The 113,853-nt window shown below is 61.9% G+C and carries 103 protein-coding genes and 3 tRNA genes (2 of these 106 only partly in view); 50 read left to right on the top strand and 56 right to left on the bottom strand.

Translation table 11 applies throughout. The features are described 5' to 3' along the window. The 4 genes in view from BSF79_RS01310 to BSF79_RS01295 are tightly spaced (at most 34 nt apart) and all read right to left on the bottom strand, a layout consistent with a single transcriptional unit that may run on beyond the window. On the bottom strand, nucleotides 1–1,085 hold the 5' portion of the coding sequence (locus BSF79_RS01310) for a beta-ketoacyl-[acyl-carrier-protein] synthase family protein (protein ID WP_090267246.1). Its footprint begins 124 nt before the window's first position; only the first 1,085 of its 1,209 coding nucleotides appear in the window; it begins with the start codon at nucleotides 1,083–1,085; its stop codon lies beyond the left edge, outside the window. Further along, on the bottom strand, nucleotides 1,082–1,339 hold the full coding sequence (locus BSF79_RS01305) for an acyl carrier protein (protein WP_090267243.1): 258 nt from the start codon (nucleotides 1,337–1,339) through the stop codon (nucleotides 1,082–1,084). Before BSF79_RS01305 ends, BSF79_RS01310 begins: the two co-directional genes overlap by 4 nt. 34 nt (nucleotides 1,340–1,373) lie before the next feature. Beyond that, a complete protein-coding gene (locus BSF79_RS01300; protein ID WP_090267842.1) occupies nucleotides 1,374–2,465 on the bottom strand; it encodes a UDP-3-O-(3-hydroxymyristoyl)glucosamine N-acyltransferase in 1,092 nt (363 codons plus the stop codon). A gap of 33 nt (nucleotides 2,466–2,498) precedes the next feature. Next, nucleotides 2,499–4,112 (bottom strand): L,D-transpeptidase family protein, encoded by a 1,614-nt coding sequence (locus tag BSF79_RS01295; RefSeq protein WP_090267239.1) that lies wholly within the window; start codon nucleotides 4,110–4,112, stop codon nucleotides 2,499–2,501. A gap of 326 nt (nucleotides 4,113–4,438) precedes the next feature. Between BSF79_RS01295 and mepK the strand changes: the two genes are divergently transcribed. Both mepK and BSF79_RS01285 read left to right on the top strand, forming a co-directional pair. After that, nucleotides 4,439–5,008: a peptidoglycan L,D-endopeptidase MepK gene (mepK, locus tag BSF79_RS01290; protein WP_090267231.1), complete on the top strand. Its 570-nt coding sequence runs from the start codon at nucleotides 4,439–4,441 to the stop codon at nucleotides 5,006–5,008. Between the two features lie 83 nt (nucleotides 5,009–5,091). After that, on the top strand, nucleotides 5,092–5,829 hold the full coding sequence (locus BSF79_RS01285) for a glutamine amidotransferase (RefSeq protein ID WP_090267227.1): 738 nt from the start codon (nucleotides 5,092–5,094) through the stop codon (nucleotides 5,827–5,829). Here BSF79_RS01285 and BSF79_RS01280 read toward each other — a convergent pair. The 5 genes from BSF79_RS01280 to BSF79_RS01260 form a co-directional block, all read right to left on the bottom strand. Further along, nucleotides 5,817–6,815, bottom strand: a complete 999-nt coding sequence (locus BSF79_RS01280; protein ID WP_090267224.1) for an LLM class flavin-dependent oxidoreductase — start codon at nucleotides 6,813–6,815, stop codon at nucleotides 5,817–5,819. The two genes, BSF79_RS01285 and BSF79_RS01280, sit on opposite strands and share 13 nt — an antisense overlap. Nucleotides 6,816–6,879: 64 nt before the next feature. Then, entirely contained in the window at nucleotides 6,880–7,779 is a 900-nt protein-coding gene (locus BSF79_RS01275) for a patatin-like phospholipase family protein (RefSeq protein ID WP_090267220.1), read from the bottom strand. Then, entirely contained in the window at nucleotides 7,776–10,826 is a 3,051-nt protein-coding gene (locus BSF79_RS01270; protein ID WP_090267216.1) for an efflux RND transporter permease subunit, read from the bottom strand. Before BSF79_RS01270 ends, BSF79_RS01275 begins: the two co-directional genes overlap by 4 nt. Beyond that, nucleotides 10,823–11,884 carry an efflux RND transporter periplasmic adaptor subunit gene (locus BSF79_RS01265; RefSeq protein WP_090267209.1) on the bottom strand — a complete coding sequence of 354 codons (1,062 nt, stop codon included), beginning with the start codon at nucleotides 11,882–11,884 and terminating at the stop codon, nucleotides 10,823–10,825. The genes BSF79_RS01270 and BSF79_RS01265 overlap by 4 nt, the downstream gene beginning before the upstream one ends. Continuing rightward, nucleotides 11,884–12,942: an efflux RND transporter periplasmic adaptor subunit gene (locus BSF79_RS01260; RefSeq protein ID WP_090267205.1), complete on the bottom strand. Its 1,059-nt coding sequence runs from the start codon at nucleotides 12,940–12,942 to the stop codon at nucleotides 11,884–11,886. Before BSF79_RS01260 ends, BSF79_RS01265 begins: the two co-directional genes overlap by 1 nt. A 163-nt stretch (nucleotides 12,943–13,105) precedes the next feature. Between BSF79_RS01260 and BSF79_RS01255 the strand changes: the two genes are divergently transcribed. After that, nucleotides 13,106–13,771 (top strand): TetR/AcrR family transcriptional regulator, encoded by a 666-nt coding sequence (locus tag BSF79_RS01255; protein WP_175545226.1) that lies wholly within the window; start codon nucleotides 13,106–13,108, stop codon nucleotides 13,769–13,771. 74 nt (nucleotides 13,772–13,845) lie between these two features. Here the strand turns inward: BSF79_RS01255 and BSF79_RS01250 are convergent, their stop codons facing one another. Further along, nucleotides 13,846–14,529, bottom strand: coding sequence for an ArsR/SmtB family transcription factor (locus tag BSF79_RS01250; protein ID WP_090267199.1), 684 nt, complete (start codon nucleotides 14,527–14,529; stop codon nucleotides 13,846–13,848). A gap of 72 nt (nucleotides 14,530–14,601) precedes the next feature. Between BSF79_RS01250 and BSF79_RS01245 the strand changes: the two genes are divergently transcribed. Together BSF79_RS01245 and BSF79_RS01240 are read left to right on the top strand one after the other, a co-directional pair. Continuing rightward, entirely contained in the window at nucleotides 14,602–14,925 is a 324-nt protein-coding gene (locus BSF79_RS01245; protein ID WP_090267195.1) for an NIPSNAP family protein, read from the top strand. Further along, nucleotides 14,922–15,272, top strand: a complete 351-nt coding sequence (locus BSF79_RS01240; protein ID WP_090267192.1) for an antibiotic biosynthesis monooxygenase family protein — start codon at nucleotides 14,922–14,924, stop codon at nucleotides 15,270–15,272. The genes BSF79_RS01245 and BSF79_RS01240 overlap by 4 nt, the downstream gene beginning before the upstream one ends. A 171-nt stretch (nucleotides 15,273–15,443) precedes the next feature. On the opposite strand, the gene BSF79_RS01235 is transcribed toward BSF79_RS01240, so the two are convergent. The 16 genes from BSF79_RS01235 to iscR form a co-directional block, all read right to left on the bottom strand. After that, a complete protein-coding gene (locus BSF79_RS01235; RefSeq protein ID WP_090267189.1) occupies nucleotides 15,444–16,205 on the bottom strand; it encodes an isocitrate lyase/PEP mutase family protein in 762 nt (253 codons plus the stop codon). After that, a complete protein-coding gene (locus BSF79_RS01230) occupies nucleotides 16,202–17,275 on the bottom strand; it encodes a bifunctional transcriptional activator/DNA repair enzyme AdaA (RefSeq protein ID WP_090267186.1) in 1,074 nt (357 codons plus the stop codon). The genes BSF79_RS01235 and BSF79_RS01230 overlap by 4 nt, the downstream gene beginning before the upstream one ends. A gap of 226 nt (nucleotides 17,276–17,501) precedes the next feature. Continuing rightward, nucleotides 17,502–17,861 (bottom strand): hypothetical protein, encoded by a 360-nt coding sequence (locus BSF79_RS01225; RefSeq protein WP_090267184.1) that lies wholly within the window; start codon nucleotides 17,859–17,861, stop codon nucleotides 17,502–17,504. A 226-nt stretch (nucleotides 17,862–18,087) separates the two neighbouring features. Further along, nucleotides 18,088–19,005, bottom strand: a complete 918-nt coding sequence (locus BSF79_RS01220; protein ID WP_090267181.1) for an MYG1 family protein — start codon at nucleotides 19,003–19,005, stop codon at nucleotides 18,088–18,090. Nucleotides 19,006–19,240: 235 nt separating this feature from the next. Continuing rightward, nucleotides 19,241–19,317 (bottom strand) — tRNA-Arg (locus BSF79_RS01215). 70 nt (nucleotides 19,318–19,387) lie between these two features. Further along, nucleotides 19,388–20,614: a cysteine desulfurase gene (locus BSF79_RS01210; RefSeq protein ID WP_090267178.1), complete on the bottom strand. Its 1,227-nt coding sequence runs from the start codon at nucleotides 20,612–20,614 to the stop codon at nucleotides 19,388–19,390. Nucleotides 20,615–20,616: 2 nt separating this feature from the next. Continuing rightward, on the bottom strand, nucleotides 20,617–21,198 hold the full coding sequence (locus BSF79_RS01205; RefSeq protein WP_090267175.1) for a YIP1 family protein: 582 nt from the start codon (nucleotides 21,196–21,198) through the stop codon (nucleotides 20,617–20,619). Continuing rightward, nucleotides 21,195–21,683, bottom strand: coding sequence for a YIP1 family protein (locus BSF79_RS01200; RefSeq protein WP_090267172.1), 489 nt, complete (start codon nucleotides 21,681–21,683; stop codon nucleotides 21,195–21,197). Before BSF79_RS01200 ends, BSF79_RS01205 begins: the two co-directional genes overlap by 4 nt. Next, nucleotides 21,683–22,972 (bottom strand): Fe-S cluster assembly protein SufD, encoded by a 1,290-nt coding sequence (gene sufD / locus BSF79_RS01195; RefSeq protein WP_090267168.1) that lies wholly within the window; start codon nucleotides 22,970–22,972, stop codon nucleotides 21,683–21,685. The genes BSF79_RS01200 and sufD overlap by 1 nt, the downstream gene beginning before the upstream one ends. Continuing rightward, nucleotides 22,972–23,727: a Fe-S cluster assembly ATPase SufC gene (gene sufC / locus BSF79_RS01190; protein WP_090267165.1), complete on the bottom strand. Its 756-nt coding sequence runs from the start codon at nucleotides 23,725–23,727 to the stop codon at nucleotides 22,972–22,974. Before sufC ends, sufD begins: the two co-directional genes overlap by 1 nt. A 102-nt stretch (nucleotides 23,728–23,829) precedes the next feature. Beyond that, nucleotides 23,830–23,985, bottom strand: a complete 156-nt coding sequence (locus tag BSF79_RS19670) for a hypothetical protein (RefSeq protein WP_175545225.1) — start codon at nucleotides 23,983–23,985, stop codon at nucleotides 23,830–23,832. Nucleotides 23,986–23,998: 13 nt separating this feature from the next. After that, nucleotides 23,999–24,313, bottom strand: coding sequence for a heavy metal-binding domain-containing protein (locus BSF79_RS01185; RefSeq protein ID WP_090267161.1), 315 nt, complete (start codon nucleotides 24,311–24,313; stop codon nucleotides 23,999–24,001). A gap of 103 nt (nucleotides 24,314–24,416) precedes the next feature. Beyond that, entirely contained in the window at nucleotides 24,417–25,292 is an 876-nt protein-coding gene (locus BSF79_RS01180) for an FkbM family methyltransferase (RefSeq protein ID WP_090267157.1), read from the bottom strand. Nucleotides 25,293–25,327: 35 nt separating this feature from the next. Next, nucleotides 25,328–26,851, bottom strand: coding sequence for a Fe-S cluster assembly protein SufB (sufB, locus tag BSF79_RS01175; protein ID WP_090267840.1), 1,524 nt, complete (start codon nucleotides 26,849–26,851; stop codon nucleotides 25,328–25,330). Between the two features lie 25 nt (nucleotides 26,852–26,876). Further along, on the bottom strand, nucleotides 26,877–27,920 hold the full coding sequence (locus tag BSF79_RS01170) for a cysteine desulfurase family protein (RefSeq protein WP_175545224.1): 1,044 nt from the start codon (nucleotides 27,918–27,920) through the stop codon (nucleotides 26,877–26,879). A gap of 76 nt (nucleotides 27,921–27,996) precedes the next feature. Further along, a complete protein-coding gene (gene iscR / locus BSF79_RS01165; RefSeq protein ID WP_090267150.1) occupies nucleotides 27,997–28,458 on the bottom strand; it encodes a Fe-S cluster assembly transcriptional regulator IscR in 462 nt (153 codons plus the stop codon). A 157-nt stretch (nucleotides 28,459–28,615) separates the two neighbouring features. Here iscR and BSF79_RS01160 point away from each other — a divergent pair, with 157 nt between their 5' ends. From BSF79_RS01160 to BSF79_RS01150, 3 genes are read left to right on the top strand one after another with little or no spacing between them, the layout of a single operon-like run. Continuing rightward, nucleotides 28,616–29,272 (top strand): alpha/beta hydrolase, encoded by a 657-nt coding sequence (locus BSF79_RS01160; RefSeq protein WP_090267837.1) that lies wholly within the window; start codon nucleotides 28,616–28,618, stop codon nucleotides 29,270–29,272. Nucleotides 29,273–29,279: 7 nt separating this feature from the next. Further along, nucleotides 29,280–29,507 (top strand): hypothetical protein, encoded by a 228-nt coding sequence (locus BSF79_RS01155; protein WP_090267147.1) that lies wholly within the window; start codon nucleotides 29,280–29,282, stop codon nucleotides 29,505–29,507. A gap of 7 nt (nucleotides 29,508–29,514) precedes the next feature. Continuing rightward, nucleotides 29,515–30,090 carry an HD domain-containing protein gene (locus tag BSF79_RS01150; protein WP_090267143.1) on the top strand — a complete coding sequence of 192 codons (576 nt, stop codon included), beginning with the start codon at nucleotides 29,515–29,517 and terminating at the stop codon, nucleotides 30,088–30,090. A 62-nt stretch (nucleotides 30,091–30,152) separates the two neighbouring features. Here BSF79_RS01150 and mfd read toward each other — a convergent pair whose 3' ends face one another. Then, complete coding sequence (gene mfd, locus BSF79_RS01145; protein WP_090267140.1) at nucleotides 30,153–33,629, bottom strand: transcription-repair coupling factor; 3,477 nt, start codon at nucleotides 33,627–33,629, stop codon at nucleotides 30,153–30,155. Next, nucleotides 33,565–34,215 (bottom strand): component of SufBCD complex, encoded by a 651-nt coding sequence (locus BSF79_RS01140; RefSeq protein ID WP_342741827.1) that lies wholly within the window; start codon nucleotides 34,213–34,215, stop codon nucleotides 33,565–33,567. Before BSF79_RS01140 ends, mfd begins: the two co-directional genes overlap by 65 nt. Nucleotides 34,216–34,300: 85 nt before the next feature. On the opposite strand from BSF79_RS01140, the gene hemB reads away from it, so the two are divergent. After that, the gene (gene hemB / locus BSF79_RS01135) at nucleotides 34,301–35,308 is read left to right on the top strand and encodes a porphobilinogen synthase (protein ID WP_090267137.1); all 1,008 of its coding nucleotides are present in this window, start codon (nucleotides 34,301–34,303) and stop codon (nucleotides 35,306–35,308) included. Nucleotides 35,309–35,426: 118 nt separating this feature from the next. After that, nucleotides 35,427–35,987: a lipid-binding SYLF domain-containing protein gene (locus BSF79_RS01130; protein WP_090267134.1), complete on the top strand. Its 561-nt coding sequence runs from the start codon at nucleotides 35,427–35,429 to the stop codon at nucleotides 35,985–35,987. A gap of 118 nt (nucleotides 35,988–36,105) precedes the next feature. Here the strand turns inward: BSF79_RS01130 and BSF79_RS01125 are convergent, their stop codons facing one another. Beyond that, nucleotides 36,106–36,567 (bottom strand): DNA polymerase III subunit chi, encoded by a 462-nt coding sequence (locus BSF79_RS01125; RefSeq protein ID WP_090267130.1) that lies wholly within the window; start codon nucleotides 36,565–36,567, stop codon nucleotides 36,106–36,108. A gap of 5 nt (nucleotides 36,568–36,572) precedes the next feature. After that, entirely contained in the window at nucleotides 36,573–38,042 is a 1,470-nt protein-coding gene (locus BSF79_RS01120; protein WP_090267127.1) for a leucyl aminopeptidase, read from the bottom strand. 149 nt (nucleotides 38,043–38,191) lie between these two features. Between BSF79_RS01120 and lptF the strand changes: the two genes are divergently transcribed. The 6 genes from lptF to rsmA all read left to right on the top strand — a co-directional run bounded on the left by lptF (nucleotide 38,192) and on the right by rsmA (nucleotide 45,682). Continuing rightward, the gene (gene lptF / locus BSF79_RS01115; protein WP_090267123.1) at nucleotides 38,192–39,307 is read left to right on the top strand and encodes an LPS export ABC transporter permease LptF; all 1,116 of its coding nucleotides are present in this window, start codon (nucleotides 38,192–38,194) and stop codon (nucleotides 39,305–39,307) included. Next, nucleotides 39,304–40,401 (top strand): LPS export ABC transporter permease LptG, encoded by a 1,098-nt coding sequence (gene lptG / locus BSF79_RS01110; RefSeq protein WP_090267120.1) that lies wholly within the window; start codon nucleotides 39,304–39,306, stop codon nucleotides 40,399–40,401. The genes lptF and lptG overlap by 4 nt, the downstream gene beginning before the upstream one ends. After that, nucleotides 40,401–42,548 carry an LPS-assembly protein LptD gene (locus tag BSF79_RS01105; RefSeq protein WP_090267117.1) on the top strand — a complete coding sequence of 716 codons (2,148 nt, stop codon included), beginning with the start codon at nucleotides 40,401–40,403 and terminating at the stop codon, nucleotides 42,546–42,548. The genes lptG and BSF79_RS01105 overlap by 1 nt, the downstream gene beginning before the upstream one ends. A gap of 5 nt (nucleotides 42,549–42,553) precedes the next feature. Then, entirely contained in the window at nucleotides 42,554–43,780 is a 1,227-nt protein-coding gene (locus BSF79_RS01100; RefSeq protein WP_090267113.1) for a peptidylprolyl isomerase, read from the top strand. Next, nucleotides 43,777–44,763, top strand: coding sequence for a 4-hydroxythreonine-4-phosphate dehydrogenase PdxA (gene pdxA / locus BSF79_RS01095; RefSeq protein ID WP_090267110.1), 987 nt, complete (start codon nucleotides 43,777–43,779; stop codon nucleotides 44,761–44,763). The genes BSF79_RS01100 and pdxA overlap by 4 nt, the downstream gene beginning before the upstream one ends. Before the next feature lie 76 nt (nucleotides 44,764–44,839). Then, on the top strand, nucleotides 44,840–45,682 hold the full coding sequence (gene rsmA / locus BSF79_RS01090; RefSeq protein WP_090267106.1) for a 16S rRNA (adenine(1518)-N(6)/adenine(1519)-N(6))-dimethyltransferase RsmA: 843 nt from the start codon (nucleotides 44,840–44,842) through the stop codon (nucleotides 45,680–45,682). Nucleotides 45,683–45,809: 127 nt separating this feature from the next. Here rsmA and BSF79_RS01085 read toward each other — a convergent pair whose 3' ends face one another. The 3 genes from BSF79_RS01085 to prfA form a co-directional block, all read right to left on the bottom strand. Beyond that, complete coding sequence (locus BSF79_RS01085) at nucleotides 45,810–46,574, bottom strand: DUF4167 domain-containing protein (protein WP_090267103.1); 765 nt, start codon at nucleotides 46,572–46,574, stop codon at nucleotides 45,810–45,812. Between the two features lie 230 nt (nucleotides 46,575–46,804). Next, complete coding sequence (gene prmC / locus BSF79_RS01080) at nucleotides 46,805–47,638, bottom strand: peptide chain release factor N(5)-glutamine methyltransferase (RefSeq protein ID WP_090267098.1); 834 nt, start codon at nucleotides 47,636–47,638, stop codon at nucleotides 46,805–46,807. Then, nucleotides 47,635–48,684: a peptide chain release factor 1 gene (gene prfA, locus BSF79_RS01075; RefSeq protein WP_090267094.1), complete on the bottom strand. Its 1,050-nt coding sequence runs from the start codon at nucleotides 48,682–48,684 to the stop codon at nucleotides 47,635–47,637. Before prfA ends, prmC begins: the two co-directional genes overlap by 4 nt. Nucleotides 48,685–48,746: 62 nt before the next feature. Between prfA and BSF79_RS01070 the strand changes: the two genes are divergently transcribed. Beyond that, a complete protein-coding gene (locus BSF79_RS01070; protein ID WP_090267092.1) occupies nucleotides 48,747–49,034 on the top strand; it encodes a hypothetical protein in 288 nt (95 codons plus the stop codon). On the opposite strand, the gene BSF79_RS01065 is transcribed toward BSF79_RS01070, so the two are convergent. The 3 genes from BSF79_RS01065 to BSF79_RS01055 all read right to left on the bottom strand — a co-directional run bounded on the left by BSF79_RS01065 (nucleotide 48,969) and on the right by BSF79_RS01055 (nucleotide 51,604). After that, on the bottom strand, nucleotides 48,969–49,367 hold the full coding sequence (locus tag BSF79_RS01065; protein ID WP_090267090.1) for a DUF1499 domain-containing protein: 399 nt from the start codon (nucleotides 49,365–49,367) through the stop codon (nucleotides 48,969–48,971). The genes BSF79_RS01070 and BSF79_RS01065 overlap by 66 nt on opposite strands. Nucleotides 49,368–49,462: 95 nt before the next feature. Next, the gene (gene speB / locus BSF79_RS01060) at nucleotides 49,463–50,434 is read right to left on the bottom strand and encodes an agmatinase (RefSeq protein WP_090267087.1); all 972 of its coding nucleotides are present in this window, start codon (nucleotides 50,432–50,434) and stop codon (nucleotides 49,463–49,465) included. 3 nt (nucleotides 50,435–50,437) lie between these two features. Beyond that, a complete protein-coding gene (locus BSF79_RS01055; protein ID WP_090267084.1) occupies nucleotides 50,438–51,604 on the bottom strand; it encodes a M20 aminoacylase family protein in 1,167 nt (388 codons plus the stop codon). Between the two features lie 63 nt (nucleotides 51,605–51,667). Here BSF79_RS01055 and mazG point away from each other — a divergent pair, with 63 nt between their 5' ends. From mazG to BSF79_RS01030, 5 genes are all read left to right on the top strand, one after another. Beyond that, nucleotides 51,668–52,498 (top strand): nucleoside triphosphate pyrophosphohydrolase, encoded by an 831-nt coding sequence (gene mazG, locus BSF79_RS01050; RefSeq protein ID WP_090267082.1) that lies wholly within the window; start codon nucleotides 51,668–51,670, stop codon nucleotides 52,496–52,498. A gap of 89 nt (nucleotides 52,499–52,587) precedes the next feature. Beyond that, nucleotides 52,588–53,601, top strand: coding sequence for a Fe(3+) ABC transporter substrate-binding protein (locus tag BSF79_RS01045; RefSeq protein WP_090267078.1), 1,014 nt, complete (start codon nucleotides 52,588–52,590; stop codon nucleotides 53,599–53,601). 209 nt (nucleotides 53,602–53,810) lie between these two features. Beyond that, a complete protein-coding gene (locus BSF79_RS01040; protein WP_090267075.1) occupies nucleotides 53,811–54,752 on the top strand; it encodes a nucleoside hydrolase in 942 nt (313 codons plus the stop codon). Further along, entirely contained in the window at nucleotides 54,749–55,195 is a 447-nt protein-coding gene (locus BSF79_RS01035; RefSeq protein WP_090267069.1) for a GNAT family N-acetyltransferase, read from the top strand. Before BSF79_RS01040 ends, BSF79_RS01035 begins: the two co-directional genes overlap by 4 nt. Nucleotides 55,196–55,232: 37 nt before the next feature. Next, nucleotides 55,233–56,651, top strand: coding sequence for a protein adenylyltransferase SelO (locus tag BSF79_RS01030; protein ID WP_090267066.1), 1,419 nt, complete (start codon nucleotides 55,233–55,235; stop codon nucleotides 56,649–56,651). Between the two features lie 36 nt (nucleotides 56,652–56,687). Here the strand turns inward: BSF79_RS01030 and BSF79_RS01025 are convergent, their stop codons facing one another. Beyond that, entirely contained in the window at nucleotides 56,688–57,572 is an 885-nt protein-coding gene (locus BSF79_RS01025) for a DMT family transporter (RefSeq protein WP_090267060.1), read from the bottom strand. A 40-nt stretch (nucleotides 57,573–57,612) separates the two neighbouring features. Beyond that, on the bottom strand, nucleotides 57,613–58,248 hold the full coding sequence (locus BSF79_RS01020) for a DUF2238 domain-containing protein (RefSeq protein ID WP_090267057.1): 636 nt from the start codon (nucleotides 58,246–58,248) through the stop codon (nucleotides 57,613–57,615). A 39-nt stretch (nucleotides 58,249–58,287) separates the two neighbouring features. On the opposite strand from BSF79_RS01020, the gene BSF79_RS01015 reads away from it, so the two are divergent. The 3 genes from BSF79_RS01015 to BSF79_RS01005 all read left to right on the top strand — a co-directional run bounded on the left by BSF79_RS01015 (nucleotide 58,288) and on the right by BSF79_RS01005 (nucleotide 60,873). After that, nucleotides 58,288–58,995: an endonuclease/exonuclease/phosphatase family protein gene (locus BSF79_RS01015; protein WP_090267053.1), complete on the top strand. Its 708-nt coding sequence runs from the start codon at nucleotides 58,288–58,290 to the stop codon at nucleotides 58,993–58,995. A 63-nt stretch (nucleotides 58,996–59,058) separates the two neighbouring features. Next, nucleotides 59,059–60,333: a cation:proton antiporter gene (locus BSF79_RS01010; RefSeq protein WP_090267049.1), complete on the top strand. Its 1,275-nt coding sequence runs from the start codon at nucleotides 59,059–59,061 to the stop codon at nucleotides 60,331–60,333. A gap of 6 nt (nucleotides 60,334–60,339) precedes the next feature. Then, entirely contained in the window at nucleotides 60,340–60,873 is a 534-nt protein-coding gene (locus BSF79_RS01005; protein WP_090267046.1) for a DUF1697 domain-containing protein, read from the top strand. Between the two features lie 100 nt (nucleotides 60,874–60,973). Here BSF79_RS01005 and BSF79_RS01000 read toward each other — a convergent pair whose 3' ends face one another. Next, a complete protein-coding gene (locus tag BSF79_RS01000) occupies nucleotides 60,974–62,269 on the bottom strand; it encodes a DEAD/DEAH box helicase (protein WP_245776281.1) in 1,296 nt (431 codons plus the stop codon). Between the two features lie 386 nt (nucleotides 62,270–62,655). Here BSF79_RS01000 and BSF79_RS00995 point away from each other — a divergent pair, with 386 nt between their 5' ends. The 4 genes from BSF79_RS00995 to BSF79_RS00980 all read left to right on the top strand — a co-directional run bounded on the left by BSF79_RS00995 (nucleotide 62,656) and on the right by BSF79_RS00980 (nucleotide 66,314). Then, on the top strand, nucleotides 62,656–63,078 hold the full coding sequence (locus tag BSF79_RS00995) for a Fur family transcriptional regulator (protein ID WP_090267832.1): 423 nt from the start codon (nucleotides 62,656–62,658) through the stop codon (nucleotides 63,076–63,078). A 66-nt stretch (nucleotides 63,079–63,144) separates the two neighbouring features. Beyond that, on the top strand, nucleotides 63,145–64,035 hold the full coding sequence (locus BSF79_RS00990; protein ID WP_090267040.1) for a DMT family transporter: 891 nt from the start codon (nucleotides 63,145–63,147) through the stop codon (nucleotides 64,033–64,035). A 123-nt stretch (nucleotides 64,036–64,158) separates the two neighbouring features. Beyond that, nucleotides 64,159–65,433, top strand: a complete 1,275-nt coding sequence (gene eno / locus BSF79_RS00985; RefSeq protein WP_090267037.1) for a phosphopyruvate hydratase — start codon at nucleotides 64,159–64,161, stop codon at nucleotides 65,431–65,433. A gap of 110 nt (nucleotides 65,434–65,543) precedes the next feature. Further along, nucleotides 65,544–66,314, top strand: a complete 771-nt coding sequence (locus tag BSF79_RS00980) for a hypothetical protein (RefSeq protein ID WP_090267033.1) — start codon at nucleotides 65,544–65,546, stop codon at nucleotides 66,312–66,314. Between the two features lie 339 nt (nucleotides 66,315–66,653). Here BSF79_RS00980 and pgi read toward each other — a convergent pair whose 3' ends face one another. Genes pgi through zwf form a run of 3 tightly spaced genes read right to left on the bottom strand, consistent with a single transcriptional unit; the run spans nucleotide 66,654 to nucleotide 70,389 of the window. After that, a complete protein-coding gene (gene pgi / locus BSF79_RS00975) occupies nucleotides 66,654–68,264 on the bottom strand; it encodes a glucose-6-phosphate isomerase (protein WP_090267029.1) in 1,611 nt (536 codons plus the stop codon). Nucleotides 68,265–68,266: 2 nt separating this feature from the next. Further along, complete coding sequence (gene pgl, locus BSF79_RS00970; protein WP_090267025.1) at nucleotides 68,267–68,938, bottom strand: 6-phosphogluconolactonase; 672 nt, start codon at nucleotides 68,936–68,938, stop codon at nucleotides 68,267–68,269. Continuing rightward, nucleotides 68,935–70,389, bottom strand: coding sequence for a glucose-6-phosphate dehydrogenase (gene zwf, locus BSF79_RS00965; RefSeq protein ID WP_090267023.1), 1,455 nt, complete (start codon nucleotides 70,387–70,389; stop codon nucleotides 68,935–68,937). Before zwf ends, pgl begins: the two co-directional genes overlap by 4 nt. A gap of 158 nt (nucleotides 70,390–70,547) precedes the next feature. Between zwf and BSF79_RS00960 the strand changes: the two genes are divergently transcribed. Continuing rightward, nucleotides 70,548–71,501: a radical SAM protein gene (locus BSF79_RS00960; RefSeq protein WP_090267018.1), complete on the top strand. Its 954-nt coding sequence runs from the start codon at nucleotides 70,548–70,550 to the stop codon at nucleotides 71,499–71,501. A gap of 111 nt (nucleotides 71,502–71,612) precedes the next feature. Here BSF79_RS00960 and BSF79_RS00955 read toward each other — a convergent pair whose 3' ends face one another. Next, nucleotides 71,613–72,710, bottom strand: coding sequence for an anhydro-N-acetylmuramic acid kinase (locus BSF79_RS00955; RefSeq protein ID WP_425443225.1), 1,098 nt, complete (start codon nucleotides 72,708–72,710; stop codon nucleotides 71,613–71,615). A 91-nt stretch (nucleotides 72,711–72,801) separates the two neighbouring features. On the opposite strand from BSF79_RS00955, the gene tyrS reads away from it, so the two are divergent. After that, nucleotides 72,802–74,055 carry a tyrosine--tRNA ligase gene (gene tyrS / locus BSF79_RS00950; RefSeq protein WP_090267006.1) on the top strand — a complete coding sequence of 418 codons (1,254 nt, stop codon included), beginning with the start codon at nucleotides 72,802–72,804 and terminating at the stop codon, nucleotides 74,053–74,055. A gap of 95 nt (nucleotides 74,056–74,150) precedes the next feature. Here the strand turns inward: tyrS and aroB are convergent, their stop codons facing one another. Together aroB and BSF79_RS00940 are read right to left on the bottom strand one after the other, a co-directional pair. Continuing rightward, on the bottom strand, nucleotides 74,151–75,263 hold the full coding sequence (gene aroB / locus BSF79_RS00945) for a 3-dehydroquinate synthase (protein WP_090267003.1): 1,113 nt from the start codon (nucleotides 75,261–75,263) through the stop codon (nucleotides 74,151–74,153). Further along, entirely contained in the window at nucleotides 75,260–75,808 is a 549-nt protein-coding gene (locus BSF79_RS00940) for a shikimate kinase (RefSeq protein ID WP_090266999.1), read from the bottom strand. The genes aroB and BSF79_RS00940 overlap by 4 nt, the downstream gene beginning before the upstream one ends. Before the next feature lie 99 nt (nucleotides 75,809–75,907). Here BSF79_RS00940 and BSF79_RS19665 point away from each other — a divergent pair, with 99 nt between their 5' ends. From BSF79_RS19665 to BSF79_RS00925, 4 genes are all read left to right on the top strand, one after another. Then, nucleotides 75,908–76,075 (top strand): hypothetical protein, encoded by a 168-nt coding sequence (locus BSF79_RS19665; protein WP_175545218.1) that lies wholly within the window; start codon nucleotides 75,908–75,910, stop codon nucleotides 76,073–76,075. After that, complete coding sequence (locus BSF79_RS00935; RefSeq protein ID WP_090266996.1) at nucleotides 76,065–77,606, top strand: hypothetical protein; 1,542 nt, start codon at nucleotides 76,065–76,067, stop codon at nucleotides 77,604–77,606. Before BSF79_RS19665 ends, BSF79_RS00935 begins: the two co-directional genes overlap by 11 nt. After that, nucleotides 77,606–78,544 carry a site-specific tyrosine recombinase XerD gene (locus tag BSF79_RS00930; RefSeq protein ID WP_090266992.1) on the top strand — a complete coding sequence of 313 codons (939 nt, stop codon included), beginning with the start codon at nucleotides 77,606–77,608 and terminating at the stop codon, nucleotides 78,542–78,544. Before BSF79_RS00935 ends, BSF79_RS00930 begins: the two co-directional genes overlap by 1 nt. A 109-nt stretch (nucleotides 78,545–78,653) precedes the next feature. Beyond that, nucleotides 78,654–79,961: an HlyC/CorC family transporter gene (locus BSF79_RS00925; protein ID WP_090266989.1), complete on the top strand. Its 1,308-nt coding sequence runs from the start codon at nucleotides 78,654–78,656 to the stop codon at nucleotides 79,959–79,961. Between the two features lie 56 nt (nucleotides 79,962–80,017). On the opposite strand, the gene BSF79_RS00920 is transcribed toward BSF79_RS00925, so the two are convergent. Continuing rightward, the gene (locus BSF79_RS00920) at nucleotides 80,018–82,423 is read right to left on the bottom strand and encodes a GcvT family protein (protein ID WP_090266985.1); all 2,406 of its coding nucleotides are present in this window, start codon (nucleotides 82,421–82,423) and stop codon (nucleotides 80,018–80,020) included. Between the two features lie 194 nt (nucleotides 82,424–82,617). Here BSF79_RS00920 and BSF79_RS00915 point away from each other — a divergent pair, with 194 nt between their 5' ends. Beyond that, on the top strand, nucleotides 82,618–85,029 hold the full coding sequence (locus tag BSF79_RS00915; protein ID WP_090266982.1) for a GcvT family protein: 2,412 nt from the start codon (nucleotides 82,618–82,620) through the stop codon (nucleotides 85,027–85,029). 59 nt (nucleotides 85,030–85,088) lie between these two features. Beyond that, nucleotides 85,089–85,694: a nucleotidyltransferase family protein gene (locus BSF79_RS00910; RefSeq protein WP_090266979.1), complete on the top strand. Its 606-nt coding sequence runs from the start codon at nucleotides 85,089–85,091 to the stop codon at nucleotides 85,692–85,694. Between the two features lie 30 nt (nucleotides 85,695–85,724). Here the strand turns inward: BSF79_RS00910 and BSF79_RS00905 are convergent, their stop codons facing one another. From BSF79_RS00905 to BSF79_RS00895, 3 genes are all read right to left on the bottom strand, one after another. Next, nucleotides 85,725–89,081: a Hint domain-containing protein gene (locus BSF79_RS00905; protein WP_090266974.1), complete on the bottom strand. Its 3,357-nt coding sequence runs from the start codon at nucleotides 89,079–89,081 to the stop codon at nucleotides 85,725–85,727. 540 nt (nucleotides 89,082–89,621) lie between these two features. Then, nucleotides 89,622–92,960 carry a Hint domain-containing protein gene (locus BSF79_RS00900; RefSeq protein WP_139246360.1) on the bottom strand — a complete coding sequence of 1,113 codons (3,339 nt, stop codon included), beginning with the start codon at nucleotides 92,958–92,960 and terminating at the stop codon, nucleotides 89,622–89,624. A gap of 1,034 nt (nucleotides 92,961–93,994) precedes the next feature. Continuing rightward, nucleotides 93,995–94,078 (bottom strand) — tRNA-Leu (locus BSF79_RS00895). A gap of 226 nt (nucleotides 94,079–94,304) precedes the next feature. Between BSF79_RS00895 and BSF79_RS00890 the strand changes: the two genes are divergently transcribed. Beyond that, a complete protein-coding gene (locus BSF79_RS00890) occupies nucleotides 94,305–94,883 on the top strand; it encodes a YqaA family protein (RefSeq protein ID WP_090266971.1) in 579 nt (192 codons plus the stop codon). Further along, nucleotides 94,880–95,353: a disulfide bond formation protein B gene (locus tag BSF79_RS00885; RefSeq protein WP_090266968.1), complete on the top strand. Its 474-nt coding sequence runs from the start codon at nucleotides 94,880–94,882 to the stop codon at nucleotides 95,351–95,353. The genes BSF79_RS00890 and BSF79_RS00885 overlap by 4 nt, the downstream gene beginning before the upstream one ends. A 25-nt stretch (nucleotides 95,354–95,378) precedes the next feature. Here BSF79_RS00885 and BSF79_RS00880 read toward each other — a convergent pair whose 3' ends face one another. Next, nucleotides 95,379–95,807 carry an Lrp/AsnC family transcriptional regulator gene (locus tag BSF79_RS00880; RefSeq protein WP_090266964.1) on the bottom strand — a complete coding sequence of 143 codons (429 nt, stop codon included), beginning with the start codon at nucleotides 95,805–95,807 and terminating at the stop codon, nucleotides 95,379–95,381. 128 nt (nucleotides 95,808–95,935) lie between these two features. On the opposite strand from BSF79_RS00880, the gene rocF reads away from it, so the two are divergent. Continuing rightward, entirely contained in the window at nucleotides 95,936–96,853 is a 918-nt protein-coding gene (gene rocF, locus BSF79_RS00875) for an arginase (protein ID WP_090266960.1), read from the top strand. A gap of 10 nt (nucleotides 96,854–96,863) precedes the next feature. Continuing rightward, on the top strand, nucleotides 96,864–97,910 hold the full coding sequence (locus tag BSF79_RS00870; RefSeq protein WP_090266956.1) for an ornithine cyclodeaminase: 1,047 nt from the start codon (nucleotides 96,864–96,866) through the stop codon (nucleotides 97,908–97,910). A gap of 50 nt (nucleotides 97,911–97,960) precedes the next feature. Here the strand turns inward: BSF79_RS00870 and BSF79_RS00865 are convergent, their stop codons facing one another. Beyond that, complete coding sequence (locus tag BSF79_RS00865; RefSeq protein WP_090266953.1) at nucleotides 97,961–98,218, bottom strand: EF-hand domain-containing protein; 258 nt, start codon at nucleotides 98,216–98,218, stop codon at nucleotides 97,961–97,963. A gap of 409 nt (nucleotides 98,219–98,627) precedes the next feature. Beyond that, a complete protein-coding gene (locus BSF79_RS00860) occupies nucleotides 98,628–102,308 on the bottom strand; it encodes a vitamin B12-dependent ribonucleotide reductase (protein ID WP_090266950.1) in 3,681 nt (1,226 codons plus the stop codon). A 497-nt stretch (nucleotides 102,309–102,805) separates the two neighbouring features. Between BSF79_RS00860 and BSF79_RS00855 the strand changes: the two genes are divergently transcribed. Beyond that, nucleotides 102,806–103,270 carry a hypothetical protein gene (locus tag BSF79_RS00855; RefSeq protein ID WP_090266946.1) on the top strand — a complete coding sequence of 155 codons (465 nt, stop codon included), beginning with the start codon at nucleotides 102,806–102,808 and terminating at the stop codon, nucleotides 103,268–103,270. Between the two features lie 63 nt (nucleotides 103,271–103,333). Here BSF79_RS00855 and BSF79_RS00850 read toward each other — a convergent pair. The 4 genes from BSF79_RS00850 to pdxH all read right to left on the bottom strand — a co-directional run bounded on the left by BSF79_RS00850 (nucleotide 103,334) and on the right by pdxH (nucleotide 105,218). Next, a tRNA-Pro gene (locus BSF79_RS00850) sits at nucleotides 103,334–103,410 on the bottom strand. Nucleotides 103,411–103,473: 63 nt separating this feature from the next. After that, nucleotides 103,474–103,962, bottom strand: a complete 489-nt coding sequence (locus BSF79_RS00845; RefSeq protein WP_090266943.1) for a DUF192 domain-containing protein — start codon at nucleotides 103,960–103,962, stop codon at nucleotides 103,474–103,476. Continuing rightward, complete coding sequence (locus tag BSF79_RS00840) at nucleotides 103,956–104,504, bottom strand: cold-shock protein (RefSeq protein ID WP_090267827.1); 549 nt, start codon at nucleotides 104,502–104,504, stop codon at nucleotides 103,956–103,958. The genes BSF79_RS00845 and BSF79_RS00840 overlap by 7 nt, the downstream gene beginning before the upstream one ends. A 108-nt stretch (nucleotides 104,505–104,612) precedes the next feature. Continuing rightward, a complete protein-coding gene (gene pdxH / locus BSF79_RS00835) occupies nucleotides 104,613–105,218 on the bottom strand; it encodes a pyridoxamine 5'-phosphate oxidase (RefSeq protein WP_090266939.1) in 606 nt (201 codons plus the stop codon). A 178-nt stretch (nucleotides 105,219–105,396) separates the two neighbouring features. On the opposite strand from pdxH, the gene fabI reads away from it, so the two are divergent. The 8 genes from fabI to BSF79_RS00795 all read left to right on the top strand — a co-directional run. Beyond that, the gene (fabI, locus tag BSF79_RS00830) at nucleotides 105,397–106,218 is read left to right on the top strand and encodes an enoyl-ACP reductase FabI (protein ID WP_090266935.1); all 822 of its coding nucleotides are present in this window, start codon (nucleotides 105,397–105,399) and stop codon (nucleotides 106,216–106,218) included. Continuing rightward, a complete protein-coding gene (locus tag BSF79_RS00825) occupies nucleotides 106,215–106,829 on the top strand; it encodes a LysE family translocator (RefSeq protein ID WP_090266931.1) in 615 nt (204 codons plus the stop codon). The genes fabI and BSF79_RS00825 overlap by 4 nt, the downstream gene beginning before the upstream one ends. Nucleotides 106,830–106,873: 44 nt before the next feature. Further along, nucleotides 106,874–107,377 (top strand): xanthine phosphoribosyltransferase, encoded by a 504-nt coding sequence (gene gpt / locus BSF79_RS00820; RefSeq protein WP_090266926.1) that lies wholly within the window; start codon nucleotides 106,874–106,876, stop codon nucleotides 107,375–107,377. 62 nt (nucleotides 107,378–107,439) lie between these two features. Next, nucleotides 107,440–108,345, top strand: coding sequence for an acyltransferase family protein (locus tag BSF79_RS00815; RefSeq protein WP_139246359.1), 906 nt, complete (start codon nucleotides 107,440–107,442; stop codon nucleotides 108,343–108,345). Between the two features lie 72 nt (nucleotides 108,346–108,417). After that, entirely contained in the window at nucleotides 108,418–109,620 is a 1,203-nt protein-coding gene (locus tag BSF79_RS00810) for an aminotransferase (protein ID WP_090266918.1), read from the top strand. Between the two features lie 41 nt (nucleotides 109,621–109,661). Further along, nucleotides 109,662–111,500 carry a peptidyl-prolyl cis-trans isomerase gene (locus tag BSF79_RS00805; protein WP_090266914.1) on the top strand — a complete coding sequence of 613 codons (1,839 nt, stop codon included), beginning with the start codon at nucleotides 109,662–109,664 and terminating at the stop codon, nucleotides 111,498–111,500. Between the two features lie 12 nt (nucleotides 111,501–111,512). After that, the gene (trpE, locus tag BSF79_RS00800) at nucleotides 111,513–113,024 is read left to right on the top strand and encodes an anthranilate synthase component I (protein ID WP_090266911.1); all 1,512 of its coding nucleotides are present in this window, start codon (nucleotides 111,513–111,515) and stop codon (nucleotides 113,022–113,024) included. Between the two features lie 295 nt (nucleotides 113,025–113,319). Next, on the top strand, nucleotides 113,320–113,853 hold the 5' portion of the coding sequence (locus tag BSF79_RS00795; protein ID WP_090266907.1) for a pseudouridine synthase. The gene runs 24 nt beyond the window's last position; the window shows 534 of its 558 coding nt (coding positions 1–534); its start codon is at nucleotides 113,320–113,322; its stop codon lies beyond the right edge, outside the window.

Below are 113,853 nucleotides of genomic sequence, written 5' to 3'. Positions count from 1 at the left end.
AACTCTTCATAGCCGATGGTGGGCGCGATCACCCCGTCGCGCAGTGCCATGATGCAGGCCAGCAGTTCGACCGCGCCGGTGGCGCCGATCAGGTGGCCGTGCATCGCCTTGGTCGAAGAGATCATCAGCTTGTCGGCATGCGGGCCGAAGACATCGGCCACGGCGGCGCATTCTGTCTTGTCGTTGGCAGCGGTGCCGGTGCCGTGGGCGTTGATATAGCCGACCTGATCGGGGTTGATCCCGGCATCCTTGAGCGCGCCGGAAATGGCCCGCGCGGCCCCCTGTTTCGAGGGCATCACGATGTCGGAGGCGTCGGAGGTCATGGCGAAGCCGACCACTTCGGCCAGAATCTCGGCGCCGCGGGCGCGAGCGTGTTCGTAATCCTCGAAGACGAAGATGCCGGCGCCTTCGCCCTGCACCATGCCGTTGCGGTTGGCGCTGAATGGGCGGCAGGCGTCCTTGGACATGACGCGCAGCCCTTCCCAGGCTTTGACGCCACCGAAGCACAGCATCGATTCCGAGCCGCCGGTGACCATTGCCTTGGACATGCCGGAGCGGACCATCTGATAGGCCTGGCTCATGGCGTGATTGCTTGAGGCGCAGGCGGTCGAGACCGTGAAGGACGGGCCTTTGAGGTTGTATTCCATGCTGATGTGCGACGCGGCGGCGTTCATCATCAGCTTGGGCACCACGAAGGGATGCACGCGATTTTTGCCCTCTTCATAGACAGCGCGGTAATTGTCATCCCAGGTCGAGACCCCGCCGCCGGCGGTGCCCAGCACCACGCCACCTTTGGCGGCCAGTTCGCCGGTGAATTCGAGCCCGGATTGGGTGATCGCCTCTTTGGCGGCCATCAGGCTGAATTGGGTGAAGCGGTCATAGAGCGTCATCTGCTGACGGTTGAAATGGCCTTCGGCCTCGAAGCCCTTGACCTGACCACCGATTTGAATCGAGAGGCGTTCAACGTCGCGGAACTCGAGCTGCTCGATGCCGCAGTGGCCTTCGCGCATCGCTTCGAGGGTTTCGGCGACGTTATGGCCGAGCGCGTTGATCGTGCCCGCGCCGGTAATGACAACCCGGTTCATGCCTGTTCGGCCACCAATTTTTCGATGCCTGCGATGATGCTTGCCACCGAGGAGATATCGAAGTCGCTCTGCTCGGGTTCGTTGGCGTTGAAGGGCACGGTGATGTCGAATGCTTCTTCGATGGCGAAGATGCTTTCGACCAGCCCGAGGCTGTCGATGCCCAATTCCTCTAACGTGTTGCCCAATGTCACGTCCGACGGCTCTAATACGGCCTGCTCGGCTATGATGTTGATCACCTTGTCCTTGATGCTCATTGATCCCGGCCCTTCCCTCGTGATTGGGGTTGATTTAGTCGGTCTTTCCCAACTTGGAAACAGCTTTCTGCAACGCCGCAACATCGCGGAACAGGCGCGGCAGGCGACGCAGGCCTTTGTAGGCCTCGATGTGGCTTTCCATCTTCATCGCCGGATAGCCAAGCATGACCCGGCCTGCGGGCACATTGGCCAGCACCTTGGTCGCGCCGCCGGTGATCACGTGATCACCGATAAAAAGATTGTCGGACACGCCCGTCTGCCCCCCCAGCACCACATTATTACCAATTCGTGACGATCCCGCGACACCGACCTGCGCGCAGATCAGGCTGTCATTGCCGATCTCGACGTTGTGGCCGATCTGGGTCAGGTTATCGACCTTGACGCCATTGCCGATGCGGGTGTCGCGGACGGTGCCACGGTCGATACAGGTGTTCGCACCCAGTTCGACATCATCGCCGATGGACACGCTGCCCAGGCTGTGGATGCGGGCATAGCTTTGGCCGCGCAGCTCGCCCTGATCGCCAAGGCTGTCGCGGGCGCGTTCGACGCTGGATTGTTCGGGGGTCACGAAGGAAAAGCCGTCGCCGCCGATCACGGCACCGGGTTGGGCGATGAAGCGGGCACCGATGCTGACACGCGCGCCAATACGCACGCCTTCGCGCAGGAAGGCGCCCTGCCCCAGTACGGTATCAGCGCCAATGAAACACTGCGGACCGATGACCGAGCCCGCGCCGATGCGCACCCGAGGGCCGATCACGGCAAGCGGGCCGACGGCGACATCGGCGGCCAGATCGGCGGTGGGGTCAATCACGGCAGAGGGGTGGATGCCGGGGGCATAGCCTTGGCCGGGGTCCATCATCGCGCTGAGCCCGGACATCGCAAAACGCGGACGCGGGGCGATGATCGCTGCCTGAAGCCCCAGCGCCTGCCAGTCGGCACCGGGCCAGAGCATAGCGGCGCGCGCCTGACCGGCGGGCAGGGCTTCGGCGTATTTCGGGTTCATCGCCAGCGCCAGATCCTGCGGCCCGGCCATGGCGGGTTCGGCCACGCCGCTCACGCACAGATCAACAGCGCCGAAGGCCTCGGCCCCGAGCGCGGCTGCGATTTGCTTGATAGAATGGCTCATGATCCACGTCCCCAGATCGGTCTGGGGCATGACTTAGCTTTGTTGTGCCTGCAAGGCCACCCCTGCCTGCGCCAGTGCTTTCCAGATCAGCGCATCGCGGCCGTAAACATCACGGCGGAAATTGACCTGACCTTTGGCCTGCGTGAAGGCGGTGCGGTAGTCCAGATGCACCGGTACGGGTTGTTCCAGCGGCAGCACCGATTCAACCCCGGTTTTCAGATAGCTGTGAAACAGGCCCTTGGGGTCGTTGGTTTGCTTGGCCAGCAGCGCATAGGCGAATTCGAACGGTTCATGCAGGCGGATGCAGCCATGGCTGTAGGCGCGGCTTTCGCGGCCAAACAGGTTTTTGGCGGGGGTGTCATGCAGGTAGATATTGTATTTGTTCGGGAAGATGAATTTCACCAGCCCCAGCGCATTGCGGTCCGACGGGGGTTGTTTGATCGCAAAGGGAAAGGTCCGCTCGGTATACTGTGAGAAATTCACCGAGTTGCGGCTGACCACACGGCCGCGGCTGTCGATGATCCGCAAATGGCTGACCGCGTTGGGGTTGCGCTTGAGCATCGGCAGGTATTCCTTGACCGTGATCGAGCGGGGCACATTCCAGGTGGGGTTGATCACCATATGCTCCATCACATCGGAAAATTCCGGGCTGCGGCGGTCACTGCTGTTGGCGCCGACGACCGAACGGGTTTCAAACGTGACCTTGCCGTTGTCGATGATCTTGGCGCTGAAATCGGCGAGGTTGACCAAGACGTGACGCTTGCCCAGCGGCATGTTGATCCAGCGCTCGCGCTCCATCGCGACGATCACCGACTTCAGCCGTTCTTCGACGGGGGTATTGATTTCGGTCAGAGTTCCCGCGCCGGCGACGCCGTCGGGTTGCAGCCCGTGGTCCAGCTGGAACTGCTGCACGGCGGCCTGCATGTTGGCATCATAGACCTGTGTGGCGTTGCGGCGCAGATAGCCCATCGCAATCAGCCGGTTGCGCAGTTGGACCACGCCCGCGCCCTGCTCGCTGGGCTTCAGGGATTTGCCGGGCACGGTATCGCCCCAGCCGCCCTTGGCCAGAAGTGTTTCCAGCCGCATCTTTTCCTTCATCAGCCGGGAATATTCGGCCGATTGCGGTGGCAATTGGCGCAGGAAGGCGGCGGGGGTGCTTTTCTCGAAACTGGTCAGATAGGACAACCGGGCGCGGTAAGGCACCTCGCGGACGATGCCGCTGTCGATCTTCGAGGGCACCAGCAGTCCGGTTTGCACATCGCGGGCATAGCGCAGGAAGGTTTTGGACAGCGCCACCTCGGCCAGCCCCAGATCGCGCGGTGTCTTGGCGGCGCGCATCTGTGCCAGCAGCCCGCGCGCATCATAGCGGCGCGCAGACAGGCCGTGCGCATCGACATCGGCCAGCGCGGCAAACAGCGCCTTGCGCCGCGATGCATCCTTGGATCCGCGTCCGGTCCACAACCCCTTATAGTCGGCCTCGCGGTAGTATTGCGCCAGATCGCGATCATCGGACGCCGCTTCGGCCACGGCCTGTTTGAAGGCTGTGACCTGCGCCTGAGCCCCCTGAGGCGACACGAACAGGCATGTAAGCAGGGTTAAAACCGTCAAAAACAACCGGACAGAGCCGGTACGGGTCCGCGTATGCATGGGCACGCCCTCTTTTTAGTTTACCGCATAAAAAATGTTACATCCCTGTGTCTTGAATTGGGCCGATCAAGTCCATTCACAAATGCACTATCACAAAACGCTCCCGAAAAATGGTGCAAGCCTGCACCGGGTTTTGCGCAATCCCGTCACTATTCAAATTTTTTCAGCAAAAAATCGCCTAAACCTCTTGATATCGAAAATTCGAGTGAATCGAAGCTTGGTCGATTGTTTCTGTTGTGTAATAAAACTTATGCATCTGGGGATGACATGGCTGAAATCACGTAACATCGTGGTGAGCAGCTTAGCGACGGGACACAGGCGCTACTATGACAAATGACAGCTCATTGAGCTTTACACGGCGTGCTTTGCTGGGCGCCTTCGCAGCAACAACTGTTGCCGCAGCACCGACATTCACGAAAGCCGCGGGCTTTCTGAGAGGGGCCGGGGATATCCGGCGGATCAAGATGTTTTCCGGGCGCACCGGCGAGCGGATTGACATGATTTACTGGATCGAGGGGGATTATATTCCCGACGCGGCCAAGGAAATCACCTATTTCATGCGGGACTGGCGGACCGATTCAACCAAGGGCGTTGACCTGCGCACGGTGGATATCATGGCCGCCGCGCATAACCTGCTGGATATCAACGAGCCGTTCATGCTGTTGTCGGGCTATCGCTCGCCTCAGACCAACGCGATGTTGCGGTCGAAATCCCGCGGCGTTGCAAAGAACTCTTTGCATATGAAGGCACAGGCGGCGGACCTGAGGCTGGCGTCACGCTCGGTCAATCAGATGGCGCGAGCGGCTTTGGCCTGCAAGGCCGGGGGCGTTGGCCGGTATTCCGGATCAAACTTCGTGCATATGGATTGTGGCCCGGTGCGCAACTGGGGCGCTTGAAGCCATTCAAAACGATGAAGAAAAGAAACCCGCCTGTTCCGGCGGGTTTTTTGTTGTAACATCGTCCAAAATCGAGAGATGTGATGACAAAACCCTTTCTGATCCTGCAACTGCGCCCCGAAACCGAGGCCGCTGATGATGAATATGCGGCGTTTCTGGCCAAGGGCGGTCTGAGCGCCGAACAGACCCATCGGATAAGGCTGGATCAGGAAGACCTGCCGGATCTGGATTTGGCGGGCTATGCCGGGGTGATTGTCGGCGGTGGGCCGGGCTGTGTGTCGGACCCCGCCGCAGGCAAAGACCCGGTGGAGGCACGGATCGAGGCGCAGGTGCTGGGGCTTATGCCGCAGATCACCCAGGACGACGTGCCGTACCTGGGCTGCTGTTACGGCATTGGCATTCTGGCGCATCATCTGGGGGCCAAGGTGAGCAAGGCGCACTTCGGCGAGCCGACCGGCACCAGTCGCTGCGAGAGAACCCGGGCGAGCCAAGGCGATCCGCTGTTGGCGGGGGTGCCGGATCAGTTTGATGCGTTTGTCGGGCATAAGGAAGCGGTGCAGGACCTGCCCGAGGGGGCGGTGCATTTGCTGTCGTCGGCCCCCTGCCCGTTTCAGATGATCCGTTACAAATCAAATGTTTACGCGACACAGTTCCACCCCGAAGCCGACAGTGACGTCTTTTCACTGAGGATCCGGGTGTATAACAGCAGCGGTTATTTCCGCCCCGAAGAGGCCGACGACCTGATCGCCATGTGTCAGGCCGCTGATGTGACCCAGCCGGAGCGGATTTTGCGCAACTTCGTGGGGCGCTACGCCGGGTAATCCAAACCGCGCAGGGCATCGGCCGCGATCTGGAATGAACGGATGCGGGCGGTCTGATCGTGGATCTGGCCGTTCACCATCACCTCGTCCGGGCGGTGACGGGCGATCAGGGCGGCAAGCTGTTCGGCAACCTGATCGGGACCGCCAACTGCGGCGACGGACAGCGCATGATTGACGTTGCGCAACATGCCCGGGTCAACGTGATCCTCGATCCGGTCAACCGGGCGCGGCAGTTTTCCGGGTTTTCCCGAGCGCAGGTTGGCAAAGGCCAACTGCATCGAAGTGCGCAGGAATTTGCCCTCGGCCTCGTCCGCGCCGGCGAACACATTCACCGCGAGCATGAAATGCGGCTTTTCCAGATAATAGGACGGCTGGAAGGTGCGGCGATAGACATCGGCGGCCTCTTCCAGCGCGGCGGGGGCGAAATGCGAGGCAAAAGCGTAGGGCAGCCCCAGATAGGCGGCCAACTGGGCGCCGTAAAGCGAGGAGCCGAGGATCCAGACCGGAACATGGGTGCCGCTGCCGGGATAGGCGCGGACTTTTTGGCCCGGCTTGGGGTCCTGAAAATATTCGACCAGTTCCATGACGTCCTGCGGGAAATGGTCGCCGCCTTGCAGGGTGCGCCGCAGCGCTTGTGCGGTCACGCCGTCGGTGCCGGGCGCGCGGCCAAGACCAAGGTCGATCCGGTCGGGGAACAGCGTGGCCAGCGTGCCGAACTGTTCGGCAATCACCAGCGGCGCGTGATTGGGCAGCATCACCCCACCCGAGCCAACGCGGATGCGGCTGGTGGCGCCCGCCACATGACCGATCAGCACCGAGGTGGCGGCGCTGGCGATGCCGGGCATGTTGTGATGTTCGGCCAGCCAGAAACGGTGATAGCCATAGCTTTCTGCCGCCAGCGCCAGCGCCACGGTATTTGACAGGGCGGTGGCGATGCTTTCGCCCTCCGGCACGGGGGACAGATCAAGCACGGAATAGGGGATCATTGGGGGTATCCTTTGGGGCTTCTGCCGGGCAACCTAGCACGCGCGCGTGCGGTGGCCAGTCCGATCAGAGCTGCGCCAGAAGCAGCGGCATTTTCGCCTTCATCGCGGCATAACCGCGGGAGATCGCCAGATCGGCCTTGCTGAATTCCAGAACGGTCACGTCGCGCAGATCAAGTTCGACCATCACGTTCGGCGGCTCGCCCGCAAGGCGGCTGCGGCGGATCTGATCGGTCATCACGTCGATCGAGGTCGACAGGACCTCGAGATAGCCGGGGGTCCGGCGGCGGGTTTTCTTGGGTTCGAGATAGGATTTCAACGCGGGTTGCACGGCGGCGGGCATGTTCTGAAGCAGCATGTCGAGCCCGAAACCGTTGCTGTCGGTCGTGAGGTCAGGCGCACCGTGGCGCGGCATGTAGAGTTTGGAATTGGGATCGACCGCGATGATGATCTCGGCCCCCAGCGCGCGGGCGGCGCTGACCGGCACCGGGTTGCTCATGCCGCCATCCAGCAGCCAGCTGCCGTTGTGAAACACCGGCGCAAAGATGCCGGGAATGCCGATCGAGGCGCGCACCGCGTCAAGCAGATCACCATCGCGCATCCAGACCTCGCGCCCGGCGTAAAGGTCAGTGGCCACCGCCATATAGGGCCGGTCGAGCGCTGCAATCGTATCCTTGAAACCCAGTTCGTGCAGCTGCTGCATGATCGCGTTGCCCATGATCAGCCCGCCGGAATTGACATCAATATCGATCATCCGGGCGATGGTAAGCTGACGCAGGCCGCGCGCGAAGGCCTCGAGCTTGTCGAGGATGCCGGAGGCTTCGGCGGCGGCGACCAGCGACCCCATCGAGGTGCCACACAGGATGTCGGGGCGAATGCCCTCTTCGGCCAGCGCGTGCAGCACACCGATATGGCACCACCCGCGGGCCCCACCACTGCCAAGCGCCAAGCCGACTTTCAGCTTCATTCGACTGCGCCCTCCTTGGGCGGTTTGACCCCATAGACCAATAGATACAGGGCCGGGACGAAAATCAACGTCACCAGCGTGCCCGCGATGATGCCGCCCATCATCGAATAGGCCATCGGCCCCCAAAACACCTGCCGCGCGATCGGGATTAGCGCCAGCGAGGCTGCCGCAGCCGTCAGCAGGATCGGGCGGGCGCGGCTGTCTGAAGCCTCGAACACGGCATCCCAGCGCGAGCGGCCCTGTCGGCGCAGCTCTTCGATTTCGTGCACCAGAATGATCGAGTTTCGGATCAGGATTCCGACCAGTGCAAGCACGCCCAGAATCGCCACAAAGCCCAGCGGTGCCCCCGACGGCACCAGTGCGGCGACCACCCCGATCAGCCCCAGAGGTGCTGCGCTGAGTACGATCAGCGACAACCGGAAGCTTTGCATCTGGATCATCACCAGGAAGGTCATCAGCAACACCATGATCGGGACGACGGCCACAATCGGGCCGGTGGATTCATTGGTGTTTTCCAGCGTGCCGCCCACTTCGATCTTATAGCCGATCGGTAGAGTGCTGCGCAGCGCGTCGATCTGTGGGGCGAGATCCTGCACCACCGAAATCGGCTGATCCTTTGTTGCCACCGAAGCTTTGACTGTGATCGTTGGCAGGCGGTCGCGCTGCATGATCATCGGCTGTTCGGTGTCGTATTTGAGCGTGGCAAGGCTGAGAAGCGGGACCGAGGCGCCGCCATTGCCCTGCAACTGCATGCCGTGAAGCGCATCAACTGACTGCCGGTCATTGGTGTCGCCGCGTGCCACCACACTGACCAGATAGGTGCTGTCGCGCAGCTGCGTCACCGTTTGGCCGTTGAAGACCCCGTTCAGCACACTGGAGATATCCGATGCCGACACGCCAAGCTGGCGCGCCTTGTCCTGATCGATCTCGACCCGGACCACGCGGGCGGGTTCGCTCCAGTCCAGCGAAATGTTGGTCAGGCGGTCATCTTGCGACAAGGCTGCAGCCAGCAGCCGGGCCTGATCGCGCACAATGCCGGTTTCGGGACCCGAAAGGCGATATTGTACCGGCTTGCCGACCGGCGGCCCGAGTTCCAGGAGCTTGGTGAACAGTTCGACGCCCGGGAACTGATCGGCCAGCCCGTCGATCTGCGCGCGCACCCTGTCGCGGGCTTCGGTATCCGTGGCCTGAATAACCAGCTGCCCCAGATATGGGCCGGGTGTTGGGCCTTCGAGGGTCAGCAGGAAGCGCGGCGCGCCGCGACCGACATAAGAGGTCCAGTGATCAATGTCAGGATTGCCTTGCAAGGTGGCCTCGAGCCGGTCCATCTGGGCTTCGGTTTCGATGATCGAACTGTTTTGCCGTGCGGTTACATCCACGATCAACTCGGGGCGGTCAGAGCTGGGGAAGAACTGAAATTCGACGAATTTCATCCCCCAGATCGAGCAGGCAAAGATCGCCAGTGTGGCAATCACCGTCAGCCATTTTGCCCGCATCGTCCTGCGCAGCAGAACGTGAAAGGCGCGACGGATACGGCCGGGGCCAGAGTCGTGGTGGTGGCCCTTTTCGGGCAGGAACGTCACGCCCAGCAGCGGCGCGAACAGCACCGCGACAACCCACGAGACCATCAGCGACACCGCGATCACGACGAACAGCGAAAAGGTAAATTCGCCCGCCGCCGAATTGTTCAGGCCGATCGGGATAAAGCCGACGACCGTCACCAGCGTGCCCGACAGCATCGGAAATGCGATCGAGGTCCAGGCATAGGAGGCGGCCGTGGTCAAGCTTTCGCCCAGTTCCAGCCGGGAAATCATCGTTTCGATCGCGATCATCGCGTCGTCCACCAGCAGACCCAGCGCGATGATCAGCGCACCCAGCGAAATCCGCTGCAGGGTGATTCCATAGTAGTCGAGGATCACGAAGGTGATCGCCAGTACCAGCGGGATGGTCAGCGTGACCACCACCCCTGCCCGCATGCCCAGACTGACAAAGGTGACCAGAAGAACGATGCCGATCGCCTCCATCAGGGCCTGAATGAAATGGCCGACGGCGTGTTCCACCACATCGGGCTGATCGGCGACCTGCTGCATTTCGATGCCGACCGGCAGCTTGGCCTGAATTTCTGTCATCATGTCTTTCAGCTGTTCGCCGAAGTCCAGGATGTTGCCGCCCTGTTTCATGCCGATGGCCAGCGCGACGCCTTCCTTGCCATTGACCCGGAACAGCGCATCCGCAGGGTCTTTGTAGCCACGGGTGATGGTCGCGATGTCGCCCACGTTGAAAAACCGGTCGCCGACCCGCAGGTTGACCGCGGCAAGGCTGTCGGCATCATCAAACTGTCCGCTGACGCGCACGATCACCTGTTCGTCGCCCGCATCAATCACGCCCGAAGGCACAAGTGCGTTCTGACTGGCCAGCGTTGCCACGACCTGTTGCTTGTTCAGCCCCAGCGCCGCCATCCGCCGCACCGAGAATTCCATATAGATCACTTCTTCGCGCACGCCGATCAGGTCGATCTTGCCGGCATCAGGCAGCGACTGCACCTCGGTCCGCACCGTTTCGACATAGTCGTGCAGTTCGCGCGGGGTGAAGCCGTCAGCGGTGAAGGCATATATGTTGCCAAAAACATCGCCGAAGCTGTCGTTGAACTGAAACCCGGCAAATTCCGCCGGGAAATCAGCCTGAATATCTGTCATCATGTTGCGAACGCGTTGCCAGGTGGCAGGGATCTGCGCGGCCGGAGTGGTTGGCAGCAGATCGACATAGACAACCGTGCGCCCGGCCGCCGTGACCGAGCGTGTGGCCTTGAGGGTATCGAGCTCTTCGAGCTTTTTCTCGATCCGGTCGGTGACCTGAGCGCGCGTATCCTCGATATCCGCGCCCGGCAGGGCGGCGGCGATAATCATGGTCTTGATCGAGAAGTTCGGGTCTTCCTCGCGGCCCATGTTCATATAGGAGAAGGAACCCGCGATCAGCGCAACGATCATCAGATACCACACAAAAGACCGGTGCCGCAGCGCCCAGTCGGACAGATTGAACCGCGTCATTCCTGCACCCGTTCCCCGACCATCTGGCCGTCTTTCAGCGAATTCACGCCCTTGATTACTATTTCATCGCCGGGGGTGACCCCGCTCAGGACCCGCAGGAGGCCATCGTCCAACGGTGCCACCGTGATCGGCACAGCGCTGACTTGGCCGTCAGGGCGGCTGACGCGCCAGACGCGCGGCGGCTGCCCCGAGCCGATCAGCGCCGTGGTCGGCATTGACACGATCTGTTCGCCGCCCCCTGTCAGTCGCACCAGCACCAGCGCGCCCAACCGCATTGCCTCGGGTTGGTCGGCCAGTTCCAGATGCACCCGCCGGGTACGTGTGGCGGTGTCGGCGACCGGCTCGATCTCGGACACGCGGCCCGAGGTGCGGATGGTCGGCGACGAGCGCAGGCGGATGTCGAAGGCCGCGTTGCGCCCCAACGCCTCGATCGCGCTTTCGGGCAGGTCGATCACCGCCTCGCGCCGGGCCGTGCCCGCAAGCCGCACGACGGCCTGACCGCTGGACACGACGGTGCCCGCTTCGGCAAAAGCCTGCGTCACCACGCCGTTGACCGGCGCGACGAGGGTGGCAAAGCTGCGGGCGTCTTCGGCTTTCAGCAGCACGGCCTGAGAGCGGTCCTGTTCGGCCTTGGCCGCAGACAGCGCCTGTTCGGCCAATTCTTGCTTGGAGACCGAGGCGATGCCGCGCGCGGCCAGTTCGCGCACGCGTTCGGCGGTGCGCTGTGCCGTTTCCAGCCTCACTTCGGCGGCAGTGACACCTGCGAGCGCCGCCCGCCGGGTGTTTTCAAGATCCGCAGGGTCCAGTTCAGCCAGAACCGTGCCGCGCGTGACCACATCACCGACCGAAACCGGGCGCCGGATCATCCGGCCCGCAGCCTGAAACCCCAGATCGGTTTCAAAGACTGCAGCAACGGTGCCAGTGAATTCGCGCGCCTCAATCGGGTTGGCCTGAATAATCTCGGACACCACCGGGCGCGGCACGAATTCGACGTGCGCCTCTTCTTCCTTGCAGCCTGCCAAGACGGCAAGTGCCAGCAATACAACCAATTTGCGCATCAGTGCTCTCCTGTCGGGATGACGTTGCGACCGGGGTAAAGTTGGTGCGACCCGCGGGCCACCACCAGTTCGCCTTCGTTGAGGCCCTCGCTGAGCAGCACCCGCCCAGACAGATAGCTTTCAACCATTACAGGGCGCAGCGACACGGTTTTGGCCTGTGGGTCCATGACCCAGACGGCCGGCCCTTCGACCGTTGCGGTCAGCACGCTCCAGGGCAGCTCGAACGCGTCGCCCGCGCCATACTGTGCCACGCCTTTGATCGGCGCACCCAAGGGGACCGCGCGGCCTTCGGTTTCGATCCCGACGCGCACGGTGACGCTGCCGCTTTGTGGATCCAGAATCGGAGAGACTTCGCGCAGTCGGCCAATCATCTGAACGTCGGGCTGATCCAACAGCGTCAGAATAAGTTCGTTGTTTTCCGGCGGCTCTGACAGGAAGGTGTCGGGGAACGAAAACACCGCATCCACCCCCCCGTCGGCGGCAATCGTGATCACCGGTGTCGAGGCGTTCACAATCTGCCCCGGATCGGCGTTGCGGTCGGTCACGGTGCCGTCAAACGGCGCGCGCAGCACGGTTTCATCCAGATACGTCTGCGCCTGTTCGACCTGAGCGGTGACCTGGTCCAACGAGGATTGCGCTGTTTTATACTCTTCGCGCGCGGCATCCAAAGCCGCACGCGTGGTCACGCCGCGATCAAACATCGCGCCCTGACGTTCATATTCCTTTTGCGTCCGTTCGGCTTGCGCGGTGATGGCGGCGCGGCTGGCCTCGGCCTCGCGCAGGCGTTCCAGCGCTTGTGTGGCATCAACGCGGCCCAGTTCCTGACCGGTCGTGACCATATCGCCAACGTCCACCTCGATTGACAACAGCCGCCCGCCGTCGCGGAATGCAAGGCCCGCGCTGTCGCGCGGTTCGGTCACGCCGGTCAGGACGACCTCCATCAATGCGGGGGAATGGCGTGCGGTGACCACAGTGATCGGCAACGCATCGCTGGCATAGCCCGCACCGGACATCGCCAGTAGCGCGGTCAATGTCAGCATTTTGGTGTGAAACCTCATGGGCGTAAGCCTCCGGTTGTATTTGCTACTTCACTCGTGCCGTTGCGGGCCGAGTGCCATATTCTGGCCTGCCCTAGCAGGATTTCGCAGCGGGGGTCAATATAATATGGAACGCCCGTTCCAGAAGCTTGCATTCCGTCGCGCGCTGACGCAAAATAGTGACATGAAAATCGGATCGCCCTGCAAAGCCAATAAACAGCAAGCCCGCAGCGAAGCCAAGCGTGCTGCGCTGGTGGAGGCTGCGATCGACGCATTTGGCGCGCAGGGGTTCGAAGGCGCAAGCCTGCGTGACATAGCCCGCAACAGTGGCGCCGGGTTGGCTGCGGTTTCCTATCATTTCGGCGGCAAGGCCGAGCTGTATCTTGCCGCCGCCGACGCCATTGCCGCACACCTGCAAGAGATGACCCAACCGGTTCTTGAGAACCTGACCGACCCCACGGGCCCTGCCCCGGCGCGCCGTGTGGAACAGGCGTTGGATGCGGTGATATCTTTGGTGTTGTCGGATATTGCCCCTGCCAAGTGGTTGCAGTTCTTTTCACGCTGCGAGATGGAAAACGATGAAAGCTTCGGTCGGATCTATGGCCGGGTGATGACGCCGCTGATCGTGGCGCTTTCGGATGTCCTGAAGCAGGCCGGGCCGAGCCACGACAGCCCAGGGGAAACCCGCACCCGGATCGGGGCGCTTATTTTGCTGATCTTCAGCCTGCGCAGTCAGCGGAACTTTTCAACGCTTGTGTTGGGGTGGCGTGACGAGCCGCTGGATCTGAGCGTGGTTCAGGCGCTGGTGAAACAGGTGTTCCTGCCCGATCTGTATCAAGTGCGCGGATAACCGAGCGGCCCGAAAATCGCGGCGGTGCGTTCGCCCATGCGGCGCCTGAAATCAGTCGCCCGTGTTCTTTTGGTTTAGCGGCGCGAAATCAGATCTTCGAGCCCCACCGCACCGCGCGGTGTGAAGCCCACGACACGGGTTTTGGGATCGCGCGTGGCCCAGCCCAACTCTTCGATCCGGTGCAGCATCGCGCGGCCAAGACTTCCGGCGAGATGCGAACGCCGCTCGCTCCAGTCAAGGCATTCGCGACACACTGGGGTGCGTTTTGCCTCCAGCGCCGCGAGGTCAATCCCGAAATCCTGGACGAAGCGTGTGCCCGCCGGGGTCAGGGTCAGGCTCTCGTCAGACAGCGAGAGAAAGCCCCGCTCCATCATGCTGTCGAACAGGCGTGTGGCCTTGTCGCCGGCAAGGTGGTTGTAGCAAACCCGCGCCTGTCGCAGGGCCGCGTTTTTGGGCCCGGTGCGGGTCCGCAGATGGCCCATGCCTGCCGCCAGCCCCATCAACGCCTCAAGCACATGCGCGACGTCGTCGTTTGCCAGCGAGACATATTTGTGCCGCCCCTGTTTGCGCAGGCGCAGCAGCCCGCCGTGTTCCAGCTTTCCCAGATGAGAGCTGACCGTTTGCACGGTGATCCCCGCTTCAAGGGCAAGTTCACTTGGGGTCAGCGCCTTGCCCGCCATCAGGGCGGTCAGCATGTTCGCGCGCGCCGGATCACCGATCAGGCTGGCGATATGGGCGATATCGGGACCTTCTTTCATAGTTCGACCTTAATCGAAGCATGGGCATGGCGCAATCGGCTAGGTCTGTCGCATCAACAGAAAGGATACCCGATGCTGACCTGCGTAATCCGCTACGAGATCGACCCGACGAAGAAAGACAAGTTTGTTCAATATGCGCGCAACTGGGGGCAAGCCATCCCGCGGTGTGGTGCCGATCTTGTCGGCTATTTCGCCCCGCACGAGGGGTCCAGCACGCTGGCCTATGGGATCTACAACGTCGAAAGCCTTGCCGAATACGAAGCCTATCGCGCCCGGCTGGCGGTCGACCCTTTGGGGCGCGAGAACTATGAATTTGCACAGGCAGAGAAATTTCTGTTGCGCGAAGACCGTACCTTTCTGAAACTGGCCTCTGCACCGCATGGAGGACCAGAATGATCGCCGTCATATTCGAAGTTGAGCCGCAAGAAGGCCGGATCGATCAATATCTTGATATCGCGGCCGGTTTGCGCCCGATTCTGGAACAGGTTGAGGGGTTCATTTCCGTCGAACGCTTCCAAAGCCTGTCGGACCCGCGCAAGCTTCTGTCGCTGTCGTTTTTTGAGGATGAGGACGCGGTTCTGCGGTGGCGTAACATTGAAAAGCACAGGTCCGCGCAAGCCCATGGGCGGGGCGGCGTATTCGCCGACTATCGCCTGCGCGTGGCGCATGTGATCCGAGGTTACGGAATGAATGACCGCGATGAAGCCCCCGCAGATTCCCTGCAGCGTCATGACGGGGGCTGAGATTGCCGGGCAGCGAACGGCGGAAAGGTCTGCATTCAGGACATATCAACACAACGCGGCGAATGTCCGGTCCGAGCCCAGAACGACCGATGCTGCGCGGCGCATGAATGACCGCTTCTGTGATATGCTCCAACCACGGCCTATGCACAGCATGGCTGGAGCAGAAGCTTCCTATTCTAGAGAGCCGAAATGTTCCTTAAGGTCAGACATCGCGGTGAAGTACGGGCCCGGCCCATAGCTGGCCCGTGACACGCCAATATCAGCGACAGCACGGACGGACGTCAGGTCACCCATCATCATTACGTTCACGGGCAGGCTAAGAGCGTCCACAATTTTGTGAATCAGCGAGTGATCGGCCAGCCCTGGAATAAAGAATCCGTCTGCGCCAGCAGCTTTGTAGGCGGCTTCGCGTTCGATGGCTTCGCCGATCCGCGCATTGTGGGTTGATGGATCGCTCCCAAGAAATACATCCGTCCGCGCGTTGATGAATAGATCGATCCCTTCCTGGTTTGCCACCTGACGTACTGCTTTGATCCGATCGACCTGATCTTCGACAAGATAGAGACCTTCCCCCTGCACAATCCTGTCTTCGAAGTTGATACCAATTGCGCCAGCCTTAATGATCCGGCGCACGTTCTGCGCAACCTGTTCGGGCGCGGCAGCGTATCCGCCTTCAAAATCCACGGTGAGAGGCAATTCAACTGCCGACGTGATGCGCTCAACCACTTGAATGACCAAATCGAGCGGGATGGCTTCGCCATCTTCATAACCATGCGCTGCCGCCATCGACCAGCTTCCGGTTGCAGTTGCCTTAGCACCAGCTTCGGCCAAAGCTTTTGCGCCACCGGCGTCCCAGATGTTGTAGAGGACAAGCGGATTGCCTTTTACATGAAGCGCCCTGAACTGCTCTGCCTTGATTTTTTGATCTGTCATTCTGCATTTTCCTTTGACGTTTTCCGGTAGTGCTTCTCGATTTCGAGGAGCTTCTGCTTTCGCCAAAGACCACCGCCATATCCCGTCAGCGATCCGTCCGCGCCGATAACCCTATGACACGGGACAACGAGCGCGATTTGATTGGCTCCATTAGCGCGCGCGACCGCACGTGTGGCTGACGGGCGCCCTATGCGTTTTGCGATTTCCGAGTAACTACGTGACTGTCCCGGCGGGATTAATCGCAGTTCATCCCAAACGCTTTGCGCAAAGGCTGATCCACCATAAGCCAACGGTGTGGAGAAATTGGCTGATGTTCCATCAAAAAACGCGTCTAGCTCGCTACTGATTTGCGCGCCCGGTTGTGTCTTCCCGATCCCGATCTTGCCTTTGGCAAGTTCATCCAGCTTGCCAAGCTCAGTTTTCAGGGCCTTACGATCCACAAATTCCAGAAGATGCATCTGAGACTTGCTGCAAACTGTGATCATGGGTCCAAGCGACGTTTCAACCCAGTCAGCAAAAAGGATAGGTGTACTGTCCAGCTTACCCGGCGCTCGCCCTAGGAGCTTTGCAAATGCAACCCGGAACGCACTGGCAGACTCAAATCCCGCGTCCAACTGAGCATCAATCACCTTGCCCCCATTCGACATTGTCTCGAAACCATCGCGAAGTCGGCGTTGTCTTGCCATCTCAAGAAACGTCACCCCGAATTGCCGTTTGAAACTTCGCCTCACCGTCGAAATGTCAAAGCCCATACTGCGAATGTCACCCTCGGACCAGCGATACTCTGGACGCTCATCCAGTGCCGCCAAAAGCGCGGCAATCGCAGGGTCGGCGGACGCCATTGGTTGCAGCGGATGGCAGCGTTTGCACGCGCGAAAACCTGCCTCTATGCACTCACCAACTGATGCGTAGAATGTGCAGTTCTCCGTCTTGGGCTTGCGCGCAGGACAGGTCAGCCGACAGAAAACACCGGTTGTCGAAACGCCAACATAGGCATGCCCGTCATAGGCCGCGTTGCGGTCTAGAAGCGCTTGATAGAGCGTGTCGTGATCTGGAAGGTCAAATAACATGCCTGAACCTTAGCAGTTGGGCCAGTGACATGCCGCCGGAAATCAGGCGTCTATTCTTCTTTTGCAGACATTGGCGCAGCGGCAGCGAAATGGTGCTTTGTCCGCACAGCCGACCTCGAGCACTTCACAATGCTGCGCCGATTGTAAAAGCTGCGTCGCAGCGACAGACTGGGCGGCTAGGGTCGGCTGCTTAAACACGCGCATTTAGACGCAAATTCCAAAGCTGTCAGGGGGCGCCTACAACTTCGCGCCAACCGTCCTCGTCGATGGCGCGCAGCCGTTCCAACGCGGCCTTTGCGTCTGCGCGGATGGCAGCCCGGCTTTTTTCCTTTACCGCCTCGATCCCGGTAACCAGTGCCTGGATCTCTGGCAGCGGCGTTTCGGTGGCGGCAGCGAGGGTTTGCAATGCTTCCAGGACCTTGCCGAGTTGCTTGCCATAGCTGGCAACCTCGGTTTGCACTTTGTGCTCGATTTCAGGAATACCCTGAATGTCGGGGGAAAACAGGCGCGGCACGATTTCCTGTGTCACGTCGCCTGAAAAGGGCGCGCGAAACATTGGCGCCCAAACGTCAAATGGGGTAATCATTTTTGAAACTCCTTGCGCGAAATAGCTAAAGTTTCTCTGCATCTCAGCCTTCTGTCAAACCCATCTATCAAGGCTTCGCCTTCATCCCGTCGGCTGAGGGGGCAAGCCACCACAGATGCCTGCGAAACAGGCGCAGGGCGCTGTAAACGGGTATTTTCAAACTTTGGCGGACAGCACCTTGGTCGGCCCCATGGGACATCGGCCAGAGAACACGCATTTCGTGCTGCTATTGAACGTCTTGTACCGCGATTTCAGCCATTTTCAAGATCACCTCGCGTGTGCTGGCAACAGCGATGAAGCGCGCGTTGTGGCAAAATTTGGCGCCCTTGACACCAACCACATCTTCCAGCGCGGTATCCGTCAGCCCAGCCCAAGCGGCTGGCAGATCGGCGCGTTGGTCGAAGGTGTCACTTGAAAGCTTGATGCCGTTGAGCGACCAGTCGTCGCCGCGCGGATGGATCACGAACAGGATGTGGTCTGCCTCTGCCTGATCAAGCGCCGAACGGTACGGCATGCCCATCGGAAGCTCGAGTATGGGCGATGTGCCCGCTTTGGCGATTGCCGCGAGCACGATGCTTTGCGCCCGCGCTTTCGCTGCGAGATTGTGGATTTGAGCTTCGACAAAGCTTTGCGCAATGGGCAAGGCTGCAAAGAACGCATCATCGTCGGCCGTTGGCGACGCGTCGTCGAATACCGGCTTCAGGCTTCCCAAAAGCGCGGGCAGCGTTAGGATCGACAGTGGCCCCGCGACAGACGGGTCCATTGCGCCATTGTCCAGCAGGTCAATCGGCAGCACAAATTTGGTGTCGAACTTGGTATGGATGGCCTCGGCGTCGTCCTCAGGCACGCCCATCGCCGTCAGATACGCCCGCCCATACTGCGCCCAGATCAGACCGAACGAGCTGTACGGCTGGCCATCCTCGCGCAGCGGGCCGGGACGTTGGTGATGGTCAAATATCTGCGCCGCGACGTCATATGCGCCCCCCACATCGTAAATGATCTTGTCAGCAGCTGGCGTGATCCATTGCCGGTCCCGACTGCGCAGCAGCTTCGCCTGCGGAAACAGGCGCATGAGCACGGCAGAAGACAACAACTCGTCCGCATGAAAGCCGCCAGAATGGGTGACAAGATGGGTGATGGTCATGGGCGCATTCCAATGGTTCAGTCAAATGGAAAGGCGATCAATTCGGTCGCCCTGACATGGATGTCAATGGGCGTGTGTCAAAGCTGTGCAGCCAGATCAAGATTTAAGTTGCAGGAACGCAATTTACTTCAACGGAAGGTGTACGGAACTGCGGGGCAATGCGACCGCAGACACCTGTAACGTGGTTCGACATTCGTCGCAGCGACTGGATTTTTCGATTTCAATGAGGGAAATTTGGTGCACCCGACAGGATTCGAACCTGTGGCCTCTGCCTTCGGAGGGCAGCGCTCTATCCAGCTGAGCTACGGGTGCCTGAGCGCGTCTTTACCCAATGGCCGGACGGGGCGCAATCCGTAACGCGCCCCTCGGTCATTTTTTCGTGTTACGCGTCGCCGAACAGGTCATGCGCCAGTTCAAGCGCGTCGATCAGCGCGTCCACCTCGGCGCGGGTGTTATAGAGACCAAAAGAGGCGCGGCATGTGGCCGAAACGCCCAAATGGTCCATCAACGGCCCGGCGCAATGTTGACCCGCACGCACGGCGACGCCTTTCTTGTCCAGAATCGTTGAGATGTCATGCGCATGCGCCGAGCCTTGCATGGTGAACGAGAAGATCGCCGCCTTGCCCGCCGCCTGCCCTTGCACCGAGATCCAGTTCAGCCCCGTCAGCCGTTGCTCCGCATAGGCGGCCAGATCAGCCTCGTGCGCAGCGATGTTCTGCATCCCCAGATCCATCATGTAGTCCAGTGCCACGCCCAGCCCGATGGTCTGCACGATGCCTGGCGTGCCGGCCTCGAACTTCATCGGCGGGTCGTTATAGGTGACGGTGTCGCGGGTCACCTCGCGGATCATATCGCCACCGCCCATGAAGGGGCGCATTTCGGCCATGCGCTCTTTGCGGACATAGATTGCGCCGGACCCGGACGGGCCATAGAGCTTGTGACCGGTGATCGCATAGAAATCACAGCCCATATCTTTGACATCCACCGGCATGTGCACCGCGCCTTGGGAGCCGTCAACCAGCACCGGAACCCCCCTGTCATGCGCCGCCGTGCAGATGGATTTTACATCAACAACGGTCCCCAACACATTGGAAACGTGGGTAACGGCGATAAGTTTTGTGCGTGGCGTGATGGCGTCAATGACCGCCTGTGGGTCCAATGCGCCGCTGTCGTCGGTTTCGACCCACTTGAGCACCACGCCCTGACGTTCGCGCAAGAAATGCCAGGGCACGATATTGGCGTGATGCTCCATCACGCTCAAAATGATCTCGTCGCCCGCCTGAAGCCGGGGCATCGCCCAGCCATAGGCGACCATGTTGATCCCCTCGGTGGTGCCCGAATTCAGCACGATTTCATCTTCATCCGGCGCGCCAAGGAAGCGCGCGATGGTGCCCCGGACGCTTTCGTATTTGTCTGTCGCTAGATTAGAAAGATAGTGCAAGCCACGGTGAACATTGGAATATTCATGGCTGTAGGCGTGGCTGATCGCGTCGATCACCACCTGCGGCTTTTGCGCCGAGGCGCCGTTATCAAGATAGACCAGCGGCTTGCCGTTCACCTGACGGTGCAGGATCGGAAAGTCGGCGCGGATTTTTTCGACATCGTACATGGTCAGGACAACCCCATGGCAGTGGCCCCCAGAAGGAGCAGAAAAACGGATAGGCCAAATCCGACACCCAGCGTCGCCAGCACCAGAACAAGGATGGATTTGCCGATTGAGCCAAATCCCTGTGCTTCGTCCATGAAATTAATCATGATCCACAGGCCAAAAATCCCGGCGACGATCGCGGCCAGATCGGCCAGACCGGGCAGGACAAAATAGAGAAGCACCACCACAGCCTGTAGAGCCAGCCGCAGCATCTGTACCCAGACCACCAGTACCAGAATCTCGTCCAACTGCGCCTTGCCGCCCAGGGCCTGACCGATCCAAGTCAGCAGGAAGGTGGAAATCACCATCCCCCCCGCCAGGAACAGCGCGAACAGCAGCGGCGATCCCAGAACTCCGGGCAACATCTGTGGCGAAGGCAAGGTCAGAAGCGTGAACCCGTGCAGAACCGCATTCAGCACCGCGATCAGCGCCAGCGCGGGCCACAACACCGATGTGTTCAGCCGGAGCGCCAGCAAAGTGCGCGCCGCGCCACGCGGATCACGCAGGGTCTGCGCGGTCAGCGCCTGAGCATCAGGCAAGGTCATGCGGTCTCTCCCCATTCGGCGCGGTACAGCCCGGCCAGCCAGAACCAGCCAAACACCGCCAGCCACAGCACGCCAACGGCCTGAAGCCCCACGCTCGGCCCGATAAAGCCAGCGATCAGCCCATACAACAGCATCAACGGCGACGCGGCAAGCAGCGCCCAGAACAGCGCCAGACGCGCGCCGAATGACGTGCCCTTGGCCCCGATTGCCCGCGCGATCCAGTGGCTTAGCTGCGCCAGCACATACAGCATCAACGGCGCGACAAAGACCCAGGCCAGCAAGGTCGAACCCAACAGCATGTTCAACTCCGACCCCTCCAGGTGCGCCTGCCGGGCCAGCCGTGGCCATTGCGCGACAAACACGATGACGCAACCGGCCATCAGAATGGCCAGCGCACGATCTTCACGCAGCCCCATTCCAAGCAACCGGCCGATCACCCGGCCCGGTCCACGATAGGTGGCCATGATCTCTCGGGTCACGGCCATCAGCCGCGCCTGCGGCTTAGCCAGGCATCCAACCGACCGGTGATTTCGCCACGCAGGACGTCATCTTCGATCTCATCCACCGCTTCGGCCAGAAACGCCAGAACCAGCAGATCCGTCGCCTGCGCGGTCGGAACCCCGCGCGTTTTCAGATAGAACAGCGCCTCTTCGTCGATCGCCCCCGAAGTGGACCCGTGCGAACAGGCCACGTCATCGGCATAGATTTCAAGCTCGGGTTTGGCCAGAAACTGACTGTCGCCATCCAGCAGCAACGATTGGCTGATCTGATAGCCGTCGGTTTTCTGAGCGTCCTTCTTGACCAGAATTTTGCCCTGAAACACACCGGTCGCCCCGTTGCGCAGCACCTTCTTGAACACCTGACGGCTTTCGCAACCCACCGCGTCGTGGGTGATGAACACGGTGTCGTCGTGGTGAAAATCGCCGTCGCCCATCGCGGCCCCCGCGACATGCGCCACCGCGTCATCGCCGGTCAGCTCGATCACGCAGTCGTTGCGTGTCATCACGCCATTGGCGGTCACGGTGAAGGACTTGAACAGGCTTTCCGCCCCCAGTCGGGCGAAGATATGCGTCGCGGCCCGACGTTCGTGGTCGCGGCCCTGCGCGCGGATGTGGTGGAACTTCGCGCCATCGGCCACGTCCACTTCCATCACCTTGTTGAACCGTGCCGCCGCCGGACCGTTTTCCAGAACCGTCAGTTCGGCCCCATCTTCCAGCCGGATCACATGATGCATCATCACGTCAGAGGTTTCGGATCTGTGATGATACACGAGGCTGATCGGCTTTGCTGCTTTGCCCGTCACGCGGATCAGAATACCATCGGTCGCAAACGCCGAGTTCAGCGCCGCAAGAGGCCGTGCGACCGGTGTCTGCCCATTGATTTCCAAAGCGCCATACACGTCCTTGGCCCAATGAATGTCCTTGGCCGCCGCGGTTTCCAGACGTTCGATCTCGACCCCGGCAAGCGATAGATCATCCGAGGCGGCAGGATCGAAAACGCCATCGACGAACACGATCTTGATCCGGTCGATAGCGCCAAAAATCGGCGCCTCATCGCTGACGTCGAACAAGGCCGCCTGTGGCGCCTCGGGTTGAACCAGCGTTTCGGGTCGGGTGTATTTCCAATATTCATCGCGCCGCGTAGGCAGGCCCATCGCCCGCACCCGCGCCAGTGCCGCCTGCCGCAACCCGGTCAGCCATGCCGCGCCCTCAGGCAGGGTCAGCGCCGAAAGCCGCGCTTCGGTCGCGTCTAGCTTTGCCTCAGCCACCGCCATTACATCACCTCCGCCAGAATATCGGCATAGCCGTTCTGTTCGACCTCAAGCGCCAATTCCGGCCCGCCGGTTTTGACGATCCGACCATCGGCCATGATGTGCACCACGTCCGGCTTGATATGGTCCAGCAGGCGCTGATAATGCGTGATCACCAGGAACGAGCGGCCTTCGCTGCGCAGTGCGTTTACGCCTTCGGCCACCAGTTTCATCGCGTCGACATCCAGACCGGAATCGGTTTCATCAAGGATGCACATTTTTGGCTCAAGCATCGCCATCTGAAGGATTTCGTTACGCTTTTTCTCGCCGCCGGAGAAGCCGACGTTGACCGGACGCTTCAGCATGTCAGCGTCGATCTTCAGCGTCTTGGCCTTGGCACGCACCACCTTGAGGAATTCAGCCGCGCTCATTTCCTCTTCACCGCGGGCTTTGCGCTGTGCGTTTACGGCTGTGCGTAGAAACGTCATGTTGCCCACGCCGGGGATTTCGACCGGGTATTGGAACGCCAGAAACAGCCCAGCCGCAGCGCGATCTTCGGGCTCCATATCCAGAAGCTCTTTACCTTCCAGCAGGGCCTCGCCGCCAGTCACCTCGTATCCATCCTTGCCGGACAGAACATAGGACAGCGTTGATTTACCCGATCCGTTCGGCCCCATGATCGCATGTACTTTGCCGGTCTCGACGGTCAGGTTCAGCCCTTTGAGGATCTGCTTGTCCTCATCTTCAAGTTTGACCTGAAGGTTCTTGATTTCCAACATGTTGTCTTCCTTTTCCTGTTCGCTCGTCCGCCCCCTCAGGGGCGCATCATCAGTTGCACCACCCGCAGCAGCCGATCGGCCGGAACGGGGGTGGGTGTCAGATCAAACCGGGCCATGCGCCCGGCCAGTTTGGGCAGGACTGCCCAGAAATTTCGCGACCTCGTGAAACCGCTTGCGGGTCGGGCCGATGTCCGCCGCGCCAACCTGAGCCCGGCCTTTGGGCAGGGCCAGATCGGGCCGATCCGGGATATTTAGCATGCGTTCCAAAGGCTTATTCCACAACCACAGCGGTGCCAGAGGCCGAAACCATCAGCATGGAGTTGCCCACGACCTCGTAATCGAGATCGACGCCGACCACCGCCGTGGCCCCCAATGCTGCCGCACGTTGTTCCAGCTCGCGCAGCGCGGTGTCGCGGGCATCTTGCAGCTTGCTTTCATAGGCGCCCGAGCGCCCGCCGACGATATCGGTGATGCTGGCAAACAGATCGCGCACGACGTTGGCGCCCATGATCGCCTCACCCACGACGATGCCGCGATAGTCGACGATCTTGTGACCTTCGATGAAATTCGTAGTGGTGATGATCATCGAAACGCTCCGTGAAATTCGTTGAAAATCGGGATGCACGCAGCATGCACATCACATGCACATAAGATGCATACGCGGGATACACAGGTTTTCGCGGCGCCCATCATGCGCGCAACCCCTTTGGCAACAGATCGACATAGCCCGCCGCCATGGCCGCATCGACCCGACCGCGCGTGGCCAATTCATCCAGACACAGCAACGTCAGGTCGTGGCTGTCGAACACGGCGCACGCCAGCAAGGCCAGATGCGCCAGTTGGTCATCGGACCAGCCTTTGCGATCCTCAAAGCTGCGGATATAGACCGCGTCGCCATCTATCAACTGGCTGCCCATCGCCTTGCGGTCCACGCGATCGGCCTGCGAATGCCGCAGCATCCGGGTTTTCTGATGCAGGAACCGGTGCAGCACAAAGCCCTGCGCGCGCAGTTCCTCGTCCAACTCGTTCAACATCGGTTCACCGTCATAGAGCCGGTAAAACCGCATCTCGGCCACCACGGCGACGGCTTGCGCCAGCTTGTCGCGTGCGCTGGAAATCACCGCATATTCCGACCCCTGCGCATCAATCTTGAGCAGGTCAAGCTGCGGCAGCGCCTCAAGGTCATCCAGCGCGTGCAAGTCCACCGGCAGTTCGGTTTCGGTGTTCAGGTGCCGCTTGAAATGCCCCAGATAGCCAATGCTTTTTGCGCTCAGTTTATAAACCGAGGACATTTCCGAAGCCGGATAGGCGTTGAACACGGCCTTGCCCGGAAACCCCACGGCCTTGTCCAGCACATGCAGCCAATCGGGTTTCTGCGCCATCAGGGCTGCATGGGCTTCTGGGTTGGGTTCAAAGCCCCAGACCTCTGCCAGCCCGGCGCGGGCCAGCGCGCGGTACGGCGGCGCCTCGATCGGGTTGGCCCCCACATCGGCAATCCTTACCTGCCGCAGGGGCGCAAGCCCCTCCGCCAGATAGGATATCAGATCACCGCTGCGCATGTTCATACCGTTCCGTTGCGGAAAGCCGTGGCGCGTGCGCCCTAGCCCACCGACCCTTCCAGCGAAATCGCGACCAACTGCTGGGCTTCCATGGCGAACTCCATCGGCAGCGCCTGCAACACGTCTTTGCAGAAGCCGTTGACGACCAGCGCCACGGCCTCTTCTTCATCCATACCGCGCTGACGGCAGTAGAACAGTTGCTCGTCGTCCACCTTGCTGGTGGTGGCCTCGTGTTCGACGCGCGCGGTGTTGTTGCGCACCTCGATGTAGGGCACCGTGTGGGCGCCGCAATTGCCGCCAATCAGCAAGCTGTCGCATTGGGTATAGTTGCGGCCGTGCTGCGCCTTGGGGTGCATCGAGACCAGACCACGATAGGTGTTCTGCGCCTTGCCGGCGCTGATGCCTTTGGACACGATGCGCGACTTGGTGTTCTTGCCCAGGTGGATCATCTTGGTGCCGGTATCGGCCTGCTGCATGTTGTTGGCGATGGCGATCGAGTAGAATTCGCCCTGGCTGTCATCGCCGCGCAGGATGCACGACGGGTATTTCCAGGTCACAGCCGAGCCGGTTTCAACCTGCGTCCACATCACCTTGGCGCGGTCGCCGCGGCAATCGGCGCGCTTGGTGACGAAGTTATAGATGCCGCCCTTGCCTTCTTCGTCGCCGGGATACCAGTTCTGCACCGTGGAATATTTCACCTCGGCGTCTTCTTCGATGATGATTTCCACCACGGCGGCATGCAGCTGAGCCACATCGCGTTTCGGCGCGGTGCAGCCTTCCAGATAGCTGACGTAAGAGCCCTTGTCGGCGATGATCAGCGTGCGCTCAAACTGGCCGGTGTTTTCGGCGTTGATGCGGAAATAGGTCGAAAGCTCCATCGGGCAGCGCACGCCGGGCGGCACATAGACGAACGAGCCGTCGGAAAACACCGCCGAGTTCAGCGTGGCATAGAAGTTATCCGACTGCGGCACGACGGTGCCGAGGTATTTCTTGACCAACTCGGGGTGGTCGCGGATCGCCTCGGAAATCGAGCAGAAGATCACGCCGGCTTTCTTCAGCTCGGCCTGAAACGTCGTGCCGACGCTGACGCTGTCAAACACCGCATCGACCGCGACCTTGCGGCCCTCGGCGGGCATGTCTTCGGCGCCCTCGACCCCGGCCAGGATCATCTGTTCCTTCAGCGGAATGCCCAGCTTGGCATAGGTCGCCAGCAGCTTGGGGTCGACCTCGTCCAGCGACTTGGGCTTGACCTCCATGCTTTTGGGCCGGGCATAGTAATACAGGTCCTGAAAATCGATCTCAGGGTAATGCACCATCGCCCAGTTGGGCTCTTTCATCTTGACCCAACGCTCCAGCGCCTGAAGCCGCCAGTCGGTCATCCACTGCGGTTCTTCATTCTTGCCGCTGATCAGGCGCACGATATCGGGGTTCACGCCCTTGGGGGCGTATTCCATCTCGATCTCGGTTTCCCAGCCGTATTTATAGCTGCCACCGACCTCGCGCACCGCATCGACCGTTTCCTGATCGACGCCCTCTTTTACCTGTGTCTCGTCCAAAGCAGCCATATCCGTCTCCTGTTCGCGTCTTGTGTCACGCCGCACGGGCGTTGAATTTCTGTCGTTTCGCCAGCCAGATATCGGCAAAGCGCATCACATCCTCTTCGGTGCTTTCCAACCCCAGCGACACGCGGATCGCGCCCCCGGCCAGATCGTCACCATACCCCATTGCGCGCAGCACCCGGCTGGCGCGGACCTTGCCGCTGGAGCACGCACTGCCCGCGGAAACCGCAAAGCCCGCCAGATCCATCTGCATCACCTGAGTTTCGCCCTTCCACCCCGGCGTGGCGATGCAACTGGTGTTGGGCAGGCGCGCAGTGGCTTTCCCAACAAAAATAGTATCCTTTGCCCCGGCCTCAATGGCGGCCTCAAGCGAATTTCGCAAGGCTTCGACACGGGCCCAGCGACCTTCCGCAAGGTCACGCGCTGCTGCTTCTGCCGCCGCGCCAAATCCGGCGATGCCAATCACGTTCTCGGTGCCCGCACGCCGACCCATTTCCTGCCCGCCGCCCTTCATCTGTGCCGCCAGATCGGTGCCGCGCCGGATCACCAGCGCCCCCACACCCTTCGGCCCGCCCAGCTTGTGCGCCGAGACCAGCGCCGCCTGCGCCCCCGACCAGTTGAACGCCAGCGGCAATTTGCCAAACCCCTGCGTCATGTCACTGACGGCCAGCCCCTCGGGCAGGTCCTGCACCACGCCGGTTTCCGAATTCGCCAGCTGCAAGACCGATCGCGCCGGATCGCTGACAGCCACCCGGCCCAACGCATCAACCGGCAGGTTGGTTTCAACCCAGGCCGCCACCGCCTCATGCTCGACCTCAGCCCCCAGCAAGCCGCGCCCGGCACAGATCAGCGCCGCCGCTTCGGTCGCGCCCGAGGTGAAAATGATATCCGCCCCTTCCGCGCCCAATGCCGCCGCCACCTGCGCCCGCGCCTTTTCCACCACGGCCTTGGCCGCGCGCCCTTCGGCGTGTACGCTCGACGGGTTGCCGACCACATCCATCGCCGCGATCATCGCCGCCCGCGCCTCAGCCCGCAGCGGCGTCGTCGCGTTGAAATCCAGATAGGCCCGGCTCACAGATCCGCCCCCTTGGTTTCTTTCTGACCAAAATACTCCCGCCGGAGGCGTCCTGCCCCCTCGGGTCCCGCATCGGTCATTCTTCATCCACCACAGAAAATAACGAGGGCACAGCCGGGCACGGCGCCAGCGCATTGTCGATCACATCGGACAATCGCGCCTGATGCAAAAACACATAAACATGCGCACTCAGGCTCTGCCACAGCCGGTTGGTCACCGATTGCGCCTTGCTGCCCGACAACCCGCCCGAGGCACCTGCCCCCTTGTGCATCGCATCCACGCTTTCATCCACGGCACTCAGAACTTCAACCACCCGAATTTCGCTGGGATTGCGTGCCAAGCGGTATCCACCGCCGGGACCGCGCACCGACTCGACCAATCCGGCCCGGCGCAGCTTGACGAACAACTGCTCAAGATAGGGCAGCGAAATATCCTGCCGCCGCGCAATATCGCCCAATGTGACCAGCGCGCCCTTAGGCTGCAGGGCAATATCTACCAATGCGACCATGGCATAACGACCTTTGGTACTGAGCTTCAAAACCCTATTCCCTTGCGAACTGATTGACGATACGGCTTGCAAAGCTTATCTCGCTTGCACCCGCCCGGCGCATTCACCGGGATTTAGAAACATTCTAAGGTGCTTGAGCAAATTCGTCAAGAATATAAGCCGCACCAACAGCAGGAGACAGGCACATATGCCCGAGGTCATCTTTCCCGGTCCCGAAGGCCGTCTCGAAGGTCGTTATCATCCGCAAAAGGACCGTGACGCGCCGATTGCCATCGTGTTGCACCCGCATCCGCAGTTCGGCGGGACGATGAATAACAAGGTTGTCTATAACCTGCATTACGCCTTCTACAATATGGGTTTCACCGTGTTGCGGTTCAACTTCCGCGGTGTCGGGCGCAGTCAGGGCGAATACGATCAGGGCATTGGAGAGCTGAGCGATGCCGCCTCGGCGCTTGATTACCTGCAGTCGATGAACAACAATTCCAAGCATTGCTGGGTCGCCGGCTTCTCGTTTGGTGCGTGGATCGGAATGCAGCTGTTGATGCGCCGCCCCGAGATCACCGGCTTCATCTCGGTCGCGCCACCGGCCAATATGTATGACTTCTCGTTCCTGGCGCCCTGCCCCTCGTCGGGTTTGGTGATCAACGGCACCGCTGATCGCGTGGCACCGCCCGCCGATACGGTCGCACTGGTCAACAAGCTGCACGAGCAAAAGGGCATCACTGTCACGCACAAGCAGATCGAAGGCGCTGGCCACTTCTTTGAAGACCCAGAGCACATGGACGAGATGATCGGATCAGTCAGCGAATACGTCAAACGCCGCCTGACCGAAAGCACACGCTGAGGGCACCATGGGGATCACCGAAGATCTGGCCGACGAGTTGGCCATCGAAACAATCAAAGCTGCGGCGGAGCTGGGCGACGATACTCTGTTCGACCAGATCGCCCAAGCGCTTGGGGCCACCTCAACCACCACACAAGAGGCGTTTCTGACCGCCGTGCGGGTGCGGACAGCCCAACAGCGCGCGCAGAAAATGCTGGCCGACAAGCTGGCCCGCGCGCGCGCCGCCAAACCGTGATACCGGCATGACCCGGCGGCTTGACGCACAGATGACGTTTCTGACCGAGGCGTGCAAACTCAAGTCGGTCAACCGTGCCACCACGCTTTGCGATGGATCGCGGCGCGAAAACTCGGGCGAACACAGCTGGCACATCGCGCTTTACGCGATGACCTTGGCCGAGCATGCGCCCGGAAACGTTGATATCTCTCGCGTCATTCAAATGCTGCTGATCCACGATCTGGTCGAGATTGACGCGGGCGATGCGCCGGTCTTTGGCAGCCATGATGCGACCGCGATCGAAGCAGAAGAGCGCGCCGCCGCGCAGCGGATCTTTGGCCTGCTGCCAGAGGGTCAAGGCACGGTATTTCTGGACCTGTGGACGGAATTCGAGGCCAACCAGAGCCCCGACGCGCAATTCGCCAAATCGCTTGATCGATTCCAGCCGCCAAACCAGAACCTTGCCTCGGGCGGCGGGTCATGGGTGGAATACAAGGTTGATTACCCAACCATCGAGGCCCGCGTTGGCAACAAGATCGCCAACGGCGCGCCCGCCCTGTGGGACTGGATCGCGCCGCGCATTCAGGCGTGGTTCGGCCGTTAACCGCGCCTTGTCGACCGCTGCCCCCGTTGGAACAAGGCGAGTGGTCACATGAAAGTCACGCTCTAAGCCTTTGCCTTTTTGCGTTTTTCTTCGGCAATAAGCTTCTCTGCCAAATCGCGGGCAATCGAAAACGCGCCCTTGATCTTGTCGGTGTCGCTTTTCCAATCCCGCCGCACGACGATCTTGTTGTCCTTGACCTTCGCCAGCCCGTTCTGCGCCTGAATGAATTCGACCAGCCCGGCAGGCGAGCCGAATTTGTCATTGTGGAACTGGATCGTGGCCCCCTTTGGCCCGCCATCCAGCTTGGCAATCCCGGCGCGTTTGCACATCGCCTTGATCCGCACGATCAACAGCAGTGTGTTGACCTCGCGTGGCAGTTTTCCAAAGCGGTCGATCAGTTCGGCAGCGAAACCTTCCAGTTCAACTTTGCCCTGCAAGCCACTGAGCCTGCGATACAATCCAAGGCGAACATCCAGATCCGGCACGAAGGTTTCGGGGATCAGAACCGGCACACCCAGATTGATCTGTGGCGCCCACTGGCCATCTTCCTCGGTCAGCCCTTCCAGCTCGCCCGAGCGGATCTTGGCAATCGCGTCTTCAAGCATCGACTGATACAGCTCGTATCCGACATCGCGCATCTGGCCCGACTGTTCCTCGCCCAACAGGTTGCCCGCGCCGCGAATATCCAGATCCTGCGAGGCCAGCGTGAACCCGGCCCCCAGCGTATCCAGCGAGCCCAGAACCCGCAGCCGCTTTTCCGCCGCTGGGGTCAGCTTGGCGCGCGGTTTGGTGGTCAGATAGGCGTAGGCGCGCGTTTTGCTGCGCCCCACGCGGCCCCGGATCTGATAGAGCTGGCTGAGCCCGAACATATCCGCCCGGTGGATCACCATCGTGTTCGCCGTCGGAATATCCAGCCCCGATTCCACGATTGTCGTGGCCAGCAGCACATCATATTTGCCGTCGTAGAACGCGTTCATCCGGTCGTCCAGCTCGCCCGCCGCCAACTGACCATGCGCGGTGATGAACGTGATCTCGGGCACCTGTTCGCGCAGGAACGCCTCGATCTCGGGCAGGTCGCTGATGCGTGGCACCACGAAAAAGCTTTGACCGCCGCGATAATGTTCGCGCAGCAACCCCTCGCGGATCGTCATCGCGTCGAATTCCGACACATAGGTGCGGATCGCCAGCCGGTCCACCGGCGGGGTGCCGATGATCGACAGGTCGCGTACCCCCGACAGAGACAATTGCAACGTGCGCGGGATCGGCGTGGCGGTCAGCGTCAAAACGTGGATGTCACTGCGCAGCTGTTTCAGCCGCTCTTTGTGGGACACGCCGAAGTGTTGTTCTTCGTCGATGATCAGCAGCCCGAGGTTTTTGAATTTCACCGCCTTGGCCAGCAACGCGTGGGTGCCGATGACGATATCCACCGTCCCGCGTGACAGACCATCGCGCGTAGCGGCGGCGTCTTTTGCTGTAACAAAGCGCGATAACGGTCTGACCTCCAAAGGAAATCCTCGGAACCTTTCGGCGAATCCCTTGTAGTGCTGGCGTGCCAAAAGCGTGGTCGGCGCGATCACCGCCACCTGTACGCCAGACATCGCCGCCACAAAGGCCGCGCGCATCGCCACCTCGGTTTTGCCAAAACCAACATCGCCGCAAATCAGCCGGTCCATCGGACGGCCAGAGGACAGATCATCCAGCACATCCTCGATCGCCTTCAGCTGATCATCGGTTTCCTGATAGGGGAAGCGCGCTGAAAACGCCTCCCACGCATGATGCTGCGCCTCCATCACGGGTGCGGTGCGCAACGCGCGCTCCGCCGCCACCCGGATCAGCCGGTCCGCCATCTCGCGGATCCGCTCTTTCAGGCGGGCCTTCTTGGCCTGCCATGCACCGCCGCCCAGCTTGTCGAGCAAGCCATCTTCGTGGCCGAACTTCGACAGCAGTTCGATATTCTCAACTGGCAGGTAAAGCTTTGAACTTTCTGCATATTCCAGCGTCAGGCATTCATGGGCCGCGCCCAAAGCGGTGACAACCTCAAGCCCCAGATACCGGCCGACTCCGTGATCGACATGCACCACCAGATCACCGGGGGACAGCGATTGCGTCTCGGTCAGGAAATTCTCGGCCCGGCGCTTTTTCGGCGTTTTGCGGATCAAGCGATCGCCCAGAACGTCCTGCTCGGAAATCACCGTCAGGCCGGGCGCTTCGAACCCGTGCTCCAGCGGCCATACCGCCAGATGTAGCCCGTGTTTGCCAACGCCGCGCATGTCATTGACCGGCACTGCACCCAGCACGCCCTCATCCTCGATCAACCCATCCAAACGCTCGCGCGCGCCTTCGGAATACGAGGCGACCACCACCGGACCCTTGGCAAATTTCGCTTTAATATGATCCGCCAGAGCGCTGAAAAGATTTATGTTTTCCTGCTGTCTTTCGGGCGCGAAATTGCGCCCGATCCGCCCGCCCGCATCCACGACATTGGGACCAGAGGCCTGCGCCAGCGGATGAAACTGGATCACCCGGCGCCCTGCCACGGCCGCGTTCCACCCGGCGTCATCCAGATACAGCAGCCCCGGCGGCACAGGTTTGTAAACCGTGCCGACCCGGCCCTTCTGCGCCATCGCGATGCGGCGGGTTTCATATTGATCGACAATGCCGTCGTGACGGCTGATCCGGGTCGGGGTGACCTGATCATCCAGCGTCACCGGCGCGCCGGGCAGATAATCGAACAGCACCTCCAGATGATCGTGGAAAAACGGCATCCAATGCTCGACACCTTGATGCTTGCGCCCGGCGCTGACAGCCTCGTAGAGCGGATCATCGGTGCCTGCCGCACCAAATTCGATCCGGTAATTCTGCCGGAACCGCAGGATCGCGGCCTCGTCCAGAATAACCTCGGACACCGGGGCCAGCTCGACCACCTCAAGCTTTTCCGTGGTGCGCTGGCTGACCGGATCAAACCGCCGCGCCCCGTCCAGCACATCCCCGAACAGATCCAGCCGCACCGGCCCGGAATCACCCGGCGGATAGATGTCGATGATCCCGCCACGCACCGCGTAGTCGCCCGGCTCCATCACCGTTGGCGCCTGGGTGAAGCCCATCCGCACCAGGAACCCGCGCAACGCAGCCTCGTCAATGCGTCCGCCGACGCGGGCGCTGAACGCGGCCTCGCGCAGGATCTCGCGCGCAGGCACGCGCTGCATCGCGGCGCTGACCGTGGTCAGCAGCACAAACCGGCTGGGCATCCCGTGCACCAGCCCCGCCAGCGTTGCCATCCGCGCCGCCGAAATGTCAGCATGCGGCGAGGTCCGGTCATACGGCAGACAATCCCAGCCGGGAAAGCCTATCACTGGCATGTCGGGTGCGAAAAACTTCAGCGCCGCCTCGGTCGCGGCCATGCGTTTATCATCGCGCGCCACATGGATGACCGGCCCGCCACGGGTTTCGACTTCGTTCAGGATCAGCCGGGCGTCAAAGCCCTCGGGCGCGCCACCAATCGTCAGTGAATGCGCCGGTGCTTGCGTAATCTTCGTCATGGAGAGAGATCGATCCCTGATATTTGAAGTTGTGATCCGGAAACATGAACGACAGGTTTTGATAGATGCCCCACATGGTCGTAACGAAGATAGATATCATTCCGATCACCTGGGTCCAGATCCGATGCCGCGTCAATCTGCGCCGCAGCTCGGCGCCTTCGGCCCCGTCGGCCCGGATCTGCCGCGCGGTGCGCAACCGCAACACCGCAACGATCGTCAGCGGAAAGGCCAGCAGGAATAGCGCCTGCGCCAGCTCCACATCATAGACAAATCCAAGCACGATCAGAGTGGCCAACAGAAAGCTGGTGAACCCCAGCAGCCACACCCCCGCCGTGCCGAAAATATACAGCGTCCGGTTGATGTTGACCCGCACGACGTCGTCCAGATCGGTCTCGGCCTCGGCGCCATGTTTGGCGGCGCGCACCACCATGTCATACGGCACGCCCAGCACCCAATGGCTGTTGGTGGACCACGTCACAGCCAGCGCGATCCAGAACCAGAGGTTGGAAAAAGACCGCATATCGATCATCTCGTTCAGCAGCTGATACCAAGTCACATTCGTCGTCCCGTAAAAAGTGTTCCGCATCCTTACTTTGCCCGCGCGGCAATTCCTACCCTTGAGATACGCGAATTTCCGTGCCACCCATGGCGCACTCAGCAAGGAAGACCCGATGTCCCATACCAGCCAGGCCCCCTTTCCGATCACCCGGTTTCGCCGCACCCGTCAATCGCCACAAATCCGTGCATTGGTGCAGGAAAACACGCTGAGTGTTGGTGATCTGATCTGGCCTGTCTTCGTGCGCGATGGCGACGGCGTAGAAGAGCCCGTGCCCTCGATGCCCGGTGTGATGCGCCGCTCGGTCGACAAGGTGGTCGAAGCCGCGCGCGAGGCCGCCGATCTGGGCATTCCCGCCATTTGCCTGTTTCCCTATACCGATCCGGCCCTGAAAACCCCCGATTGCGCCGAGGCCTGGAACCCCGACAACCTCAGCAACCGCGCCACCCGCGCAATCAAGGCCGCCGTGCCGGGGCTTGCCATCATGTCCGACGTGGCGCTCGACCCCTATAATTCCGACGGCCACGATGGCTTTGTCCGCGATGGCAAGATCGTGAACGACGAAACCGTCGAGGCGCTGGTGAAACAGGCGCTGGCACAGGCCGAGGCCGGGATCGACATCATCGGCCCCTCCGACATGATGGATGGTCGCATCGGCGCGATACGCACGGCGCTGGAAACCGCGGGGCACCGCGATGTGATGATCCTGTCGTATGCCGCCAAATACGCCTCGGCCTTCTATGGCCCGTTCCGCGATGCGGTGGGCGCGTCGGGCGCGCTGAAGGGCGACAAGAACACCTATCAGATGAACCCCGCCAACAGTGACGAGGCTTTGCGCCTGGTCGAACGCGATCTGTCGGAAGGCGCTGATATGGTGATGGTCAAGCCCGGCATGCCTTATCTCGATATCTGCCGCCGAGTCAAAGACACCTTCGGGGCGCCGACCTATGCCTATCAGGTGTCCGGCGAATACGCGATGATCATGGCCGCCGCCCAGAATGGCTGGATCGATGGCGACAAGGCGATGATGGAAAGCCTGATGTGCTTCAAGCGCGCGGGCTGCGACGGGGTGCTGACGTATTTCGCACCTCAGGTCGCCCGGACATTGCAAAACCTGCGATAAGCCGCCGATTCCGGCATTGCGCAGGTGACAGGACGTCGCGCAACGCCTATAGTTTTCCCGTGACCGCTCAGACAAGATCGGCGCAGCAGTCAGGCAATTCTAACGACAGGCAACAGACATGACACAGCTTTCCCGACGCAGCTTCACGCTGGCCGCTTTGGCTGGTGCAGGCGTGACCGCAGCCTGCGGTAACGGCATCGGCACCAACAGTGCCAGCAAGATCGACGCGCGCGTCGATGCAACGCTGAACCATCTCTACAGCAAATACCCCAACGCCCGCGCGGTCGGTGAGAAATCCAATGGCCAGCTGGTCATGCCGCTGGTCACCGAAGCCGGATTCGGCTTTGGCGGCGGCTATGGCCGCGGCGCGCTGCGGGTCAATGGCACCACTGTCGACTATTACTCTGCCACCAAAGGCAGCTTCGGACTTCAGATCGGCGCACAGCAATATGCCCACGTGCTGTTCTTCATGACCGAAGACGCGCTCAGCCGCTTCCGCCACTCGTCAGGCTGGGCCGCCGGGGCGGATGTGGAATATGCCTTCAACGATCTGGGCGAAAACATGCGCGCCGAAACCACGACATCGACCGCGCCCGTGATCGCGGTGATCTTCGGTCAGGCCGGTCTGCTGGTCGGCGCCACGCTGGAAGGCGTGAAATACACCCGCATCATTCCCTGACAGACAGATTCAGGCCAATCAAAGGGGCGTTCCGGCCCCTTTTTCTTTCCCACGTCCGGCTTCTTTCTGATCCAAATACTCAAATCCCGCCCGCACCACAGGCGCGGCGTGTGCAAAGTCAGCGCTCGGCCTTCTTTTCCCAGCGCCCTGACTCTTCGGACCAGTATTGCGCGCTGCATCCCGCATCGGTCAGCGCCTTCCACTGCACCCGCGCCGCCTGCACCGCGTCGGGATCGTTGCCGTCAAACAGCACACAGACCCGCTCCAGCGCCTTCACCTCGTCGGGGCTGACGGCGGCACCGTCCAGCGTCATCAGACAGGCCGCGTCATTCGTTGCCGCCTGCCCGACCGCACACAGCAGAACTGGCTGCAACGCATCATGCGGCCCACCGGCCTGCCCGTGCGGTAAAAACCCCTCTGCGGCGCCCAGCCACAACCGCTGATCCAGCCAGTCCAGCCGCGCCGGATCGGAGCCGCGCACTTCCACCCGCCAGCCCGCTGCCATGGCCTTGCCCAACAACATGGGCAAGGTCACCTCCAGCGGTGCCCGCGTCAGATGATAGAAATACGCAGCCCCCATCGTGCTCAGCCCTCGTAACCGTCCGCAATCAGCCGGTTCAGCGCCATCACGCCCCAACCGGTCGCGCCCTTGGGCGCCAGCGCGGTGTCGGCCTTCACGCTGGCCACACCTGCGATATCCAGATGGATCCACGGCGTGTCGGGCTTGACAAACCGTTGCAGGAACTGCGCTGCCGTGATCGACCCGGCATCGCGCCCGCCGGTGTTCTTGATATCGGCAATCTCCGACTTGATCTTATCGTCATAGGCCTGCCCGAGCGGCATCCGCCACGCGCCTTCGCCCTCGGCCTGCGCCGCCTTCAGAAAGCTTTTGCAGAAGTCATCGTTGTTGGAAAACACGCCGGCATTTTCATGCCCCAGCCCGACGATGATGGCGCCGGTAAGGGTCGCCAGATCAATCATCCCGGTCGGCGCGAACCGCTCTTGTGCATACCAAAGCACATCGGCCAGAACCAAACGGCCCTCGGCGTCGGTGTTGATCACCTCGATCGTGTCGCCCTTCATGGATTTCACCACGTCACCGGGCCGCGTTGCATTGCCCGAGGGCATGTTTTCCACCAGTCCGACCAGCCCGACCACATTGGCCTTGGCCTTGCGCAGCGCCAGCGCGCGCATCACGCCCGCCACCACGCCGGCGCCGCCCATGTCCATGGTCATGTCTTCCATGCCCGCAGCCGGCTTGATCGAAATCCCGCCGGTGTCGAACACCACGCCCTTGCCGACCAGCGCCAACGGCGCCGCATCCGCTGCGCCGCCCTTCCACTGCATCACAACCACTTTCGACGGGCTGTCACTGCCCTGACCGACGCACAGCAGGCTGCCCATGCCCAGCTTTTCCAGCGCCGGTTCATCCAGCACCTCGACCTCAAGCCCCAGATCGCGCATCGCCTCAAGCCGGTTGGAAAATTCAGTGGTGGTCAGCACATTTGCAGGCTCGCTGACCAGATCGCGGGTGAAAAACACCCCCTCGGCCACCGCCAGCATCGGCGCTGCCGCCTCGGCCGCCTCTTCGGGTTTCGTGGCCATGACAACCACACCCGCCTGCGGCTTGGTCTCGCTGGTCTTGTGGTCGGTGAAGGCATAGACCCGCATCACCAGACCCAACGCGATCTCGACCACCTTCTGAACATTGCCTGCCAGCAGCAACACCGCCGCCCCATCCTTGACCTTGGCCAGCGCCGCCCCGGCCTTGCGCGCATCGTCCAGCGCGGGACGGCGCGACAGCCGCACCACGTCCAGCGCCTCGGCGGCCATGCCCACCGGGCAGGCCAGCGTCGTCACGTCGCCGTCTTTCATCTTGCTGAACTTGTCCGAGCCCACGAACCGCTCCAACGCGCCTTTCGTCAGCCGATTGACCCGGCGCGCGGCAGGATCAAGCTTGCCCTCGGCGTCCACAATCACGGCCACGCGGCCTTCTGTGGTGGCGATCTGATCCAGATCGGTGGCCTGAAAACGGATGGAAACGGGGGTGGTCATCGGCATGCTCTCCTGTTTGCTTGCCCTGAGTCCTAGCGCGCGCCCGCCGACATTGCCAGATAGCAGTTTTCCCCCGCGATTACATCCTGTAACACTTACCACAATATGTGGTTCCCTGGGGGGTATCTGTGACCAGATTCGACAGATATATGCTGTCACAACTGATGGTCCTGTTCGGATTTTTCGCGCTGGTCCTGGTATCCATTTACTGGATCAATCAGGCTGTGCGACTGTTCGACCGGCTTGTCGGCGATGGGCAGTCGGCGTTTGTGTTTCTGGAATTCACCGCGCTGACCCTGCCCAACGTGATCCGACTGGTACTGCCAATCGCCTCGTTTGCTGCTGCCGTTTATGTCACCAATCGGCTGTCCAGCGAAAGCGAGCTTGTGGTGATGCAGGCCACCGGATTCAGCCCATGGCGGTTGGCGCGGCCTGTGGCCTATTATGGCCTGTTCGTCGGGTTGATGATGTCCGCGCTGACCCACGCGCTGGTGCCGATCAGCCTTGGCCAGATGAAACTGCGCGAATCCGAGATTGCCCAGAACATCACCGCCAAGCTGCTGACCGAGGGCACATTCCTGCACCCGGCCGACGGTATCACCTTTTATATCCGCGAAATCACCCCCGAGGGGGCGCTGGAAGACGTGTTCCTGTCGGATCGGCGCAGCGCGGACCGGGCCCAGACCTATACCGCCACCCGCGCCTATCTGGTCAATGACGAAGGCCGGGTGAAACTGGTGATGATCGACGGGCTGTCGCAAAGCTTTACCCGGCAGGGCAACCGCCTGTTCACCACGCATTTCGCCGATTTCGCCTATGATATCAGTGCGCTGATCGGCACGCCTGACACGCACGTGCGTCTGATCCGCCACAGCCCCACGTGGGAGCTGATGCGCGACCCGGCGGGCATTGCTGCGGAAACCGGCGAAACCCTGGCCCGCGCGATCGAGGAGCTGCACAGCCGGATCAATCAGGCGATCCTATGTGCGGTCACCGCGATGATCGGCTTTGCCACGCTGCTGATTGGCGCCTTTTCACGGTTCGGCGTCTGGCGGCAGATCGTGGCGGCGCTGGTCCTGCTGGTGCTGGTCAAGCTGATCGAGGGATTGGCGACCGATGCCGTGCGCGCCAATGCGGACCTGTGGCCGATGGTCTATCTGCCGTCGCTGTTCGGGACCGCGATTGCGGCCGGGCTGCTGGCCTGGGCGGCACGTCCGCGCCGCCGCAAGCGCAACCTGCCCGACCTGCCCGAGGTGCCCGCATGATCCTGCACATGTATTTCGCGCGCAAATTCACCTATACGTTTCTGGGCATTACCGGCGTGTTTTTCCTGTTGATGCTGCTGATTGATCTGGTCGAACAGATCAGCCGGTTTTCCGCCGAGGGCGTCGCGCTGCGCGATATTGTCGAGCTGACCCTGCTCAACACCCCCGAGGGGCTGTACAACATCCTGCCGCTGGTGATGATCCTGGCCACGATCACGCTGTTTCTGGGGCTGGCGCGGTCCAGCGAACTTGTCGTGACCCGCGCGTCGGGCCGGTCCGCGCTGCGGGCGCTGCTGGGGCCGCTGGTGGTGGCCGCGATAATTGGCGGGCTGGCGGTGGCCATGGCCAACCCGATCGTCGCCGCGACCTCGAAGCGCTATCACGAACTTTACGAGACCTACCGCAGTGGCGGCAACGACGTGTTTTCGATCAGCTCAGAAGGGTTGTGGCTGCGTCAGGGCGACAAGGAAGGTCAGACCGTGATCCGCGCCGCCCGCGCCGATCCCGAAGGGACAAGCTTCTATGATGTCACCTTTCTGTCCTATGCCCCCAAGGGCGGCCCGGTGCGCCGCATTCAGGCCGACACCGCCGTTCTGACCCGTGGCGCATGGGCGCTGACCGGCGTCAAAGTCTGGCCGCTGGGCGCCGGGCTGAACCCCGAAGCCGAAGCCGCCATCCACGACACGATGGAGCTGCCCTCCAGTCTGACCCAAGACCGGATCCGCGACAGTTTCGGCCTGCCCAATTCGATCCCCATCTGGGATCTGCCCGGCTATATCCGACAGCTGGAAGAGGCCGGATTTTCCGCGCGCCGCCATTCGGTCTGGTTGCAGATGGAACTGGCCCGCCCGCTGTTTCTGGTGGCGATGTTGCTGATCTCGTCGGCCTTCACCATGCGGCACACAAGGTTTGGCCGCACCGGCATATCGGTTCTGGCCGCGATCATGCTGGGGTTCGGGCTTTACTATATCCGCAACTTCGCGCAAATCCTTGGCGAGAATGGCCAGATCCCGATCATGCTGGCCGCCTGGGCGCCGCCAGTGGCCTCGGTCCTGCTGGCCGTCGGCCTGTTGCTGCATATGGAGGACGGATAATGCCGCGCCGTCTTTTATCTTTGCTGCTTGTGGGGCTGATGCTGCTGCCGATGGCGCCCCTGCGTGCGCAAAACACCGCCAAACCTGACAAAGCCCCCGCCGATGCCGTATTGGTCGCCGACAGCCTGCGCGTCGAAGGCCGCAACCGCCTGATTGCCGAAGGCCATGTCGAGGCGCTGTATGACAATATCCGCCTGCAAGCCGATCGCGTCGAATACGACCGCGACGCCGACCAGCTGATCATCGCCGGGCCGATCACCCTGACTGATGGCGATCAGGTCATCATCCTTGCCAACTCGGGCGAGCTGGACTCGCGGCTGGAAAACGGCTTGCTGCGCGGCGCGCGGATGGTGATGGACCGCCGGGTGCAACTGGCCGCCAATCAGATCAGCCGCGTCGGCGGGCGCTATACCCAGCTTTACAAGGTCGCCGCCACCTCCTGCCGGGTCTGCGGTTCTGACACCGCCCCCCTGTGGCAGATCCGCGCCACCCGCACGACCCACGACAGTCAGGAACATCAGCTCTACTTTGAAAACGCACAGCTGCGGGTGCTGGATGTGCCGATCTTCTGGTTGCCGCGCATGCGCCTGCCCGATCCCACCCTGAAGCGCGCCTCGGGTTTCCTGATCCCGTCGCTCAGTCAGACGTCGCAACTGGGTCTGGGGCTGAAAATGCCGTATTTCATCCGCATGGGCGATCACCGCGACCTGACGCTGACGCCTTATGTCTCGGCCGAAACCCGCACGCTGGAGCTGCGCTATCGTCAGGCGTTCCGCACCGGCCGGATCGAATTCAACGGCGCGGTTTCGGATGATACCATCGTGCCCGGCGACACTCGCGGATACCTGTTTGGCACCGCCCTGTTCGACCTGCCGCGCGACTTCAAGCTGACCTTCAACCTCGAAGCCGTCACCGACCGCGCCTATCTGCTGGAGTATGATTATTCCGACAAGGACCGGCTGGAAAGCGAACTGGCCGTCACCCGCGCCAAACGCGACGAATATGCCCGCGCGGCGCTGATTTCCTATCAGACCCTGCGCGAGGGCGAAGACAACTCCACCCTGCCCACGATCATCGGCGACCTTTCCTATGAACGCCGCCTGTTCCCCAAGGCCCTGGGCGGAGAGCTGCGGATGTCGCTGGGCGCGCATTCGCACTATCGGTACTCCGATCTGGACATCGCCGGGCGCGACATCAGCCGCGCCGATGCGGCGCTGAGCTGGCAACGGATCTGGACCCTGCCGGGCGGCGTGCGCGCCGAATGGATGAGCGGCCTGGCGATTGATGCCTTTTCCGTGCATCAAGACAGCTCTGCCATCGACAGCGATACCACCGTCACGCCGCAAAGCGCGCTGACCCTGCGCTGGCCACTGCTGAAAACCACCCGCGCAGGCGCGTCACATGTGATCGAGCCGCTGCTGATGCTCGGCTGGGTCGGCGGCAGCAATTCCAACCTGCCCAACGACGAAAGCACACGGGTCGAGTTTGACGAAGGCAACCTGCTGTCGCTCTCGCGCTTTCCATCCTATGATCTGCGCGAGCGCGGCACCTCTGCCGCCGTTGGCCTCAGCTGGACCCGGCTCGGGCCGCGCGGCGGCAGCTCGTCGTTGGTCCTCGGGCAGGTGTTCCGCGAAAACGCGATCACCGATTTTTCCACCACCTCCGGCCTGTCAGGGCGCAGCTCGGACCTGCTGTTTGCCGGACAGATCAAATCCGCCGCCGGGCTCAGCCTCAGCGCGCGCACCCTGCTGTCCAACGACATGGATTTCTCCAAGGCCGAGGCCCGGCTGGGCTGGCTCGGCACCAATTCGGCGCTTGGGGCGTCGTATATATGGATGGGAACGGATCTGGACGAAGATCGCGCCTCGACCGTGTCTGAATGGCTGGTGGACGGGCGCTATCGCTTTTCGCGGCACTGGTCCGCCACCGCCGACTGGCGCTATGACGTGGCCGCTGATCGCACCGCCGAAGCCAGCCTTGGCTTTCTTTACACCAACGAATGCGTGCAGGTGAACCTTTCCCTCTCGCGCCGCTTCACCTCTTCCACTATCGTCGAGCCGTCAACGGCTTTTGGCTTTACTGTCAATCTCACCGGGTTTAGCGCTGGCACGACCGACCAAAGCTATACCCGCAGTTGCAGGAACTAAGGACAATGAAACAGACCATGCGCCAGATCATTTTCGCCGCCGCCACCATCGGGGGCCTGCTGATCTCCCCCGTGACGGCCCTGGCTCAGGGGCTTTTTGCACCGGTAATTCAGGTCAACGACCGGGTTATCACCCAATATGAGATCAACCAGCGCGTCGCGCTGCTCAAGGCGCTTGGCGTGCCGGGCAACCCGTCCGAACTGGCCCCCAAACAGCTGATCGAGGATCGGCTGAAGCTGGATGTCACCAGTGCCGTCGGCCTGACGCTGACCGAGGAAGGGATCGACGCCGGGGTCGCCGAGTTCGCCGGGCGCGCCAATCTGACACCCGATGCCCTGTTCGCCGGACTGGCCACGCAGGGCGTCGACCGTCAGACCTTCATCGACTTCATCGTTGCCGGCGTCAGCTGGCGCGAGTTGATCCGCGCGCGCTACAGCGGTCGTGTGTCGATCAGCGATGGGGATGTGGACAAGGCGCTCAGCGCCGTGTCAGGTGGCAGCTCGGTCCGGGTTCTGCTGTCGGAAATCATCATCCCGATCCCGCCGGAGCAAGAGGCAGAGGTGCAGGCCGTGGCCGAACGCATCAGCCAAATGAAATCGATCACTGAATTCTCCTCGGCCGCGCGCAAGTATTCCGCCACCGGCACCCGTGGTCAGGGCGGTCGGCTTGGCTGGATGCCGATCACCAACCTGCCCGTGGCCCTGCGCCCGATCCTGCTGGGTCTTGCCCCCGGCGAAGTGACGGACCCGCTGCCATTTCAGGGCGCCGTCGCCCTGTTTCAGATGCGCGCGATCGAGGAATCCGACTACAAGGCCCCCGAAATTGCCGCCATCGAATATGCCGCCTACTATATCCCCGGTGGCCGCACCGAAGCTGCCCTTGCCACAGCCGCCAAGATCAAAAACCAGGTCAACACCTGTGATGACCTCTATGGCATCGCCAAAGGCCAGCCCGCCGAAGTGCTCGAGCGCGGCGCGAAGAAACCGGACGAACTGCCCCGCGACATCGCCATCGAACTGGCCAAGCTCGACAAGGGCGAGGTTTCGACCAACCTGACCCGTGCCGATGGTCAGACGCTGGTGTTCTTGATGCTTTGCGGCCGCACCCCGGCAATTGCCGAAGACGCATCGCGCGATGATATCTCTCGCCAACTGCGCAATCAGCAGCTGGAATCCTACGCCAACGGCTTTCTGGAGGAACTGCGCGCAGACGCGCGGATCATCTATAAATGACCCAAGCCCCCAAACTCCCGATCGCGCTCAGCTGCGGCGAACCTTCGGGCATTGGCCCTGAAATCGCCGCACACGCGTGGCGGATTCTGGGCGACAGCCTGCCGTTTTTCTACATCGGCGACCCGCGCCACCTGCCGCCCGGAACCCCGATTGCCGAACTGTCTGACCCCTCCGAGGCCGCGCAGGCCGCGCGCCACGCCCTGCCGGTGCTGCGCCACGACTTCGCAGCCCCCAGCACGCCCGGCCAGCCCGATCCGGCCAATGCTCAGGGTGTAATTGACGTGATCGCCCGTGGTGTCGACCTCGTGCAATCCGGTGCCGCCGCCGCGCTCTGCACCGCGCCGATCCACAAAAAGGCGCTCAAAGACGGTGCGGGCTTCGCCTATCCCGGCCATACCGAATATCTGGCGGCGCTGGCCGACGTCGACCGCGTGGTGATGATGCTGGCCTGCGACGCGCTACGGGTCGTGCCCACCACCATCCACATCCCGCTGTCAGAGGTGCCCACCGCCCTCACCGCCGACCTGCTGGCCGACACGATCCGCATCACCGATGCCGCCCTGCGTCGCGACTTCGGCCTGACCGCGCCCCGGCTTGCCGTCGCAGGCCTCAACCCGCACGCGGGCGAAGGTGGCGCCATGGGCACCGAGGAACAAACCCTGATCGCCCCCCTGCTCGACCGGCTCCGCACCGAGGGCTATACCCTCGCCGGGCCGCTGCCCGCCGACACCATGTTCCACCCCGCTGCCCGCGCCCGCTATGATGCGGCGATCTGCATGTACCATGATCAGGCCCTGATCCCGATCAAAACGCTGGATTTCGCCAGCGGCGTCAACGTCACCCTCGGCCTGCCGTTCATCCGAACCTCGCCCGACCATGGCACCGCCTTCGATATCGCGGGCAAGGGCGTCGCCGACCCCACATCGCTGATCGAGGCGCTGAAACTTGCCGCCCGCATGGCCGCATCCCGCCACCCCGGCTAGTGCTTCACATTTCCCAAATATCCCCGCCGGAGGCGGCCTTCCTCGCCCCGCACGCAACCACAAGGATCCAACCGACATGAGCGCCATCGACACCCTTCCGCCGCTCAGTCAGGTCATCGAAACCCACGGTATTGCCGCCAAGAAATCCCTCGGCCAGAACTTCCTGCTCGACCTCAATCTGACCGCCAAAATTGCCCGGCTCGCGGGCGACCTGTCGGGCTGTGACGTGCTGGAAATCGGCCCCGGCCCCGGTGGCCTGACGCGCGGCCTGCTGGCCGAAGGCGCCCGCCGGGTGCTGGCGATCGAAAAAGACAGCCGCTGCATGCCCGCTCTGGCCGAAATCGCCGCCGCCTATCCCGGTCAGCTCGAGGTGATCAACGGTGACGCGCTTGATATCGACCCGCTGGCGCATCTGACCCCGCCGATCCGCATCGCCGCCAACCTGCCCTATAACGTCGGGACCGAACTGCTGGTCCGCTGGCTCACCCCGAAAGACTGGCCACCGTTCTGGTCCTCGCTCACCCTGATGTTCCAAAAAGAGGTGGCCGAGCGGATCGTGGCCCAACCCGGCTCCAAGGCCTATGGCCGTCTCGCGCTGCTGGCGCAGTGGCGCTGCGATGCGCGGATCGTGATGCACCTGCCGCCCAGTGCCTTCACGCCGCCGCCCAAGGTTTCCTCGGCCGTGGTCAACCTGACCGCCCTGCCCGAACCGCGCTTCCCGGCAGACGCCCGCGTGTTGGAGCGCGTCGTCGCCATGGCCTTCAACCAGCGCCGCAAGATGCTGCGCTCGGCGCTCAAAGGCCTCGGCCCGGATATCGAAGACCACCTGATCGCCGCAGGCATTAAGCCCACCGACCGGGCCGAAACCATCGGGCTGGAGCAATTCTGCGCCCTCGCCCGGTTTGTCGCCGCCGCCTGATCCGTCCCCCGACACTGCGGCGTCATCCGCCGCACCCCAGCCCTGAAACGAAAAACGCGACCCCGAAGGGCCGCGTTTTGCGTATTCCGTGTCATAGGCTTAGCAACAGGCCAAGCCTATGGGCCGATCACTCCGCCGCATCCGGTGCGGCAGGCTGGCTTGCTGGCTGAGCCTCCGACGAACCCTCGGTGCTGCCATCCACCGCCGAAGCCTCGGGCTTCTTGGCGCGCGGTTTGCGCGGTGCACGCGGCTTGGGCTTGGGCTTTTCTGCCTTGCTCTCCGGTGTTTCCACCAGACCGCTTTCCTCGTCGTCACCACGCAGATCCACCACATCGGGCTGATCGCCGCTGGCATCCACCGCGGGCGGCGCTTGCCGCTGACGCGGTGCGCGGGGCTCGCGCGCAGGTTGGGGCTCACGCGGCTCACGCTGCGGTTGTGCCTCGCGCTGCTGCGGCTGCTGCTCACGCTGCTGTGGTTGCTGATCGCGCTGCTGTGGCTGCGACTGGCGCGGTTGCTGTTCAAACCCCGGCTGCCCGCCTTCAGATGGCTCGCGTTCCTGCCGCTGAGACCGCTCGCGGTCCCGCTCTGCCTGACGTTCGCGGTTCTCGCGATCCTGCTGGTCGCGTCGCGCGTCCTGTTCGCGCTGCGCCTCGGACAGCAACCGCATATAATGCTCCGCATGCTGCTGAAAGTTCTCAGCCGCAACGCGGTCGTTGCTCAGCTGAGCATCGCGCGCCAACTGGTTGTATTTATCAATGATCTGCTGCGGCGTACCGCGCACCTTACTCTCTGGGCCAGAGCTGTCGAAAACGCGGTTAACGATATTGCCAACCGTGCGACTATTGTTGTTACGGTTCGATTTCGACCGCGAACGGGATTTTGATGATCTCATCGTGTGACTGTCCAGCCTTTGGATTTGACAGTGTTGGACCCGTCTCGCGCCTCTTGCGCTCAAAAAACCAACCGGGTTCACAACATTTGTGGCTTGGCGTCGAGCGGGACCGCGCTGTGGCATCCACCGGCTCGACTACACCTGAGTAATCATGACAACCCGGCCCTGACAAGAGAAAACCGCGTAAATTTTTCAGATTTTCGAAAATTTGACCAATCCGCCAAGGAATTTCAGCCGTGCCGCGCTACAACAACCCGGTCGCGCCCGTCCAGATCTGGCAAAACCCGCACGTCCACCAGCCCGGCATCCGCAAAAATTCGCGCCACATCCGCCCCCTGTTGCCAGCCGATTTCCACCATAAGCCGCCCGCCTTGCGTCAGATACCCCGCCGCCTGCGCCGCGATGATCCGGTACGGCGCCAAGCCGTCGCCGCCGGGGCTCAGCGCCATCAGCGGATCATGCCCGCGCACCTCCGGGCTCAGCCCGGCCATCTCGGCCTCGGAAATATAGGGCGGATTGCTGACGATCAGGTCAAACCGCCCCTCGACGGCCGAAAACCAGTCTGACCGGATCAGCTCCAGCCGCTCTGCCACCCCCAGCGCGGCGGCATTGCGCCCCGCCACGTCCAGCGCCGCATCACTTAGATCCACCGCCACGCCGACGGCCTGCGGCCATTCTGCCAGCAATGTCACCACGATACAGCCCGACCCGGTGCCAAGATCCAGCACCCGCCCGGGCACATCCCCGGCCAATGCCTCGGCGATCAGGCTCTCTGTCTCTGGTCGCGGGTCCAGCACATCCGGCGTCACGATAAACGCGCGTCCCCAGAACGCCCGCCGCCCCAATATCTTCGACACCGGCTCGCGTGCCGCCCGTCGCGCCAATGCGGCCGTGAAGGCCGCCTCAGCCGCCTCGGGCACCGCATCCGGCCCCATGATCAGCAAACGCTCGCGCGCCACGCCCATCGCACCGGCCAGCAAGACCCGCGCATCCGACCCGTCAATCCCGGCCGCTTTCAGCTGCGCAGCACCCGCCCGGATGGCCTCGGCCACGGTCCGGCTCATGCCTCCATCTCGGCCAGCAAGGCCGCCTGATGTTCGGCTGTCAGCGCGTCAATTACCTCGTCCAGATCGCCCTGCATCACCTGATCCAGCTTGTACAGCGTCAGGTTGATCCGGTGATCGGTCATCCGCCCTTGCGGGAAATTATAGGTCCTGATCCGCTCGCTGCGATCGCCTGACCCAACCTGCGATTTGCGATCAGCCGAGCGCGCGTCATCCACCTTCTGCCGTTCCAGATCATACAACCGCGCCTTCAGCACCTGCATGGCGATCTCGCGGTTGCGGTGTTGCGACTTCTCGGAGCTGGTCACCACGATGCCGCTGGGCATATGGGTAATCCGCACCGCCGAATCGGTGGTGTTCACATGCTGCCCGCCGGCGCCCGAACTGCGCATCGTGTCGATCCGCAAATCATTGGCGTTAATGTCAATATCCACGTCCTCTGCCTCGGGCAACACCGCCACCGTCGCCGCCGAGGTGTGTATCCGCCCGCCCGACTCGGTGCTGGGCACCCGCTGCACCCGGTGCACGCCGCTTTCATACTTCAGCCGCGCAAACACGCCCTCGCCTTTGATGTGCGCCACGACTTCCTTGATACCGCCCAGCTCGGTTTCCTGCATCTCGACAATCTGAAAGGTCCATCCCCGCGCCTCGGCATAGCGCTGGTACATCCGCAGTAGATCCCCGGCAAACAGTGCTGCCTCATCGCCGCCCGTGCCGGGCCGGATCTCGATCATCGCCGGGCGCGCGTCGGCGGCATCCTTGGGCAGCAGCGTCAGTTGCAACGCCTTTTCCACCTCGGGCAAACGCGCCTTCAACGTGGGCAATTCCTCCTCTGCCAGCGCCCGCATCTCGGGGTCTGACAGCATTGCCTCGGCCTCGTCCATATCCCGCACCAAGCCCATATAGACCTCGATCTGCTCGACCACCGGGCGCAGCTCGGCATATTCGCGCCCCAAAGCGGCGATATCGCCACCGCCCTGGGCCATCTGGGCCTCAAGGAACTGAAAACGACGGGTGATCTGCTCTAAGCGTTCAAGGGAAATCATCCCGCACCTGTCCCCTATCATCAGGATTTGGTCAAGAGGGCGTTCTGTGCTAAACTCTTCGCATGTGGAAAGCCCTGCCCCTTCTTCTGGCGGCTACACCCGCCCTGTCCGACGCTACGATCGGCGGCAAAACCGTTGACTGTTACTGTACCAACAGCACCGGCGCCCGGGTCGAGCTTGGCGAAACAATCTGCCTGCAAGTCGATGGCCGCATGTTCATGGCGCAATGCCAGATGTCACTGAACGTGCCGATGTGGCGCGAGGTGCAACACGGCTGCCTCAGCTCATCCCTGCGCCGCCAAAGCCTGCAACCACCCGGCTACACGCTTGCCGTTCACCCCAAGATCTGAGCGCCCGAACCGCAGCCGCGCAAAAATCGCCAAATCGCCGTTGCGGGCCTCAACTGTTGTGTAATCCGGAAACCCCCAAACGACCGAGCGCGTTACATATGTCACCCGCCCCTCGGCGACCGAACCCGTCAATACCCGCGTCCGCGGCGTCGCCCGGATAATCCGGTCCAATGCCGCCAGATCCCCCGGCACGACCCGAACCACCCCACCGTCAAAATCACGATCCGCATCGCCGTCTACCGGCTGATGCCACCGCGCTGCATCCGATGGCGCCACCCGGATCCAAATCATCAACCCCACCAGCGCCAGAACGATCACACCCAACCATTTCATCGCCAAACCCTTTCAGCTGTCGCCGCGCGCCCAATCGCACCGTGCATTCACATGTCCCAAATATCCCCGCCGGAGGCATCCCGCCGCACAGGGCCTTACGCCCCGGTCGCGCGCCGGGTCCAGCCCCACAGGCAAATCAGCTCCATCGCCACATGCGCGCCCGCCACCGCCGTCGCCCCGGTGGTATCGAACGGCGGTGACACCTCGACAATATCGCCGCCCACCATGTTGATCCCGGCCAGATCACGCAGCACAATGGCCGCCTGCCCCGAACTCAGCCCGCCCCAGACCGGCGTGCCGGTGCCCGGCGCAAATCCGGGGTCCAGCGCGTCAATGTCAAACGTCACATAGCACGGCGCATCGCCAACAATCGCGCGCGCCTTTCTGGCCGCCGCCGCCGCGCCAATTTCATGCACCTCGCGCGCGTCGATCACATTCATTCCCAGATAATCGTCGCACTCCGTCCTGATCCCGATCTGGACCGAGCGTTTAGGGTCCACCAACCCCAGCTTCACCGCCTTGTACATCATCGTGCCATGGTCGATCCGGGCGTAATCGTCATCCGCCCACAGATCCGAATGCGCGTCGAACTGGATCACACTCAGCGGGCCATAAACCTCGGCATAGGCCTTGAGGATCGGCAGCGTGATATAGTGATCCCCGCCCAGCGTCACCGTCCCCACGCCCGCCGCCAAAATCTTGCGGAAATGCGCCTCCAGCGTCTCGGGAAACTCGGACACCTTGGCATAGTCGAACGCCAGATCTCCGTAATCCACGATGCTGAACGTGCCCAGCGGGTCAAAGCCCCAGCCATAGGGCGGATCATAGGGCTGCAAACTGCTTGCCTCACGGATCGCGCGCGGGCCAAAGCGGGTGCCGGGCCGGTGCGTCACCGCCTGATCAAACGGCACGCCGGTGACCGCCAGATCAACCCCGGTCAAATCCTTGGTATATTTGCGCCGCAGGAACGAGGTCGCCCCACCAAACGCATTCTCGTAACTCAGCCCGCGCAGCTCTGTGCGGGTAAAGGCCTGATCCACCTGGGTTTTTGCATCTTCCAAAGCCATCTCTCAGCCCTCCACCGGCAGCGCCATTTCGGCGATGCGCGCAAAGAACGACGCCCCCACCGGCGCAATCGCGTCATTGAAGTTGAACCCCGGCTGGTGCAGCCCGACCCCGTCGCCCGCGCCCAGAAACAGATAGGCCCCCGGCCGCGCATTCAACATGTACGAGAAATCCTCGGCCCCCATCTCGCGGCCGCTGTCGCCAATCACCCGCTCCGCGCCAACCACGTCGCGCGCCACGTCGACCGCGAACGTGGTCTTGTCGGGGTCATTCACCGTTGCCGGATACCACACCTCATACTCCAGCGTCGCCTCGACCCCGTATACCGGCCCCATGCCTTCGACGATCTCGCGCATCCGGCGCATCACCATCGCCTGCACCTCAGGGTCAAACGTGCGCACCGTGCCATTGATATAGGCGCTTTCGGGAATGATGTTCTCGGCACTGCCAGTGTGGATCTGCGTGACCGAGATCACCAGATCGTCCATCGCATAATGGTTGCGGCTGCTGATGGTCTGGATCGCCTGCACGATCCCCACCGCCGCCACCACCGGGTCGCGGGTCTCATGCGGCATCGCGCCATGCCCGCCCACACCCTTGATATTGATGTGAAACGTGTCCACCGCCGCCATAATCGGGCCGGGGGTGGTGTAAAACTCGCCCTCTGCAAAATCCGGCGCGTTGTGGATGGCGTATACTTCGTCGATCCCGAACCGATCCATGATGCCCTCATCGACCATCACACCGCCGCCGCCGCCATTCTCTTCGGCGGGCTGAAAAATCAGCGCCACTTTGCCGGCAAAATTCCGCGTCTCGGCCAGGTACTTCGCCGCCCCAAGCAACATCGTCGTGTGCCCGTCGTGGCCGCAGGCATGCATCACCCCCGGCACGACCGAAGCGTAATCGGCCCCAGTATCCTCCAGAATCGGCAGCGCATCCATATCGGCGCGCAGCCCCACCACAGGCCCCTCGCCCCGACCCTCGATGATGGCCACGATCCCGGTCTTGGCGATCCCGGTGTGCACCTCGGTGATCCCGAATTCCGCCAGCTTTGCCGCAACGAATGCTGCGGTTTCATAGCACTCGAATCCCAGTTCGGGATGCTGATGCAGGTGCCGCCGCCATCCGGTCATTTCATCTGCAAATCCGGCGATGCGGTTGATCACGGCCATGGGTGGACTCCTTGGTGCCTTGGGTTCAGGGTCATACTCAACCTCAATAACGGAGCCGCCGCAATGCCCGATGATGCCCTGATCCACGACCCCGACGGCGGGATGCCGCGCCTGCTGGAAATCATGCGCCGCCTGCGTGATCCGGCCACGGGCTGCCCATGGGATATCGAGCAGGATTTCAGCACCGTCGCGCCTTATACCATCGAAGAAGCCTATGAGGTGGCCGACGCCATCGAGCGGCAGGATTGGGCCGACCTCAAGGGCGAGTTGGGCGATCTGCTGTTCCAATCGGTGTTCCACGCCCAGATGGCCGAAGACGCGGGCCTGTTCACCTTTCACGACATCGCCAACACCATGTCGGACAAGATGGTCGCCCGTCACCCGCATGTGTTCGGCGATGAAAGCCGTGACAAATCGGTCGATCAGCAGACCGCCGATTGGGAAAAGATCAAGGCCGCCGAACGCGCGGGCAAGGCGCAGGGCGGCACGCTGGACGGCGTCGCCGTCGGCCTGCCTGCGCTGCTGCGCGCGATGAAACTGCAAAAGCGCGCGGCCCGCGTGGGCTTTGACTGGCCGCAGATCGATCAGGTGATCGACAAGATCCATGAAGAGGCGGCCGAGTTGGCCGAGGCCCGTAACACGCTGACCCAAAAGGAAATCGAGGAAGAATACGGCGACCTTCTGTTTGTCATGGCCAACTTGGGCCGCCACCTGCATATCGATCCAGAGGCGGCCCTGCGCGCCGCAAATGCCAAATTCACCCGCCGGTTCGAAGGCGTCGAGGCAAAGCTGGCGGCGATGGGCAAAACCCCGGCACAATCGGACCTGGCAGAAATGGATGCGCTATGGGACGCGGTCAAAACTGACGAGCGCAGGGCCGCCGGGAATACCTGATTCTATCAATCAGATATTGACCCGACTAAAACGCTCAGGTTACAAGGCGCCATCCGAAACACGACCACGAAGATCACACGAGGATCACGATGTTTGCCAAAATGAAACCCACCGCCTTTGCCCTTCTCGCCGCCACCATCGCGGCGCCCGCACTCGCGGACGAGGTCAACCTCTATTCCTATCGCCAGCCAGAGCTGCTCAAGCCGCTGACCGATGCCTTCACCGCCGAAACCGGAATCAACGTCAACGTCGCCTATCTTGAAAAAGGCATGATCGAACGCCTGACCGCCGAAGGCACACGCTCGCCCGCCGATCTGGTGCTGACGGTCGATATCGCCCGTCTGGCCGCCGTGGTCGATGCCGGGCTGACCCAACCCGTCGACAGCGCCGCACTCAGCGCCAACGTGCCTGCCGCCTTCCATGACCCGGACGGGCACTGGTGGGGCCTCAGCACCCGCGCCCGCGTCGTCTATGCGTCGAAAGAGCGTGTAAAACCCGGCGACGTGACCACCTATGAGGATCTGGCCGATCCCAAGTGGAAAGGCCGCATCTGCACCCGCTCGGGCACGCATGCCTATAACGTCGCGCTGACAGCGGCTGTGCTGCACCACCTTGGCGAAGACGGCGCGCGGGCTTGGCTGGAAGGCGTCAAAGCCAACCTGGCGCGCAAACCCCAAGGCAACGACCGCGCACAGGTCAAGGCGATCTGGGCCGGCGAATGCGACATCGCCATCGGCAACACCTATTACATGGGCGAAATGCTGAAGGACTCGGAGCAGAAGGAATGGGCCGACAGCGTCAACATCGTCTTCCCGGTGTTCGAAGGCGGCGGCGCACATGTGAACATCTCGGGCGTGGCGATGACCAAAGCGGCACCCCACCGCGAGAACGCGCTGAAAATGATGGAATTCCTGACCTCGCCGCAAGCGCAGGAAATCTATGCGCACGCCAATTTCGAATACCCGATCGCACCGGGCACCGAACCCGATGCGCTGGTCAAGGGCTGGGGCAGCTTCACCCCCGACAGCGTCAACCTGATGGAACTGGCCAAACTGCGCCCCGCCGCGCTGAAACTGATCGAAGAGGTCGATTTCGACGGCTGAGCCCGCGCAGATGTGACGGACCTGAAAGGCGGCCCCACCGGGTCGCCTTTTGCATGTTCCCCCAAGCGCGGCACCCGGCCGACCTGTTGCGCCGTGAGTATTTTTTTCAGAAAGAAGCCCGGGGTGGTGTATTCCCGCTTCCGGGGATCTGGCTTATGGACATCCGGGCGCGTGCTTGACAGTCTCGCCGCGAAACGCAGGAGACCCCCATGGCCCGACACAGGATCATCATCGACACCGACCCCGGACAGGACGATGCGGTCGCCATCCTTCTGGCACTGTCCAGCCCGGACGAGATCGAGGTTCTGGGGATCACCGCCGTGGCGGGCAACGTGCCGCTGGCCCTGACCGCGCGCAACGCGCGGATGATCTGCGAACTGGCCGGGCGTCGCGATGTGAAGGTCTATGCCGGGTGCGACCGCCCACTGGGCCGCGAGTTGGTGACGGCAGAGCATGTGCACGGCAAAAGCGGCCTTGACGGCCCCGATCTGCCCGAGCCGACCATGCCGTTGCAAGATCAGCACGCGGTGGATTTCATCATCGACACCCTGCGCGCCGAGCCGCCGGGCACCGTAACGCTGTGCCCGTTGGGGCCGCTGACCAATATCGCCATGGCGTTCGAGAAAGCCCCCGACATCATGACCCGCGTCCGCGAGGTGGTGCTGATGGGCGGGGCCTATTTCGAGGTGGGCAACATCACCCCCGCCGCAGAGTTCAACATCTATGTCGATCCGCAGGCCGCGCGCATCGTGTTCAAATCCGGCGCGCCGCTGGTGGTGATGCCACTGGATGTCACCCACAAAGCGCTGGTCACCGCCCCGCGCAACGAGGCCTTCCGCGCACTAGGAACCCCTGTGGGCATTGCCGTGGCCCAGATGACCGAGTTTTTCGAACGTTATGACAAGGAGAAATACGGCAGCGCAGGCGCGCCGCTGCATGACCCCTGCGTCACCGCCTATCTTCTGCGCCCGGATCTGTTCACCGGCCGCCAGATCAATGTCGAGATCGAGACCGGATCGGAGCTGACCATGGGCATGACCGTCGCCGACTGGTGGCGTGTCACTGATCGGCCCGCCAACGCGCTGTTCATGGGTGGAATTGATGCGCCTGACTTCTTCGCGTTGCTGACGGAACGGCTGGCCCGGTTATGACCGCGCTTCACCTTGCCGGCCCCGAAGATGCCGCCCGCCTGCTGCCGATGATCGCCGCTTTTCACGAAAACGCCGCCCCCGCCCAAAGCCCCGAGGCCCTGAGCGCCGCCCTTGCCCCGCTGCTGGAAGGGTCGCCGCATGGGGTTGCGTATCTGATCGGGCCACAGCGCGCGCCGATCGGTTATATCCTGCTCAGCTTTGGCTGGTCGCTGTCGCTGGGCGGCCTGACCGGCCATGTCGAAGAGGTGTTCATCCGCCCCGGCGTGCGGGGTCGCGGCATTGGCACCGAGGTGCTGAATGCCCTGCCCAAGGCCCTTGCCGACGCCGGGCTGACTGCGCTGCACCTGACGACCCCGCATCACGATACCGCCCTGCAACGTTTTTTCCAGCGGCTGCACTTTGATCCGCAGCCCGATCAAATCCTGATGACCCGCAAAAGCTGACCCTTGCCACCCGGCTGTGCCGCCTTAAGTGATGCCCATGACCCTGACCATTCCCTTCGACAACAGCTATGCCACTCTGCCGCCGCGGTTCTTCACCCGGCAGGTGCCCGAGCCTGTCCGCGCGCCGCAGTTGATCCGCTTCAACACCGCGCTGGCGACCGAGCTTGGCATTACCCCCGGCACGCCGACGGAAATGGCACAGGTCTTTTCCGGCAATGCCGTGCCGCAAGGCGCCACGCCGCTGGCGCAAGCCTATGCCGGGCACCAGTTTGGCGGCTTTTCCCCGCAACTGGGCGATGGCCGCGCCATCCTGCTGGGCGAGGTGGTGGACCCCACCGGCCAACGCCACGACATTCAGCTCAAAGGCGCCGGGCGCACGCCCTATTCGCGCTCGGGCGACGGGCGGGCGTGGCTTGGTCCGGTGCTGCGCGAATACCTGCTGAGCGAGGCGATGCATGCACTGAGCGTGCCCACCACCCGCGCACTGGCCGCCACCCTGACCGGCGAAAGCATATATCGCGAGGGCGCAATGCCCGGCGCGGTGCTGACCCGTGTCGCGGCCAGCCATATCCGCGTCGGCACATTTCAGTACTTCGCTGCCCGACGTGATACCGACGCAATACAGACGTTATACCGACATACCCGCGACCGGCATTATCCGACCGCCGAAACCCCGGTGCAGATGCTGGAACAGGTCATCGCGCGCCAAGCCCGGCTGGTCGCCAAATGGCTCAGCCTTGGTTTCATCCACGGCGTGATGAACACTGACAATACCGCGCTGTCGGGCGAGACGATCGACTATGGCCCCGCTGCCTATATGGATACCTATCATCCGGTCACGGTCTATTCCTCGATCGACCGTCAGGGGCGCTATGCTTATGATAATCAAGCCAATATCATCACGTGGAACATGGCCCAACTGGCCAGCTGCCTTGTCCCGCTGATGCCCGACACCGATGCCGCAATCCAACAGCTGACCGCCGCGGTTCACGCCATGCCTGACCTGATCCACGCCGAATGGCTGACCGCCTTCCGCGCCAAGATCGGCCTGAGCACCGCACAGGAGGGTGACGAGGCGCTGATCACCGATCTGCTGACCCGTATGGCCAACAACCAAGCTGACTTTACCAATACTTTCCGCGCCTTATCAGGCGAAGCTGCGCGGGATCAATTCACCGACCCCACCGCATTTGATGACTGGAAACCGCGCTGGCAGGCCCGGATCGCCAGCGAATCCGCCCCCCAAACCACGATGCGCGCCACCAACCCCGCCTTCATCCCGCGCAACCACCGGGTCGAGCAGATGATTCAGGCCGCCGTCGCGGGCGATTACGCCCCGTTTGAACGCTTGCTCACCGTGCTGTCACGCCCCTATGACGATCAACCCGAGGCCGAGGACCTGACCCGCCCGCCGCTGCCATCCGAAGTTGTCGAAAACACCTTCTGCGGCACCTAAGCCACTCATATCTCTCGAAATACTCAATTTTGCCGCTTACGATGCGGGCCTGCGGTTGATCAGCACGATCCCCAGCGCCACCAGCACCAGCGCCACGATGACGGCCCCACCAATCTGCTCGCCCAATATCAACCAGCCCAGCACCACGCTGATCACGGGCGACAGAAAGCTGAAGCTCGCCACGCTGGAGGCCGGATAGATCTTCATCAAGAAGAACCAGAACAGAAAGCCGAAACTGGCAACGGCGATGATCTGATACATCAGCCCCGCCACATGCCATAGCCCCGGATCGCGCAGCAGCGGCCCGAACAGCGGCGCCAGCCCCAGCAGCAGCACAGACGAGACCACCAGCTGCCACCACAGCTGCATCTCGGGCACAACCTTGCTGATCGAAGTCAGCCGCACGCTCAGCGCGATCCCGGCCCAGCCACACGCCGCCCCAAGCGCTGCCAGATCGCCCAGCAGGCTGGCCTGCCCGCCATTGCGCTGTGACAGTACCACTGCCACCCCCGCCATCGCCAATCCCAGCCCCAGCAAACGCAGGGGCGTCAGCCGCTCGCCGGGCAGCGTGAAATGCGCGGCCAATGACAAGATCACCGGCATCGAATAAAACAGAATCGAGGCGCGCGCCACGCTGGTATGATCTAACGCCCAGAAAAGACAAACAAATTCAAAGGCGAACAGCCCGCCCAGCAAAAGCCCGGGCACCACTGTGCCCACAGGAAAGCTCAGCCGGACCCCTCGGATCCGCATCCAGACCAGCAGCACCACAAGCGCGCCCAGCGACCGCAGCCCCGCCATAAAGACCGGTTGAAACCCGCCATTTCCCAGCTTGATGACGACCTGGTTAAAGGCCAGCACAATGGCGAATCCCGTCAGCGCGAGTGCGCCAATGGCGTCTATTCTGTCTTTGCGTTCCATCGCGCCACATGAGGCCCAGATACCGGCCCCGTCAACGGCTCTATTTACGCCTGCGTGAGAAATATTTTGGGTTGCGGCGCACGAAATCGTCGATCACCCCCATCGGCCCGACCCGTTCGCGCCCTTTCAGATAGGCCCAGCCAGCCCCCGCGCCAATCAGCGCGCCAACCGTATTGACGATCATATCCCCCATCGTGTCCAGCAGGCCGGATTTCTGCATTGCCGTGCCCATCGCCTGATCGACGCTAAACTCGAAAATCTCCCACATTCCGCCCATTGCCAGCGCGAAACAAAAGGCGAAAAATGCCACCGCAATCGGAGGGGCCGCATAACGATCGCCCTGAAACATCATGAAAACCAAGACAAATCCGATAAGTCCAAAGCCAACAGCACTGCCGCCATGCATGGCGATGTCCCACCACCAGAAGCGCTCGTAGAAATCATATACCTCGCCCAGAAACAGCGTGCCGCCAACAAATGCCACCACCGCCGCGATAAAGCTGGGCGGCACCACCACCTCGGCCCAGCGGGCCACGGCCACCGGCAAAAGCGACAGCACCAGCGTCGCCGCTGACACAAACGCCAACGACCAGCGCCCGGTGATCAGGGCCCCCGCCGCAAAAATGAACAGCAACAGCCAAATTCCCCGCGCCAGCCAAGTCTGTTCCGCAAACACCTCGTGACTTCCTCATTGCCGCATGTTGATAGTGCAACTATGACCGCATCCCCCTGCCGAATAGCAAGCTACAACCTGCAAAAATGTGTCGGCCTTGACCTGCGCCGCCGCCCTGACCGGTCCTTGACGGTTATCGCGGCGCTACAGGCCGATATCGTCGTGCTGCAAGAGGCCGATAAACGGCTGCCGCCGCGCCCCGCGGCCCTGCCGCACGAAATGATCGAGGATGACGGCTGGCGCATCCTGCCCTTCGGTCAGCCCGGCGGCTCGTTGGGGTGGCACGGCAATGCGATGCTGGTGCGTCCCGGTGTCGGGCTGCTGTCCACCGCGCATATCGAACTGCCGGGGCTCGAGCCGCGCGGCGCGATCCGCGCCGATCTTGACACCTCGATCGGCCCGCTGCGGGTGCTGGGCCTGCACTTTGGACTGATCCGGCGATACCGGCTGTTGCAGATGGCGGCGATCATCCGACACCTGCGTGACCTGCCGCACATGCCCACCGTTCTGGCAGGGGATTTCAATGAATGGGGCTCGGGCATGGCGATGGATACCATCGCGCAGGGGCTGAGCTTTCTGCCTGCCCGCGCCAGCTTTCCGGCGCTGCGCCCAGTGGCACCGCTGGATCGCTTTGCCCTGTCGCCGCAGCTCAAGGCTCTGGCCACCGGCGTGCATCTGGCGCAGCCCGCGCGCATCGCCTCGGATCATCTGCCGATCTGGGCCGACCTCGGGCACCACCCTAAACCCTGACCCTTTTGCGCTGTCGCAACCTATGCTAGTTCAAAGAGAATTCAGCCAAAGGAAAGCCATCACATGACCCTGCTCCAGATCACCTCGCTTCTGATCGTTCTGGCCGGTGCCTTTGGCGCGATCAACTATCTGTTCCTGAAACTTCCCTCGGCGATCGGCATTCTTGTGGTGTCACTGCTGGCCTCGCTTTCGGTGCTGGGGCTGGATCTTCTGTGGCCCGCGCTTGGTATGGCCGACACGGCGCGTTCGGTGGTGCTGGGGATCGACTTTTCCGACGCGCTGCTTGAAGGGATGCTGGGCCTGTTGCTGTTTGCCGGGGCGCTGCATGTCAAGCTGGCCGACCTGCGGGCGCAATGGCCTGTTGTGGTGCTGATGGCGACGCTGGGCGTGGGTCTGTCGACAGTGGTGGTTGGCTTTGGGTTCAGCTGGGTAACCGGGATGCCGCTGATGATCGCGCTGGTCTTTGGCTCGCTGATTTCGCCCACCGATCCGGTTGCTGTCATGGGGGTCCTGCGCGAGGCCAACCTGCGCAAATCATTGGAAACAAAGATCGCGGGCGAATCCCTGTTCAACGACGGCGTCGGCTATGTCGTTTATCTGGTGCTGGTCGCCATCGCATTCCCTGCGATCGCGGGCCACGGCGCAGGTCACGGTGCCGATCCAAATGGCAACGTCTATCAGGACGCCGCGATGCTGTTCTTGCAAGAGGCCGTCGGCGGCGCCGTTCTGGGCATTGTTCTGGGCTGGCTGGTCTTCCGCGTGATGCGCCAGATCGATGATTATTCGCTTGAGGTACTGCTGACGCTTGGCCTGGCCTTTGGCGGCTATGAGCTGGCGGTGTTCTTGCATGTTTCTGCACCGATCATGGCGGTCTGCTCGGGGCTGCTGATCGGCGATATCGGCGCCAAACACGGCATGTCCGAGGAAACCCGCAAATACGTCGATGCCTTCTGGAAACTGATTGATGAGATCCTGAACGCCGTCCTGTTCCTTCTGATCGGGTTCGAGGTCTTTGCCGTCGCCTTCGACATGCAGGTTGTCACTGCCGGCGCCTTTGCGATCGTGCTGGCGCTGTTCGCGCGTCTGGTTGCCGTTGCGGTGCCGGTGATGCTGCTCAGCCCTTGGCGTGCCTTTGGCCCCGGCGTTATCCCGATCATGACCTGGGGTGGGCTGAAGGGGGGCATCTCGGTCGCCCTGGCGCTGGCCCTGCCCGACAGTGAATGGAAACCGATGATTCTGACCGCGACGTTCATGGTCGTGATCTTCTCGATCATCGTGCAGGGTCTGACCGTGGCCAAGCTGGCCAACAAAGTGGGCCGCGAACCCGATCTGGTCTAAGCCGCCATGCCGCGCTGGGTTCTGTTGCTGCGCGGTGTGAATGTGGGCGGCCATGGCAAGCTGCCGATGGCCGCACTGCGCGATCTTCTGACACAAAACGGCGCATCTGCCGTACAGACCTATATTCAGTCCGGCAATGTGGTGATGGACCACCCCGAACCCGATGCCGCCGCCCTGTGCAACAACATCGCCGGACAGATCGCGGCCCAGTTCGGCTTTCGCCCCGCCGTGCTGGCGCTGTCCCTGCCCGACCTGTCGAATATCGTTGCCGAAGCGCCCTTCGTGGAACAGGCCGATCCCAAGAACCTGTGGTTCCATATCTTCGCCGACGCCCCCGCCGACGATACCCTTGCCCGCCTGACACCCGACTGCACATCGGATGAAGTCTTATCGCTCAAAGGCCGTTGCCTGATCGTGCACGCGCCGAAGGGGATCGGGAAATCGAAACTCCCCGCGCGGATCGAACGTGCCGCAGGCAGTGTGTGCACCGCCCGCAACCTCAACTCGCTGCGCGCGGTTATGGCTCTGGCGCACAGCTAGGCTGACATGAAAACGGGGGGCGAGACCGCCCCCCGTTTCATCTTGTTCAAATACGCTGGGGGTGTGGGGCCACGCCCCACGGCCACCCTTGTGCGGGGTATTAGGATGCCGCCTTGGCACCACCGCGCGCACCGCGGCCCGCACCGCCACCGCCGCTCCGACGCCGGAACGGACGGCCCTGCTCGCCACCGGGCTTGCCACCGCCACCGCCGCCACTACGACGACGATTGCCACCGCCCGAAGGCTTTTTGCCGGGCTGATCCACAGGCTCCCACGCGCGCCCCGAGGCGACGGGGATCGAAATCTTCATCACCTTCTGGATATCACGCAATTCGCCCATTTCATCCGGGCTGCAAAATGCGATCGCGGCACCATCACGACCGGCCCGCGCTGTGCGGCCAATCCGGTGGACATAGTTTTCCGGCACGTTGGGCAGTTCGAAGTTGTACACGTGCTTGACGTCCGGAATATCCAGACCGCGCGCCGCGACATCCGTCGCCACCAGCACCCGCGCCTCGCCCGAGCGGAACGCCTTGATCGCGCGGTCGCGCTGACCTTGGCTTTTGTTGCCGTGGATCGACACCGCAGCAAACCCGGCATTCTCAAGCTGTTTCGACAGCTTTTCCATCCCGTGCTTGGTGCGGCCAAAAACCAGCGCCAGCTCGTCACGGTGCTTGTCCAGCAGCTCGATCAGCAGTTTCGTCTTTTCCGACTTGGCGATGAAATGCACCGACTGTTCAATCTTTTCAGCGGCTTTGCCCGGCGGATTTACCTGCACCCGCACCGGGTTGTTCAGATACGAATCGGCAATCTCGGCCATCTGCTTGGGCATGGTGGCCGAAAACAGCATGGTCTGACGCCCAGCAGGCAGCATTCCCGCGATCTTGCGCAGCGCGTGGATAAAGCCAAGGTCCAGCATCTGGTCGGCCTCGTCCAGCACCAGGAACTTCGTCTCTGCCAGCGACAGCGCGCGACGATCCAGCAGGTCGATCAGGCGGCCGGGTGTGGCCACCAGAATATCAACGCCGCGCTCAAGCCGTTTTGCCTGTGCGTTCAGCGACATGCCGCCCACAACCAGCGCCACTTTCATCGGGCTGCCCTGCACGAACTCCTGCAAGGCTTCCATGATCTGTTTGGCAAGCTCACGAGTCGGCGCCAGTACAAGACCGCGCACCGCTTTGGGCGCAGGCCGTCCCTGACCCGACAAAAGCGTGACCAGCGGCAAACCAAAGGCCGCCGTCTTACCGGTGCCGGTCTGCGCCAGCCCCATCACGTCTTTGCCGTCCAGCGCGACCGGAATGGCGTGGGTCTGAATCGGGGTCGGTTCGGTGATCCCCATCTTTTCCAGACGGTTCACAAGAGTGGTGGGCAGGCCCATCATTTCGAATTGGTTCACAATATATCCTTCCGGGGCCCGGCAGACATGCCAAAAGCCCTCGTGTTGCAGCCCAATCAGGACCGCCTTCGTGGTTGCGCGCCGGATCCAGCTTACGGGCCTCTTGCCCTGCAAACCGCCGAAACGCTCCTCCCACGCGTGATTTTGGGAAAATACCGTGATGCCCTTTGACCGCGGATGTTGCCCTGTGGCAAACAACCATAGCGGCCCCTGCTCACGCGGCAGAGGGCATCTCTTGATGCAGCACATGACCCTTGTCGCGGCCAAAGTCAAGTCACAAGCACATATGCCGCCGCGTCCGCCGCGGCTCATTTGCGTCAAAATCGGTGGAAATGCCCGCGCCCAACAGCTACACCCACGCACAGGACGACGATCAGGAACAGGCCATGACCGACACAATCATCACGCGTTGCGAAGCCAAGGGCCTGCGCATGACAGACCAGCGCCGCACCATTGCCGCCGTCTTGCAGGACTCCGACGATCACCCCGATGTTGAGGAGCTGTACGCCCGCGCCAGTGCCAGCGATCCGCGCATTTCCATCGCCACCGTGTATCGCACCGTGAAGCTGTTCGAAGAGGCCGGGATTCTCGACAAACTGGAATTCGGTGATGGCCGCGCCCGGTACGAGGACGCCGACCGCGAACATCACGACCACCTGATCGACATGAACTCGGGCGAGGTGATCGAGTTCTGCGACCCCGAGATCGAAGCCTTGCAGGAAAAGATCGCCGAGAAGCTGGGGTATCGCCTGAAGGGGCATAAACTGGAACTTTACGGCGTGCCGATCAAAAAACCTGCGCGCGGCTGAACTCGCTTTACCATCTGGTCAAACCCGCCTAAGCGGAGGCCACAAGACCTGGTGAACGGACACCCCATGAACAACCTGCGCGGCATCTTCCTGGTCATCCTGTCCATGGCCTTTTTCTCGCTTGAGGACATGTTCATCAAGCGCATGACCGAAACGATCCCCACGGGACAGGTCATGGCCACGCTTGGCTTGGGCGGCGCGCTGGTATTCGGGCTTTTGGCCGCCCGGCAGGGCCAGCGACTGTTCGGTCCGGCCACCATTCGCAACGGCGCGCTTGCCCTGCGCACCCTGTCCGAGGGCTTTGCGGCGCTGTTTTTCATCACCTCGCTGTCGCTGGTGCCGATATCAACGGTATCAGCCGTGTTTCAGGCCACACCGCTGGCCATTACCCTTGGTGCAGCGGTGTTTCTGGGCGAACAAGTGGGCTGGCGGCGCTGGTCGGCGATCCTTTTGGGCTTTGTCGGCGTCTTGATCATCATCCGCCCCGGCATGACGGGGTTTCAACCCGCCTCGCTGTTTGTGTTGGGGGCCGTTGTGGCCATCGCGACCCGCGATCTGACCTCGCGCAGGCTGCCGCAGGCGATGTCTTCGACCGTCGTGTCCTTTTATGGTTTTGCGGCGATTGGCGTGGCCGGCCTGCCACTTTTGCTGATCACCGGCGCAACGCCGCAGGCGATGACCCTGGTGGACGTCGGCCAAATGGCCTGCGCGCTGGTGTTCGGGGTTCTGGGGTACTATGCCATCGTGTCTGCCACCCGCATGGGTGATGCGGCGGCCGTCACCCCGTTCCGCTATACCAGATTGATCTTTTCCATCGCGCTGGGGATGCTGGTGTTTGGCGAACGCCCCGATCTTCTGACCTATGTCGGCTCTGCACTGATTATCATCACCGGGCTCTATACGTTCCTGCGCGAACGCCGCGCCGCCGCCCGTCTGGTGCCAATGCTCGACGAATAAACAGACCAAAGCGCGCCAATTTCCGACCGTTTGCGCAAACGTCGGCTCAGGCCCTTTCCCTTGGGTCGTGGGCGCTCTAAAAGCGGCTCAACGGCCTTAGTCAACCCAAGGGAACAAAGCCCAATGAGCACCATTATCGACATCCACGCCCGCGAAATTCTTGATAGCCGCGGCAATCCCACCGTCGAGGTGGACGTGATCCTCGAAGACGGCACCATGGGCCGCGCCGCCGTGCCCTCGGGCGCCTCGACCGGCGCTTACGAGGCAGTCGAGCGCCGCGATGGCGACAAAAGCCGCTATATGGGCAAGGGCGTTCTGGAAGCCTGCGCCGCCGTCAACGGCGAAATCGCCGAAGAGCTGCTGGGCATGGACGTGACCGAGCAGGTCGCCATCGACATGGCGATGATCGAACTGGACGGCACCCCGAACAAAGCCCGCCTTGGCGCCAATGCCATCCTCGGCGTCTCCATGGCCTGTGCCAAAGCGGCCGCCGACTTCACCGCGCAGCCGCTGTACCGCTATATCGGCGGCACCTCGGCCCGCACCCTGCCGGTGCCGATGATGAACATCATTAACGGCGGCGAACATGCCGACAACCCGATCGACATTCAGGAATTCATGATCATGCCGGTCTCGGCCACCTCGATCCGCGAGGCTGTGCGCATGGGGTCCGAAGTGTTCCACACCCTGAAAAAAGAGCTGTCCGCCGCAGGTCTGTCCACCGGCATCGGCGACGAGGGCGGCTTTGCTCCCAACATCAGCTCTGCCCGCGACGCGCTTGATTTCATTCTGAAATCTATCGAAAAAGCAGGCTACAAACCGGGCGAGGATATCTATCTTGCGCTCGATTGCGCCGCCACTGAATATTACAAGGGTGGCAAGTACGAGCTGAAGGGCGAAGGCCTGTCGCTGACCTCCGAAGAAAACGTTGCCTATCTGGCGGCGCTGGTCGCGGATTACCCGATCATCTCGATCGAAGACGGTATGTCCGAGGATGACTGGGACGGCTGGAAAGCCCTGACCGAGGCGCTTGGCGACAAGATCCAACTGGTCGGCGACGATCTGTTCGTCACCAACCCCGAGCGTCTGGCCATGGGGATCGAGCGCGGCTGCGCCAACTCCATGCTGGTAAAAGTCAACCAGATCGGCACCTTGACCGAGACTCTTAAAGCGGTAGACATGGCGCATCGCGCCCGCATGACCAACGTGATGTCGCACCGCTCGGGTGAAACCGAGGACGCAACGATTGCCGATCTGGCCGTCGCCACCAACTGCGGTCAGATCAAGACCGGCAGCCTCGCGCGCTCTGACCGGCTGGCGAAATACAATCAGCTGATCCGCATCGAAGAGGCGCTTGGTGAAACCGCCGAATATGCCGGGCGTTCGATCCTGCGCTGAACCGCGCCCGACCTGACAAGAAAAACCCGTCGGCCCTCCGGCGGGTTTTTCTATTCATGACCCGGCAATGACGCTAACAATAGTCCGAGATTTACAAAACAGATCCGGGTATGATGTTTGAAGGTTCAGAAACGAAACTGATCACGCTACACGCCGATTTCATCGTCAAGCACCCCGGAAGTCTTGCGAAAGATCCCGCACCGACCGCGGCGCATGTTTATCAGGACGCTGTTACAGAGCTTCTTTCCGGTCATCGAATTCTGACCGCCACGGACTGGGCCCGCTCGTCAAACTCCAAATCTTTTCGGCCGCCGAACGATGACGACCGCAAAGCCCTGATCATCTCGATCAACGCGGCCATTGCAAAGCTCGACGAGGAACTCGTAAACCTTCTTCCCGACGGCGTCCCGTTCCTCGTTCTGTCCGACGTGGTGCTCAGCGTCCGCTTCGGCTGCGTGTCTGGCCGTGTCCAAAGGATCATACTGGTTGGTGGTTTCGTCACCGCGACCCTCTCCGCAGTGGCAACCGCGGATGGCGCGTGGCGCCAAGACTTTTTCACGCGCCCGAACGTCAGCACGACGTGCTCGGCGCACATTACCGGCCAAGCAGAAATCGCGCATCATATGCGAACCCAATTGCGGTATGAAAATCCATCGCTGCTGGACCCAAGCAACACAGCCTGCGTCGCCCTTAGACAAGGGGTCCTGCAATATTCAGGCGCCAGAAATCTAACAATCGATGGTCTCTACGGACCGGCCACAGCTCGGGCGGAAATCGAAATGGCAGCAAAGAACGGCGTTGAAAGTGACGACCTTCTACAACTCTACGCCATTCTGACCGAGGAGAAAAAAACAACAGGCAAACGCAAACGCAAGCATTGACCCGGCGCGCCCCGTCATGCGGCGCCCGTGATATGCATGCGTTGTGCATAGTTTGTGCATGCTTTGTGCAGGGGCATATCGCACCGAATGCCACCCGTGGCTGCCGACCGGATCATCGTGCACCTGCCCCTTATGCAGCGGCAACCGCCAGCCCGCAGGGCGCCAATAAAAGCCGCACGCAATAGGGTCGCATACAGGATCGGGGGCCGTTCCTCTCGACTTTCAGGGCGCGGGCTTTGACATGTCCGGCTGATCCGTCATTGCAACCTTGCCGAAAACCCGCTCCGCATTCCTTGTTTGCACGTCGCGGCGCGCGCCATGCTGGAAGGCAAGATACGGCTATCGCGCAGCATTACCCATCATATAGGCCACCAGCATCCGCGTAGAGCCATCCTTGCCATCTGCCGCCTCTTCTCCCGACAGGATTTGACCCAGCCCTGCCGCCAGTTCCTTGCCAAGCTCCACCCCCCATTGATCAAAGGAATTTATGCCCAAAATCACGCCTTCGACAAAAACCCGATGTTCATACAGCGCCACGATTTGCCCCAAACGGCGCGGCGTCAGACGATCATAGGCCAGCGTGGTCGAAGGACGGTTGCCCGGAAAAAACCGGTGCCGCGCCTGGCGTTCCAACTCGGCATCGTCAAAGCCCATATCCGAGATCATGGCGCGGGCCTGATCCAATGACCGCCCACGCATCAGCGCCTCGGATTGCGCCAGACAATTGGCCACCAACAGCGTGTGGTGATGCGCCAGATCCGGCTCATGGCCCTGCGCGCCAACCATAAATTCGCACGGTACGATCTCCATCCCCTGATGGATCAGCTGATAGAACGCGTGCTGGCCGTTGGTGCCCGGCTCGCCCCAGATCACAGGCCCGGACACCCGGTCCAGGTCGCTGCCATCCATTGCCACGCGCTTGCCGTTGCTTTCCATCTCCAGCTGCTGAAGATAGGCAGGCAGCCGTAGCAGCCGCTGTTCATAGGGCAGAACCGCCCGCGTGGCATAGCCCATCACCTGATGATGCCATAACCCTACCAGCGCCAGCAGCACCGGCAGGTTGTCCGCCAGCGCGGCCTCGCGGAAATGCGCGTCCATCGCGGCGCCGCCGCGCAGGAACGCGGTGAAATCCTCAGGCCCGATGGCGATCATCATGCTCAGCCCGATTGGCCCCCACATGGAATAGCGCCCGCCAACCCAATCCTCGAACCCGAACACCTGCTCGGGCGCGATACCGAAGGCCGCGGTATTTTCCTCGGCTGTAGAAAGCGCGACGAATTGCGCGCCGACATCGGCCACCTTGGCTGCCATCCAGTCGCGCGCGGTGGCGGCGTTGGTCATGGTTTCGCTCGTGGTGAAGGTCTTGGAGGCCACAATCACCAGCGTTGTTTCCGGGTTCAGCCCCCGCAGCGTGTCGGCGATATGCGCGCCATCCACGTTCGAGACGAAATGCACCCGCGGCCCATCATGATAAGGCGCCAACGCCAGCACACCCATCACCGGGCCCAGATCAGACCCGCCAATGCCGATATTGATCACATCGGTGATCTTGCCGCCCTGCGCGGAAAACGCGCCATCACGCACCGCCTGTGCAAACGTCGCCATGCGGGCCCGCGTTGCCAGAACCTCTGGCATCACGTCCTGCCCGCCCACCTTGATCACTGTTCCCTCAGGGGCACGCAGCGCGGTATGCAGCACGGCGCGGTCTTCGGTTATATTGATCAGATCGCCCCGAAACATCGCATCGCGCCGGGGTTCGACCTGCGCATCGCGCGCCAGCGCAACGAGCGCCGACAGTGTCGTTTCGTCAATATTTGTCTTGCTGAAATCAAATAGTAGCCCGTCAAATGTTCTTGAGAAAACCTGATCCCGATCATCCTTTTCAAATAGCTCCAGAATGTGCCGTGACCGGGCTTTTTCGCCCAGATCCGCCAGTCCGTTCCAATCCATTTTCACTCTGCCCAATGTACGATTGCGTAATCCAAAATAGCTGCGACCGGTGCTTCCTGCGGGGTCAGGTGCCGGGCGCGTTCCAGTGCATCGCGCTTGTCGTTCCCGGTGATCACCACGTGCAGCGAAAGCGCCTCGCGTAGAACCCGCGCGCTCAAGCTCAGCCGCTGATCTTCGGTCCCGTCCGCGCGCATCGGTATCAATATCGGCGCATGCGGATCCAGCGCCAGCCGCAGGTTGTCGCCCCTCGGAAACAACGACGCGGTGTGCATATCCGATCCCATCCCCAACAGCGCCACCGAAATCGGCAAACAGGGCCGCAAAGCAGCCTCCAGCTCGGGGATCGCCTGTTCTGCCTGGTCGGTCTGCGCATACATCGGCAACAGATGCGCCGCCGCGGCGCGCCCGACCAGCAACCGTTCGCGCAGCAACCGCGTGTTCGAGCGTGGGTGGTCGAGCGGCACCCAGCGCTCGTCGCTCAGCAGCACATCCACCCGGTCCCAGTCCAGATCCGCCGCACATAAGCTGTCGAATACCGGGCCGGGCGTTGTACCGCCGGGCACCACGAAGCTCGCCCGCTCCTCGTGCATCAACACGCCTGAAAGCTCGGCCGCCAGGCTGTTGGCCAGATCAATCGCCATCATCTCGCGGTCGGGATATTCAAGAAAGGTCATGCTCGTACCTCGCGCCACTTCCGCCCGTCGCGGTGCATCAGCGCCAGCGCTTCCTCGGGGCCGGAACTGCCCGACTCGTAAGCAATCGGGTCGTCGCCGCGCGTCTCCCAGCCTGCGATGATCGGATCGGTCCAGGCCCAGGCGGCCTCGACCTCGTCGCCGCGCATGAACAGCGTCTGATTGCCCCGCACCACGTCCATGATCAGCCGCTCATAGGCATCCGCCACATCCTCGGCGTCGGGTCCCAGCGCTTCGGTAAAGGTCATGTCCAGCGGCACGTCGATCAGCCGCATCCCGCCCGGCCCCGGCTCTTTGATTGTCACGTCCAGATCAATGCCCTCGTTGGGCTGCAACCGGATCGTCAGGATATTGCGGTGGCGCCCTGCCTCGGGTCCGAAAATCGAATGCGGGGTCGCTTTGAACACCACTGCAATCTCGCTGCTGCGGGCCTTAAGCCGCTTGCCGGTGCGCAGGTAAAACGGCGTGCCCGCCCACCGCCAGTTGCTGATGTGCACCTTCAGCGCGATGAAGCTTTCGGTGGTCGAATCCGTGGTTTCCACATGGTCCAGATAGCCCGGCTTGTCCCCCTCAGCGAGGTATTGCCCACGCACGATCTGATCCGGCAGAACCTCGTCCAACGCCCGGATCACCTTGAGCTTTTCATCGCGCACCGAGTCGGGTTCGAACTTGGCCGGCGGCTCCATCGCGATCAGGCACAGCAGCTGCATCAGGTGGTTCTGTACCATATCGCGCATCGCGCCCGAGCGGTCGTAATATTCACCGCGCCCACCAACGCCCACCGTTTCGGCCACGGTGATCTGGATGTGATCCACGTATTGGCTGTTCCACAGCGGCTCAAACAGCATGTTGCCGAAGCGGATCGCCATCAGATTCTGCACGGTTTCCTTGCCCAGATAGTGATCGATCCGGTAAATCTGACCTTCGTCGAAATGATCCGCCAAGGCCCGATTCAGCGCCTTCGCCGTGGACAGATCGCGGCCAAAGGGCTTTTCCACCACGATCCGGGTGTCGGAATCGGCCATTCCGTGTTCGTGCAGCTTTTCAGCCAGCGCCCCAAACAGGCTTGGCCCGACCGAGAAATAAAACGCCCGCACCCGTCCGTCATGCATTTTTGCGGCCAAATCAGCCCAGCCATTTTCGCCAAGCGCATCCAACGTTACATAGGACAAGATGCGCTGAAAAGCGGCGATCGTCCCCTCTTCGCAGCCGTGCCCATCGTTGAATTCAATCAACGCCTCGGCGACGAAAGCGCGGTAATCGACATCGTCCATCTCGGCGCGGGCGGCCCCGATGATCCGCGTGCCTTCCTGCATCTGACCCGCGCAAAAGCGGCGAAACAGGGCGGGCAGAATTTTGCGACGAGCCAGATCGCCAGTGCCGCCGAAGATCACCAGATCAAACGGGTCCACCGGAATAACGCGCGAAACCATACCATGTCCTTCGTTATACACCGGGCCCCTTGGGGGCATCAGGGCAACTTTACCATGCCCGGCCCGGTTCACAATGGTGTCAGGCGCAAAACCTGTGCTTCCAACAGGCCTATCTGCACGATAGCCTGCCTAGCAATCACCGAGGACTGATACCCCGCATGAAAGACACCAATACGCCCGCTGCCAATCAGGGAAAGTTTCGCAACCCCGACCTGACCGCAGATGGCCAGCCCCGCGCCCGCGTGCCGTTGAACAAGCCGCAAACGCTGTGGTTCAACACCGGGACGCTTTGCAATATTACCTGCGCCAATTGCTATATCGAAAGCTCGCCCAGCAATGATGCGCTGGTTTATCTGAGCGTATCCGAGGTGTCGGAGTATCTGAATCAGCTTGAGCATCGGGCCTGGGGTGTACGCGAGATCGGCTTCACCGGTGGTGAGCCCTTCATGAACCCCGAGATGATCGGCATGGCCCGCGCGGTGCTGGAGCGGGGGTACGACGTGCTGATCTTGACCAACGCCATGCTGCCGATGATGCGCCCGGCGATGCGCGACGGCATCGTGGCACTGAACGCAGCCTTCCCCGGAAAGCTAACATTGCGGGTGTCGCTGGATCACTGGGATGCCGCGCAGCATGACGCCGAGCGCGGTGCGGGAAGTTTTGACAAGACATTGGTCGGAATGGACTTTCTGCGCGACGCAGGCGTGCCGATGGCCGTGGCCGGCCGGGCGTTGTGGCACGAATCGGATGCGGCGGCGCGCGCGGGCTATGGGCGCCTGTTCCAGGCGCGATCCTATGCGATTGCGGCAAGCGATCCGGGGCAATGCGTGCTGTTCCCCGAAATGGACCTCACGGCCGAAGTGCCAGAGATCACCACCGCGTGCTGGGGCATTCTGAACAAGTCGCCCGACAGCGTGATGTGCGCGTCGTCTCGGATGGTGGTCAAACGCAAAGGTGCGGCGCGCCCGGCGGTTCTGGCCTGCACGTTGTTGCCCTATGATCCGCAGTTCGAACTGGGGGAAACCTTGGCACAGGCCGAGGGGGACGTGGCGCTGAACCACCCGCATTGCGCCAAGTTCTGCGTGCTGGGCGGGGCGTCCTGCTCTGCGTGACGCCACCTGAGGTGCGCAGTTCGGGGGCGCTGCCCCCCACGTTGAAAATCGGTGATTTTCAACACTCCCCCCGGAGTATTTTCATCAGAAAGAAGCCGCATATTTAAAGAGTTATGTGCCGCTGACGGTGCCGCCACCGACCAGCGCGCGCACGCCGGTGGTTGTGGGGCAGGATGTGGGCAGACCGCGTGCCACCCGCACGGCGAGATAGGCAAAGGCCTGCGCTTCCAGCATGTCACCGTTGAGGCCGACCGCTTCGACCGGATCGACCGGGCAATCGAGGCCTGCGCGCAGCATCTGCATCATCACCGGGTTATGCCGCCCGCCGCCGGTGACCAGCAGACGATCAGGCGGGGTTGGGCAATGCTCCATCGCTTGCATCACTGCGGCGGCGGCCATGCCGGTCATGGTGGCGGCGGCATCGGCGTCGGCAAGTTCGCGGACGAGATCAAGCATGTCTGAAAATGCGTCTCTGTCCAGTGACTTAGGCGGCATTTTGCGAAAATAGCCATCATCGAGGAACAGCTCCAGCGCACCTGCGACGACCTCGCCCGTGGCGGCCAGGGCGCCGTCTTTGTCGAAGGCCTGACCGCGCCGTTGCTGCATCAAATCGTTGAGTGGAGCGTTTGCCGGGCCGGTATCGAAGGCCAAAAGTGCGCCTTGGTCCTCGGGGCGGGTCTTGCGCGGATCGACCCAGGTCAGGTTGCCGACACCGCCAAGGTTCAGAAAACACAGAGGCATTTCGGCCCCGATCCACTTGGCGCAGGCGAAGTGGAAAAACGGTGCCAGCGGCGCGCCCTCGCCCCCCAGACGGACATCGTTGGTGCGAAAATCCCAAACCACTGGGCGCCCCAAAGCCTGCGCCAGACGCGCCCCGTCCCCGGCTTGATGCGTGCCGCGTCCGTGCGGATCATGTGCGAGGGTTTGACCGTGGAACCCGACCAGATCGTAGCCCTCGAACCCAGCCAGAGCCTCGAGATGTGCGTCTTCGACGAGGCGCGTCGCGGCCTGAATGTCATCGCCGGGCCACATGCCCAAAGCGCCGCGCAGGGTTGTCTGTTCTACGTCGGTATAACGTCGGTATTGCGTCGGTCCAAATGCCACGATCCGTTCGCCGTCGGTTTCCACCAACGCCGCATCGACCCCATCAAGCGAGGTCCCCGACATCGTGCCCAACGCCCGCACCACCTGCCCGTTCCACATCCGCATGTCCCCCGCAACAAAACCACCCGAAAAGCGGTTCCCACTTTTTCCAATGCACTCTATACAGTGCTCCGCAACGCTGTAAGGGACAAGAGCAATGACCTACCACCCCAAATCGGACTTCATGCGTGTCATGATCGAGCGCGGTTTTCTGGCCGATTGCACCGATTACCAGGGCCTCGACGAGGCGCTGAGCAAGGGTGTGGTGCCCGCCTATATCGGCTTTGATGCGACGGCGAAATCTTTGCATGTGGGCAGCCTGATTCAGATCATGATGCTGCGCTGGTTGCAAAAAACCGGGCACAAGCCGATCACCCTGATGGGCGGCGGCACCACCAAGGTAGGCGATCCGTCGTTCCGTGCGGATGAACGCCCGCTGCTGACGCCCGAACAGATCGACGCCAATATCGCGGGCATCAAACAGGTGTTTTCGGCCTATATCACCTATGGTGACGCGCCGACGGATGCCTTGATGCTGAACAATGCCGAATGGCTGGACGAGTTGAATTACCTGGATTTTCTGCGCGATATCGGGCGGCATTTTTCAGTCAACCGGATGCTGGCGTTTGAAAGCGTGAAATCGCGGTTGGACCGGGAGCAGTCACTGTCGTTCCTGGAATTCAACTATATGATTCTGCAGGCCTATGACTTTCTGGAGCTGAACAGGCGCTATGGCTGTTTGCTGCAGATGGGCGGATCGGATCAGTGGGGCAATATCGTCAACGGCATCGACCTGACCCGGCGGGTTCTGGACCATCAGATTTTCGGACTGACCTCGCCGCTGCTGACGACCAGCGACGGCAAGAAAATGGGCAAGTCGCAGAATGGGGCGGTCTGGCTGAACCCCGAGATGCTGAGCCCCTATGAGTTCTGGCAATTCTGGCGCAACACCACGGACGCGGATACGGGGCGTTTTCTGAAGCTCTATACCGAGCTTCCGGTCGAGGAATGCGACCATCTTGGGGCACTGGATGGGGCCGAGATCAACGCCGCCAAAATCATTCTGGCGAATGAGGTGACCACCCTGCTGCATGGGGCAGAGGCCGCTGCGGCCGCCGAAGCCACCGCGCGCGAGGTGTTTGAAAAGGGCGGTGTGGGTGACGATCTGCCGACGCTGGAGCTGAGCCGTGAGGAGCTGGGCGATGGCATTTCCATCGTGCAGTTGATCGTGCGCAGCGGGCTGGCCAAGACCGGGAAAGAGGCCAAGCGGCTGATTTCGGAAAACGGCGCGCGGATGGATGATGCGCCGCTGAGCGATGCCGGGCTGATGCTGGACGCCGCCGCGCTGGCGGAGCCGGTCAAGCTGAGTGCGGGCAAGAAACGCCACGCGCTGATCCGGCTGGCCGAGTGATGTGAGGTTAGAGGGGGCTGTCAGCCCCCGACGTTGAAAGCCTTCGGGCTTTCAACGCCTCCCCCGAGGATATTTTGAAAATGTGAAAATGGGGCTCAGCGGTTTTTCAGGGCCGCTGTCAGGATGCTGTGCACCAAGGCCGGATCGACATCGGCGGTCACGAATGCCTTGCCAATGCCGCGTGCCAGAATGAAACGCAGCTTGCCATCAACGACCTTTTTGTCCTGAGCCATGAGAGCAATCAGCCCGTCCGCATCTGGTAAATCACCTTGGATATCAGAAAGATCGACCTTGGTTTTCATGTCGCGCAGGTGGGCGCGAATGCGGCTTGGGTCTTCTTGCGCGCACAGGCCCATTTGCGCGCTCAGCTCGAACGCCAGCGCGCAGCCGATTGCCACGCCTTCGCCGTGCAGCAGCCGATCAGAATAGCCGGTAGCGGATTCCAGCGCATGGCAAAATGTGTGCCCGAGATTCAGCAGCGCGCGGTCGCCCTGTTCGGTTTCATCGCGTTGCACGATTTCGGCTTTCATCTGCACCGAGCGTTTGACAGCATAGATCCGTGCGGCCATATCACCTGCGGCAGCGCGTGAAGCATTGGCTTCAAGCCATTGAAAGAATTCAAAGTCCCCAAGGAGACCGTATTTGACGACTTCGCCGTATCCGGCGAGGAAATCGCGTTCGGTCAGCGTGCCAAGCACCTGCGTGTCGGCCAGCACCATTGACGGCTGATGAAAGGCGCCGATCAGGTTTTTGCCTTGCGGGGCGTTGATCCCGGTTTTGCCGCCAACCGAGCTGTCGACCTGTGCCAGCAGGCTGGTGGGCAGTTGCACGAACCGCACCCCGCGCCGCAATACGGCGGCGGCAAAGCCGACCAGGTCGCCGATGACGCCACCACCAAAGGCCACGACCACGTCGTTACGCTCGACCTTCTGTTCGAGCAACCATTCAACGGTTCGGGTGAAATGCGGCCAGCTTTTGGTCGCCTCTCCGGCGGGGAGTGTCAGGGAAACCATTTCAATACCAGCAGCTTGCAGGCCAGACTTAAGGCTTTCGAGGTGCAGGCGGGCCACGTTTTCATCGGTAACAACCGCCACGCGGGGGCGCCGCAGCAGCGGTGCGATCAGCGCGCCGGACTGGGCCAGAAGCCCCGGCCCGATATGAATGTCATAGGACCGCGCGCCCAGATCGACGTGAACGGTTTCCATCATGGTATTTTCTCCAACACATCCGGGCGGGTTTCCAGCGCTGCGATTACGCGTTCGGCCGTTTCCTCGATAGAAAATCGATCCTCGACAATCACTTGCAGGTCAGACTTCATATAGATAGGCGTGCGCTGTTCAAACAGGCCTGACAGGGTTGCGAACGGATCTGCCGTGCGCAGCAGCGGGCGGCTGTCCTTGTGCCGCACACGTTGCCACAGCAGCTTGAGGCCTGCGTTCAGCCAGACCGATACGCCTTTTTCAGAAATCATCTTCCGGTTGCGGTCTGCCAGAAACGCGCCGCCGCCGGTGGAGAGGATGCAGCATTCGGTGTCCAGCAACCGCTCGATCACCTGACTTTCCTTCTGGCGGAAAAAGGCTTCGCCGTCGCGGGTGAAAATCTCGGCGACGGACATGTTTGCCGCGGTTTCAATCTCGGCATCCGAATCGAGAAAGGGAACCTCTAGCCGGGCGGCCAAGGCCTTGCCCACGGCCGTTTTCCCTGCGCCCATCATCCCGACCAAAACGACAGTTTTCTTCAATTCCCAGCTCATGCCGCGCCCAATTCGGCCATCCTCTGCCGTTTTTTGAATTTCACGACTGAATGACGTGATCTTATCGAAAAGGCCAGTTATAAGTTCAGGAAAATCACCATGAACGGGCAGTTGACCATGGGGCGCATCATCAAATGGCTTTTTATTCTGGCGATTCTGGCGGTGATTGCGCTGGCGGTCTATGCCTATCTCGGGCCGTTTCTGGGGGCTGATTTTTCCGCCCCGCAGCAGGAGATCCGGCAATCGGTGGTATTGGATGCGGGCTAGCCTGGCGGTTCTGGCGTTTTGGCCCGCTGCGGCATTGGCCGGGCCACCGCTGTCTGCAATTGACTGGTTGAACGACCCGGCGTTGGCGCCGGTGGTGCAACATGCTGCGCCACAAACCGGCGCAACGCAGGCCGAACCGCCGGTGACCGATACCGCAACAAGCCCAAGTGTCGACGTTTCGACGCTGGATCAGCCCGCGCCCGATTCAGTTGGGTTATTGTCCTCTTCCATGACGGGGCTGCCGGTCACGCTGTGGCAATCCAGTCAGGCGGGCGAGTTGGCGGATCTTCTGCGCGCGCAAAAGGTTGATGACCTGCCCGCGATGCAGTCGCTGCTTTATACCCTGCTGCTGACCGAAGCCGAAGCGCCGCAAGGATCGGGCCCAAGCAGCCGGTTTCTGCTGGCGCGGCTGGACAGCCTGATGGCTTTGGGCGCGGTGGAGCCGGTGCAGGCGCTGCTGGACCGGGCCGGGGCAACGACGCCCGCGTTATTTTCGCGCTGGTTCGATGCCACGCTGCTGACCGGAGATGAAGATCAGGCCTGTGCGGCCCTGATGCGCGCGCCGCATCTTGCGCCATCCTATGCGGCGCGGGTGTTTTGCACCGCGCGCAGCGGCGATTGGATGACCGCCGCGCTGACGCTGGATACCGCACGCGTGCTGGGCTTTGTTTCCACCCAGGAAGACGCGCTTTTGTCGCGGTTCCTTGACTCGGACCTGTTCGAGGCCGAGCCGCTGCCGCACCCGCCGGTGCGCCCCTCGCCGTTGATTTTCCGGCTGCGCGAAGCAATTGGCGAGCCGATGCCCACCGCCCCGCTGCCGCGCGCTTTTGCGGTGGCTGATCTGCGTGGCACGGTCGGTTGGAAGGCCAAGATCGAAGCAGCCGAGCGGTTGGCGCGCACCGCCGCGCTGGCCGATAACCGCTTGCTGGGGATCTATTCCGAGCGTCTGCCGGCCGCGTCGGGCGGGATCTGGGACCGGGTCGAGGCGGTGCAGAGGTTCGACACCGCCATCAAAGCGGGCGATCCCGGCGCCGCCGCGCGGGTGTTGCCGCAGGTCTGGGTGGCGATGCAGGCCGCGCGGCTGGAGGCGCCGTTTGCCCGGCTGTTCGCCGACGCCCTGCTGCGCCTGCCGCTGACCGGCGCTGCCGCTGAAACCGCCTATCGCATCGCGCTGCTGTCGCCGGGATATGAGGCCGCAGCGAAAGCCAAGGGCGCGAGCCTGCCGCAGATGGCGTTTCTGACCTCATTGGCGCAGGGGCAGCCGCTGAGCCCGTCGGCGTCGCCCACCGCGACCGAGCGCGCCATTCAGGACGCGTTCGCCAGCACCGTCGCGCCCGCGACGTTTGCCCGCGACTTGCAGGATGGCAAGCTGGGCGAGGTGATCTTGCGGGCGATGCTGCTGTATCAACAAGCGGTGCGGGGCGAGACAAAAGAGCTGGTTCCGGCGCTGTCGACCTTTCGCGCGCTTGGGCTGGAGGACATGGCACGCCAAGCCGCGCTGCAAATTCTGCTTCTGATGCGAGGCGTTTGATGAAAGATATCAATTGGATATCCGCCTTTCTTGAAGCACAGGCCGCCGAGTTGGGCGCCGCACATAACACGCTTCTGGCCTATGCCCGTGATCTGAAGGATTTTGCCGGTTGGGCGGCGGATCAGGGCCTTGGGTTTGACGAGATCGCAAAAGCGCAGATCGAATCCTATCTGGTGCATTGCGACGCGCAGGGCCTTGCGAAATCCACACGCGCGCGGCGGCTGTCCGCGATCCGGCAGTTGTTTCGGTTTGCCTTTGACGAGGGGCTGCGCCCCGACAATCCGGCGATCCAGATCAGCGGGCCGGGCCGCGACAAGCGCCTGCCGAAAACACTGTCGGTGATCGAGGTTGACCGCTTGCTGGACGCTGCCCGCACCCACGGCCGCAGCCCCGCCGACCGGCTGCGCAACACCTGCCTGATGGAGTTGCTGTACGCCACCGGGATGCGCGTGACCGAGCTGGTGTCGCTGCCGGTCGCGGCGGCGCGCGGCGACCCGAGGATGCTGCTGATCACCGGCAAGGGCGGCAAGGAGCGCATGGTGCCGCTGTCGCCGCCTGCCCGCGCAGCGCTTGGCGTCTGGCTGGCCGAGCGTGACAGCGCCGAGGACAAGGCCCGCCAGAAAGGCGCCCCGCCGTCGCGCTTTTTGTTCCCCAGCCGGGGCAAGGCCGGGCATCTGACGCGGCACCGGTTTTTCCAGATGATCAAAGGCTTTGCGGTTGAGGGCGGCGTTTCGCCCGACAAGGTCACGCCGCACACGCTGCGCCATGCCTTTGCGACGCATCTTTTGGCGAATGGGGCTGATCTACGCTCGATCCAGACGCTGCTGGGGCATGCGGATGTCGCCACGACCGAGATTTACACCCATGTGCTTGAGGAGCGGCTGAAAGAGCTGGTGCTGGAGCATCATCCGCTGGCCAAAGACCCGCCGCGCACCTGAGCGCACAGGAAAAATCGCGCGCGGGATCGGGCCGTTGCCGCGCATGGTCCCTTGATTGCCGCCCGGCATCCCCCCATAACCCTCGCGAACGCACAGGAAAATGAACGCTATGGAACCTGCAACGACTGTTCTTGACGGAGCCTTTTGGATGACGGCGGCGGCGATAGTTCTGCTACTGGTTTTGTCTGGGTTTTTCTCGGGCTCGGAAACCGCGCTGACGGCAGCGTCGCGCGGCAAGCTGCGGGCGCAGGCTGACAAGGGCTCGACCGGGGCGGCGCGGGCGCTGGCGATCACCGAGGACAACGAGCGGCTGATCGGATCGGTCCTGCTGGGCAACAACCTTGTGAATATCCTCGCGACCTCGCTGGCGACAGCGCTGTTCACGCGGGCCTTTGGCGAAAGCGGTGTGGCGCTGGCGACGCTGGTGATGACGCTGCTGGTTCTGATCTTTGCCGAAGTGCTGCCGAAAACCTATGCGATCACCAATGCCGAAACGGCCGCCGCGCGGGTTGCGCCGCTGATCCAGGCAGTGATCACGGTGTTTTCGCCCATGGTGAACGCGGTGCGCTGGCTGGTGCGCGGGGTGCTGCGGCTGTTTGGTGTGCAAGCCGATCCCGACAGTCAGATTCTGGCGGTGCGCGAAGAGATCGCGGGCGCGCTTTATCTGGGCCATTCCGAGGGCGTGGTCGAAAAAGAAGACCGCGACCGTATCCTTGGGGCGCTGGATCTGGGCGAGCGCGCGGTGGAAGAAATCATGCTGCACCGCAGTCAGATCGAGATGATCAATGTCGACAGCGACCCTGAAACCCTGTTGAAACAATGTCTTGAGAGCAATCACACGCGGCTTCCTGTGTTCAAGGACAACCCGGATAATATCGTTGGCGTGGTCCATGCCAAAGATCTGCTGCGCGGGATGCACCGGATGGCGTTCGGGGCCGAAGCCTCGGCGCAGGGGATGCGCGACTTCAAGATTTTGGACGTGGCGATGCCGCCCTATTTCATTCCCGACACCACGACGCTGGACGATCAGATGCGGCAATTCCTGCGCCGCCGGACACATTTCGCGCTGGTGGTGGATGAATACGGCAGCCTTGAGGGGCTGATCACGCTGGAGGACATTCTGGAAGAGATCGTGGGCGAGATCACTGATGAATTCGACCCCGACGCCGATATGGCGATCCAGAAAAGCAAGGACGGGCATTTCCTGATCGACGGGGCAATGACGATCCGCGACCTGAACCGCGCCACCGATTGGAGCCTGCCGGATGACGAAGCCAATACTGTAGCCGGTCTGGTGATTCACGAGGCGCAGATGATCCCCACCGTGGGGCAAGTGTTTTCGTTTCACGGATTCCGGTTTGAGGTAACGGGTCGCAAGGACAACCGGATCACCAACTTGAAGATCCGGCCGCTCTGAGCCGCGCTGTCGGAGCCTCCGGCGGGATATTTTGAAAATGTGAAGGGTTGGCGGGCTCAGGCCCGCAGGCGTTTTCCTTCGGGGTCGAAGGGGGGCTGTGCCAGAATGCGGGCCTTGTGCGGGCGACCGAGGATCATCACCTCGACCGTATCGCCGGGGGTGGCGGTTTTGACATATCCCAGCGCCAGTGACGTGCCGACGGAATAGCCATAGGTGCCGGAAGTCACGCGGCCAATGCCCTGCCCGTCCTTGAAGATCGGCTCGCCGCCGGTGGCGTCGGCCTGATCGACCTTGATGTCCAGAATAACCAGCGTTTCGCGGGCGGGTTTAGCCATGACCTCGGCGGCGGCGTCGCGGTTGAGGAAGGGTTTATCGAGCTTGACCAGCCGGTCCAGTCCGACCTCTTGTGGCCAGTATTCGGGGCTGTATTCGCGGCCCCACGAGCCATAGCCCTTTTCGATGCGCAGCGACATCAATGCACGGCTTCCAACCGGCCCGGCACCGAAGGGTTCGCCCGCCTTCAGTAGGGCTGCGTAAAGCCGGGGTTGATCGGCGGTGCCGCAGTGCAGTTCCCAGCCCAGATCGCCGGTGAACGAGACCCGCAGCGCCATCACCTTGATACCGTCGATGTCGATCCGGCGGCTGGCCATGAAGGGGAAATCAACAGTATCCAGCGAAGCGGTGGTGAGCGGCGCCAGCATGTCGCGTGATCGTGGCCCGGCGACATTGAAGCCGCAAATACTGTCGGTCAGACTGTTGAATGTGGTGCCCTGCGGCAGCGGCACCTGCTTGAAATAGCGCTGGTGATAGCGTTCGGCCATGCCCGATCCGATCACCCAGAATTCATCGTCGGCCAGACGGGTCACGGTGAAATCCCCGGCAATGCCGCCACGTTTCGAGATCAGCGGCGTCAGGCAGGACCGGCCCACGGCGCGCGGCATCTGGTTGGCGAAAACCGCGTTCAGCCAATCCTCGGCCCCAGGCCCTTTGACGCGGTATTTGGCGAAGTTGGAGATGTCGATGATCCCGGCGGCCTGCCGCAGCATCTGCGCCTCGTGGCCCACCGGAGCGAACCAGTTCTGCCGGGTGAAGCCGTTGGTTTCCTGAGTGTCGGGGGTGTCAGAGAACCAAAGCGGGTGTTCCCATCCAGTGTTCAGGCCAAAGACCGCGCCAATTTCGCGCTGGAGCTGATAGATCGGGCGGGTGCGCGCCGGGCGGCCAGCGCTGCGTTCTTCGTTGGGGAAATGGATTTTGAACCGGTGGGCATATTGATCCTGCACGCGGGCGCGGGTGAAGGCCTTGTCGGCCCAATCGCCGAACCGCGCCATATCCCAGGCGAACATGTCATAGCGGGTTTCGCCCTGAATGACCCATTCCGCCGCCAGCAATCCCATGCCGCCCGATTGGCTGAACCCCGGAATGATGCCGTTGCAGCAGAAATAATTCGACAGTTCAGGCACCGGGCCAAACAACACGTTGCTGTCGGGCGACCAAATCATCGGGCCATTGATCACCCGCTTGATGCCTGCCGCGCCCACTGCGGGCACCCGCGCGATGGCGCGCAGCATGTTTTCCTCGATCCGGTCCAGATCATCGGCGAAAAGCTCGTGACCGAAGCCCGGCGGCGTGGTGTCTTCGGCCCAGAAGCGCATGTCGCGTTCATAGGCGCCGACCAGCAGGCCCTTGCCCTCTTGCCGCAGGTAATATTCGCCGTCGCGGTCCGCCACCGACGGCAGCCGCCGGTCGAGTGCGGCGATTTCGGCAATGGTTTCGGTCACGAAATACTGATGCTCGGTCGGCATCAAAGGCAGGGTCAGCCCGGCCATCGCGGCAACCTCGCGGCCCCACAGCCCGGCGGCGTTGATCACCCATTGGGTGTGAATATCGCCCTTGGGCGTGCGCACGACCCACGTGCCGTCGGGTTGCTGTTCGGTGGCGGTTACGGGGGTGAAGCGGTGAATTTCGGCGCCGCGCGCCCGTGCGCCGATGGCATAGGCGTTGGTCACGCCAGAGGGATCGACATTGCCGCCATCGGGTTCATACATGATGCAGCGGATGCCGTCGAAATCGACCAACGGGTGCAGGCGCTCGGCCTCGTCGCGGGTCACCTCGTGGAAATTCATCCCGTAAAGCTTGGCCTTGGCCGCCTGAAGCCGCAGCTGGTGTTCACGGTCCTCGGTCTGCGCCAGATAGAGCGAGCCGGGTTGGAACACGCCGCAGCCCTGCCCGGTTTCCTGCTCCAGTTCCTTGTACAGGTTCATCGTGTAGTGCTGAATGCGACTGATATTGGTGCTGTCATGCAACCCGTGAATATTCGCCGCCGCGTGCCAGGTAGAGCCTGATGTCAGCTCGTCACGTTCGAGCAGCATCACGTCGGACCAGCCCAGCTTGGCCAGATGATACAGGATCGAGCAGCCGATGACGCCACCACCGATGACAACTGCCTGAGCATGGGTTTTCATATTGCACTTCCTGCTATGACCTTTGGCTCAGATTGAGCCAGAGCCAACCCCGCGAATTGCCCGATCCCGACATGCCGCGTCGGTCCCGGACCATTTCGGAGAAATCCCTATTGCGACAGGAAATGTCGTGAAATGACTTGCCGTTTGCCCGCACCGGCGCGACGCTCGACCAAACTTGCAAGCGGAGGCCTGCCATGAAAACCACCACCCGTGTTGTCGTTATTGGCGGAGGCGTCGTTGGCTGCTCCGTGCTTTATCACCTGACCAAGCTGGGCTGGTCCGACGTGATGCTGCTGGAGCGGTCGGAGTTGACCAGCGGATCAACCTGGCACGCGGCGGGCGGGTTTCACACGCTGAACGGCGATACCAATATGGCGGCGCTTCAGGGCTATACCATCCGGCTGTACAAAGAGCTGGAAGAGATCACCGGCATGTCGTGCGGGCTGCATCATGTTGGTGGCATCACGCTGGCCGACAATCGCGACCGGTTTGACATGCTGTTGGCTGAACGCGCCAAGCACCGCTATATGGGGCTGGAGACCGAGATCATCTCCCCCGAAGAGATCGCCAAGATCGCCCCGATCACCAATCTGGATGGCATCATTGGCGCGCTTTATGATCCGCTGGACGGGCATCTTGACCCTTCGGGCACCACGCACGCCTATGCCAAGGCCGCGCGGATGGGTGGCGCGACGATCGAAACCCACTGCATGGTAAAAGAGACCAACCAGCGCCCCGATGGCACGTGGGATGTGATCACCGACAAGGGCACGATCCATGCCGAACATGTGGTCAATGCCGGTGGGCTTTGGGCGCGCGAGGTTGGCGCGATGGCCGGGGTGTATTTCCCGCTGCACCCGATGGAGCACCAATATGTCGTCACCGACGACATTCCGACGATCTATGAACGCGACAGCGAACACCCGCATGTGATGGACCCAGCGGGCGAAAGCTATCTGCGGCAAGAAGGCCGCGGGCTGTGCATCGGGTTCTACGAACAACCCTGTCGGCCCTGGGCAGTAAAGGGCACGCCGTGGAATTTCGGGCATGAACTGCTGCCCGATGATTTCGACAAGATCGAAGACAGTATCGCCTTTGCCTATAAGCGCTTCCCGGTGTTGGAAACGGCGGGCATCAAATCGGTAATCCACGGGCCGTTCACCTTTGCCCCCGATGGCAATCCACTGGTCGGGCCGGTGCCCGGATTGCGCAATTACTGGTCCGCCTGCGCGGTGATGGCCGGGTTCAGCCAGGGCGGCGGTGTCGGCCTGATGCTGGCGCAGTGGATGATCGAGGGCGAGACCGAGCGTGACACCATGGCGATGGATTGCGCCCGCTTCGGCGACTGGATCACGCCCGGCTATACCCGCCCGAAAGTCATTGAAAACTATCAAAAACGGTTCTCTGTCAGCTATCCGAACGAGGAACTGCCCGCCGCCCGCCCGCTGCGCACAACGCCGATGTATGATGTTTTCGAGGGCATGGGCGCAGTCTGGGGCGCGCAATATGGGTTGGAGGTGCCAAATTATTTCGCCACCGGCGACGAGCCGTCGTTTGAAACCCCGTCGTTCCGCCGCTCCAACGCCTTTGCCGCCACCGCGCGCGAGGTCAAAGCGGTGCGCGAGGCCGTCGGCATCAACGAAGTGCAGAATTTCGGCAAATATCTTGTCACCGGGCCGGGTGCGCGTGACTGGCTGGACCGCATCATGGCGGGGCGCATCCCCAAGCCGGGGCGGTTGTCACTGTCGCCGATGCTATCGGACAGCGGGCGGATCATCGGCGATTTCACCATCTCTTGTCTCGGACCCGACGCGTATCAATTGACCGGATCATATGGCGCGCAAGCCTTTCACATGCGCTGGTTCGAACAGCACGAAGCCGCTGATGTCACGGTGGAAAACATCTCGGACCGGCTGACCGGGTTTCAGATCGCCGGGCCAAACGCCCGCAAGGTCTTGCAATCCTGCACGCTTGAGGATGTATCGGACATCGCATTCATGGATCTGCGCAAACTGACGCTGGGCATGGTCGATTGTCTGGTGCAGCGGGTCAGCTATACCGGCGATCTGGGATTTGAAATCTATTGCGATCCGATGGCACAGCGCGCGCTTTGGTCGGCGCTGTGGCAGGCGGGGCAACCGCATGGGATGACCCCGTTTGGGATGCGCGCGATGATGTCGCTGCGGCTGGACAAGTTCTTCGGCGGCTGGATGCGAGAGTTTTCGCCCGACTACACCCCCGCCGAAACTGGGCTGGATCGGTTCATCAGCTTCAAGAAACCCGCCGATTTCATTGGTCGTGCTGCAGCCGAAGCCGAACGCGCGACGCCGCCCGCGCGACAGCTTTGCGCGTTCGAGGTGGACGCGACCGAGACCGACGTCTCGGCCTATGAACCGATCTGGCTGGATGGCGCGGTGGTGGGGTTCTGCACCTCGGGCGGCTATTCGCACCATGCGGGAAAATCCATCGCGCTTGGCTTTGTGCCGCGTGATCGCGCCACCGAAGGGCTTGCGGTCGAGATTGAGATCCTTGGCGAAAAGCGCCCCGCCACGCTGATCACGACGCCGTTGTTTGATGCCGATGGGGCGCGGATGCGCGGAAGTTAATTGCGCCTGCGCGGTCCTGTCGTCATGCTGAGGCACCCGCCCTTCGCCAAAGGCCAGCCATGCCCGAAACAACCGCCATTTTGCTGCTTGCCGCCGGCTCTTCCTCGCGGATGGGGCCGGGGCGCGACAAGCTGTTGGAACTGCTGGACGGTACACCGCTTCTGAGCCGGATGATCGCACGGGCCAGCGCCACGGGCCTTCCGGTCTGGGTCACATTGCCCGGTCCCGATCATGCGCGCGCGGCGGTGCTGACGGGCACAGGTGCCACGCCGGTTTGGGTTCGGAACGCGGCGCTTGGCATGTCCGCCTCGATCCGCGCCGGGGTGGCCGCGCTGCCGGATCACATAGAGGCCGTGATGATCCTGCCCGCCGACATGCCCGACCTAAGCCGTGACGACCTGCGTCAGGTCGCAGATTGTCGGCGTGATTTTCCGCCCGATGCGCTGATCCGCGGCAGCTCATCCGAGGGGCATCCCGGCCATCCGGTTCTGTTTCCACGCTGTTATTTCAATGACTTGCTGCAACTTGGCGGCGACGAAGGCGCGCGGGCGCTGTTGCGCCAGCACCGCGACCGCGTTCACCTGTGCCCCCTGCCCGACCAGCATGCGCTGACTGATCTGGACACGCCCGAAGCATGGGAAGTTTGGCGCGCCCGCCAATCCTGACGGCCACAACACAGCCAAGCGCTGGCGGATTTATCTCAGCAACACCCGTGCCTCTTGTGCGCTCAAGGTCGAACGAGCCGCTGGATATTTCCGTGTATCGGCCCCGTCCTGCAATGCAGGAAACAACGCAAAAAGCTCGTCTCGCTGTGCTTGATCCATGCCCATCAGGGTCAGATCACCGGGCTGAAAACTCTCGCTCCAGGCGCCATCGCCCTGAACGATCTGATGCTGATCGAACATGAAGTGCACATAGGTCACCGTGGGCAGGAGGATCTGTTCAACCCCTTCAAGACAGCGCAGGTGGATTGCGGCCACGAACACTTCTTCTTCGCCGAACCACAGCTGCGTGTCCGGGCCACTGATCAGCATTCGGTGCTGCGGCGAGACCAGCAAATCACGTTCGGGCAAGTGCGGCCCCAACACGCCCGCACTGATCAGCACCGGGCGCAGTTCGGGCTGGCGGATCAGATCCTGTTCGCACAATTCCTTGCGGCCGATCCAGCGCACCGGCTGAAATCCATCATCGCGGGTCAAGACCCGCTCGCCGACCTGCAATTCTCCGGCCCGGATCTCTCCGCGAATGGTCTTGATCCGGGTATTCATGGTAAAGCACGGAACATAAATGACATTTTCGATATCATCAAAGCGCAGGATCGAACCGTCGAGCCATTCGACGGTGCCACCTTCGGGGTCCAGCGCATCATAGGTGATCGTGGCGGGGCCGGTCACATGCAGGGTATCGCCCAGCGTTTCGCCGCCAGCACCGCCGTCGATCTGAAACGTCGTGGTATCCAGCAGGGTGTTGTCGACGTAAAACACGTCGTCGCCATCGCCGCCGGTGCCCAGATCGCCGCTGGACACGGTCAGCGTATCATTGCCGGCGCCACCGCTCAGCGTGTCGCCGCCTGCGCCGCCATCCAGCGCATCATCGCCAATTCCACCGTCCATCGAATCGTCGCCAAGCTCGCCCAAAACCTCGTCATTTCCGGCGCCGGCCAGCACGGTATCATTGCCTGCACCAGCCTGAATGATGTCGTCATCGCCGCTCTCGCCGGGCAGGTTGGCGTCGCCGCCGTCCACCACGTCGCCCTGCGGATCCCCGTCATAGCCCACGTCGATCAGGTCATCGCCGACCGAGCCCGATACGATCCCGTCCGAGGGCTCCGGCGGAATGCCGATCGCCTCGAGCTGTTGCGGCGAGGATACCGCCTCAGGCGCCACGCCGATCAGCGTCAGTTGCTCGCCATTGGGGAATCTGAGAACCGCGTTGCCCGCACCATCATCGCTGACCATGACATCGCCGGTATCGACCAGATTGCCATCCTGATCATGCAGCGCGCTGACGTCGAGCCGATCAACGCTGCTATAGCTGCCATCGGTGTTCAGGGTCGGGCCGCTGAACGCCTCGACCGTGTCAGAGCCGGACACATCGCCCAGCACCAGCGTATCGCTGCCGCTGCCCAGCACCAGATGTTCAACGCCCTCGAAGGTCGCGGTTGAAACGCCGTCGGAAATTGTGCCGACGCCTTGCAACGACGACGTCAGATCAATCGTCAGGTCATCGGTGACCGAGCTGATATCAAGGATATCCCCTGTGACCTCTTCCTGGCCTTCCATCTCGATCGTGTCGTTGCCGAAATCGTTTTCCAGCCGGATCGTATCGTCGCCATAGCCCGACCAGATATAATCGTCGCCCGTTCCGCCTTCGAGGGAATCGTTCCCATAGCTGGCGCGCATCCAGTCGTCGCCCGCGCCGCCGAACAGCGTGTCATCGCCGCGGTCGCCATTGACCCAATCGTCGCCATCGCCACCGTAAAACACGTCGGCGCCGTCGTATCCTTCAAACGAGTCAGCGCCGTCACCGCCAATGGCCAGATCGTCGCCAACCCCGCCATACATGATGTCATCGCCCGCGCCCCCCGCCAGCGTGTCATTGCCCTCGCCGCCTTCAAGCTGGTCATGGCCCAGCCCGCCTTCGATGGAATCGTCGCCCTCTCCGGCCAGAACCGTGTCGTCGCCAGCGCCCGCGATGATCACATCATCGTTCGATCCATCCAGCGCGTCTGCCGCATCGACCATGTCGCCATCAAGATCGCCAGTATAGAAGGTGTCGATGACATCGGCGCCATCCGTGCCTTCGACCACGTAATCCAGCCCGCCGTCGGGAATGCCCATCGCGATCAGTGCCGGGCGGCTGTCGATATCACCCGGTGCAATGCCGATCAGCGTCAAGCTTTCGCCGTTGGGAAAGCCCAACACCGCATTGCCCGCGCCATCATCACTGACGGTCACGTCCTGCGTATCCACCGGCGCGCCGGTGGCATCGGTCAGCCCGGCGACGTTCAGCTGATCATAGCCGGTATAGGTGCCGTTCCAGTTGTTGGTCGGCGCGGTGAAATTCTCGACCACCCGGGCGCCGCCCGCATCGCCCAACACCAGCGTATCGGTGCCCGCGCCCAGAACCAGGTTCTCGATCTCGGAAAAGCTGGTGGTGCCGGTGCCGTCGCTGACGGTGCCCGCCTCGGTGTCGGAGCCGCTGAGGTCGAAGGTCAGATCGCTGGTGACCGTGCTGGCGTCCAGCACATCGCCGCTGACTTCGCCGGTTTCGCCGCCGGTAATCGTATCGTTGCCGAACCCGTCGGTCAGCGTAATCGTATCATCGCCGCCGCCGCCAAGGATCACGTCATCGCCGGTCTCGCCGTTGATCTGATCGTTGCCGCCGCCGCCATCAATGGTGTCGTCGCCCGTCGTAATCTGATCGCCATCACTTGGATCGGTATAGCCCAGCGACATCACATCGCCGCCCGCAGATCCGGTCACGATCCCGTCCGCCGTGGGGCCATAAACCAGTTGGGAATAGTTGGCGTTGAACTGACCGTTGGCTGTCTCGATCGTGCCGGGATCAATCGTGCCATCGCCGTCGAAATCGGTATCGGTATACCGGTCTATGGTCAGCGACCCCAGATGGTCATTCGCATCCGTGCCCGGCGCGATCAGCAGCGAGTTGAGCGGTGGTGCGCCCGGATCGGAAGAGATCAGCACATTCGAGTTGAACCGGATATAGCTGTCGCCCAACCCATCCAGCGATGACTGCACGTTGGCATATTGGCCCGGATTCTGCGGCTCGTAAGTATAAAGAACGGTGCCGCTGTCGAAATCGGCCTGGCTGTCATAGACCCGGATCCCGACGATCCGCGCAGAGCCGTCAAGTTCACCATTGGGCTGTTCGTTTTCGACCAGAACCTCGATGATTTGCGTGTCGGAAAACGGCTGCGACCCGCCGGTGACGGTGATCTGCCCCTGCCCCTGATTGCCCGCGCCGGACAGCGCGTTGATGCTGGGATTTGCGACAACATCGATCCCGTAGGCAATGAATGACGTGCTCATGCGTCACCTCGGCTTTCCGAGGTGGATGCCGAAGGACGCCCGCATTCCGTTGCGCACAGCAGCGCGCGCCTGTTGGCGGTTTGCAAGCCTTGCCGTCGTGCGGTTATTGCCTGAATGCGTCTCATATCTGCCTCAACACCTGCTCGTTACACTCCGATGTCTGGCATCGGAACTCTGGACCCTACGTCACGTTCCTTTAGACAGGGTTTATTCGGCAAGAATTCGGCGGAATACGGGTCATTCCAGTACAGCACCCGCAAATTGCCCCGAACGCACCCCGTCATACGGGCAGGCACGCAACAAGACAAAATCGTTATTATTCAATGATCTGAAATCCGATCGCCGCTTTTGTGGGCAGTTTTGGCCACGCCAAACATGGCAAACATGCGTCACACACCGGGCACAAGGGGGCGAACATAAGCGCAGCCTTTGACAAGAAAAGCGCTCAGTTGACGGAAAAGGAGCACAGGCCCCCGGCTCCTTTTCCGGTCCCCGCCCGGTCAGACCGGAGGGGAACACTGCAAAGCCAACAACCGTGTGTTACCGGACCAAAAGCTGCACTTCATGCCGCTTCAAAGACCGCCGCGCCGAGTGGTATCCCTTGATCCCGTCCTGTGTCGCCAGTTCGGGGAAGAGTTCCAGAATCTCGTTGCGCTGCGCGTTTCCAATCCCTGCCAGCGTATAATCGCCGGGCTGGAAGCTTTCGGTCCAGGCGCCGTTCGACAACACCACTTCGTGCTGATCGAACATGAAGTGGATATAGGTCGTGCTTACCACGTTCACTTCCTGAATGCCTGCGCCGCCGATCAGATGCTTGGCCGCCGCAAGAACTTCGCGCTCTTCAAAGTACAGCGCGGCTTTGTCGTTGTTGACCAGCATCCGGTGGTTCGGGCTGACCAGCATATCCCGCTCGGGCAGATCATTGCCAAGCGCCCCGGCCCGGATCAGGACCGGTTTCAGGTGCGGTGCCCGCGCCAGTTCAAGCCCGGTCATCTGACGCGCGCCAACCCAGCGGATTTCCTGAATGCCGTTGTCACGGGTGATGATCCGGTCGCCTTCGCGCAGTTCTTCGACCAGACGCTCGCCTCTGGGCGTGGCAATCGTGGTGCCCGGCGTGAAGCAGGGAATGACGTTTTCGATGTTCTGGAACGCCATCGTCCCGGTCGAGGCGCCAGTTGCGTCGAAATATTCAACCGTGCCGTTTTCGGGATTGGTCTCATAGGTGACGTGCAGGGATCCGCCCGTTTCGGTGGTTCCGCGCAGATCCAGCGTATCGAAATCGTCGCCGCCTTCGTTACCGTCAACGAAATCATTGATATTGGCCCCAAGGAACGTGTCGCGATCATCACCGCCGCTTAGCGAATCCTCGCCAATGCCGCCGATCAGCGTGTCGTTGCCAGCGCCGCCATCCATCGTGTCGTTGTCGGCACCCGCCGTGACCGCGCCGTGGCTGGTATAGTCACCGCCATCGCCGCCGACCAGCATGTCATCACCGGCACCACCGGACACCAGATCGGAACCGGCGCCGCCGTACAGCCGGTCAAACCCGCGTCCGCCGCTCAGCGTGTCGTCGCCGCCTTCGCCGACCAGAACGTCGTCGCCCAACTCGCCGTACACAAGGTCATTGTCCGCACCGGCATAAATGACGTCGTCGCTGTTGCCGCCATAAATGGTGTCATCGCCTTCATAACCGAGCACCGCATCGCGGTTGTCACCGCGCACCGGCCCGCCCAGAATTTCGACGAAAGTACCGGGATAATCGGCATCGTCGGGGCTGTCGGTGAAGACCTCAAGCGAATCCACGTGGTCGATCCGGTCCCCTTCGGGGTCGCCGACATACGCCACATCGATCAGGTCATCGCCTGCCGTGCCCTCGACCACACCATCAAGCCCGGAGGCGTCGGCAATCACCACCTGTTCGATATTGATGAAGCGCACATCGGCACCGACGATCGGGTCGCCTGCACTATCAAGGAAGGTGATGATCCCGGCTTCGCTTGCCGGGTCACCGCCGTCATAGGTCACCGTCGCCGGGCCCCAGACGTTCAGCGTATCGAAATCGTCGCCGCCTTCGCCGCCATCAACGTAATCTGTCTGACCGGCATAGAAGACATCGCGGTCATCGCCACCAAACAGTTCGTTGGTGCCGGTGCCCGACAGAATTTCATCGTTGCCAGCGCCGCCTTCAATCATATCGTCGCCGTCGCCACCCGACAGGTGGTCATCGCCCGCGCCGCCATAAAGGCTGTCGTCGCCGACATCGCCAAACACGCTATCGTCGCCCGCACCGCCCAACAACGTATCATCGCCATCGTTGCCGGTCAGCGTGTCGCTGTCGTTGCCACCGTCGATGTAATCCGCACCGATATCACCGTCGATATAGTCATCCCCGTCGCGGCCATAGGCGGTATCATCGCCCTCGCCCAGTTCGCCAAGGTCGTCGCCCTCTTCGAGGTTTACAAAGTCGTTGCCGGCGCCGCCATAAACCTCGTCGTCGCCCGCGCCGCCGATCACCAGATCGTCGCCGTCATTGGCGTTGATCGAATCGTCGCCTTCCTGGCCAAGGATGGTGTCGTCGCCAACACCGGCATCAACCAGATCATTGCCCACACCGGCATAGATACGGTCGTCGCCCAGGTTCGAGATGATGCTGTCATCGCCTGCACCGGCGATCACCAGATCGTCGTCCGGCGCCGCCCCCGGCAGGATCGCATCGCTGGCGTCGATCATGTCGCCATCCGGATCCCCGGTATAGTTGACGTCGATGACCTCGCCCGCTGCGGTACCCTGAACAATTCCGTCAGGCCCGCCGGTTGAATCGGTGATGATCGTTTCGATATTGCGGAACGACACCGTCTCGCCGGTGTCGAGGAAGGTAACAACACCGTCCTCGTGATCATCGCTTGTGTATTCGATATAGACCGGGCCTTTGCCGGTCAGGTCCAGACGGTCGAAATCCACGCCACCTTCGTCACCGTCGACGCGGTCGATATCCGTGACGTCGTTGAACAGATCCTGATCGTCGCCACCAAACATCCGGTCGCGGCCTTCGTCGCCATAAATCGTATCGTCGCCGACGCCGGCAAATACCGTGTCATTGCCATCATCCGCGTGCACCAGATCGTCGTTCGGTCCGGCCGCCGGGTCGATCGCATCGTCGTTGTCGATCATGTCGCCTTCGGGATCGCCGGTATAGAGCACGTCGATCACGTCGTCGCCTGCGGTGCCTTCTACAATCCCGTCCAGTTCAATGGGATCGGCGGGCACGGTCGAAAAATGCACATCGCTGACATAGACCCGCTGAGCGTCATCGCCCAGATTGGCATATTCAATCTCGATCCGTGCCACCGGGCCTTCGATGCTGACCAGTGCCGAGGCATCGGCGTCAGTCGGGCTGTAGCTGTCGGGATCGTCAGAATAAACCCGATCCGGCCCAAGGGTCACATCGGCGCCGGGGGTGAAGACCACAGGCACTTCGTTGCCGTCGGCGTCATAGGCGTGAATAATGACCTTGTCGAAGTGGCTGCCCGCCACGTTGTCCGGGTCGGCGCCGCCATCAATGTCGTTCAGGCGGAAGCTGACGTTCTGGACACTGTCGCTGAAGGCATCGTCGCTCGCCGTAAAATCAAGCGTCGTCACCGAGGTCGTGTCAATTCCGCCCTCGCCGCCCAGCCCCAGAAGCTTCAGAGCCGAGTTGGGATCGAAAGCCTCGCCCGGGGCCACATAGTTGTCCGTGTTCACAGTGAACGCGGTGGCCCCCTCGTCAACGGCCGCAAAGCCCACGTTAACCGCGACACCGCCGGTCTCAACGGTTGTCGTACCACTTACACCGGTGCCATACGCACCCAACAGTGACCAATCTAGAACCAAGTCAGCCATTTTTACCCTCTTTCACCATTGCGACGGGGGCGTTCCCCATACAGCACAGACAAAGTGTTCAACTGAACGACACTCCGCCCGAAACCAAATTTTCACGCTATCCATCGTGTTTTGGCACAAGATACACTTTCCCCGCCCCGTTCCCACGTGGAACAGGCCAACTCGACGAGCCGAGCAGCTGAAAACCAGCAAATCCGCCGCGCCGTCGTGCATCCGACCGGATGAATAACATTTTTTTTGGCCGCCCCCGCAGCCAGCAGACTTCAGCCCCCCAGTTGGGCTGTACTCAAACTATCCGAGGCGCCGCGTCGCACAAAGCGAAGAATTTCACACAAATGCCCAAGTTCTCGCGGTCGCGGCAATTTTCTGCAAACGCATTGGTTCCATATCCGGGAAAGTTATCCACAGACTCCGTCCAGTTTTCTGTGGATTATCCCACCTGATGAAAATAATTTCTGCCGATACGGGAAATTTTCGCGCCTAGGTTGCTGAACTGTTTCCATGCCAGAGACCGGGATCACCTTAACCTTTCGGGCGAATTTTTGTCATCTTTGAGACGAACCGAAAACTTTACGTTAAGTAAACGGAACCAATCTCCTGAAATTAAGGGGATTATTTGCCCTCTTGGAACATGCGACCTGCCCTTGCGTCAGGTATTGGGCCGAATCAATCAGGGTGAAACCGACGAGAACACGCGAAATTTGGCAAAATTGTGGTCGCCCAAGGCCGAAGGCAACAACCCGCCCCTATGAATACCGCTATCGGATGAACGTTGCTGACCTCAAGACCCGGAAACATGCGGCGAAGATCCCGGCAGTTGGGCTCGCTTGACTGGCGGCGTGCTGTCCGCCCGGCAGGCATTTGGCCCCACTGTACGGTTGCTCTCTAGTGACCTTGGATGCGGTCGGATCAGCCTTGAACGGGTCGGCGTGTCGGTCGCGGGGGCATCGCGGCCTTCGGGCGATCAATGCTCTGCCGCCCTGGGCGTGTGAACGTCCTGTAATATAGCAACAGAAATAACTGAAAGAGTTGGCTGGTACCCAAGGCCGGACTCGAACCGGCACGCCTCGCGGCGGGGGATTTTGAATCCCCTGCGTCTACCATTCCGCCACTTGGGCACGCGACGGGATCTCTAGCGCGCTCTTGCTGCCTCGTCCAGAGGCAAAGTGCGCCGTTTTCACACTTCTGTTGCATCCAGCGCGCGCCTTGCGCACCGCCCGCAAGACTGCTGCGTTCCTGCCAGGTTCCTGAGCCCGTAATCAGACCCCGCCACAATCAGGCTAAATTCGGTTGACCCCAGCCCGCCCGCGTGGCGTAACACTGGGAAACAAAGGTGCGAACGGCATGCTGACCTCTCTCTACCGCTGGACCATGTCATTGGCCGAGCACCCCCGCGCCCTTTGGGCACTGGCGCTGATCGCCTTTATCGAGGCGTCAGTGTTTCCGATCCCGCCCGATGTTCTGATGATCCCGATGATCTTGGCCCGGCCCTCGCGCGCTTGGCTGATCGCCGGGGTGGCGCTGGTGGCCTCGGTGCTGGGCGGGCTGCTTGGCTATGCGATCGGGGCGCTGTTCTATGAACAACTGGGCCGTCCGATCCTTGAAACCATGGGCAAGACCGACGCCATCGCCGAATTCAACACCCGTTTCAATTCGTTCGGATTCTGGCCGGTGCTGATCGCGGGCATGACCCCCTTCCCGTTCAAGGTGATCACCATCATGTCGGGCTGGACCGGCCTGCCGCTGGTCACGTTCGTCGTTACATCAATCATCGCCCGCGGCGTGCGGTTTTACCTGGTGGCGGCGTTGCTGTGGAAATACGGCCCCCCCATTCGTGATTTCATCGAGCGGCGCTTGGGCTTGATGATCACCCTCTTCCTGCTCATCCTGCTGGGCGGCTTCTTTTTGGTGAGATACCTATGATCCTTGACCGTAAAACCCTCATGCTGATCGCGGCCCTTGGCTCTGCCCTGCTACTGGGCGGCGCGTTTGTGTTTCAGTTCCTCGGATATCCGCCCTGCGCGATGTGCCTGTGGCAACGCTGGCCGCATGCGGCGGCGATCGTGATCGGGCTGATGGCCTTTGCCCTGCCGACGCAAACCCACCGGGCGCTGGCCCTGTTGGGGGCACTGGCCGCCGCAATCACCGGCGGGCTTGGCGTTTATCACACCGGGGTCGAGCGCGGATGGTGGCAAGGTCCGACCAGTTGCACCTCGTCCGGCGGCTTGAACGGGCTGACCGGCGGCGATCTTCTGTCAACGGTCGGCCCAAAGCTGGTGCTGTGCGATCAGGTCAGCTGGCAGTTGTTCGGCCTGTCGATGGCCAGCTGGAATGCGCTGGCCTCGTTCGTGCTGGTGGCGATCTGGATCTGGGCGGCACGCCGCCCAGCCTGATCTACCCAGCCCGATCTGCCCGACCTCAGACCCCGGATTTCCGTGTCGCCAGCAGCAGGTTCGTTTCGCTGACCGAAATCCCGTCCAGCCGCCGGATCGCCGTCAGCGCCGCGTCCAACTCCTCCAGCGTGCGTGTGCCCAGCTCCACAATCAGATCCCAACGGCCATTGGTGGTATGAACCGCCCGCACCTCGGCCATGCCGGTCAGTTGCCGCACGATCCGATCCGCGCCGCGCCCCTCGATCCCCACCATCATCAGCCCGCGCACCGGATCGCGCGCCACATCGCCGCGCGTGACCACGCTGAAGCCGACAATCTCTCCGCGTTGCTGCAACCGCTCGATCCGCCCGCGCACCGTGGTCCGCGACACGCCCAGCTGATCCGACAGCGTTGACAAAGACGCCCGCGCATCATGCCTGAGCGCCGAAATCAGCGCTTGATCCAAATCATCCATTTCGGGCGTTTCTCCATCCGTTTTGAAATATTTACAGCCATTTTGTACAAATTATCGGCTTCACTCCACCCCAATTCGACTCCAAAACCCTATTCAACCTCTTCATCCCCGGTAACAGGACAGACCCTATGCAACATTGCATCCTCGTCGGTGCCCCCGTCGACAGCGGAAAACGCCGCCCCGGCTGCCTGATGGGCCCCGATTCCTATCGCACCGCCAATCTGACCCGCGCCCTGCGCGATCTGGGCCATCACGTAACCGATATGGGCAATCTCAAGCCCGCGCCCTTTCCGGCGGAAACCGACGCGCATCTGTATGCCCGCAACGAAACCATCGGCTGGACCAAAACCCTGACCGCCGCCGCCCAAAACGCGATGGCGCTTGGCGTGCCGATCTTCATGGGTGGCGATCACAGCTTGTCGCTGGGCACAGTCGCGGGCGTTGCCGCGCATGCCGCCGCGCACGACCGGCCGCAATTTGTGCTCTGGCTTGATGCCCACAGCGATTTCCACACGCCCAAGACCACAACGTCGGGCAATCTGCACGGCACACCGCTGGCCTATGTCACCGGGCGCGACGGGTTTGATGGCTTTCCGCGCGTGCCCGCCCCGGTGCCCGAGGATAACATCTGCATCATCGGCCTGCGCTCGGTCGATGCGCCTGAACGGACAGCGTTGCAGGCCAGCAATATCCACCGCCACGACATGCGCGAAATTGACGAAACCGGCATTGCCGTCCCCCTCGCCGCGTTCCTCAGCCGTGTCGCCAAGGCGAACGGCGCATTGCATGTCTCGCTGGATGTCGATTTCCTTGACCCGTCCGTGGCCCCCGCCGTCGGCACCACCGTCCCCGGCGGCGCCACTGCCCGCGAGGCGCATCTGGTGATGGAAATGCTGCATGATAGCGGGTTGATGACCTCGCTCGATCTGGTTGAACTCAACCCATTTCTGGATGAGCGCGGCCGCACCGCCCAGTTGATGGTCGATCTGGCGGCCTCGGCCTTGGGTCGCCGCGTCTTCGACCGCCCCACCCGCGCTTACGCCTGAGGACCCCAACATGACCACTCCTTCCTCCAAGGCCCTCGTGCCTTTCGTCTCGGTTGATCACATGATGCAGCTGGTGCATCACATCGGCCTGCCCGCGATGCTGCGCGGTCTGGCTGACTATATCGAGGATGATTTCCGCCGCTGGGCCGACTTTGACAAAACCCCGCGCATCGCCAGCCATTCGGCCGACGGCGTGATCGAGCTGATGCCAACCTCGGACAGCGAATCTTACGGGTTCAAATACGTCAACGGCCACCCCAAGAACATGAAGAATGGCCTGCAAACCGTTACAGCATTTGGACTTTTGGCAGATATGGATACCGGGTATCCGGTTCTTCTGACCGAAATGACCCTGCTGACGGCCCTGCGCACGGCGGCCACCTCGGCCCTCGTCGCGCGCTATCTGGCGCCGAAAAATGCCACCACAATGGCAATGATCGGCAACGGGGCGCAGTCTGAATTCCAAAGTCTGGCGATGCAGGCGATCTGCGGCATCACCCATGTGCGGCTCTATGATATCGACCCCGCCGCCACCGCCAAGGTCGTGCGCAACCTGACCGGCACCGGCCTGCATGTCACCGCCTGCACCACGCCGGAACAAGCCATCGAGGGCGCACAGATCCTGACCACCTGCACTGCCGACAAGCAACAGGCCACCATCCTGACCGACAACATGGTCGGCGCGGGCGTGCATATCAACGCCATCGGCGGCGACTGCCCCGGCAAGACCGAACTGGCCGCGGCGATCCTGCATCGCTCTGATATATTTGTGGAATATCCGCCGCAAACCCGGATCGAGGGCGAGATTCAGCAACTTGCAGCCGATCATCCGGTAACGGAAATCTGGCAAGTGATCACTGGCGCCGCCACCGGCCGCCGCGATGCCCGTCAGATCACCCTGTTCGACAGCGTCGGCTTCGCGACCGAGGATTTCAGCGCCCTGCGTTATATCCGCGATCAGATCCAGGGCAGCGCATTCTTTCAGCCGCTTGACCTGCTGGCCGACCCCGACGACCCGCGCGACCTGTATGGTATGCTGACCCGCGCGGCCAACTGAGCCCGCAGAAACAGACGGCCCCCGGAGATGCGCCGGGGACCGCCCTTGCCTCAGCTGTCTGATGGCATTTTGATCAGCCCGGCCTCTTGCGCTGCGGTAGTTTCGGCATCATCCAGCGCCCCATCGCCGTTGGCATCCATGGTGACAAAGGTTTCCTCCGTCACTTCGGGGTGAACCGCCTGCACCTCGTCGAGGGTCAAAATCCCGTCGCCGTTGGCATCCATCCCCGAAACGCCTGCCCCCATTGCCAGCGCAGAGGTCGCCGCAGCAATCAGCACAGCCGTCAGTCCTGTCATGGTCTTGGTCATGTTCTCGTCTCCTGTGAACGTTGTCGCGAAGGTTCAGTCCTTCAGGACACATCTGGCGCCGCGCCACGATCCGCGTCCATCACGGGCACTGCTCCCCGGCCAAACCTGCCAAAACATGCCGGATTGCCCCAAAACCGACGGCGAACAGACGCCGGGCAAAATCCTGCCGCGCCAGTTTCAGCGGGAAATCTCCACGCGGAGATACAATTTAAGCGGGAACTGGCTCTGTTGCGGGGCAGATGCACGGCGGCGAAACATCGCCACGCCCGCGACTCAGCCGAATCGACAGAAAAACGGGGGGCACAAGGCCCCCCAGTTTCGCCGCTCAGGCTACTCTATAGTTTACCGCTCGTTTTTTGCCTGTGGCCTGAGCGTCGTCGGGGCAAGCGCACTTGCCCCGTGACCCGTGTCAGCTACACCCGCTTGTCCCGCCGCAGGTGTTGCATTTCATGCAGGTGCCGTTGCGCACCAGCGTGTAGTTTCCGCAATCGCCGCAGGCCTCGCCCTCATAGCCCTGCATCTTTGCCTTGGCGCGCGCGTCCATCGTGATCGCACCCGACGAGATCGCCGTGGTGGCGGTCATCGTCACCGTGCCGGGGGCCGCCGAAGTTGCGGGCACCAGCGTTTGCAACGCTGCCACCGGATCGGTCCCCGTCAGGGCCATGCCGCCCATCGTCTGACCGCCTTGCAGCACCACCAACTCTTGCGGGAAGCGCTTGCGCAGATACCCGGTCGAGCTGATCTGCCTAAGCACCTCCAGCGATTTCGACGCCGCAGTTTCGCTCAGCTCTTCGACGTTCGACACGCCTTCTTCAGCGCCACGCCCCAGATCGTCAAACGCGGCTCCTTGCGGTTTGACATGCGCCAGATCGGTCCGATCCAGATATGACACCGCCAGTTCGCGGAAGATATAGTCCAGGATCGAGGTCGCATTCTTGATGCTGTCGTTGCCCTGCACCATGCCGGCCGGTTCGAACTTGGTGAAGGTGAACGCGTCCACGAACTCTTCCAGCGGCACGCCGTATTGCAGGCCCACCGAAACCGCGATGGCGAAGTTGTTCATCATCGCCCGGAAACCGGCGCCTTCCTTGTGCATGTCGATGAAGATCTCACCCAGGGTGCCATCCTCATACTCGCCGGTGCGCAGGTACACTTTGTGCCCGCCGACATTGGCCTTCTGGGTATAGCCCTTGCGCCGCTGCGGCATCTTCTCGCGGTGGGATTTGATGATCTCCTTGACGATCACCTTCTCCACGATCTTTTCCGCCAGAACCACGGCCTTTTCCTGTGCCGATCCGCTTTCCAGAATCTCGGCGGCCTCGTCATCATCCTCGATCAGCGCTGACGCCAAAGGCTGGCTCAGCTTCGATCCGTCGCGATACAGCGCATTCGCCTTGATCCCCAGCGACCAGCTCAGCTCATAGGCTTTCTGACAATCGGTGATCGTCGCGTCGTTGGGCATGTTGATCGTCTTGCTGATCGCCCCCGAGATGAACGACTGCGCCGCGGCCATCATGGTGATGTGGCTGTTGACGCTCAGATACCGCTTGCCCTTCTTGCCGCAGGCATTGGCGCAATCGAAGATGTGGTAATGCTCTTCCTTCAGATGCGGCGCACCTTCCAGCGTCATCGTCCCGCAAACATGGTCGTTGGCGGCCTCGATGTCGTGGCGGCTATAGCCAAGATGGCGCAGCAGATCGAAGGTCGGGTCGTTCAGTTTTTCGGTCGGGATGCCCAGCACATTGGTGCAGAACTCGGTGCCCAGCGTCCACTGGTTGAACACGAACCGGATATCGAAGGCCGAGCCAAGCGCCGCTTCGACCTTTTCGATCTCGTTGCTGCCAAAGCCATGGCCGATCAGGCTGGTGTGGTTGATCCCCGGCGCATTGCCGATGCTGCCATGCCCCACCGCATAAGAAACGATCTCTTCGATCTGAGCCGAGCCATAGCCCAGGTTTTCCAGTGCCGCTGGCACCGACTGGTTGATGATCTTGAAGTATCCGCCACCGGCCAGCTTCTTGAACTTCACCAGCGCGAAATCCGGCTCGATGCCTGTTGTGTCACAATCCATCACCAGACCGATCGTGCCCGTCGGGGCAATTACCGATACCTGCGCGTTGCGGAACCCGTGCGCTTCACCCAGCTTCAGCGCCTCGTCCCAGCTGGTCAGCGCCAGCTCTGTCAGACGTGCGTCGGGGCAATTCGCCAGATCCAGCGGCACCGGCTTGATCGCCAGCGTCTCATAGCCCTCAGTCGCGCCATAGGCAGCGGTGCGGTGGTTGCGGATCACCCGCAGCATGTGTTCGCGGTTGCGAGCATAGCCGTCAAACGCGCCCAACTCGCCGGCAATCTCGGCCGAGGTGGCATAAGCCACACCGGTCATGACCGCCGTCAGCGCGCCACACAGCGCCCGGCCCTCGTCGCTGTCATAGCCAAAGCCCATGTTCATCAGCAGACCGCCGATGTTGGCATAGCCAAGGCCCAGCGTGCGGAAATCATACGACAGCTGTGCGATCTCTTTCGACGGGAACTGCGCCATCGTCACGCTGATTTCCAGCGTCAGCGTCCACAGACGGGTCGCATGCATGTAATCCTCGGCCTGAAACACCCCGTCCTTCAGGAAGGTCAGCAGGTTCATCGAGGCCAGGTTGCATGCCGTATCGTCCAGGAACATATATTCCGAGCACGGATTCGAGCCGCGAATGGCGCCATCTTCCGGGCAGGTGTGCCAGGCGTTGACGGTGTCATGATACTGGATCCCCGGATCGGCACAGGCCCAGGCCGCGTGGCCGATGTCTTCCCACAGATCGCGCGCCTTGATGGTCTTGGCGACCTTACCGTCGGTGCGGCGGATCAGCTCCCAATCGGCATCGTCTTCAACCGCTTTCAGGAAGGCATCCGTGACCCGAACCGAGTTGTTCGAGTTCTGGCCGGAAACGCTTGCATAGGCCTCGCTATCCCAATCGGTGTCGTATGTCGGAAACTCGATGCTGCCATAACCCTGCTTGGCATAATCCAGCACGCGCTTGACATAAGTTTCTGGGATCGCGACCTTTTTGGCGGCGCGAATGGCGTCTTTCAGCTGAAGGTTCTTGCTGGGATCAACCGAATCATCGCTGCTGCCGTCCCAGCCCTTGATCGCGGCAAAGATCAGGTTCAGCTTTTCTTCGTGCATCTTTGACCCGGCGACGATCGAGGCAACTTTCTGTTCCTCTTTCACCTTCCAGTTGATGTATTCCTGAATATCCGGGTGATCCGCATCCACGATCACCATCTTGGCCGCGCGCCGCGTGGTGCCGCCCGATTTGATCGCGCCCGCGGCCCGGTCACCGATCTTAAGGAACCCCATCAGGCCCGACGATTTTCCGCCGCCAGACAGGCTTTCCCCCGCCGCCCGCAGGCTGCTGAAGTTGGTGCCGGTGCCCGAGCCGTATTTGAACAGACGCGCCTCGCGGACCCACAGGTCCATGATGCCGCCATCGCCCACCAGATCGTCCTTCACCCCTTGAATAAAGCAGGCATGCGGCTGCGGGTGCTCATAGCTCGACGCCGATTTGGTCAGCTCTTTGGTCTGATAATCCACATAATAATGTCCCTGCGCCGGGCCATCGATGCCATAGGCCCAATGCAGGCCGGTGTTGAACCACTGCGGGCTGTTCGGTGCGGCGCGCTGGGTCGCCAGCATGAACCGCATCTCATCATAATAGGCGCGCGCGTCTTCCTCGGTGCTGAAATATCCACCCTTCCAACCCCAATAGGCCCAGGCCCCCGCCAGACGGTCAAACACCTGCTTGGCGCTTGTTTCGCCGCCCAGTTCAACCGATTTCGACGCCGGAACCGAACGCCACAGGAACTCGGGCACGCCTTTTTCGGCCACCGTCTTCATTTTCACCGGCACGCCGGCCTTGCGGAAATATTTCTGCGCAATCACATCAGAGGCCACCTGGCTCCAGCTCGAGGGCACTTCGACCTCGTCCAGCCGGAACACCACAGTGCCATCAGGGTTGCGGATCTCGGAGACCGTCGTGACGAAATCCAGATCGGCATATGCGTCCTGACCGGCTTTGGTGAACTTTCTTTCGATTTTCATGCGTGCTGCCCCATATTTCCAGCTTTTTGTCTCAAAACCGGGTGTCTTTGCCCCCGGCGCCAAGCTGAAACAACGTGCGCAGACAAGTCTTCATCAGCAAAACCGCACCGCAGCTGCACCAGAATTCGGGCCATCGCCCGGCAATCAAAAGATGTGTCCCCGCTGACCGCGCCGCCACCATATCTTGTGGCTGATCCAGCTAGCCCACACAATCTGGCGTATTCAACCATGAGGGGTCAACGGGTTTTTTACAATTTATTCAGCAAATAGCTGTTGACCTAACAGCGGAAATATCGGGCCGTGATTCAAGAGGTTAACAGCCCGTCAATGCCCGCTGTGGGCAACTCTGTGGGAAACCCGGGAAAGGCGTTGAATTCGGCACGTTTACCCCTCATCCTTAAAAGCATCGGTGAACTGTGTGCCCCAAAGACGAGCCGCAAAAATACATGTGACAAAAACCGCGCAAATATTGTGCCCGCTCGAAAAGGTGCCACCAGATGATGATATTTCGGCGAATCTGTCTGGTCGGATTGCTGTTCCTGCCTATGTCTTGTGCAGATTTCACGCCGCCACCTGCGACACAACTGACAGCCCTTCCCGAAATCAGGGCCCGTTTTGACAGTTTCCCGCCCCGGCTGGCCCCGGCGGTCGAAGCCGCCTGCAATCGGCCCGAGCAGCGCGTGATCTATCCCACGCCCGAGCTGATCGAGTGCCGAACCCTGATGCCGCCCGACCCGACAGGCTCGCTTATTATGGCCTATGACGGCACGTTGACCGATCTGCCCGAAACCGTGATCCGCTTTCACAGCACCAGCGATGCCGACGGGCTGATTCTGGCGGTGTCGTTTTTCATTGATGTGCCACAGGCGTCAGGTGGGCACTTGTTCGTCGCCCTGCGCAGCCCTGCGCTGACCCGCCGCTTCACGGCGATTCTGCGCGAACTCGGCGGCACGCCAATCTGAAGCTGGCTGCCGCGCCGCACCCATCGCAAAGATGCGTTGTAAAAACTCTGGCTGTGGTGAAGTTGGTCGGGGCGGAGAGATTCGAACTCCCGACCCTCTGTTCCCAAAACAGATGCGCTACCAGACTGCGCTACGCCCCGATCCGAGGCCGGGTCTAAACTGGCTGCGCGGAATTGAAAAGTCCTAAAAGGCCGCCAAAAGCCCTAATTGTCACAGGGCCATGCGGCCGTGTCCTGTTCGAAGGCCGGATGGCGCAGAACCGTGCCCGGTTTGATGCCCATCGCCCGCGCCAGCCCGCCGTTGATCTCCAGCACAGCCAGAATCCCCCGCCCGCCGGGAATCGGTGTCAGGTCGCCGGGAACCGCGCCGTGATGCACACGCCGCACCACCCCGGTTGCGTCGGCGAAAATCATATCCAGAGAAATCAGCGTATTTTTCATCCAGAACGCCACCATTTGCGGCCGTTCGTATATAAACAGCATGCCCGCACTGCGTGGCATACTGTCCCGGTGCATCAACCCCTGCGCGCGCGCAGCCTCGGTGTTCGCGACCTCGACCGAGAATCGCGCCTGCCCCCAGTCACCTTTCAGAAGCACCGCGTCATCGCGGCACCCTGCGGCCCAACCCTGCGGCGCAAGCAGCAGCACAGAAATGGCGGCCAGCGCCCGAAGGGCCAGCCGCACATTCAGCATTCTACGATTTGCTTCAGGGCAGCTTCCCAGGCACAGACCTCGGTGGCCATGCGCCCGCGCTTGCCGTCGATCACCCGCAGGCCGACCGCTTCGCCGGCTTGCAGATCCGCAAGCCCCGACCGGCGCAGCACCTCGATATGCACGAACACATCTTCGTTGCGCCCAAAGACATTGGCAAAACCAAAGCCCTTCGCCTTGTCGAACCACTTGACGCGTGCAGGCTCCAACGGGGCTGCACGAATGATTTCGGGGTCGATCTCCTCGAAATCAGCGAGTGTCACGATATCGCTGCCCGCAGGCGGCTCTACCCCGAACACTTCGGTTGCTTGTATTCCACGGTCCGTTTCCTGAACCGCAATCTCTATCTTCGCACCATCCGCAACCGAGCTTTGCCCAAAGTTGCGCAATACATTCGCATGCAACAGAATGTCCGGACCGCCATCATCGGCGACTACAAACCCAAACCCTTTAACGGGGTCAAACCATTTCACCTGACCAAACACTCTGCGGGTGCCGCTCACATCATTCTTCACAGCATTCATACCCACAAGATCGCCACTCCCCCGGCTTTTCATGAGACAAAGCGACATGGTCATGCAAGGTAAAAATTGAAATTTTTTCAATCATTTGCATTTCACGTCACGCGAGTGTCACGGGTTTAGCCGGGTTATTTCCCACATTTCTTCCAAGGTCTTACGCCGCCACACGAACCTGTCGTGCAAGCGAAACGCCCCGTCTGCCCAGAACTCAATCTCAAGCGGTGTGATTCTGTAACCTCCCCAAAAGGATGGTCTGGCGGGATTCGGCCCATGACGCATCGTCACCTTGGCTACCTCCGCCATCAACGCCGCACGCGACTCCAACGGCCGCGACTGTTGCGAGGCCCAAGCCCCCAGCCTGCTCTTGAGCGACCGCGACGCATAATAGGCATCCGCCTTCGGTCCCTGCTCTTTTGTCACCAGCCCGCGCACCCGGATCTGACGCCGCAGGGATTTCCAGTGCATCACGAATGCCGCCTTGCCCGCTTGATCCAACTCCTGCGCCTTGGCACTTTCATAGTTGGTGTAGAACACGAACGCTTCCGCCTCGATTTCCTTCAGCAGCACCATCCGCGCATTGGGCAGACCTGCCGCATCCACCGTCGACAACGCAATCGCATTGGCATCGTTCACCTCTGCTGCCTCGGCCGCTGTCAACCAGCGCCGGGCAATCTCGAAAGGGTCGTCGCCCGCAAACAGTTCTGTTCGATCGCTCATTTCTTTACCTTATGATCAAAATCCGCTACAGCAAGCTGCCGACGGATTAAAGCGGGAATCTTAAAAGAGTTTCCCCCTAGACGATGCGCCTGTAAAGCGTTCGCTTCAACCCGCCCTTGATGCACCACCGCCTATCGCTTAAAGGATTTTGACAGAACATTTGGGCAGGGAATACGCAATGTCGAACCAATTGATGGCGGGAAAACGCGGGCTGATCATGGGGCTTGCCAATGACAAGTCGATCGCATGGGGCATCGCCAAAGCCTGCGCCGACGCCGGCGCCGAAATGGCATTCACCTATATGGGCGAGCCGTTTCGCAAGCGCGTGGCCCCCTTGGCCGAGCAGTTGGGCGTGACCCAGCTGATTGATTGCGACGTATCTGACGCGGCCTCGATCGACGCGGCGTTTGCCCAGCTCGAACAGGCCTGGGGCAAGATCGACTTTCTGGTCCACGCCATCGGATTCTCCGACAAAAACGAATTGCGCGGGCGGTATATCGAAACCAGCCGCGACAATTTCCTGATGACGATGGACATCAGCTGCTATTCCTTTACCGCCGTCGCACAGCGCGCCGAAAAGCTGATGACCGAAGGCGGCTCGATGCTGACCCTCACCTATTATGGCGCCGAGCAGGTCATGCCGCACTATAACGTCATGGGTGTGGCCAAGGCCGCGCTTGAGGCGTCGGTGAAATATCTGGCCGAGGATCTGGGCAAGGACGGTATCCGCGTCAACGCCATCAGCGCCGGGCCGATCAAGACACTGGCCGCCAGCGGCATCGGCGATTTCCGCTATATCCTCAAATGGAACGAGCTGAACTCGCCCCTGCGCCGCAATGTGACCATCGACGATGTCGGTAAATCCGCGCTCTACCTGCTGTCTGATCTTGGCTCGGGTGTCACCGGCGAGAACCTGCATGTCGATGCCGGCTATCACGTCGTGGGCATGAAAGCCGTCGACGCGCCTGATATTGATGTGGTGACAGGCCGCAAGGAATGACGCTTGCCGCCTTCCTCGCCGTTGCCCTGTTGCATCTGATGGCCGCGATCAGCCCCGGCCCCGCCGTTCTGATGGCCGCCCGCACCGGGCTGACCGAGGGGCTGCGCACCGGGGCGTTTCTGGCCATGGGCATCGGGGCGGGTGCGGTGATCTGGGCCGCCGCCGCCCTGTTCGGGCTGGCGCTGCTGTTTCAGGCGGCGCCCGTCCTGCTCTGGGCGCTCAAACTGCTGGGAGCGGCTTATCTGCTGCATATGGCTTGGGGCATGTGGCGCAATGCCGACGCGCCGCTTGATATGTCACAAGCCGCGCAGCTGCCGCGCTCGGCCAGCGCGGCCTTCCGGCAGGGGCTGCTGACGCAGCTGGCCAACCCCAAACCGGCAGTGCTGTTTTCGGCGATCTTCATCGGCACGGTCCCACCGGGCACCGCGCCATGGGTCTTCGCCGCACTTCTGCTCGTGGTGTTTCTGAACGAAGCCCTGTGGAATATCCTTGTCGCACGGATTTTTTCACTCGACCGCACCCGAACCAGCTATATTAACCTCAAATCCGTGATCGACCGCAGCTTCGGCGCCCTTCTTGCCGCCCTTGGCCTCAAGATCGCTGCAAGCTGATCGCCCGATCCACGACAGAACAGACAGACAAAAGAGAGACCAGCATGACCGACCGCCTGCCGCATGAAAAAGGCTTCCACATCAGCTGGGATCAGATCCACCGCGACAGCCGGGCGCTGGCCTGGCGGCTGGATGGCCACGGCCCCGACGATGGCGCCTGGCGTGCTGTTGTGGCGATCACCCGTGGCGGCATGGCCCCGGCGATGATCGTCGCGCGCGAGCTGGATATCCGCACCGTCGATACCATCAGTATCAAATCCTACAACAATCAGGAACGTACCGAGGCCCGCGTGCTCAAGGCCCCCGACGCCACGATCATGGGCGACGGCACCGGAATCCTCGTCGTGGATGACCTGGTGGACAGCGGCAAAACCCTGGAACTGGTGCGCAAGCTTTACCCGCGTGCGCATTTTGCAACAGTCTATGCCAAACCGCAGGGCCGCCCTCAGGTGGACACATTTATCACCGAAGTCAGTCAGGACACATGGATATTCTTCCCATGGGACATGGCGCTGCAATATGTTGAACCCTATCGCGGCAAGGATTGATACCGCGGCTCGGCTTTGCAGCGCGTCCGCTGAATAAACTATTCAAGGACGACACATTTGCAATGACGACCACGCAAGGCACAGCCATGCCAAGCCAAGCCATACCCCGCACGAAAAAACGCCAATCGCTCGAGCTGCTGCGCTTCCTTGCGATGATCTTTATCGTCATGGGGCATCTTGGCGGGACCGGGGCGCAGCTGGGCAATACCGCGCTGTCGCTGTTCATCCTGCTCAGCGTGGCCCTGTCCGGTGCCTCGGTTGCGCGCCACGGGTTTCGCCGCTTTGCCATCAGCCGCCTGCAGCGCATCCTAGTGCCCTGGCTGATCTGGTGCGGGATCTATCTGGCGCTGTTCACCCTTCTGGATGGCCCCGCCGCCACGTTCCGGCTGACCAACCCCCTGTCGTTGCTGATCGGCCCGGCGCTGCACCTGTGGTTCTTGCCGTTCATGCTGCTGGTCTCGCCGCTGATCTATGTGATCGCGCTGGTGCCGCGCACCATCGCCGCACAGGCCGCGCTTTGGATCATCTGCAGCATTACGGCCTGCGTCGCGCTCTATCTCTATCTGACGGCCGAACTGCCGCAACCGCTCATTCAATGGTCCTCGGTGTTTCCGACCCTGCTCTATGGCCTGCTGCGCGGGCGCGGCACGCCGATCTACTATGCCTCCTTTCTGGTGTTCATTTGCGCGATCGGTGTCGGCATGGGCGCCGAGCTGCCAATCGTCTACCTGACATTGGCCGTGATCCTGTTCGAGGTGTTCATGGGCCTGCACATCAACGCCACATGGCCCTCGCGCCTCGGCTCCACCGCCTTTGGCATCTATCTGGTGCACCCGGCCTTCATCGTGTTTTTTACCCACTTCATCCCGTACGAATCCAACAAGAAACTGCTGACGGGGCTGGTGTTCGTGACCTCCTGGATCGCGGTCGACCTCTATTATCAGGTCACGGCGCGCCTGTCGCGATAGGGGCGCGCACGGGCTTCCCTTTCCCGCGCCACGGCGCTAGCGTCGCTTGGCACAACAACTCCGAGACTGACCATGCCCTTGCCCCGTACTGCCACCACATTCTCTCCTCCTGTGATGGAGGCGCGGCGCTGGCTTGATGGCATCTCGTTCCCACCCGAGCGTCCGCTGATCAACGTCAGTCAGGCCGCCCCCGTCGACCCGCCGCCGCAGGCCCTGCGCGAAGCAATCGCCGAAACCGCCCTGACCCTGCCCGAGGCGCACCTTTACGGCCCCGTCCTTGGCCTGCCCGAGCTGCGCGCCGAGGTGGCCAGCCAGTTTGCCGAAGCATACGGCGGCGAGATCGCCGCGCAGAACGTCTGCATCACCTCGGGCTGCAATCAGGCGTTTTGCGCCGCCCTGATGACCCTGACCACCGAAGGGGATGAAGTTATTCTTCCAACCCCCTGGTATTTCAATCATAAAATGTGGCTCGACATGACCGGCGTGCGCGCCGTGGCCCTGCCCACCGGATCGGGGCTGCTGCCCGACCCCGATCTGGCGCAGGCGCTGATCACCCCGCGCACCAAGGCCATCGTGCTGGTCACGCCGAACAACCCCGGCGGCGTCGAATACCCCGCCGATCTGGTCGCCGCCTTCCGTGATATCGCCCGCGCCGCAGGCATTGCCCTGATCGTCGATGAAACCTACCGCGATTTTCACAGCCAAACCGGCGCGCCGCATGACCTGTTCACTGATCCCGACTGGGACGATACGCTGATACAGCTCTATTCCTTCTCCAAGGCCTACCGGCTGACCGGCCACCGGGTCGGCGCGATGATCGCCTCGCCCGCGCGCCTGGCCGAGGTCGAGAAATTTCTCGATACCGTCACCATCTGCCCCAACCAGCTGGCGCAGCACGCCGCCCTGTGGGGGATGCGCAACCTCGGCCAATGGCTGGCCGGTGAACGGGCCGAGATCCTTGATCGCCGCTCCGCCATCGAACAGGGCTTTCCCGCGCTCGAACATGACGGCTGGAAACTGCTCGGGGTCGGCGCCTATTTCGCCTATATTCAACACCCGTTCCGCCGCTCGTCGCATGATCTGGCGCAGGCGATGGTTGGCACTGCGGGCGTTCTGGCCCTGCCCGGCACCATGTTCATGCCTCATGATGACCCCGCAGGTCAGCGTCAGCTGCGCATCGCCTTTGCCAATATCGACCGGGCGGGGATCGGACAGTTGTTTGACAGGCTCTCGGGCCTGCGCTCGGCCCTTGCCCCCATCCAGCACTCGTCGTAGACACGGGCGACATTTTTCAACGACCCGGCGAGGCGAAGACCATGGCGAGCGGCGCAACAAAAACTCTGGTATGGGGCCTGATGGGCCTTCTGGTTCTGGGTCTGGGCGGCTTTGGCGTGACCAACCTGTCGGGCAACGTCCGCACCATCGGCTCGGTCGGGGATCAGGAAATCGACATCAACGATTACGCCCGCGCCCTGCAAGAAGACATCCGCGCGATCGAGGCCCAGACCGGGCAGTCGATCACCTTCGAACAGGCGCAATCCTTCGGCTTGGATAAAAACGTGCTCGGCCGCCTGATCGGTCAGGCCGCTCTGGATAACGAGGCCGCAACGCTGGGCCTGTCAATCGGTGACGAAAACCTGCGCCGTCAGATCGTGGCGATTGACGCCTTTCAAGGCCCCGCCGGTGACTTCGACCGCGAGGCATACAAGTTCACCCTGTCCCAAGCCGGGCTGACCGAATCCAAATTCGAGGCGCAGATCCGCGCCGACACCACCCGCGCGATCCTTCAGGGTGCCGTGATCAAGGGCGCGCCCGTGCCCGCCGCCTTTGTCGACACGCTGGTGGCCTATGCCGCCGAACGGCGCGGTTTTGTCTGGGCTCAGATCACCCCCGACGATCTGACCACGCCCCTGCCCGCCCCGACCGAAGATCAACTGGCCGCCTACTATGCTGCCAACGAACCGGCCTTCACCACGCCCGCCAAAAAGCGACTGACCTATGCGTGGCTGTCGCCCGACATGCTGCTCGACACGGTCGAGGTCGACGAGGCTGACATTCAGGCGCAATACGATGCCCGCAGCGCCGAGTTCAACCAACCCGAACGCCGCCTTGTCGAACGCCTGTCCTTCCCCGACATGACCACCGCCGAGACCGCCAAAGCCGCGATCGAGCGTGAAGAAACCGATTTCGAGGCCACCGTCGCCGAACGCGGCCTTTCGCTGTCCGATATCGACATGGGCGACGTCTCCCGCGCCGATCTCGGCCCCGAGGCCAGCGCCGTGTTCAACGCCGACGTTGGCGATATCGTCGGCCCGTTTGAAACCACGCTCGGCCCGGCCCTGTTCCGTGTCAACGGCGTGCTGCCCGAACAAGCCACCGCCTATGACGACGTCCGCGATGACCTGCGCGACGAACTCGCCACCGACCGCGCCCGCCGCCAGATCGAAACCACCGCTGAAACCGTCGATGACCTGCTGGCCGGCGGCGCCACATTGGAAGAACTGCATGCCGAAGCGGGCATGACCGTCGCCCAGATCGACTGGTTCGATGGCGCGCCCGAAGACATCGCCGCCTACACCGGCTTCCGCGACGCCGCCCTTGCGGTGCAACCCGGCGACTACCCGCAGGTGATCCATCTCGATGACGGCGGCATCGTCTCCCTGCGCCTCGACGAAGAGCTGCCGCCACAACTGCAATCGCTCGACACCGTGCGTGACGATGCCATCGCAGGCTGGACCGCCGCCGAAACCACCAAGGCACTGGCCGAACAGGCCACCGCGCTGCTCACCCGCCTGACCGCAGGCGAAGACATGGCCGCCCTCGGCCTGACCGCGCAGATCGAAACCGACGTGACCCGCAATCAGTTCATGCCCGGCACGCCCAACGGCTTCCTGTCGCAGGTCTTCGGCATGACCCCCGGCGATGTCACCGTGATCAGCGGCGACGAGGCCGTGGTGATCGTCCGCCTCGATGACATCCTGCCCCCCGACATGACCAACCCCGAGGTCGAGACCCTGACCGCCTCGCTCACCGACCAGACCGAGGCCGGGATCGCGCAGGACATCTATGCCGCCTATGCCCGCGACATTCAGAATCGCGCCGGGATTTCGCTCGATCAGGCCGCGCTCAACGCGGTGCACGCGAACTTCCGCTAAGGACACGAACCGTTGGAACTGACCCCCACCTTCGAAAGCTTCGCCCGCGCCTATGAGGCGGGCGAACATCAGGTCGTCTATGCCCGGCTGGCCGCCGACCTCGATACGCCCGTATCGCTGATGCTGAAACTGACCGGCGCCCAGAAAGACGCCTTCATGCTCGAATCCGTCACCGGGGGCGAGGTCCGCGGCCGCTACTCGATCATCGGCATGAAACCCGATGTGATCTGGCAAAGCCACGGGACCACCAGCCGCCTGAACCGCAACGCCCGCTTCGATACCGAAGCGTTCGAAGATCAGCCCGGCGCCCCGCTGGACAACCTGCGCGCCCTGATCGCCGAAAGCCGCATCGACCTGCCCGAAGACCTGCCCGCCGCCAGCGCAGGCCTGTTCGGCTACCTCGGCTATGACATGATCCGGCTGGTCGAACACCTGCCCGACGTCAACCCCGACCCGCTCGGCCTGCCCGACGCGGTGATGCTGCGGCCCACAGTCGTGGCCGTACTCGATGGCGTCAAGGGCGAGGTGACCGTGGTCTCCCCCGCCTGGGTCTCTGGCGGTCAATCCGCCCGCGCCGCCTATGCCCAAGCCGCAGAACGGGTGATGGATGCGCTGCGCGACCTCGACCGCGCCCTGCCGCAAGCCACCCGCGACCTGGGCGACGCCCTTGAACCCGGCACGCCAGTGTCGAACTTCACCAAATCCGGCTATATGGCCGCCGTCGAAAAGGCCAAGGATTACATCCGCGCCGGCGACATCTTTCAGGTGGTCCCGTCGCAACGCTGGACGCAGGATTTCCCGCTGCCGCCCTTCGCACTCTACCGCAGCCTGCGCCGCACCAACCCGTCGCCGTTCATGTTCTACTTCAACTTCGGCGGCTTTCAGGTGGTCGGCGCCAGCCCCGAAATCCTCGTGCGCGTCTTCGACCGCGAGGTCACAATCCGCCCGATCGCAGGCACCCGCCCGCGCGGCGCCACCCCGGCCGAGGACAAAGCCCTCGAACTTGACCTGCTGGCCGACAAGAAAGAGCTGGCCGAACACTTGATGCTGCTTGATCTGGGCCGCAACGACACCGGCCGCGTATCCAAAATCGGCACCGTCAAACCGACCGAGCAATTCATCATCGAACGCTATTCTCACGTCATGCACATCGTCTCGAACGTCACCGGCGAACTGGCCGACGATCAAGACGCCCTGTCGGCCTTCTTCGCCGGCATGCCCGCAGGCACGGTCAGCGGCGCCCCGAAAGTGCGCGCCATGCAGATCATCGACGAGCTGGAACCGGAAAAGCGCGGCGTTTACGGCGGCGGTCTGGGCTATTTCAGCGCGGGTGGCGACATGGACATGTGCATCGCGTTGCGTACCGCCATCGTCAAAGACCGCAAACTCTATATCCAGGCCGGCGGCGGCGTTGTCTACGACAGCGACCCCGAGGCCGAGTATCAAGAGACCGTGCATAAATCCAACGCCATCCGCCGCGCCGCCGCCGACGCCGCGCGCTTCACCGGAAATGGCAACGGCTGACAGACACCGCGACCAAAGGCCCGGCGACGCCGGGCGATCCTTTCACCGCCCCCGCGCTCAGCCCCACCACCGGGCACGCACCACACCCACGCCCCCGACTCCTCGGGCTTCTTTCTGAGCAAAATACTCCGGGGGAGGCGTTGAAAATTCCTTGGATTTTCAACGTCGGGGGCAGCGCCCCCACCCAGCATCGCGATCTGCATCGCATGTGCATGAGATGTGCATGTCCTGTGCATGCCGGTTTCGCGCCCCCAGCCCCCTTTTCGCGCTCCGCAAAACCGGCTAGGACGCAGGCATGACCCGTGTGATCCTGTTCAATAAACCCTATGATGTGCTGTCACAGTTCACCGACCGTGGCACCGAAGGGTCTCCGCGTAAAACCCTGTCAGATTTCATCGACGTGCCAAAGGTTTACCCGGCGGGCCGCCTTGATCGCGACAGCGAAGGCCTGATGATCCTGACCGATGACGGCAAGCTACAGGCCCGGATCTCGGACCCGCGCCACAAGCAGGAAAAGACCTATCTGGTTCAGGTCGAAGGCGAGATCACCGATCAGGCCCTGCAAAACCTGCGCCAAGGCGTCGCCCTCAAAGACGGCCCCACCCGCCCCGCAAAGACGCAACGCATTGAAAATCCACAGGTTTGGGACAGGTCTCCGCCGATCCGTGTGCGCAAATCCGTGCCCGACTGCTGGATTGAGCTGACGATTTCCGAAGGTCGCAACCGGCAGGTTCGGCGGATGACAGCCGCTGTCGGCTTCCCCACCCTGCGCCTGATCCGTGCCCGCATCGGCGACTGGTCGCTCGACGGTCTGGCCCCCGGTCAGTGG

It is taken from the genome of Thalassovita taeanensis (genome assembly GCF_900110775.1).
Lineage (GTDB): Bacteria > Pseudomonadota > Alphaproteobacteria > Rhodobacterales > Rhodobacteraceae > Litorimicrobium > Litorimicrobium taeanense.
Note: the sequence above shows the minus strand (reverse complement) of the source record. Positions and strands in the feature narration are given on the sequence as shown.

Bases quoted from the DNA above. Each gene is read 5' to 3' on its own strand.
- BSF79_RS01305 (WP_090267243.1), bottom strand. From the start codon at position 1,339: ATGAGCATCAAGGACAAGGTGATCAACATCATAGCCGAGCAGGCCGTA.
- BSF79_RS01300 (WP_090267842.1), bottom strand. From the start codon at position 2,465: ATGAGCCATTCTATCAAGCAAATCGCAGCCGCGCTCGGGGCCGAGGCC.
- BSF79_RS01295 (WP_090267239.1), bottom strand. From the start codon at position 4,112: ATGCATACGCGGACCCGTACCGGCTCTGTCCGGTTGTTTTTGACGGTT.
- mepK (WP_090267231.1), top strand. From the start codon at position 4,439: ATGACAAATGACAGCTCATTGAGCTTTACACGGCGTGCTTTGCTGGGC.
- BSF79_RS01285 (WP_090267227.1), top strand. From the start codon at position 5,092: ATGACAAAACCCTTTCTGATCCTGCAACTGCGCCCCGAAACCGAGGCC.
- BSF79_RS01280 (WP_090267224.1), bottom strand. From the start codon at position 6,815: ATGATCCCCTATTCCGTGCTTGATCTGTCCCCCGTGCCGGAGGGCGAA.
- BSF79_RS01275 (WP_090267220.1), bottom strand. From the start codon at position 7,779: ATGAAGCTGAAAGTCGGCTTGGCGCTTGGCAGTGGTGGGGCCCGCGGG.
- BSF79_RS01270 (WP_090267216.1), bottom strand. From the start codon at position 10,826: ATGACGCGGTTCAATCTGTCCGACTGGGCGCTGCGGCACCGGTCTTTT.
- BSF79_RS01265 (WP_090267209.1), bottom strand. From the start codon at position 11,884: ATGCGCAAATTGGTTGTATTGCTGGCACTTGCCGTCTTGGCAGGCTGC.
- BSF79_RS01260 (WP_090267205.1), bottom strand. From the start codon at position 12,942: ATGAGGTTTCACACCAAAATGCTGACATTGACCGCGCTACTGGCGATG.
- BSF79_RS01255 (WP_175545226.1), top strand. From the start codon at position 13,106: ATGAAAATCGGATCGCCCTGCAAAGCCAATAAACAGCAAGCCCGCAGC.
- BSF79_RS01250 (WP_090267199.1), bottom strand. From the start codon at position 14,529: ATGAAAGAAGGTCCCGATATCGCCCATATCGCCAGCCTGATCGGTGAT.
- BSF79_RS01245 (WP_090267195.1), top strand. From the start codon at position 14,602: ATGCTGACCTGCGTAATCCGCTACGAGATCGACCCGACGAAGAAAGAC.
- BSF79_RS01240 (WP_090267192.1), top strand. From the start codon at position 14,922: ATGATCGCCGTCATATTCGAAGTTGAGCCGCAAGAAGGCCGGATCGAT.
- BSF79_RS01235 (WP_090267189.1), bottom strand. From the start codon at position 16,205: ATGACAGATCAAAAAATCAAGGCAGAGCAGTTCAGGGCGCTTCATGTA.
- BSF79_RS01230 (WP_090267186.1), bottom strand. From the start codon at position 17,275: ATGTTATTTGACCTTCCAGATCACGACACGCTCTATCAAGCGCTTCTA.
- BSF79_RS01225 (WP_090267184.1), bottom strand. From the start codon at position 17,861: ATGATTACCCCATTTGACGTTTGGGCGCCAATGTTTCGCGCGCCCTTT.
- BSF79_RS01220 (WP_090267181.1), bottom strand. From the start codon at position 19,005: ATGACCATCACCCATCTTGTCACCCATTCTGGCGGCTTTCATGCGGAC.
- BSF79_RS01210 (WP_090267178.1), bottom strand. From the start codon at position 20,614: ATGTACGATGTCGAAAAAATCCGCGCCGACTTTCCGATCCTGCACCGT.
- BSF79_RS01205 (WP_090267175.1), bottom strand. From the start codon at position 21,198: ATGACCTTGCCTGATGCTCAGGCGCTGACCGCGCAGACCCTGCGTGAT.
- BSF79_RS01200 (WP_090267172.1), bottom strand. From the start codon at position 21,683: ATGGCCGTGACCCGAGAGATCATGGCCACCTATCGTGGACCGGGCCGG.
- sufD (WP_090267168.1), bottom strand. From the start codon at position 22,972: ATGGCGGTGGCTGAGGCAAAGCTAGACGCGACCGAAGCGCGGCTTTCG.
- sufC (WP_090267165.1), bottom strand. From the start codon at position 23,727: ATGTTGGAAATCAAGAACCTTCAGGTCAAACTTGAAGATGAGGACAAG.
- BSF79_RS19670 (WP_175545225.1), bottom strand. From the start codon at position 23,985: ATGCTAAATATCCCGGATCGGCCCGATCTGGCCCTGCCCAAAGGCCGG.
- BSF79_RS01185 (WP_090267161.1), bottom strand. From the start codon at position 24,313: ATGATCATCACCACTACGAATTTCATCGAAGGTCACAAGATCGTCGAC.
- BSF79_RS01180 (WP_090267157.1), bottom strand. From the start codon at position 25,292: ATGAACATGCGCAGCGGTGATCTGATATCCTATCTGGCGGAGGGGCTT.
- sufB (WP_090267840.1), bottom strand. From the start codon at position 26,851: ATGGCTGCTTTGGACGAGACACAGGTAAAAGAGGGCGTCGATCAGGAA.
- BSF79_RS01160 (WP_090267837.1), top strand. From the start codon at position 28,616: ATGCCCGAGGTCATCTTTCCCGGTCCCGAAGGCCGTCTCGAAGGTCGT.
- BSF79_RS01155 (WP_090267147.1), top strand. From the start codon at position 29,280: ATGGGGATCACCGAAGATCTGGCCGACGAGTTGGCCATCGAAACAATC.
- BSF79_RS01150 (WP_090267143.1), top strand. From the start codon at position 29,515: ATGACCCGGCGGCTTGACGCACAGATGACGTTTCTGACCGAGGCGTGC.
- mfd (WP_090267140.1), bottom strand. From the start codon at position 33,629: ATGACGAAGATTACGCAAGCACCGGCGCATTCACTGACGATTGGTGGC.
- BSF79_RS01140 (WP_342741827.1), bottom strand. From the start codon at position 34,215: ATGCGGAACACTTTTTACGGGACGACGAATGTGACTTGGTATCAGCTG.
- hemB (WP_090267137.1), top strand. From the start codon at position 34,301: ATGTCCCATACCAGCCAGGCCCCCTTTCCGATCACCCGGTTTCGCCGC.
- BSF79_RS01130 (WP_090267134.1), top strand. From the start codon at position 35,427: ATGACACAGCTTTCCCGACGCAGCTTCACGCTGGCCGCTTTGGCTGGT.
- BSF79_RS01125 (WP_090267130.1), bottom strand. From the start codon at position 36,567: ATGGGGGCTGCGTATTTCTATCATCTGACGCGGGCACCGCTGGAGGTG.
- BSF79_RS01120 (WP_090267127.1), bottom strand. From the start codon at position 38,042: ATGACCACCCCCGTTTCCATCCGTTTTCAGGCCACCGATCTGGATCAG.
- lptF (WP_090267123.1), top strand. From the start codon at position 38,192: ATGCTGTCACAACTGATGGTCCTGTTCGGATTTTTCGCGCTGGTCCTG.
- lptG (WP_090267120.1), top strand. From the start codon at position 39,304: ATGATCCTGCACATGTATTTCGCGCGCAAATTCACCTATACGTTTCTG.
- BSF79_RS01105 (WP_090267117.1), top strand. From the start codon at position 40,401: ATGCCGCGCCGTCTTTTATCTTTGCTGCTTGTGGGGCTGATGCTGCTG.
- BSF79_RS01100 (WP_090267113.1), top strand. From the start codon at position 42,554: ATGAAACAGACCATGCGCCAGATCATTTTCGCCGCCGCCACCATCGGG.
- pdxA (WP_090267110.1), top strand. From the start codon at position 43,777: ATGACCCAAGCCCCCAAACTCCCGATCGCGCTCAGCTGCGGCGAACCT.
- rsmA (WP_090267106.1), top strand. From the start codon at position 44,840: ATGAGCGCCATCGACACCCTTCCGCCGCTCAGTCAGGTCATCGAAACC.
- BSF79_RS01085 (WP_090267103.1), bottom strand. From the start codon at position 46,574: ATGAGATCATCAAAATCCCGTTCGCGGTCGAAATCGAACCGTAACAAC.
- prmC (WP_090267098.1), bottom strand. From the start codon at position 47,638: ATGAGCCGGACCGTGGCCGAGGCCATCCGGGCGGGTGCTGCGCAGCTG.
- prfA (WP_090267094.1), bottom strand. From the start codon at position 48,684: ATGATTTCCCTTGAACGCTTAGAGCAGATCACCCGTCGTTTTCAGTTC.
- BSF79_RS01070 (WP_090267092.1), top strand. From the start codon at position 48,747: ATGTGGAAAGCCCTGCCCCTTCTTCTGGCGGCTACACCCGCCCTGTCC.
- BSF79_RS01065 (WP_090267090.1), bottom strand. From the start codon at position 49,367: ATGAAATGGTTGGGTGTGATCGTTCTGGCGCTGGTGGGGTTGATGATT.
- speB (WP_090267087.1), bottom strand. From the start codon at position 50,434: ATGGCTTTGGAAGATGCAAAAACCCAGGTGGATCAGGCCTTTACCCGC.
- BSF79_RS01055 (WP_090267084.1), bottom strand. From the start codon at position 51,604: ATGGCCGTGATCAACCGCATCGCCGGATTTGCAGATGAAATGACCGGA.
- mazG (WP_090267082.1), top strand. From the start codon at position 51,668: ATGCCCGATGATGCCCTGATCCACGACCCCGACGGCGGGATGCCGCGC.
- BSF79_RS01045 (WP_090267078.1), top strand. From the start codon at position 52,588: ATGTTTGCCAAAATGAAACCCACCGCCTTTGCCCTTCTCGCCGCCACC.
- BSF79_RS01040 (WP_090267075.1), top strand. From the start codon at position 53,811: ATGGCCCGACACAGGATCATCATCGACACCGACCCCGGACAGGACGAT.
- BSF79_RS01035 (WP_090267069.1), top strand. From the start codon at position 54,749: ATGACCGCGCTTCACCTTGCCGGCCCCGAAGATGCCGCCCGCCTGCTG.
- BSF79_RS01030 (WP_090267066.1), top strand. From the start codon at position 55,233: ATGACCCTGACCATTCCCTTCGACAACAGCTATGCCACTCTGCCGCCG.
- BSF79_RS01025 (WP_090267060.1), bottom strand. From the start codon at position 57,572: ATGGAACGCAAAGACAGAATAGACGCCATTGGCGCACTCGCGCTGACG.
- BSF79_RS01015 (WP_090267053.1), top strand. From the start codon at position 58,288: ATGACCGCATCCCCCTGCCGAATAGCAAGCTACAACCTGCAAAAATGT.
- BSF79_RS01010 (WP_090267049.1), top strand. From the start codon at position 59,059: ATGACCCTGCTCCAGATCACCTCGCTTCTGATCGTTCTGGCCGGTGCC.
- BSF79_RS01005 (WP_090267046.1), top strand. From the start codon at position 60,340: ATGCCGCGCTGGGTTCTGTTGCTGCGCGGTGTGAATGTGGGCGGCCAT.
- BSF79_RS00995 (WP_090267832.1), top strand. From the start codon at position 62,656: ATGACCGACACAATCATCACGCGTTGCGAAGCCAAGGGCCTGCGCATG.
- BSF79_RS00990 (WP_090267040.1), top strand. From the start codon at position 63,145: ATGAACAACCTGCGCGGCATCTTCCTGGTCATCCTGTCCATGGCCTTT.
- eno (WP_090267037.1), top strand. From the start codon at position 64,159: ATGAGCACCATTATCGACATCCACGCCCGCGAAATTCTTGATAGCCGC.
- BSF79_RS00980 (WP_090267033.1), top strand. From the start codon at position 65,544: ATGATGTTTGAAGGTTCAGAAACGAAACTGATCACGCTACACGCCGAT.
- pgi (WP_090267029.1), bottom strand. From the start codon at position 68,264: ATGGATTGGAACGGACTGGCGGATCTGGGCGAAAAAGCCCGGTCACGG.
- pgl (WP_090267025.1), bottom strand. From the start codon at position 68,938: ATGACCTTTCTTGAATATCCCGACCGCGAGATGATGGCGATTGATCTG.
- zwf (WP_090267023.1), bottom strand. From the start codon at position 70,389: ATGGTTTCGCGCGTTATTCCGGTGGACCCGTTTGATCTGGTGATCTTC.
- BSF79_RS00960 (WP_090267018.1), top strand. From the start codon at position 70,548: ATGAAAGACACCAATACGCCCGCTGCCAATCAGGGAAAGTTTCGCAAC.
- BSF79_RS00955 (WP_425443225.1), bottom strand. From the start codon at position 72,710: ATGCGGATGTGGAACGGGCAGGTGGTGCGGGCGTTGGGCACGATGTCG.
- tyrS (WP_090267006.1), top strand. From the start codon at position 72,802: ATGACCTACCACCCCAAATCGGACTTCATGCGTGTCATGATCGAGCGC.
- aroB (WP_090267003.1), bottom strand. From the start codon at position 75,263: ATGATGGAAACCGTTCACGTCGATCTGGGCGCGCGGTCCTATGACATT.
- BSF79_RS00940 (WP_090266999.1), bottom strand. From the start codon at position 75,808: ATGAGCTGGGAATTGAAGAAAACTGTCGTTTTGGTCGGGATGATGGGC.
- BSF79_RS19665 (WP_175545218.1), top strand. From the start codon at position 75,908: ATGAACGGGCAGTTGACCATGGGGCGCATCATCAAATGGCTTTTTATT.
- BSF79_RS00935 (WP_090266996.1), top strand. From the start codon at position 76,065: ATGCGGGCTAGCCTGGCGGTTCTGGCGTTTTGGCCCGCTGCGGCATTG.
- BSF79_RS00930 (WP_090266992.1), top strand. From the start codon at position 77,606: ATGAAAGATATCAATTGGATATCCGCCTTTCTTGAAGCACAGGCCGCC.
- BSF79_RS00925 (WP_090266989.1), top strand. From the start codon at position 78,654: ATGGAACCTGCAACGACTGTTCTTGACGGAGCCTTTTGGATGACGGCG.
- BSF79_RS00920 (WP_090266985.1), bottom strand. From the start codon at position 82,423: ATGAAAACCCATGCTCAGGCAGTTGTCATCGGTGGTGGCGTCATCGGC.
- BSF79_RS00915 (WP_090266982.1), top strand. From the start codon at position 82,618: ATGAAAACCACCACCCGTGTTGTCGTTATTGGCGGAGGCGTCGTTGGC.
- BSF79_RS00910 (WP_090266979.1), top strand. From the start codon at position 85,089: ATGCCCGAAACAACCGCCATTTTGCTGCTTGCCGCCGGCTCTTCCTCG.
- BSF79_RS00905 (WP_090266974.1), bottom strand. From the start codon at position 89,081: ATGAGCACGTCATTCATTGCCTACGGGATCGATGTTGTCGCAAATCCC.
- BSF79_RS00900 (WP_139246360.1), bottom strand. From the start codon at position 92,960: ATGGCTGACTTGGTTCTAGATTGGTCACTGTTGGGTGCGTATGGCACC.
- BSF79_RS00890 (WP_090266971.1), top strand. From the start codon at position 94,305: ATGCTGACCTCTCTCTACCGCTGGACCATGTCATTGGCCGAGCACCCC.
- BSF79_RS00885 (WP_090266968.1), top strand. From the start codon at position 94,880: ATGATCCTTGACCGTAAAACCCTCATGCTGATCGCGGCCCTTGGCTCT.
- BSF79_RS00880 (WP_090266964.1), bottom strand. From the start codon at position 95,807: ATGGATGATTTGGATCAAGCGCTGATTTCGGCGCTCAGGCATGATGCG.
- rocF (WP_090266960.1), top strand. From the start codon at position 95,936: ATGCAACATTGCATCCTCGTCGGTGCCCCCGTCGACAGCGGAAAACGC.
- BSF79_RS00870 (WP_090266956.1), top strand. From the start codon at position 96,864: ATGACCACTCCTTCCTCCAAGGCCCTCGTGCCTTTCGTCTCGGTTGAT.
- BSF79_RS00865 (WP_090266953.1), bottom strand. From the start codon at position 98,218: ATGACCAAGACCATGACAGGACTGACGGCTGTGCTGATTGCTGCGGCG.
- BSF79_RS00860 (WP_090266950.1), bottom strand. From the start codon at position 102,308: ATGAAAATCGAAAGAAAGTTCACCAAAGCCGGTCAGGACGCATATGCC.
- BSF79_RS00855 (WP_090266946.1), top strand. From the start codon at position 102,806: ATGATGATATTTCGGCGAATCTGTCTGGTCGGATTGCTGTTCCTGCCT.
- BSF79_RS00845 (WP_090266943.1), bottom strand. From the start codon at position 103,962: ATGCTGAATGTGCGGCTGGCCCTTCGGGCGCTGGCCGCCATTTCTGTG.
- BSF79_RS00840 (WP_090267827.1), bottom strand. From the start codon at position 104,504: ATGAATGCTGTGAAGAATGATGTGAGCGGCACCCGCAGAGTGTTTGGT.
- pdxH (WP_090266939.1), bottom strand. From the start codon at position 105,218: ATGAGCGATCGAACAGAACTGTTTGCGGGCGACGACCCTTTCGAGATT.
- fabI (WP_090266935.1), top strand. From the start codon at position 105,397: ATGTCGAACCAATTGATGGCGGGAAAACGCGGGCTGATCATGGGGCTT.
- BSF79_RS00825 (WP_090266931.1), top strand. From the start codon at position 106,215: ATGACGCTTGCCGCCTTCCTCGCCGTTGCCCTGTTGCATCTGATGGCC.
- gpt (WP_090266926.1), top strand. From the start codon at position 106,874: ATGACCGACCGCCTGCCGCATGAAAAAGGCTTCCACATCAGCTGGGAT.
- BSF79_RS00815 (WP_139246359.1), top strand. From the start codon at position 107,440: ATGACGACCACGCAAGGCACAGCCATGCCAAGCCAAGCCATACCCCGC.
- BSF79_RS00810 (WP_090266918.1), top strand. From the start codon at position 108,418: ATGCCCTTGCCCCGTACTGCCACCACATTCTCTCCTCCTGTGATGGAG.
- BSF79_RS00805 (WP_090266914.1), top strand. From the start codon at position 109,662: ATGGCGAGCGGCGCAACAAAAACTCTGGTATGGGGCCTGATGGGCCTT.